The organism is Streptomyces sp. NPDC048604 (assembly GCF_043199435.1).
Taxonomy (GTDB): domain Bacteria; phylum Actinomycetota; class Actinomycetes; order Streptomycetales; family Streptomycetaceae; genus Streptomyces.
The window spans coordinates 190756-302753 of record NZ_JBICVX010000011.1 but is presented as its reverse complement, the minus strand read 5'-3'; the positions used below and the strand labels follow the sequence as shown (position 1 = coordinate 302753).

Annotated in this window: 96 protein-coding genes and 7 pseudogenes (2 of these 103 only partly in view); 44 read left to right on the top strand and 59 right to left on the bottom strand. The window is 72.9% G+C overall.

Annotated features, from left to right (window positions below):
- Both ACGFMM_RS23720 and ACGFMM_RS23715 read right to left on the bottom strand, forming a co-directional pair.
- Positions 1–829: the 5' portion of an aliphatic sulfonate ABC transporter substrate-binding protein gene (locus ACGFMM_RS23720; protein WP_393648412.1), read on the bottom strand. It extends 272 nt beyond the left edge of the window; 829 of the gene's 1101 nt are visible here — the first part of the coding sequence; it begins with the start codon at positions 827–829; its stop codon lies off the left edge, out of view.
- Between the two features lie 360 nt (positions 830–1189).
- Positions 1190–1648 carry an RrF2 family transcriptional regulator gene (locus ACGFMM_RS23715; protein ID WP_393648411.1) on the bottom strand — a complete coding sequence of 153 codons (459 nt, stop codon included), beginning with the start codon at positions 1646–1648 and terminating at the stop codon, positions 1190–1192.
- A gap of 120 nt (positions 1649–1768) precedes the next feature.
- Between ACGFMM_RS23715 and ACGFMM_RS23710 the strand changes: the two are divergent.
- The 9 genes and pseudogenes from ACGFMM_RS23710 to ACGFMM_RS23670 form a co-directional block, all read left to right on the top strand.
- Positions 1769–2071: pseudogene (locus ACGFMM_RS23710) on the top strand (AAA family ATPase); the annotation flags it as partial.
- A 169-nt stretch (positions 2072–2240) separates the two neighbouring features.
- Positions 2241–2393: pseudogene (locus ACGFMM_RS23705) on the top strand (ABC transporter substrate-binding protein); the annotation flags it as partial.
- 323 nt (positions 2394–2716) lie between these two features.
- Complete coding sequence (locus ACGFMM_RS23700) at positions 2717–3691, top strand: glutathione S-transferase C-terminal domain-containing protein (RefSeq protein ID WP_393648410.1); 975 nt, start codon at positions 2717–2719, stop codon at positions 3689–3691.
- 104 nt (positions 3692–3795) lie between these two features.
- Positions 3796–3939 (top strand): putative leader peptide, encoded by a 144-nt coding sequence (locus tag ACGFMM_RS23695; RefSeq protein WP_393648409.1) that lies wholly within the window; start codon positions 3796–3798, stop codon positions 3937–3939.
- Between the two features lie 69 nt (positions 3940–4008).
- Positions 4009–4452, top strand: a pseudogene (locus tag ACGFMM_RS23690) (FMNH2-dependent monooxygenase); the annotation flags it as partial.
- A gap of 155 nt (positions 4453–4607) precedes the next feature.
- Positions 4608–5030: pseudogene (locus ACGFMM_RS23685) on the top strand (LLM class flavin-dependent oxidoreductase); the annotation flags it as partial.
- Positions 5031–5116: 86 nt separating this feature from the next.
- The gene (locus ACGFMM_RS23680; protein WP_393648408.1) at positions 5117–5680 is read left to right on the top strand and encodes a dihydrofolate reductase family protein; all 564 of its coding nucleotides are present in this window, start codon (positions 5117–5119) and stop codon (positions 5678–5680) included.
- Between the two features lie 313 nt (positions 5681–5993).
- Positions 5994–7397 (top strand): sulfatase, encoded by a 1404-nt coding sequence (locus ACGFMM_RS23675; RefSeq protein WP_393648407.1) that lies wholly within the window; start codon positions 5994–5996, stop codon positions 7395–7397.
- 78 nt (positions 7398–7475) lie between these two features.
- A complete protein-coding gene (locus ACGFMM_RS23670) occupies positions 7476–8378 on the top strand; it encodes a formylglycine-generating enzyme family protein (protein WP_393648406.1) in 903 nt (300 codons plus the stop codon).
- A 43-nt stretch (positions 8379–8421) separates the two neighbouring features.
- Here the strand turns inward: ACGFMM_RS23670 and ACGFMM_RS23665 are convergent.
- Positions 8422–8724: pseudogene (locus tag ACGFMM_RS23665) on the bottom strand (RNA polymerase subunit sigma-24); the annotation flags it as partial.
- Here ACGFMM_RS23665 and ACGFMM_RS23660 point away from each other — a divergent pair.
- The gene (locus ACGFMM_RS23660; protein WP_393648428.1) at positions 8609–9064 is read left to right on the top strand and encodes a carboxymuconolactone decarboxylase family protein; all 456 of its coding nucleotides are present in this window, start codon (positions 8609–8611) and stop codon (positions 9062–9064) included. The pseudogene ACGFMM_RS23665 and the gene ACGFMM_RS23660 sit on opposite strands and share 116 nt — an antisense overlap.
- A 137-nt stretch (positions 9065–9201) precedes the next feature.
- Here the strand turns inward: ACGFMM_RS23660 and ACGFMM_RS23655 are convergent, their stop codons facing one another.
- The 6 genes from ACGFMM_RS23655 to ACGFMM_RS23630 are packed head-to-tail and all read right to left on the bottom strand — an operon-like array spanning position 9202 to position 16060.
- Positions 9202–11958, bottom strand: a complete 2757-nt coding sequence (locus tag ACGFMM_RS23655) for a fumarate reductase/succinate dehydrogenase flavoprotein subunit (RefSeq protein WP_393648405.1) — start codon at positions 11956–11958, stop codon at positions 9202–9204.
- Positions 11959–11968: 10 nt separating this feature from the next.
- The gene (locus ACGFMM_RS23650; protein ID WP_393648404.1) at positions 11969–12757 is read right to left on the bottom strand and encodes an ABC transporter ATP-binding protein; all 789 of its coding nucleotides are present in this window, start codon (positions 12755–12757) and stop codon (positions 11969–11971) included.
- Positions 12741–13634, bottom strand: coding sequence for an ABC transporter permease (locus ACGFMM_RS23645; RefSeq protein WP_393648403.1), 894 nt, complete (start codon positions 13632–13634; stop codon positions 12741–12743). The genes ACGFMM_RS23650 and ACGFMM_RS23645 overlap by 17 nt, the downstream gene beginning before the upstream one ends.
- Positions 13631–14974: an ABC transporter substrate-binding protein gene (locus tag ACGFMM_RS23640; RefSeq protein ID WP_393648402.1), complete on the bottom strand. Its 1344-nt coding sequence runs from the start codon at positions 14972–14974 to the stop codon at positions 13631–13633. Before ACGFMM_RS23640 ends, ACGFMM_RS23645 begins: the two co-directional genes overlap by 4 nt.
- A gap of 15 nt (positions 14975–14989) precedes the next feature.
- Complete coding sequence (locus tag ACGFMM_RS23635; protein ID WP_393648401.1) at positions 14990–15217, bottom strand: ferredoxin family protein; 228 nt, start codon at positions 15215–15217, stop codon at positions 14990–14992.
- A gap of 51 nt (positions 15218–15268) precedes the next feature.
- Complete coding sequence (locus ACGFMM_RS23630) at positions 15269–16060, bottom strand: GntR family transcriptional regulator (protein WP_393648400.1); 792 nt, start codon at positions 16058–16060, stop codon at positions 15269–15271.
- A gap of 219 nt (positions 16061–16279) precedes the next feature.
- Here ACGFMM_RS23630 and ACGFMM_RS23625 point away from each other — a divergent pair, with 219 nt between their 5' ends.
- Entirely contained in the window at positions 16280–17695 is a 1416-nt protein-coding gene (locus ACGFMM_RS23625; protein WP_393648399.1) for an amidase, read from the top strand.
- 39 nt (positions 17696–17734) lie between these two features.
- On the opposite strand, the gene ACGFMM_RS23620 is transcribed toward ACGFMM_RS23625, so the two are convergent.
- Complete coding sequence (locus ACGFMM_RS23620) at positions 17735–18580, bottom strand: helix-turn-helix transcriptional regulator (RefSeq protein WP_393648398.1); 846 nt, start codon at positions 18578–18580, stop codon at positions 17735–17737.
- Between the two features lie 104 nt (positions 18581–18684).
- Here ACGFMM_RS23620 and ACGFMM_RS23615 point away from each other — a divergent pair, with 104 nt between their 5' ends.
- The 6 genes and pseudogenes from ACGFMM_RS23615 to ACGFMM_RS23590 all read left to right on the top strand — a co-directional run.
- Positions 18685–20226, top strand: coding sequence for an MFS transporter (locus ACGFMM_RS23615; protein WP_393648397.1), 1542 nt, complete (start codon positions 18685–18687; stop codon positions 20224–20226).
- Positions 20223–20675, top strand: coding sequence for a YbhB/YbcL family Raf kinase inhibitor-like protein (locus tag ACGFMM_RS23610; RefSeq protein ID WP_393648396.1), 453 nt, complete (start codon positions 20223–20225; stop codon positions 20673–20675). Before ACGFMM_RS23615 ends, ACGFMM_RS23610 begins: the two co-directional genes overlap by 4 nt.
- A gap of 20 nt (positions 20676–20695) precedes the next feature.
- Positions 20696–21469: a CPBP family intramembrane glutamic endopeptidase gene (locus tag ACGFMM_RS23605; RefSeq protein WP_393648395.1), complete on the top strand. Its 774-nt coding sequence runs from the start codon at positions 20696–20698 to the stop codon at positions 21467–21469.
- 330 nt (positions 21470–21799) lie between these two features.
- The gene (locus ACGFMM_RS23600) at positions 21800–22876 is read left to right on the top strand and encodes a hypothetical protein (protein WP_393648394.1); all 1077 of its coding nucleotides are present in this window, start codon (positions 21800–21802) and stop codon (positions 22874–22876) included.
- A 42-nt stretch (positions 22877–22918) separates the two neighbouring features.
- Positions 22919–24064 carry a hypothetical protein gene (locus ACGFMM_RS23595; RefSeq protein WP_393648393.1) on the top strand — a complete coding sequence of 382 codons (1146 nt, stop codon included), beginning with the start codon at positions 22919–22921 and terminating at the stop codon, positions 24062–24064.
- A gap of 189 nt (positions 24065–24253) precedes the next feature.
- A pseudogene (locus ACGFMM_RS23590) lies at positions 24254–24718 on the top strand (hypothetical protein); the annotation flags it as partial.
- Here ACGFMM_RS23590 and ACGFMM_RS23585 read toward each other — a convergent pair.
- From ACGFMM_RS23585 to ACGFMM_RS23565, 5 genes are all read right to left on the bottom strand, one after another.
- Positions 24708–26111 carry a M1 family metallopeptidase gene (locus tag ACGFMM_RS23585; protein ID WP_393648392.1) on the bottom strand — a complete coding sequence of 468 codons (1404 nt, stop codon included), beginning with the start codon at positions 26109–26111 and terminating at the stop codon, positions 24708–24710. The pseudogene ACGFMM_RS23590 and the gene ACGFMM_RS23585 sit on opposite strands and share 11 nt — an antisense overlap.
- A gap of 43 nt (positions 26112–26154) precedes the next feature.
- On the bottom strand, positions 26155–30063 hold the full coding sequence (locus ACGFMM_RS23580) for a Pls/PosA family non-ribosomal peptide synthetase (protein WP_393648391.1): 3909 nt from the start codon (positions 30061–30063) through the stop codon (positions 26155–26157).
- 201 nt (positions 30064–30264) lie between these two features.
- Entirely contained in the window at positions 30265–31134 is an 870-nt protein-coding gene (locus ACGFMM_RS23575) for an alpha/beta fold hydrolase (protein ID WP_393648390.1), read from the bottom strand.
- 8 nt (positions 31135–31142) lie between these two features.
- Positions 31143–31553, bottom strand: a complete 411-nt coding sequence (locus tag ACGFMM_RS23570) for a VOC family protein (RefSeq protein WP_393648389.1) — start codon at positions 31551–31553, stop codon at positions 31143–31145.
- An 81-nt stretch (positions 31554–31634) separates the two neighbouring features.
- Positions 31635–31805 carry a hypothetical protein gene (locus ACGFMM_RS23565; protein ID WP_393648388.1) on the bottom strand — a complete coding sequence of 57 codons (171 nt, stop codon included), beginning with the start codon at positions 31803–31805 and terminating at the stop codon, positions 31635–31637.
- Positions 31806–31814: 9 nt separating this feature from the next.
- Here ACGFMM_RS23565 and ACGFMM_RS23560 point away from each other — a divergent pair, with 9 nt between their 5' ends.
- Positions 31815–31982 (top strand): hypothetical protein, encoded by a 168-nt coding sequence (locus ACGFMM_RS23560; RefSeq protein ID WP_393648387.1) that lies wholly within the window; start codon positions 31815–31817, stop codon positions 31980–31982.
- A gap of 45 nt (positions 31983–32027) precedes the next feature.
- Here the strand turns inward: ACGFMM_RS23560 and ACGFMM_RS23555 are convergent, their stop codons facing one another.
- Entirely contained in the window at positions 32028–32462 is a 435-nt protein-coding gene (locus ACGFMM_RS23555) for a VOC family protein (RefSeq protein WP_393648386.1), read from the bottom strand.
- 123 nt (positions 32463–32585) lie between these two features.
- On the opposite strand from ACGFMM_RS23555, the gene ACGFMM_RS23550 reads away from it, so the two are divergent.
- Genes ACGFMM_RS23550 through ACGFMM_RS23540 form a run of 3 tightly spaced genes read left to right on the top strand, consistent with a single transcriptional unit; the run spans position 32586 to position 35067 of the window.
- On the top strand, positions 32586–33269 hold the full coding sequence (locus tag ACGFMM_RS23550) for a VanZ family protein (protein WP_393648385.1): 684 nt from the start codon (positions 32586–32588) through the stop codon (positions 33267–33269).
- A 9-nt stretch (positions 33270–33278) separates the two neighbouring features.
- Positions 33279–33995 carry a response regulator transcription factor gene (locus tag ACGFMM_RS23545; protein WP_393648384.1) on the top strand — a complete coding sequence of 239 codons (717 nt, stop codon included), beginning with the start codon at positions 33279–33281 and terminating at the stop codon, positions 33993–33995.
- Positions 33988–35067: a sensor histidine kinase gene (locus ACGFMM_RS23540; protein ID WP_393648383.1), complete on the top strand. Its 1080-nt coding sequence runs from the start codon at positions 33988–33990 to the stop codon at positions 35065–35067. The genes ACGFMM_RS23545 and ACGFMM_RS23540 overlap by 8 nt, the downstream gene beginning before the upstream one ends.
- Before the next feature lie 18 nt (positions 35068–35085).
- Here ACGFMM_RS23540 and ACGFMM_RS23535 read toward each other — a convergent pair whose 3' ends face one another.
- Entirely contained in the window at positions 35086–35361 is a 276-nt protein-coding gene (locus ACGFMM_RS23535; protein WP_393648382.1) for a hypothetical protein, read from the bottom strand.
- A gap of 140 nt (positions 35362–35501) precedes the next feature.
- Between ACGFMM_RS23535 and ACGFMM_RS23530 the strand changes: the two genes are divergently transcribed.
- Positions 35502–35645: a hypothetical protein gene (locus ACGFMM_RS23530; RefSeq protein ID WP_393648381.1), complete on the top strand. Its 144-nt coding sequence runs from the start codon at positions 35502–35504 to the stop codon at positions 35643–35645.
- An 81-nt stretch (positions 35646–35726) separates the two neighbouring features.
- Positions 35727–36146, top strand: a complete 420-nt coding sequence (locus ACGFMM_RS23525; protein WP_393648380.1) for a molybdopterin-binding protein — start codon at positions 35727–35729, stop codon at positions 36144–36146.
- Positions 36147–36182: 36 nt separating this feature from the next.
- On the opposite strand, the gene meaB is transcribed toward ACGFMM_RS23525, so the two are convergent.
- From meaB to ACGFMM_RS23490, 7 genes are all read right to left on the bottom strand, one after another.
- Positions 36183–37175: a methylmalonyl Co-A mutase-associated GTPase MeaB gene (meaB, locus tag ACGFMM_RS23520; RefSeq protein WP_393648379.1), complete on the bottom strand. Its 993-nt coding sequence runs from the start codon at positions 37173–37175 to the stop codon at positions 36183–36185.
- A 4-nt stretch (positions 37176–37179) separates the two neighbouring features.
- Complete coding sequence (gene scpA, locus ACGFMM_RS23515; protein ID WP_393648378.1) at positions 37180–39354, bottom strand: methylmalonyl-CoA mutase; 2175 nt, start codon at positions 39352–39354, stop codon at positions 37180–37182.
- Positions 39354–41171, bottom strand: a complete 1818-nt coding sequence (locus ACGFMM_RS23510; RefSeq protein WP_393648377.1) for a methylmalonyl-CoA mutase family protein — start codon at positions 41169–41171, stop codon at positions 39354–39356. The genes scpA and ACGFMM_RS23510 overlap by 1 nt, the downstream gene beginning before the upstream one ends.
- 130 nt (positions 41172–41301) lie before the next feature.
- Positions 41302–42708 carry a GH1 family beta-glucosidase gene (locus tag ACGFMM_RS23505; RefSeq protein WP_393648376.1) on the bottom strand — a complete coding sequence of 469 codons (1407 nt, stop codon included), beginning with the start codon at positions 42706–42708 and terminating at the stop codon, positions 41302–41304.
- A gap of 116 nt (positions 42709–42824) precedes the next feature.
- A complete protein-coding gene (locus ACGFMM_RS23500; RefSeq protein WP_393648375.1) occupies positions 42825–43727 on the bottom strand; it encodes a carbohydrate ABC transporter permease in 903 nt (300 codons plus the stop codon).
- Positions 43724–44671, bottom strand: coding sequence for a carbohydrate ABC transporter permease (locus ACGFMM_RS23495; protein WP_393648374.1), 948 nt, complete (start codon positions 44669–44671; stop codon positions 43724–43726). Before ACGFMM_RS23495 ends, ACGFMM_RS23500 begins: the two co-directional genes overlap by 4 nt.
- Before the next feature lie 60 nt (positions 44672–44731).
- Positions 44732–46033, bottom strand: coding sequence for an ABC transporter substrate-binding protein (locus ACGFMM_RS23490; protein ID WP_393648373.1), 1302 nt, complete (start codon positions 46031–46033; stop codon positions 44732–44734).
- Between the two features lie 340 nt (positions 46034–46373).
- Between ACGFMM_RS23490 and ACGFMM_RS23485 the strand changes: the two genes are divergently transcribed.
- Positions 46374–49148: a glycosyl hydrolase gene (locus ACGFMM_RS23485; RefSeq protein ID WP_393648372.1), complete on the top strand. Its 2775-nt coding sequence runs from the start codon at positions 46374–46376 to the stop codon at positions 49146–49148.
- Between the two features lie 61 nt (positions 49149–49209).
- Here ACGFMM_RS23485 and ACGFMM_RS23480 read toward each other — a convergent pair whose 3' ends face one another.
- On the bottom strand, positions 49210–50232 hold the full coding sequence (locus tag ACGFMM_RS23480) for a LacI family DNA-binding transcriptional regulator (protein WP_393648371.1): 1023 nt from the start codon (positions 50230–50232) through the stop codon (positions 49210–49212).
- A gap of 249 nt (positions 50233–50481) precedes the next feature.
- Here ACGFMM_RS23480 and ACGFMM_RS23475 point away from each other — a divergent pair, with 249 nt between their 5' ends.
- Positions 50482–51960, top strand: coding sequence for a glutamate--cysteine ligase (locus ACGFMM_RS23475; RefSeq protein ID WP_393648370.1), 1479 nt, complete (start codon positions 50482–50484; stop codon positions 51958–51960).
- Positions 51961–52087: 127 nt separating this feature from the next.
- Positions 52088–53182 (top strand): chemotaxis protein, encoded by a 1095-nt coding sequence (locus ACGFMM_RS23470; RefSeq protein WP_393648369.1) that lies wholly within the window; start codon positions 52088–52090, stop codon positions 53180–53182.
- 30 nt (positions 53183–53212) lie between these two features.
- Here ACGFMM_RS23470 and ACGFMM_RS23465 read toward each other — a convergent pair whose 3' ends face one another.
- Positions 53213–53866, bottom strand: a complete 654-nt coding sequence (locus ACGFMM_RS23465) for a TetR/AcrR family transcriptional regulator (RefSeq protein ID WP_393648368.1) — start codon at positions 53864–53866, stop codon at positions 53213–53215.
- A gap of 93 nt (positions 53867–53959) precedes the next feature.
- Here ACGFMM_RS23465 and ACGFMM_RS23460 point away from each other — a divergent pair, with 93 nt between their 5' ends.
- Positions 53960–55426: an aldehyde dehydrogenase family protein gene (locus ACGFMM_RS23460; RefSeq protein ID WP_393648367.1), complete on the top strand. Its 1467-nt coding sequence runs from the start codon at positions 53960–53962 to the stop codon at positions 55424–55426.
- Positions 55427–55573: 147 nt separating this feature from the next.
- Here the strand turns inward: ACGFMM_RS23460 and ACGFMM_RS23455 are convergent.
- The 4 genes and pseudogenes from ACGFMM_RS23455 to ACGFMM_RS23440 form a co-directional block, all read right to left on the bottom strand.
- Positions 55574–55942: pseudogene (locus ACGFMM_RS23455) on the bottom strand (NUDIX domain-containing protein); the annotation flags it as partial.
- Positions 55939–57261 carry an NUDIX domain-containing protein gene (locus ACGFMM_RS23450; RefSeq protein WP_393648366.1) on the bottom strand — a complete coding sequence of 441 codons (1323 nt, stop codon included), beginning with the start codon at positions 57259–57261 and terminating at the stop codon, positions 55939–55941. The pseudogene ACGFMM_RS23455 and the gene ACGFMM_RS23450, both read right to left, overlap by 4 nt.
- Positions 57262–57368: 107 nt before the next feature.
- Positions 57369–58016 carry a dihydrofolate reductase family protein gene (locus ACGFMM_RS23445; RefSeq protein ID WP_393648427.1) on the bottom strand — a complete coding sequence of 216 codons (648 nt, stop codon included), beginning with the start codon at positions 58014–58016 and terminating at the stop codon, positions 57369–57371.
- 40 nt (positions 58017–58056) lie between these two features.
- Entirely contained in the window at positions 58057–58638 is a 582-nt protein-coding gene (locus ACGFMM_RS23440) for a GNAT family N-acetyltransferase (protein ID WP_393648365.1), read from the bottom strand.
- Positions 58639–58767: 129 nt separating this feature from the next.
- Between ACGFMM_RS23440 and ACGFMM_RS23435 the strand changes: the two genes are divergently transcribed.
- Entirely contained in the window at positions 58768–59511 is a 744-nt protein-coding gene (locus ACGFMM_RS23435; RefSeq protein ID WP_393648364.1) for an SDR family oxidoreductase, read from the top strand.
- Between the two features lie 83 nt (positions 59512–59594).
- Positions 59595–60482, top strand: a complete 888-nt coding sequence (locus ACGFMM_RS23430; protein ID WP_393648363.1) for a PhzF family phenazine biosynthesis protein — start codon at positions 59595–59597, stop codon at positions 60480–60482.
- Between the two features lie 71 nt (positions 60483–60553).
- On the opposite strand, the gene ACGFMM_RS23425 is transcribed toward ACGFMM_RS23430, so the two are convergent.
- Entirely contained in the window at positions 60554–61222 is a 669-nt protein-coding gene (locus ACGFMM_RS23425) for a response regulator (RefSeq protein ID WP_393648362.1), read from the bottom strand.
- A complete protein-coding gene (locus tag ACGFMM_RS23420; RefSeq protein ID WP_393648361.1) occupies positions 61219–62346 on the bottom strand; it encodes a sensor histidine kinase in 1128 nt (375 codons plus the stop codon). Before ACGFMM_RS23420 ends, ACGFMM_RS23425 begins: the two co-directional genes overlap by 4 nt.
- Before the next feature lie 197 nt (positions 62347–62543).
- On the opposite strand from ACGFMM_RS23420, the gene ACGFMM_RS23415 reads away from it, so the two are divergent.
- The gene (locus tag ACGFMM_RS23415) at positions 62544–62900 is read left to right on the top strand and encodes a DUF6223 family protein (protein WP_393648360.1); all 357 of its coding nucleotides are present in this window, start codon (positions 62544–62546) and stop codon (positions 62898–62900) included.
- Between the two features lie 6 nt (positions 62901–62906).
- On the opposite strand, the gene ACGFMM_RS23410 is transcribed toward ACGFMM_RS23415, so the two are convergent.
- Positions 62907–63917, bottom strand: coding sequence for a LuxR family transcriptional regulator (locus ACGFMM_RS23410; protein WP_393648359.1), 1011 nt, complete (start codon positions 63915–63917; stop codon positions 62907–62909).
- A gap of 115 nt (positions 63918–64032) precedes the next feature.
- Between ACGFMM_RS23410 and ACGFMM_RS23405 the strand changes: the two genes are divergently transcribed.
- Positions 64033–65469, top strand: a complete 1437-nt coding sequence (locus ACGFMM_RS23405) for an aminopeptidase P family protein (protein ID WP_393648358.1) — start codon at positions 64033–64035, stop codon at positions 65467–65469.
- A 182-nt stretch (positions 65470–65651) separates the two neighbouring features.
- Here the strand turns inward: ACGFMM_RS23405 and ACGFMM_RS23400 are convergent, their stop codons facing one another.
- On the bottom strand, positions 65652–67610 hold the full coding sequence (locus tag ACGFMM_RS23400) for an amino acid transporter (RefSeq protein WP_393648357.1): 1959 nt from the start codon (positions 67608–67610) through the stop codon (positions 65652–65654).
- 339 nt (positions 67611–67949) lie between these two features.
- Between ACGFMM_RS23400 and ACGFMM_RS23395 the strand changes: the two genes are divergently transcribed.
- Complete coding sequence (locus tag ACGFMM_RS23395) at positions 67950–68996, top strand: M4 family metallopeptidase (RefSeq protein ID WP_393648356.1); 1047 nt, start codon at positions 67950–67952, stop codon at positions 68994–68996.
- A 53-nt stretch (positions 68997–69049) separates the two neighbouring features.
- Here the strand turns inward: ACGFMM_RS23395 and ACGFMM_RS23390 are convergent, their stop codons facing one another.
- From ACGFMM_RS23390 to ACGFMM_RS23375, 4 genes are all read right to left on the bottom strand, one after another.
- Positions 69050–71617: a phosphocholine-specific phospholipase C gene (locus tag ACGFMM_RS23390; protein WP_393648355.1), complete on the bottom strand. Its 2568-nt coding sequence runs from the start codon at positions 71615–71617 to the stop codon at positions 69050–69052.
- Between the two features lie 261 nt (positions 71618–71878).
- A complete protein-coding gene (locus tag ACGFMM_RS23385; RefSeq protein ID WP_393648354.1) occupies positions 71879–72376 on the bottom strand; it encodes an NUDIX hydrolase in 498 nt (165 codons plus the stop codon).
- 114 nt (positions 72377–72490) lie between these two features.
- Positions 72491–73429: a universal stress protein gene (locus ACGFMM_RS23380; protein WP_393648353.1), complete on the bottom strand. Its 939-nt coding sequence runs from the start codon at positions 73427–73429 to the stop codon at positions 72491–72493.
- 59 nt (positions 73430–73488) lie between these two features.
- A complete protein-coding gene (locus ACGFMM_RS23375; RefSeq protein WP_393648352.1) occupies positions 73489–74691 on the bottom strand; it encodes a helix-turn-helix domain-containing protein in 1203 nt (400 codons plus the stop codon).
- A 227-nt stretch (positions 74692–74918) separates the two neighbouring features.
- Here ACGFMM_RS23375 and ACGFMM_RS23370 point away from each other — a divergent pair, with 227 nt between their 5' ends.
- Positions 74919–75326 (top strand): SHOCT domain-containing protein, encoded by a 408-nt coding sequence (locus ACGFMM_RS23370; RefSeq protein ID WP_393648351.1) that lies wholly within the window; start codon positions 74919–74921, stop codon positions 75324–75326.
- A 213-nt stretch (positions 75327–75539) separates the two neighbouring features.
- On the opposite strand, the gene ACGFMM_RS23365 is transcribed toward ACGFMM_RS23370, so the two are convergent.
- Genes ACGFMM_RS23365 through ACGFMM_RS23355 form a run of 3 tightly spaced genes read right to left on the bottom strand, consistent with a single transcriptional unit; the run spans position 75540 to position 78088 of the window.
- A complete protein-coding gene (locus ACGFMM_RS23365) occupies positions 75540–76112 on the bottom strand; it encodes an exonuclease domain-containing protein (RefSeq protein WP_393648350.1) in 573 nt (190 codons plus the stop codon).
- Positions 76113–76161: 49 nt separating this feature from the next.
- Positions 76162–76827, bottom strand: coding sequence for a GntR family transcriptional regulator (locus tag ACGFMM_RS23360; protein WP_393648349.1), 666 nt, complete (start codon positions 76825–76827; stop codon positions 76162–76164).
- Positions 76828–76867: 40 nt separating this feature from the next.
- Complete coding sequence (locus ACGFMM_RS23355; protein ID WP_393648348.1) at positions 76868–78088, bottom strand: CaiB/BaiF CoA transferase family protein; 1221 nt, start codon at positions 78086–78088, stop codon at positions 76868–76870.
- 163 nt (positions 78089–78251) lie between these two features.
- Here ACGFMM_RS23355 and ACGFMM_RS23350 point away from each other — a divergent pair, with 163 nt between their 5' ends.
- Positions 78252–79427: an acyl-CoA dehydrogenase family protein gene (locus tag ACGFMM_RS23350; RefSeq protein WP_393648347.1), complete on the top strand. Its 1176-nt coding sequence runs from the start codon at positions 78252–78254 to the stop codon at positions 79425–79427.
- 15 nt (positions 79428–79442) lie between these two features.
- Here ACGFMM_RS23350 and ACGFMM_RS23345 read toward each other — a convergent pair whose 3' ends face one another.
- From ACGFMM_RS23345 to ACGFMM_RS23335, 3 genes are all read right to left on the bottom strand, one after another.
- Positions 79443–79946: an FBP domain-containing protein gene (locus ACGFMM_RS23345; RefSeq protein WP_393648346.1), complete on the bottom strand. Its 504-nt coding sequence runs from the start codon at positions 79944–79946 to the stop codon at positions 79443–79445.
- Positions 79947–80050: 104 nt separating this feature from the next.
- On the bottom strand, positions 80051–80788 hold the full coding sequence (locus tag ACGFMM_RS23340; protein WP_393648345.1) for a dienelactone hydrolase family protein: 738 nt from the start codon (positions 80786–80788) through the stop codon (positions 80051–80053).
- A gap of 215 nt (positions 80789–81003) precedes the next feature.
- On the bottom strand, positions 81004–82344 hold the full coding sequence (locus ACGFMM_RS23335) for a DUF6777 domain-containing protein (RefSeq protein ID WP_393648344.1): 1341 nt from the start codon (positions 82342–82344) through the stop codon (positions 81004–81006).
- Positions 82345–82499: 155 nt separating this feature from the next.
- On the opposite strand from ACGFMM_RS23335, the gene ACGFMM_RS23330 reads away from it, so the two are divergent.
- Positions 82500–83822, top strand: a complete 1323-nt coding sequence (locus tag ACGFMM_RS23330) for a streptophobe family protein (protein WP_393648343.1) — start codon at positions 82500–82502, stop codon at positions 83820–83822.
- Here the strand turns inward: ACGFMM_RS23330 and ACGFMM_RS23325 are convergent.
- From ACGFMM_RS23325 to ACGFMM_RS23315, 3 genes are read right to left on the bottom strand one after another with little or no spacing between them, the layout of a single operon-like run.
- A complete protein-coding gene (locus ACGFMM_RS23325; RefSeq protein WP_393648342.1) occupies positions 83819–84838 on the bottom strand; it encodes a serine/threonine-protein kinase in 1020 nt (339 codons plus the stop codon). The genes ACGFMM_RS23330 and ACGFMM_RS23325 overlap by 4 nt on opposite strands.
- Entirely contained in the window at positions 84838–85827 is a 990-nt protein-coding gene (locus ACGFMM_RS23320; RefSeq protein WP_393648341.1) for a hypothetical protein, read from the bottom strand. Before ACGFMM_RS23320 ends, ACGFMM_RS23325 begins: the two co-directional genes overlap by 1 nt.
- 7 nt (positions 85828–85834) lie before the next feature.
- Positions 85835–88390: an FHA domain-containing protein gene (locus tag ACGFMM_RS23315; RefSeq protein ID WP_393648340.1), complete on the bottom strand. Its 2556-nt coding sequence runs from the start codon at positions 88388–88390 to the stop codon at positions 85835–85837.
- Positions 88391–88502: 112 nt separating this feature from the next.
- Between ACGFMM_RS23315 and ACGFMM_RS23310 the strand changes: the two genes are divergently transcribed.
- The gene (locus tag ACGFMM_RS23310) at positions 88503–89147 is read left to right on the top strand and encodes a TetR/AcrR family transcriptional regulator (RefSeq protein WP_393648339.1); all 645 of its coding nucleotides are present in this window, start codon (positions 88503–88505) and stop codon (positions 89145–89147) included.
- Here the strand turns inward: ACGFMM_RS23310 and ACGFMM_RS23305 are convergent.
- The 5 genes from ACGFMM_RS23305 to ACGFMM_RS23285 all read right to left on the bottom strand — a co-directional run bounded on the left by ACGFMM_RS23305 (position 89116) and on the right by ACGFMM_RS23285 (position 93451).
- Positions 89116–89922, bottom strand: coding sequence for a class II aldolase/adducin family protein (locus tag ACGFMM_RS23305; RefSeq protein ID WP_393648338.1), 807 nt, complete (start codon positions 89920–89922; stop codon positions 89116–89118). The two genes, ACGFMM_RS23310 and ACGFMM_RS23305, sit on opposite strands and share 32 nt — an antisense overlap.
- A gap of 107 nt (positions 89923–90029) precedes the next feature.
- Positions 90030–91121 carry a DUF2867 domain-containing protein gene (locus tag ACGFMM_RS23300; protein WP_393648337.1) on the bottom strand — a complete coding sequence of 364 codons (1092 nt, stop codon included), beginning with the start codon at positions 91119–91121 and terminating at the stop codon, positions 90030–90032.
- Positions 91118–91789: a TetR/AcrR family transcriptional regulator gene (locus tag ACGFMM_RS23295; protein WP_393648336.1), complete on the bottom strand. Its 672-nt coding sequence runs from the start codon at positions 91787–91789 to the stop codon at positions 91118–91120. The genes ACGFMM_RS23300 and ACGFMM_RS23295 overlap by 4 nt, the downstream gene beginning before the upstream one ends.
- Before the next feature lie 28 nt (positions 91790–91817).
- Positions 91818–92465 (bottom strand): dihydrofolate reductase family protein, encoded by a 648-nt coding sequence (locus ACGFMM_RS23290; RefSeq protein ID WP_393648335.1) that lies wholly within the window; start codon positions 92463–92465, stop codon positions 91818–91820.
- A 155-nt stretch (positions 92466–92620) separates the two neighbouring features.
- Positions 92621–93451, bottom strand: coding sequence for a DUF3626 domain-containing protein (locus ACGFMM_RS23285; protein WP_393648334.1), 831 nt, complete (start codon positions 93449–93451; stop codon positions 92621–92623).
- Positions 93452–93560: 109 nt separating this feature from the next.
- On the opposite strand from ACGFMM_RS23285, the gene ACGFMM_RS23280 reads away from it, so the two are divergent.
- Entirely contained in the window at positions 93561–94271 is a 711-nt protein-coding gene (locus ACGFMM_RS23280; RefSeq protein WP_393648333.1) for a ThuA domain-containing protein, read from the top strand.
- Entirely contained in the window at positions 94252–94635 is a 384-nt protein-coding gene (locus ACGFMM_RS23275) for a VOC family protein (RefSeq protein ID WP_393648332.1), read from the top strand. Before ACGFMM_RS23280 ends, ACGFMM_RS23275 begins: the two co-directional genes overlap by 20 nt.
- A 12-nt stretch (positions 94636–94647) precedes the next feature.
- Here the strand turns inward: ACGFMM_RS23275 and ACGFMM_RS23270 are convergent, their stop codons facing one another.
- The 4 genes from ACGFMM_RS23270 to ACGFMM_RS23255 form a co-directional block, all read right to left on the bottom strand.
- Positions 94648–95988, bottom strand: a complete 1341-nt coding sequence (locus ACGFMM_RS23270; RefSeq protein ID WP_393648331.1) for a hypothetical protein — start codon at positions 95986–95988, stop codon at positions 94648–94650.
- Complete coding sequence (locus ACGFMM_RS23265; RefSeq protein WP_393648330.1) at positions 95985–98243, bottom strand: hypothetical protein; 2259 nt, start codon at positions 98241–98243, stop codon at positions 95985–95987. The genes ACGFMM_RS23270 and ACGFMM_RS23265 overlap by 4 nt, the downstream gene beginning before the upstream one ends.
- Before the next feature lie 66 nt (positions 98244–98309).
- Entirely contained in the window at positions 98310–99179 is an 870-nt protein-coding gene (locus ACGFMM_RS23260) for a hypothetical protein (RefSeq protein ID WP_393648329.1), read from the bottom strand.
- A 100-nt stretch (positions 99180–99279) separates the two neighbouring features.
- On the bottom strand, positions 99280–100191 hold the full coding sequence (locus tag ACGFMM_RS23255) for a LysR family transcriptional regulator (RefSeq protein ID WP_393648328.1): 912 nt from the start codon (positions 100189–100191) through the stop codon (positions 99280–99282).
- Positions 100192–100340: 149 nt separating this feature from the next.
- On the opposite strand from ACGFMM_RS23255, the gene ACGFMM_RS23250 reads away from it, so the two are divergent.
- Both ACGFMM_RS23250 and ACGFMM_RS23245 read left to right on the top strand, forming a co-directional pair.
- The gene (locus tag ACGFMM_RS23250) at positions 100341–100943 is read left to right on the top strand and encodes a maleylpyruvate isomerase family mycothiol-dependent enzyme (RefSeq protein WP_393648426.1); all 603 of its coding nucleotides are present in this window, start codon (positions 100341–100343) and stop codon (positions 100941–100943) included.
- Positions 100944–101034: 91 nt separating this feature from the next.
- Positions 101035–102435 (top strand): NADP-dependent succinic semialdehyde dehydrogenase, encoded by a 1401-nt coding sequence (locus ACGFMM_RS23245; protein WP_393648327.1) that lies wholly within the window; start codon positions 101035–101037, stop codon positions 102433–102435.
- Positions 102436–102547: 112 nt separating this feature from the next.
- On the opposite strand, the gene ACGFMM_RS23240 is transcribed toward ACGFMM_RS23245, so the two are convergent.
- On the bottom strand, positions 102548–103591 hold the full coding sequence (locus tag ACGFMM_RS23240) for a PHP domain-containing protein (protein ID WP_393648326.1): 1044 nt from the start codon (positions 103589–103591) through the stop codon (positions 102548–102550).
- Between the two features lie 61 nt (positions 103592–103652).
- Positions 103653–105791 (bottom strand): SpoIIE family protein phosphatase, encoded by a 2139-nt coding sequence (locus ACGFMM_RS23235; RefSeq protein ID WP_393648325.1) that lies wholly within the window; start codon positions 105789–105791, stop codon positions 103653–103655.
- A 198-nt stretch (positions 105792–105989) separates the two neighbouring features.
- Between ACGFMM_RS23235 and ACGFMM_RS23230 the strand changes: the two genes are divergently transcribed.
- The 4 genes from ACGFMM_RS23230 (at position 105990) to ACGFMM_RS23215 (ending at position 111708) form a co-directional block, all read left to right on the top strand.
- Positions 105990–109322 carry an ATP-binding protein gene (locus ACGFMM_RS23230; protein WP_393648324.1) on the top strand — a complete coding sequence of 1111 codons (3333 nt, stop codon included), beginning with the start codon at positions 105990–105992 and terminating at the stop codon, positions 109320–109322.
- Between the two features lie 28 nt (positions 109323–109350).
- On the top strand, positions 109351–109854 hold the full coding sequence (locus ACGFMM_RS23225) for a hypothetical protein (protein ID WP_393648323.1): 504 nt from the start codon (positions 109351–109353) through the stop codon (positions 109852–109854).
- 271 nt (positions 109855–110125) lie between these two features.
- Complete coding sequence (locus ACGFMM_RS23220) at positions 110126–110326, top strand: hypothetical protein (RefSeq protein ID WP_393648322.1); 201 nt, start codon at positions 110126–110128, stop codon at positions 110324–110326.
- A gap of 203 nt (positions 110327–110529) precedes the next feature.
- Positions 110530–111708: an acyl-CoA dehydrogenase family protein gene (locus ACGFMM_RS23215; protein ID WP_393648321.1), complete on the top strand. Its 1179-nt coding sequence runs from the start codon at positions 110530–110532 to the stop codon at positions 111706–111708.
- Positions 111709–111735: 27 nt separating this feature from the next.
- On the opposite strand, the gene ACGFMM_RS23210 is transcribed toward ACGFMM_RS23215, so the two are convergent.
- Positions 111736–111998: the 3' portion of a GNAT family N-acetyltransferase gene (locus tag ACGFMM_RS23210; RefSeq protein WP_393648320.1), read on the bottom strand. Its footprint extends 241 nt past the window's final position; 263 of the gene's 504 nt are visible here — the last part of the coding sequence; its start codon lies beyond the right edge, outside the window; the stop codon is at positions 111736–111738.

Sequence of the window (111998 nt, the reverse complement as noted above, 5' to 3'; positions counted from 1 at the left end):
GGTTGGCGTTGATCCAGGCGTTGGTCTTCACCGATCCGCGCAGCACGGCCTCGACGACGTCGGGGTGGTCCTTCAGGAACTTCTGCGACACGATGATGTTCGTGATCACGAACTTCTTGTCGGGCCACAGGTCCGACTCGTCGAGCAGCACCTTCGCGCCCTCGCTGACGAGCTTGGAGGCGGTCGGCTCGGGCACCCAGGCGCCGTCGATGGAGCCGGACTTGTAGGCGTCGGGGGTGACCTTGTTGTCGGTGCGCAGGACGGAGACGTCGCCCTTGCCGCTCTGGGGGTCGACCTTCCAGCCCTTCTCCGAGGCCCAGTTGAGGAAGGCCACGTCCTGGGTGTTGCCGAGCTGGGGGGTGGCGATGCGCTTGCCCTTGACGTCGTCCAGGGTCTTGATCTTGTCCGGGTTGACGACCAGTTTCACGCCGCCGGAGGCCGAGCCGCCGATGATGCGCAGGTTGGTGCCCTTGGACTTGGTGTAGCCGTTGATGGACGGCGAGGGGCCGATGAAGCCGATGTCGATCGAGCCGGCGTTCAGGGCCTCGATCTCGGAGGGGCCTGCGTTGAAGGTGGAGACCTTCAGCTGGGTGCCGCCCAGTTCCTTCTGGAAGATGCCTTCCTGGTGTCCCACCAGGGCGGTGGCGTGCGTCAGGTTCGGGAAGTACCCGAGCCGGACGGCGTCGGCGGAGAGCTTCTCGCCCTCGGCGGCCACCTTCTTCTCGTCGCTCTTGGCCTCGGAGCCGTAACCGCAGGCGGTGAGCAGGAGGGGGAGCGCCGCTACGGCGGCGATGGTGCGCAGGGCGGAGAGCGGTCTTGCGGCAGACACAGAGGTGTCCTTTCACGGAAGGTCGACGCGTGCTCGGGCGGCCGGGATGTGTCCGACGGCCGACGGTGGTGTGTTCTGCGGGCGGGGGCCGGATCGCTGAACGGGACCAGCGCTACTGACAGATGGCGCTGGCGGTGTGGCCGAGGTCGATGTGCCGGCGGGAGGTGAGAAGGGGGAGCGAGTCGCCTGCCTGCTTCTGCGTGCGCACAGCTGCCACCCCCTCTGAGATTCCCTAGTTTTCCCACCTGGTTGATAGGCATAGTGGCAGAGGGCGGGTTTCGGCCCCAAGAGTGATTTCACATCCTGGACGAACTCGTCTTGCGTTTCGAGACTTCGCAGGTCGGAGCCTTGCGCTTCGTGTCAGGGATTGGTCCAGGCGGCCGGATCCTGCGCCAGGGCGTGCACGGAGTCGGGCAGTTCGGCGGAGGCGATGTCCGCCAGCGAGACGCCTTCCAGGATCTGGCGGACGTTCGCGCGCAGGGCGATCCAGAGCGGCAGGAGCGAGGTCGCGGGGCCGTCGTACGAAAGCTCCGGCGGGCGCACGCCGCGTACCGAGACCAGCGGACCCTCGACCGCCCGCACCACATCGGCGACGGAGATGTCCTCGGCGGCCCTGGCCAGCCGGTAGCCGCCGCTGGCGCCGCGCTGGCTGACCACCAGCCCGCCGCGCCGCATGTCGTTGAGGATGCCTTCGAGGAACTTGTGCGGGATCTCCTGCGCCTCGGCGATGGCCTCCGCCTTCAGGGGACCGGCCTCGGCGGTGCCGGCGAGGAGGAGGGCGGCCCGTACCGCGTAGTCCGCCCTGGCTGAGATGCGCATACGGGCATTATCACCGGTCACCGCCGATCACCGCACCGGCGCCCCAGGGGCGTTCGCCCTCTCCAGCCGGGCGCGAACACCGCCCAGACGGATCCTGAGCCTCTGCAGGGGTGTGGGCGGCAGCGCGCGGCCGTGGCCATCGCCCGCGCGCTCGCCCTCGAACCGAAGGTGCTGCTCTTCGACGAGCCCACCTCGGCGCTCGACCCGGAGCTGGTCGGCGAAGTCCTCGACGTCATCAAGGACTTGCCCCGCACCGGTACCACCATGATCGTCGTGACGCACGAGATCGGCTTCGCCCGCGAGGTCGCCGACACCGTGGTGTTCATGGACGGCGGCGTCGTCGTGGAGCAGGGCCCGCCGACGGCCGTCCTCGACGACCCGCGGCACGAGCGCACCCGCGCCTTCCTCTCCAAGGTCCTCTGACCACGTCCTCTGACCACGTCCTCCGACCACGTCCTCCGACCACGTCCTTTGACCAGGTCCCCTGACCACCCCTCACCTCAGATCCGCCGAGCAAGGAGCACACCCATGCCCACCTCGATCACCCGCCGCACCACCGCCGCCGCGCTGGGACTGGCCGCGGCCCTCGTACTTCGCCACCTACCGCGAGGACAACCTGGGCTTCGAGGCGAGGAAGGGCAGTGGCCTGAAGGCCACCGGGCCCGCGGACGTGGCGGGCAGGACCGTCGCCGTGAGCAGCGGCACGAACCAGGAGAAGCTGCTGGTCGAGTGGAGCAAGGAGAACGAGAATGAGACGGCGGGCCGGATGCGCGCGCTCCCTCTTGACGACGTGAGGACGTCGCCCGACACTCCAGTACAGAATCCCTAGTGGGCGGGTAGGAAATCATGGAGTGTCGGGAGCGGGTCGCCGCCGGCCGCGCCGCGCGCGCGGGCCGCCCGCCGCTGCTCCTCCTGACCTCCCGCCGCCACATCGATCTCCTGCGTGTCTGCAGCGCAACGAGTCCCCGGCGCCGAACCGGCGGCGCCCACGGTACGTGGGTGCCCCACGTGCGCCACTCGACGCACCTCTGAGAACCGGAAGCCGGACTTGGACACCCAGGGAGACTCATGCCCGCCGCACCCCTGACCACCGCGCCGTCTCACCCGCCCCTGCCTCTGCCCTCGCTGCCGTCGTTCCGCGGCAGGATCGGCCGTGACGCGAGCAGCGGCTACCCCGCCGTGCCGCGCCGATACCGCCTCCACCTCACGCCGTCCTGCCCCCGCTGTCTGCGGATCGCCATCACCCACAGCCTGCTCGGCCTGGAAGAGACCCTCCCCGTGGTGCTGCTGCCGGCCGTGCCCGACAGGCCCGACGGCGGACACTCCGCGCTGCGCCCCCTGTACGAGGCCAGTGCGCACCGGCATCCCGGACCGGCCGCCGCGCCGGTGCTGAGCGACACCTGGACGGGACGGATCGTCAGCACGCACGCCCCGGACATCCTGAGCGACCTCGCCCGGCGCTTCGCGGGTGACGACCCTGACCGGCCCGCGCTGTACCCGCACGGCGCAGAGACGGAGATCGAGGCCGTCGAGCACCTCTGCGAGCACCGCATCAACGAAGCCGCACAGCAGGCCGGTCAGGCCGGCGTCGACGCCGCCGCGCGTCGGTCCGCCCTCGGTTGCCTGCTCCGCGCCCTGGGCTCGCTGGAGTGGCGGCTCGCCCACCACGACTTCCTCCTGGGCGACGAAATCACCGCCGCCGACGTGCAGTTGTGGGTGACCCTGGTCCAGCTCGACACCGTGCACCGCCAGCACCTGGACGCCGCCGCGGTCCACCGCATCGCCGACCACCCGCACTTGTGGGCCTACGCACGGAGACTGGCCGCCCGACCCGCCTTCGGCCGCCCCCTCGACCTCGACGGCATCGCGCGCCGCCACCACGCCCACTGCAGGGGGTCGGAGGCCGCCGGGGCGGCCGTGCAGATCCTGGACTGGGGTGCCCACGTCGCGGGCGGGGCGGCCGCGCAGCCCCGCCAGGAGCATGCGGACGGATTCATGGAGCCGCAACACGCTCTCCACCTTCGCCCGTCCGGATCCGCCTAGGCTGCGAGAACCTGGGCCCGTCGTGCCGGAGCGCGGCGGGCCCCGACCCGAGCAGCAAGAGCAGCGCAAGGCACGAGCAGCGCGAACAGGACGGAAGAGCGGAGGTGCCGGTGGTGACGGTGGTGTCCCCCGTCTCCCGTGTGCTCGTCCCCGCTGCCGCGGTTCTCGTCGCGCGCGGCTGCGTCCGCCTGTACTCCCGGACCCACATCGATCTGCGACGGGTGGCCGGCGCCCTCTGTCGTTCCTGACCCGTTCCCCGCCATCGAGCCCTCCGTACGAGGGCCGGTGATCACATACGGTCGATCAGGAAGGCACCCGGGTACGTCACCCCTCGCGACACCGACCATGCCTGCGCGATCGTCGCCGAGATACGTGCCGGACAGGCCGCCGCAGGGCGGGCGGGGGAGCGGCTGCACATCTTCGGCGACCTGGTCGTGTTCCTGGGCGACGATCCCGCGGCGGCGGAGGACCGCAAGGCCCGCCTGGACGACCTCGCGGGCTACGTCTACACCGGCGACGCCGAGGTGTTCACGGGTGCGCCCCGGCAACTCGCCGACCTGCTCCTCGAGTTGCGCCGGGCCGGCCTGAGCGGCTTCCGGCTGCGCCCGGGCGTGATCGGCCATGACCTGGAACAGATCACCCGGGGGTTGGTCCCCGAACTCCGACGCCGAGGCGCCTTCCGGCACGCCTACGAGGCGGACACCCTCCGGGGGCTGCTCGGACTCGCCCGCCCCGCGAACCGCCACGCCGTCGCCGTCTGAGCCGCAGGAGGAGTCGTACCGCCATGACGCACCCGACCACCGGCAAGCCGCCGAAGCAGATCCTCCTCGCGGCACACTTCCCCGGCGTCAACAACACCACCGTGTGGAGCGACCCCCGGGCGGGCAGCCACATCGAGTTCGAGTCGTTCGCGGGCCCGGCCACCGTGCTGGAGGCCGCCGAGGGTTACCGGGCCGCGTTCCAGCCCTCCGACCACCTCGACAAGTCGTACGTCAGCGTCTCCGCCGACGTCGTCGTCGCCGAGGACGACGAGGCCGCCCGCGAGCTGGCCGCCGGTTACGGCCCATGGGTCCGCAGCATCCGCACCGCCGAAGGCGCCATCCCCTTCCCGACCCCGGACGAGGCCCGCGCCCACGCCTGGACCGAGGCGGACCGCGCCCCGGTCGCCGACCGCGTCGACACCCAGTTCGTCGACTCACCCGGGCGGGTCGCGGACCGGCTCGAACAACTCCAGGAAGCCACCGGCGCCGATGAACTGATCGTCACCACCATCACCCACGACCACGCCGACCGGGTCCGCTCCTACCGACTTCTGGCAGAGGAGTGGCAACGCCGATGAGCCGTTGACGGTCCGGCGCGCCGCGACGAGTCCCGCGGTGTCCGGTGGTCACATACTGTCGACGCCGGTCCCGAGGAGGCTTTCTGATGCGCAGGGTGACCTATTCGATGGGCGTCTCGCTCGACGGCTACATCGTCGGGCCGGACGGCGGCTTCGACTGGACGGTCCCCGGCGACGACGTCTTCCGCTTCTGGATCGACGAGATCCGAGACGTCGGCGTCCACCTGTTGGGACGAAAGCTGTACGAGACGATGCTGTACTGGGAGACCGCCGACCAGGATCCGACGCTCGACGACGACCAGCGCGAGTGGATCGCGCTCTGGAATCCGCTCCCCAAGGTGGTGTTCTCCACCACGCTGTCGGCGGTGCAGGGCCATGCCCGCCTGGCCTCCGGCACCCTGGCGGAGGAGATCGAGCGGCTGCGGGCCGAGCCGGGGGAGGGCGAGATCGCGATCGGCGGCGCGACCCTCGCCGCCGAGGCGGCCGCACTGGATCTGATCGACGAGTACCGGACCATGGTCTACCCCGTGCTGGTCGGCGGCGGCATCCCGTACTTTCCCCGAAGCGAGCGGCGGGTGGATCTCGAACTCGTCGAGACCCGCACCTTCAGCTCGAGAGTCGTCTACCTCCGCTACCGCGTGACGCGTTAGCCGGCGTCCTCCGAGCCTTCGGCGCTCATTTCATCCGCCGTACATGGAACGGCGGTTCCGCTTCACTTACTGTCGTGGGCATGGCAGCAGGAATCCTCACTGCGCGCCGCCACGTCGACCACGGGCGTGTGGCCAGCGCTCTGTGTACGGTCGCCCCGGCGCGCTGAACGCGCCCTCTTCCCGTACGGGATCCCCACCTGGCGCCCCCGCCTGACTCCCGTCTCTTCCCCTTCCGCACCGCGGCCGACGGCTCCGCGCCGTCGGTTCTTCCGCTGTGCCCCCATGCGTGACGCACCCAGGAGGAATGGACATCATGAGCGAGAACCGACGCCCGCCGGTGAGCCGCAGAGGCTTTCTCGGCGGCGCCGCCGCCGCGGCGGCCGCGACCGCCGTACCCGGCCTGGCACAGATAGCCGGAGCCCGCCCCGCCGCTGCCGCCGGCCGGCCGAACATCCTGCTGATCGTCACCGACGACCAGCCCAAGCACACCGAGTGGGCCCTGCCCAAGACCGTCGCCTGGCTCGCCGACCAGGGCGTGAAGTTCAGCAACGGCCACGTCACCACCCCGCTGTGCTCGCCCTCGCGCTCCAGCGTGTTCTCCGGCCGCCACGCCCACAACCACGGCGTCCGCAACAACGGCGCCTCGCACGCGCTCGACCAGAGCACCACCGTGCAGAAGTACCTCAAGCAGGCGGGCTACCGCACAGGCCTGTTCGGCAAGTATCTCAACTCCTGGGCCCTGGCGGACAATCCGCCGCACTTCGAGGAGTTCGCCCTCCTCCAGCCCGGATACGTCGACGCCCAGTGGAACGTCAACGGCACCGTCCAGACGATCAACGGCTACACCACCACCGTCGTCAAGAACCGCACGCTCAACTTCCTTTCCAAGGCCACCACCGACCCCCGGCCCTGGTTCGCGTACGTCACGCCCTACGCGTCCCACGGCCCGCGCACCCCCGAGGCGAAGTACGCCGGCACCCCGGTCCCGGACTGGAACGGCCGCCCCTCCGTCCCCGAGAACGACCGCAGCGACAAGCCGGCGTACATCAAGAACGCCACCGGCACCCTCGCCGACGGCCAGGCCATCCGCGCCGAGCAGCTGCGTACCCTGCTCTCGGTCGACGACGCGGTGCAGGCCTTCAAGGACAAGCTCCAGGCCCTGGGGCAGCTGGACAACACCCTCGTCATCTACATCGGCGACAACGGCTTCAGCTGGGGGGATCACGGCTGGACCGCGAAGTCCGTGCCCTACCGCCCGGCGCACGAGGTGCCGTTCTACCTCTCCTGGCCCGCCGGCGGGCGCGGAGCGGGGACGGTGGACAACCGCATCGTCGCGAACATCGACATCGCGCCGACCATCCTCGACGCGGCGGGCATCACCCCGAGCGACCCGCAGGACGGCAGGTCCCTGCTCTCCTCCCACAACCGCGACCACCTCCTGGTCGAGTGGTGGAAGCAGGGCACCGGCACCGGCGGGGCGCCCACCTGGTCCTCGTACGTGGCCAAGGACAAGCAGTACACGGAGTACTACGACCTCACGACCGACGCGAACGGCACGGTCTCCGGCACCGGCCAGGTGAAGTTCCGCGAGTACTACGACCTGGCGAACGACCCGTACCAGCTCGCCAACAAGCTGTACCAGGCCACACCGGCCGAGGAGCAGGCGCTGGGCATCCCCGCCCTGGCCGCACAGCTCGCCGCCGACCGCGTGGCCTGACCCGCACGCGGTGTCCCCGGCCGGCACCCGTGTCGCGAGACGCGGGTGCCGGCCACCCCTCGTTCCCACGGAGCCGTCATGTCCACCTGCTGCACCCCAGGTCACGCCGCCCACGCCCCCGTGACTACCCTCGCACCGCCCCGCCCCCCGCTCCCGCCGTCCCGGGTGGCCCGGCAGCTGCTCAGCCTGCCCGGCGGCCGCTTCCTCATGGGCACCGACGATCCGGAGGGCTTCCCCGCGGACGCGGAGGGGCCGGTTCGCGAGGTGGCCGTGGAGCCCTTCCGGATCGCGGCCACGGCCGTGACCAACGCGCAGTTCGCCACGTTCGTCAAAGCGACCGGGCATGTCACCGAGGCCGAACGCTTCGGCTTCTCCTTCACCTTCGGCGCCTTCCTCTCCGGTCCGGTCGCCGCCATCTCCCCGCCGGTTGCCGCAGTCCCCTGGTGGCGGGCGGTGGACGGGGCCAGTTGGCGCCGCCCCGAGGGGCCCGGCTCCCACGTCAGCGACCGGCAGAACCACCCCGTCGTCCACGTGTCCTGGAACGACGCCCAGGCATACTGCGCCTGGTCCGGCACCCGCCTGCCCACCGAGGCCGAGTGGGAGTACGCGGCCCGCGGCGGACTTGAGCAGCGCCGCTACCCGTGGGGCGACGAACTCACGCCCGGCGGCCGCCACATGTGCAACATCTGGCAGGGCGAGTTCCCCGACCTCGACACCGCCGCCGACGGCTACGCGGGAACCGCTCCCGTGAAGTCCTTCCGCCCCAACGGCTTCGGGCTCTACAACACGGTCGGCAACGTGTGGGAGTGGTGCGCGGGCCGGTTCGCCCCCGACGACGAGAGCTCGCGGGCGATGCGCGGCGGCTCCTACCTGTGCCACGACTCCTACTGCAACCGCTACCGGGTGGCCGCCCGCAGCTCCAACACGGCCGACAGCTCGACCGGCAACATCGGGTTCCGGGTGGCCGGCGACCCGGCGTAGCACCGTCCTTGGAATTCCGGCATCGGAGGCGCCGGCCTCGGGCTCAGCGGCGCAACGAGGTCTCCCGCTCCAGACGCCACAGCTTCTGGGGATTGCGCACGGCGTAGAGCGCGGTGATGAGGCCGTCGTCGATGCGCATCGCCATGACGGTGTCGATCTCGCCGTCCAGTCGGACGAGCAGCGCCGGGTCGCCGTTGACCTGTGTCGGATGCAGCGACATCGCGGCGGCGATCCTGCCCAGCACGCGGGCCACCTGGCCAGCCCCCACGACGGGTGCCGGCGCGGCCTGCACGACTCCGCCGCCGTCGGTCAGCAGGACGACGTCCGGCGCGAGGATGTCGAGCAGCAACGGCTGCGGCTTCTGTGTCGACGTCCACACCAAGCAGGCCGCCGCCGCCGGTGAGACCGCGCTCCGGCTCAACCTGGTCGCCGCCTGGCGGCACAGCACCGTGTTCACCGAGGCCGAGCGGGCCGCGCCGGCGCTCGCCGAGGAAGGCACCCGGCTCGGCGACAACGGCGTGTCCGACGAGACGTGGGCCGAGGTGCGCGAGCACTACGACGACGACCCGGTCGGTGCGCTGGTCTGCCTGGTCTCCCTGATCAACGCGGCCACCCGGATGAACGTGATCGTGCACAACCCGGGGGGCTCGTACGAGCCCGGCATGTTCGCCGGTGCGTCGAGCTGACCGACAGGCGAACCGCGGCCCGTCCCAGGACCTACGAAAGGAATCGTCGGATGGCCTACCAAGTGGTGGCGATCTTCAAGCTGGACCCGGCAGACGTGGCCCCATCGTCATCGTCGGCCGGCTTCGCGGTCTGACGCTCACAGGGCCCGTGCCGCGAAGGCCCTGACGTCCGCGTCCGAGTCCGCCGTGGCACCGGTCAGGGCCGCTCGGGCGGCCTCGGTGGCGCGGTGCCGGGCCAGGGCCAGTACGGCGGCCTTGCGGACGTCCGCGTTGGGGTCGGCGAGGGCCTGGGCGAGGGCGGGGACGGCCACGCCGGGGTCCGCGGCGGACAGGGCGGTCGCCGCGCCGGCCCGCACCTGCCAGGAGGGCTCGGACAGGGCCGACTCGGCGTGCCGGGCCAGGGGGGTCGGGCAGCCGGTCGTGCCCAGGGCCTCGTAGGCCGCCCCGCGCACCAGGGCGTCGGGATCGTCGAGCAGTTCGGCGAGGACCGAGGGGAGGACGTCCGGGTCCGGCCCCGGGGCCAGGCCGGCCAGGGCCTTGACGATCGTGACGCGGACCTCGCGAGCCGGATCGGTACGCGCCGCGCGGGCGAGTTCCGCGAGGGCGTCGACCGACACGAGCGCGCGCACCGCCGCGACGCGCACGGCGACGTCGGAGTCCGAAAGGGACGCCGCGAACAGGTCCACGCCGCCGGCGCGCAGTCCGCGCAGGACGTCCAGGGCGGCCGCACGGACGTCGGGATCGGTCGCGGCGAGGGCGGCGACGAGGCGGTCGCGCAGGACCGGGTCCGGTGTCAGGGTCTCGGTGAGTTCACGCAGCGAGGCGGCCGCCGCGGCGCGGACGCTCGCGTCGGTGTCGCCGAGCGCCGCGGCGAGCGCCGGTCCCGTTCCCGGCGGTGCGGTCTCCGTCAGGACGGCGATGGCGGTGCGGCGGACAGCGGGCTCCGGGTCGTTCAAGTAGGTCTCGAGCGCGGGGAGTTCGGGCTCGGCATCCGTGAGGGCGAGGAGTTCGAGGAGGCGCGGTGTGGCCGCCGTCTCCGCGTTCTCGCCCGGACGGGCGAGGGCGGCGGTGGTGGCGTCGGCGGCGGGCTCCTGCCGTACCGCCACCGGGGCCGTCTCGCGCCCGCCCGCCGTCGCCACGTTCTCCGGGTGGACCTCGCCGAGGTGACGGGAGGGGCCGCCGGCCGGGGCGAAGCCGTGGACCGGAACCAGGTACGGCGCGACGGGGCGAGCTGTGAACTCCATTGCGCCCGACGGCGACTTGCGCAGATCCAGGTGGTGGAACCAGGACGCGTCGTCCCGTTCGGGATGGTCGACGCGGTCGTGGTAGAGGCCCCAGCGGGACTCGGTGCGGGCCAGGGAGGCTCGCGCGGCCATCTCCGCGCAGTCGCGGATGAACGTGACCTCCGCGCAGCGCATGAGTTCGTGCGGGGTGCGCGCACCCATCGCGGCGATGTCGGCCCGCATGCGCTCGAAGGCATCCAGGGCGAGTGACAGCCGGGCGCCGGACTTGGGCGGAGCCACGTAGTCGTTCACGAAGCGGCGCAGCTTGTACTCGACCTGGGGCTGTGGCGGGCCGTCGGGACGGCGCAGCGGGCGGTAGATCAGCTCGTGCGCCTCGCGCAGTTGGCCGGCGGGGAGTTCCCCTTCGTACGGCGTGTACTGTGCGGCGTCCGCGCCCGCCAGATCGCCGAACACGAACGCGCCGATCATGTAGTTGTGCGGCACGCAGGCCAGGTCGCCGGCCGCGTACAGGCGGGGGACGGTCGTGCGGGCGTGCTCGTCCACCCGTACTCCCGAGGCCGAATGGCCGCCGCACAGGCCGATCTCGGAGATGTGCATCTCGACGTCGTGGGTGCGGTAGTCGTGGCCGCGGCCCGCGTGGAAGGCGCCCCGGGTGGGGCGCTCGGTCGAGTGCAGGATCGACTCCAGGGCCGTGACCGACTCCTCCGGGAGATGGCTCAGCTTCAGGTACACCGGGCCGCGGTCCGACGCCACCTCGGCCGCGAACTCCGCCATCATCTGCCCCGACCAGTAGTCGGAGTCGACGAATCGCTCGCCGTGCCGGTTCACCTGGTAGCCGCCGAAGGGATTGGCGACATAGGCGCAGGCCGGGCCGTTGTAGTCCTTGATCAGCGGGTTGATCTGGAAGCACTCGATACCCGTCAGCTCGGCGCCCGCGTGGTACGCCATCGCGTAGCCGTCGCCCGCGTTGGTCGGGTTCTCGTACGTGCCGTACAGGTAGCCGGACGCCGGCAGGCCGAGCCGGCCGCACGCGCCGGTCGCGAGGATCACCGCGCCCGCCCGGACGACGACGAACGAGCCCGTACGGGTGTGGAATCCCGCCGCTCCCACGGCGCGGCCTCCGGCCGTCAGCACACGCACCGGCATCACCCGGTTCTCGATCCTGATCCGTTCGCGCATCTCGCGCCGCCGCAGCTGCCGGTACAGGACCTTCTTGACGTCCTTGCCCTCCGGCATCGGCAGTACGTACGAGCCGGAGCGGTGGACCTGGCGGACCGCGTACTCGCCGTGCTCGTCCTTCTCGAACTTCACCCCGTACGACTCCAGCCGCCGCACCATGTCGAAGCCGCGGACGGCGGTCTGGCGGACGGTGCTCTGGTCGACGATTCCGTCGTTCGCGCGGGTGATCTCGGCGACGTAGTCGTCGGGTTCGGCACGGCCCGGGACGACCGCGTTGTTGACGCCGTCCATGCCCATGGCGAGTGCGCCGGAGTGGCGTACGTGGGCCTTCTCCAGCAGCAGGACGTCGGCGCCGCGCTCGGCGGCGGTCAGCGCTGCCATGGTGCCGGCCGTTCCGCCGCCGATGACGAGGACGTCGCAGGTCAACTCCTCCGCGTCGGTGAGAGCCGGAATCTCCAGAAGGGTGTCCACCAGTTGCCTTTCAGGAAGCGAGTGACGTGAGGATGTCGCGCCGCAGGGCGGCGCGCGCCGGATCGTCGTGGGCGGCGCGCTCGCGAGGACGCGGCACGTCCCGTACGGCGATGAGGCGGCCGGCGCCGAGGAGGGCCACGCGGTCGCCGAGGAACAGGGCCTCGCCCACGTCGTGGGTGACGAAGACGACGGTCGCGCCGGTGCCGTGCAGCACCTCCACCAGCAGGTCCTGCATGCCGGCACGGGTCTGGGCGTCGAGCCCGCCGAAGGGTTCGTCCATGAGGACGGCGCGCGGGCGTCCGGCGAGGGCGCGGGCCAGCTGGGCGCGCTGACGCTGCCCGCCGGAGACGCGGTGCGGCAACTGCCCGGCCAGGTCGGCGAGTCCGACGCGTTCCAGCCAGCCCTCGGCCTCCTCCCTGCGCCGCGCGCGGGGCACGCCCTGGACGGCGAGGGGGAGTTCGACGTTGGCGCGCAGGCTGCGCCAGGGCAGCAGGGCGTCCTCCTGGAAGACCAGCGCCCGGTCCGCACTCGGTCCGGTCACCGGCCGGCCGTCCTGTTCCACCGCCCCGGCCAGCGCAGGCAGCAGCCCCGCGAAGGTGCGCAGCAGTGTCGACTTACCGCAGCCGGAGGGGCCGACGACGGCGAGGATCTCGCCGGCGGCGACGTCCAGCGCGACATCGGCCAGGGCCGGGGCGTCCGGCCGGCCGAGCGCGGCGCCGCGCAGGGTGAGGCGGGTGCCGCGCGCGGTCGCCGGCTCGGTCTCCGCCTCGGCCGGTCGGGTGTCAGACGAGGTGCTCATCGTGTGCCTCCTGGGCCTTGGCGGGTACGGCGGCGGACACGGCGGGGGACGGCGCAACCGAGGGCCGGGCCGGCCGGGGCCGGGCGCCGGGGACGTAGGAGGTGCGCGGCAGCCAGCGGGTGAGGCGGTGGCCGATCAGTTCGACGGCGGTGGAGGTGAGCCGGCCGAGCACGCCGATGGTGACCATGCCGACGAAGACGCCCGGGTAGTCGACGACCGTGTAGTCCTGCCAGGTGCGGTACCCGACGCCGTACTGGCCGGAGATCATCTCGGCGGAGATCACACAGATCCACGACACACCGATGCCGACGGACAGGCCGCCGAAGACGCCGGGCAGCGCGCCCGGCAGGACGACGGAACGCAGGATCCGCCACCGCCCGCCGCCCATGGTCCGCACCGCCTCCTCCCATACGGGCGTCAGCGCGCGCACCGCGTGCCGGGTGGAGACCAGCGCGGGGAAGAAGGCGGCGGCGAAGGTGATGAAGACGATGCCCTGCTCGTTGGAGGGGAACAGCAGGATGGCGACGGGGACCATGGCGATGGCCGGGACGGGCCGCACCACCTCCAGGACGGGACCGAGCAGGTCCTCGGCGAGCCGCGAACGGGCCACGAGCATGCCGGTGGCCACGCCGAGGACGGCGGCGAGCAGGAAGCCGGTCACGATGCGGGTCAGGCTGCTGGTGAGGTCGGTCCAGTAGTCGGGGCCGGAGAGTCGCCCGGCGAAGGCCCGGGCCACGTCGGCCACCGTCGGGAACTGCGAGAAGCGCAGCCAGACGTCGACGTCGAGCGTGGTCAGCAGCTGCCACAGACCCAGAGCGGCCACGGGCGAGGCGGCCCGCAGGGCGAGCCGTCCCGCTCGCCGGGGGTAGCGGCTCATGAGGCCCGGCCCAGGGCGTCCGCGTACGTGATCACCCGGGCGCCGCGGTGACCGGCCACGTAGCTCTGCGCCGTGGCCGGGGCGACGAAGGGCAGCAGCTGCTCGCCGTCCGCCACCCAGACGGCCTTGTCGGCGAACCAGAGGGTGCCGGTGGTGGCGTCGGGCACGTAGGCCGCGCGGATGCCGTTCCTGTTCCGGGCGACGTGGGCGAGGAGCCGGCGGGGGGAGGGGAAGCTCAGGGTCTGCGCGGCGCCCTTCGGCCAGGCCTCGCTCGCGGCGGCGGGCGGACCGGCGGCGAGCCGCCGGGCGTAGCCGGGGCCGAGGGCCTTCTTGACGTACCGGTCGTCGACGAAGGCGTCCACGTCGATGTCGCCGGTCAGCTTGGCCGCCTTGAGCACCGACACGTCCTGCTTGAGCGCCGAGACGAGCTGCGGCTTGACGGCCGGGTCGAAGGTGGCGATGCCGTGGGCGCCGTTGTAGAGGTACACGACCTCGGCGGGCAGGCCGGTGGCCTCGGCGACCTTCTCGGCGGCGGCCACCGGATGCGCGTTCAGGTAGTCGGTCGCCTCGGCCTGGGCCTTCAGGAATGCCTCGAGCACGGCCGGGCGCTGCTCGGCGAAGTCCTCGCGGGCGGTGACGCCGTGGAAGGTGGGCAGGTTCAGCTGGGCTCCGTCGTACAGCGCCTTCGCCTTGCCCTGGTGGGCGAGCAGACCCGGCCAGGCGACGAACTGCGACAGCGCGTCCGCGCTGCCCGCCGAGAGGGCCGAGGCTCCCACCGCGGGCTGCTGGTTCAGCTTCTCGATGCCCTTGCCCGGGTCGATGCCCGCCCGCTGCAGTGCCCGTACGAGGGTGCCGTCGGCGGCGGAGCCGACGCTCGTGGACACCTTCTTGCCCCGCAGGTCCTTCAGGGAGGCGAGCGGGGAGTCCGGCGCGACGACGACCGTGTTCAGACCGCCCTTGAGGTTGTACCCGGTGACCGAGACCAGGTGCGTGGGCCTGCCCAGCTGCTTGCCGCGGGCCGCGTTGATGAGCAGCGGGAAGTCGCCCATCGAGCCGATGTCGATCTTCCCGGCGGTCATCTGGGCCGTGATGGGGGCGCCGGTGGCGTAGTCCTGCCACTCGACCTTGTACGTCCTGCCGTCGCCAAGGGCCTTCAGCTGCTTCTCGAAGGAGCCGAGGGAGCGCAGGAGGGTGCCGGCGGTGACCGTGTTGATGGTCTTGGACTGGTACCCCACCGTGACGGTGACCGTGGAGCCGCTGCCCTCCTCGGCGGTGCCTCCGCAGGCGGTCAGAGGGAGCAGCAGAGCGGCTGTGGCGAGGGTGACTGCCGTGTGTCTCATGGGAGTTCGGGCCTTTCAGCGGAGCAGGTAGGGCATGTTGACGGTGACGGCCCCGGTGGGGCAGCGGGCCGCGCAAGGGCCGCAGTACCAGCACTCGTCGACGTGCATGTACGCCTTGCCGTTGCTGACGTCGATGGCGAGGGAGTCGAGCGGGCACATGTCCACGCAGAGCGTGCAGCCGTCGATGCACTTCGACTCGTCGATGGTCACGGGCACGTCGGCCCGCTGGGGCGCCAAGGGCATGGCTGTCTCCAGGGAAGGTCGAGCTCTTGCAGGGGTGTCGGTTCGGGGGTGTCAGACGGTGCGGTGCAGCAGGCCGCTCATCGTGATGCGGTCGCCGCGGAAGCGGATGAACTCGAGGTCGACGGGCCGGCCGTCCGACAGATGCGTGAGGCGTTCCAGCATCAGGACGGCCGCGCCCTGGGGGGCTTGCAGCACGGCGGCGGAGTGCGCGTCCGCGGCGACGGCCTCCAGGGTGATCTCGGCGTGGCCGAGCGGCAGTTCGGTGGCCGCCTCCAGGAGGCGGAAGACGTCGGTGTGCTCCAGGTCCGCGGCGAGGAGCGCGGCGCCGATGTCCAGGGGGACGTAGGTGAGGTCGAGCGAGAGGGGGAGACCGTTCAGACGGCGCAGGCGTTCGATGTACAGGACGTCGGCGCCGGTCGGCAGCCGGAGGCGTTCGGCGACGGGGGCGGGAGCCGGGACGGGGCCCATGGAGCGGACCTCGTTGGTGACCCGGCCGTGTTCGCGGAGGGTTTCCGCGAGGCCCATCAGGCGGTCGAGGCCGTGGGGGTACTTCCGGGCCACGACCAGGGTGCCGACGCCGGGGTGGCGCTCGACGAGGCCTTCCGTGCGCAGCAGGTCGAGCGCCTGGCGGACGGTGTTGCGGGAGGTGCGGTAGTCGGCGGCGAGGGTCGATTCGTGGGGGAGTGCGCCGTCGAGGAAGGCGCCGGTGAGGAGTTGGCGGCGGAGCAGGTCGGCGAGCTGCCTGGCCCGGTCGGCGCGCAGCCTGCGCCGGCTGCGGTGGGCGGCGACCGTGGTCGCGGCGCCTTGGCCGGCGTGCTCTCGGATGCGGTCGGTGGGCGGCATGGCTCGAACCATAGCCATCCGATAGGGAAGGTGGTGTTGCTGGATTGTTGCGCCACTTGACGCCCCGCCGGATACGCCGCTGACCTGCGTGTTCGCCGGCCCGGTGGCGGCATCTGCCACTCGGTCGCGTTCGGGCGCGGTTCGGGGCTCTCGCGTGTTACTGGCGGGTAAGGAATGATGGAGGAAAGACCACCTTCACGGCCGGGGGCTGAGGCAGCGGTGACGACTTTCGAGGAACGGACCACGGTGCACGCCTTCCGGGACGACGCCCTGGGGGAGTACGACGCCGTCGGTCTCGCCGCGGCGATCCGGCGGGGCGAGGTCGGCGCCGACGAGGCCGCCCGGGACGCGGCCGAGCGGGTACGGGCGGTCGAGGCGCGGCTCCACGCGGTGCAGCTGCGCGTCGACGCCCCGGCCGGGGCTGCCGGGGCGGGCGGTGTCTTCGCCGGCGTGCCGACCTTCGTCAAGGACAACACCGACTACCTCGGACTGCCCACCGGCCACGGCAGCGCGGCCTTCACCCCAAGAGCGGCGCGGCGGCACGCGCCGTTCGCGCGGCAGTTCCTCAGCAGCGGCGTCACGGTCCTCGGCAAGACCCGGTTGCCCGAGTTCGGGTTCAGCCCGTCCACCGAGTACGAGGACGCCGAACCCGTGCGCAACCCGTGGAACACCGGCTACTCCGCGGGTGGTTCGTCGGGCGGCAGCGCGGCGCTGGTCGCCGCCGGCGCGGTGCCGATCGCGCACGCCAACGACGGCGGCGGCTCGATCCGGATCCCCGCCGCCTGCTGCGGACTCGTCGGCCTGAAGCCGACCCGCGGCAGGGTCGTGCCGAACGCGCAGGGCCGCCAACTGCCGCTCGACATCGTCTCGGACGGCATCGTGAGCCGCTCCGTGCGGGACACCGCCGCATTCCTCGCCGCCGCCGAGACGTACTGGCGCAACCCCAAGCTGCCGCGCCTGGGCCTGGTCGAAGGCCCCTCCGGGCGGCGGCTGCGCATCGGGCTCCTGCTGGACTCGCCGAGCGGCGTGCGGTCCGACGCCGCCACCCGGGCCGCCGTCACCGACACCGCCACCGCGCTCGAACGACTCGGCCACACCGTGCAGCCCGTGGAACCGGCCATCGACCCGCGCTTCACCGACGACTTCCTCACCTACTGGGGCATGCTGTCGTTCCTCGTCGCCGCCGGCGGCCGGACCCTCGGCGCAGGCTTCGACCGGCGCCGGATGGACGGCCTCAGCCAGGGGCTGCGGGAGACCTACCTGCGGAACTGGCGGCGCACTCCGGGCGTGCTGCGCAGGCTCAGGCGCACCAGGGAGGCGTACGCGGCGGCGTTCCGCGGGCTCGACCTCATCCTCTCCCCGGTACTCGCCCACACCACCCCGCCGATCGGTCACCTCAGCCCGACCGTCCCCTACCCGACGCTGATCGAGCGGATCCTCGCGTACGTGGCGTTCACGCCGGTCGACAACGTCGTCGGCACCCCGTCGCTCTCGCTGCCCTCGGCACACGCGACGGACGACGGCCTGCCCATCGGCGTGATGTTCTCCGGCCGCCCCGGCGGCGAACGGGCCCTGCTGGAGGTCGCGTTCGCGCTGGAGGCCGACCGCCCCTTCCGGCGCATCCAGGACGTCTGACGGCGCGGCCGGCCGACGTGTCGCCGACGCCGGAGTGCGTCAGCGGGCGGACAGCAGGCGCAGCGCGTCGGTCGAGGCGGCGTCGTTCGGGGTGTAGACCTCCAGCCGGTGGTCGGGACTCTCGGGCTGGAGCCACACCTGGTAGTCGACGTCGAGCCGCCCCACGGTCGGGTGGCGCAGGAGCATGGTGCCCACGGTGCAGTCCGCGACGTCGCCCTTGGCCCACAGCATCGCGAACTCGCGGCTGTGCATGGAGAGCTCGCCGATCAGTTCGGCCAGCCGGGCGTCGGTGGGGTACCGGCCGGCGGTGAGCCGCAGATAGGCGACATGGATGCGGGCGAGCTCCGCCCAGTTCCGGTACAGGTCGCGCGCGAGGGGGTCGAGGAAGAACATCCGGGGGACGGACGGCCGTCGCGCGGGATCGGCGGGCCCGTCGAAGCCGACGTGTGCGGCGACGAGGGCATGCCCGGAGCGGTTCCACGCCAGCACGTCACCGCGGCGGCCGAGCACGACGGCCGGTGTGGTTTCGCCGAGGGAGGCCAGGAGCGCCAGTACGCGGGGGTGTGGCTTCTCGGGGCGGGGACGGACCAGGCGCGGTGCGGCGGGCTGCCCGGCGAGGTTGTGCAGGTGGGCCGTCTCGGCCGGATCGAGCCGGAGCACGCCGGCGAGGGCGTCGAGAACCTGTCGCGAGGCCGTACCGGCCTGGCCCTGCTCCAGCCGCGTGTAGTAGCCCGCGCTCACGCCGGCGAGGTGGGCGAGCTCTTCGCGGCGCAGCCCCGGCACGCGGCGGGTGGTGCCGTACGTGCGCAGCCCGACGTCGACGGGCGTGACCCGGCCGCGGCGGGTCTTGAGGTAGGCCCCGAGGCTCTCCAGTTCCATGACCATGACCCCGAGCGTAGGCGTCGCGGCCGGTGCCAGGGTGTCCCTGCCGGGTGTACCCACGACGCGGGGATCGCTGCCGCTCCTGACGGTGGCGCACCGTCAGGGGCATGAACGAACAGCGTGTTTCCCCCTCACCGGGTCCGCGGGCATGGCTCGGCCTGCTCGTGGTGCTCGGCCCCGTACTGCTGGTCGCGATGGACGGCTCGGTCCTGTTCCTGGCGATGCCCAAGGTCTCCGAAGCACTGTCGCCGACCGTCCATCAGGCGTTGTGGATCCTGGACGTGTACGGATTCGCCGTCGGGTCCCTGCTCATCGCGTTCGGGAACATCGGCGACCGGTACGGGCGGCGGAAGCTGCTGATGACCGGCGCGGCGGTGTTCGGCGCCGCCTCGGCGGGCGCGGCGTTCGCCACCGGTCCGGAACTGCTGATCGCCGCCCGGGCGTTGATGGGCGTGGCCGGGGCCACGCTGCTGCCGTCCGCCCTCGCGGTACTGAGCGAACTGTTCACCGAGCCGCGGCAGCGGGCGAGGGCGATCGGCGTCTTCGCGGCGACCTTCGCCGCGGGCTTCGCCATCGGCCCGATCATCGGTGGACAGCTGCTGAACAGCTTCTGGTGGGGCTCGGTCTTCCTGATCAACGTCCCCGTCGTCGTGCTGTTCCTCGTCCTGGCCCCGCTCCTGCTCCGCGAGGTACGCGCCACCGGGACCGGCCGCATCGACGTCCTGAGCGTCGTGCTCTCCGCCGCGGGCATCCTGCTGACCGTCCACGCGGTCAAGGACGCTGCCGCGGAGGGGCCGGCCGCGACCTCGACGGCTGCCGGGATCACCGGAGTCGCAGTCCTGGGATGGTTCGTCCGGCGGCAGCTCCGTCTCGAACACCCGCTGATCGACTTCTCGCTCTTCCGCGACCGGGTGTTCACGATCGCGGCCGTCACCGGGCTGCTGCCGCTGGCCGCATGGTCGGCGACGGCCTATCTCGGCGGCGTCTACCTCCAGTCCGTCCTCGGTCTCACCGTCCTGGACGCGGCGCTCGTCGCGCTCCCCGGCGCGGCCGTGCTCACCGTCACCTGCATCGTCACCCCGGCCCTGCTCGCACGCATCGGCACCCGGGCAGCGCTCATCACCTGCCATTTCCTCATCACCGCAGGCATGTTCCTCCTCCTGTCCACCGACCTGTCCGACGGCATCGGCTGGTACGTGACCTCCACCGTCGTCGCCGGCATCGGCTACGGCGTCTCCTTCAGCGTCGTCGCCGACACCGCCGTCGCCGCGGTTCCCGCGGAGCGCGCCGGGTCGGCCGCCGCGATCGCCGAGACCGCCAACGAGATCGGCAACGCCCTTGGCATAGCGCTCCTCGGCTCGCTCGCCGCCCTGGTCTTCCGGCTCCAGGGCCCCGACCTCGCCGGCACCCTCGACGAGACGCTCAAGATCCCCGGTCTCACGGCCGCGGTGATCGGCGAGGCGAAGTCCGCCTTCGTCACCGGTCTGCACGCCGCCGCCGCCGTCGCGGGCGTCCTCCACGCCGCACTCGGCCTCCTCGCCCTGCGCCATCTGCCGAGGGGCACGGCGGACGACGGGCTCGACCGAACGGGGGGTTCGCGCCGCGGAGCGGTGCCGGGAGCGCCGGACCGGGTAGGGCGGCGCGCATGAGCGGAATGGAACTCAGCAGCACGGCGTTCGACGACGGAACGGTCATCCCGCGTCGGTACAGCGGGGAGGGCGAGAACCTCTCACCGCCCCTGACCTGGTCGGGCGTACCCGTCGCCGCCACGGAACTGGTACTCCTCTGCGAGGACCCCGACGCGCCGGGAGCGACCTTCCTCCACTGGCTGGTGACCGGCATCGATCCCGTCACCACCGGGGTGACGGAGGGCCAGAAACCCCAGGGAGGCCTGCCCTGGCCCAACGGCTTCGGGCGCGTGGGCTGGGGAGGACCGATGCCCCCGCCGGGCCACGGCCCGCACCGCTACGTCTTCAGCCTGCACGCCCTGACCGAGCCGCTGCCCCTGCACAACCACCCGGGCGCCGCGGACGTCCACCGCGCCCTGAAAGGCCGGGAACTGGCCTCGGGCACCCTGACCGGAACCTACCGGCGCTGAGCCGTGCCGGGAGGCACCTGATGGCGTGGGGCGAGGGCTCCGGGCGGCGCGAGGAAGGGAGCCGCCGTGCGGCCGGCTCCTGGCGGGACCGGCGACCGGGGCCGATCGGTACGTGGACGGCCGTGGGCGTCACGGTCGCCGTCCTCGTCGCCGCCAACCTGACCCTGCACCACTGGACGGGCCTGTGGGGCGCGGTGACGGCCGTCGTGGTCAGCGGCGTACTGCTCGGGGTGCTCCGGTGGGCCGGCGGCACTCGGGCGGACGTCGGTCTGGCGCCGGACACACTGGCCCGGGGCGCCCGGTGGGCGCTGGCCCTGATCGGCCTGGTCGGCCTCGTCTACCTGGCCGGGGCGCTGCTGCCGGCGACCAGGATGCTGTTCGAGGACCGGCGGTACGCGGGGATGGACGGCGGTGAGGTGATGCTGCGCGTCCTCGTCCTGGTCCCTGTCGGCACGGTCCTGGTGGAGGAGATCGCGTTCCGCGGCGTGCTCTACGGCCTGGTGCGCCGCGACCGCGGGGCGGTGTGGGCGACGGCGGTGTCGAGCCTGCTGTTCGGCCTCTGGCACGTGCTGCCGTCGCTGCACCTGGCGACCGCGAAGCCGACCCTGACCGGCGTCTTCGGTCACTCCGACGTCGGGGCCGCCCTGGCGGTCTCGGCGGCGGTGCTGTTCACGGGCGTGGCCGGCGTCCTGCTCTGCGAACTGCGTCGCCGCAGCGACAGCCTGCTGGCCCCCATGGGCCTGCACTGGGCCGTCAACGCGTTCGGCTACCTCGTCGGCCACCTGCTGCGCTGACCGTCCCGGCGCCCCGACGGCCACGGGCTTCGGAGTGCCTGATCCTCGTATGCAAGCTGAATCAGTGAAATCAGCTGTAGAAGTGACCCTTCTGCGCTGCTACAGTCCGTGTCTGCGTACGCACGGGTGACCCTCGCTGCGGGATCGCGCGGGCTCTTGCCGGCCCTGATGCCGAGCGCTCACCACCGAGCAGGCCGGACCCACGCCGGCGCCGACCGACCCGTCGACGTACGAGCCCGAGATCAGCTCCCCTCCCCGTACGGCGCTGCCTGCGAACCGTCCTTCGTCCCGCAGCCGCCGTCGTGCCGACCATCAGAAGGACGGAACCCGATGACAAGACGACTGCTGCGCCTGCCCGCCCTGGGAAGGGCACTGGCCCTCGGCGCGGTCCTGGCCGTGGCCACGCCGGGCATGGCGTACGCCAACACCGTGAGCGTCACCGTGAAGACCCCGGGGGCCACCCTCGGACCCACGACCACCGGCTCGTCGATCACGACCAGCGCCCACTGCAGCAGCGGCCTGATCTCCGGCGGCGGGATCAACCAGGCCATCGGCACCGGCGCCGGGGTGAACGGCAACCGCGTGCTCGGCACCGAGCCCAGTTCCGACGGCTCCACCGAGTACACCGGCTCCACCGGCGTGGTCGGCACCGACGTGACGTACTGGATCGGGAAGGGCGGAAGCGGAGGCCAGATCAACTCCTCCTTCTCCAGCACCCCGTACGCGATGTGCTTCACGAGCAACCTGATCAACCACACCCAGGTCGTCATGAACAAGGTCAACGCGCCGACCAGCGGGTCGACGGTGGGCCTCGTGACGGCGACCTGCCCCGCCAACACCCGCCTGCTCGGCGGCGGCGCACTGGTCACGCCGGACAACACCGGCTCCTACAAGGCCATCGCGAGCTTCCCCACCTTCAACGACAGCGCGCACAACTACGGCCGGAAGGCCGCGGCAGACGGAGCGACCAACCCCGACTCCTGGAGCGCCGTCGGGTGGGACAACAACGCCAACGCCGGTAACCAGACCTTCGCCTACGCGATCTGCAGCGGCAACGGCATCAACGTCGGCGGCGCCACCGTGAAGGTCCGCCACAGCGAGGTGAGCGGCCCGACCGCCGGCAGCACGGGCCTGAAGGCGACGGTCACCTGCGGCGGCTCCGACGGGAAGCTGGTCAGCGGGGGCGCCGCCATCAGCGGGGGCAACGTGACCACCACCGACTTCACCGGGCCGGGATCGGGCGGCGACCACCTCAACGGCAGCTACCCCAGCGACTCCAGCGCCAATCCCGTGAGCGACGGGACCACCACGGCATCGTCCTGGACGGCCTTCACCCACACCGGCGGCGGCAACTCGCCCGACACCTATTCCGACGTCTGGGCGCTCTGCGCCGACGACGGGGTCTGAGTCACCGTCAGCCGCGCGCTCCCTCCAGAAAGACAGAACACCATGAACAAGAAGTCCCTGCGCCGTTCCCTCCCGGGGAAGGTGCTGGTCCCGGGCGCCCTGCTCGCCCTGGCCGTGCCCCACATCGCCTACGCCGACGTCGCGGACACCACCGTGTCGACCCCCGGACCCACCACGGGCCCCGCGACCACCTTCACCGGTGTCTCGTCCCGCGCGGACTGCGCCGACGGGCTCGTCTCCGGAGGCGGCGTCAGCCAGACCATAGGCACCGACACGACGCGCAACGGCAACCACGTGCTGGGCACGGCTCCCAGCCCCGACGGCCTCACCGAGTACGACGGCCCGACCGGGGTCGTCGGCACCGACGTCAGGCACTGGCTCGCGTTCGGCGGCAGCGGCGGCAACGCCAGCCCCGCCTTCTCCACCACCTCGTACGCGGTGTGCCTCTCCACCCCACGGATCCGGCACACCCAGGTCGTCATGAACCGGATCGCCGGGCCCACCGCCCCGCAGTCGGCGAAGATCGTCACGGCGACCTGTCCCACCGGCACCATCCTGCTCGGCGGCGGCGCCCGCAGCACGCCCGCCAGCGTGGGCAGCCTCAAGCCGATCGCCAGCTTCCCCACCTACAACGACGCCGCACACGACTTCGGCCGCAGGGCCGCTGCCGACGGAGAGACCCGCCCCGACTCCTGGACCGCCGTCGGCGGGATCGGCGGTGGACACGGCAACGCCGACAACACGACGTACGCGTACGCCATTTGCAGCGGGGACCGCGTCAACACCCATGGCATGAGCACGAGGGTCCACCACCGCGACGTGGCCGGCCCGACGGAGGGCGGCACGGGCCGGACGGCGACGGTCGGCTGCGCCGACGACCACGGGCAGGAGTCCGACTGGCGAGGTCGCCGCCCTGGCGCAAAGGGAGACCGGGGCATCCTGATCAGCGGGGGCGCCGCCGCCGGTGGAGGCAACACCACGACGACCGGCTTCACCAAGGCGGGCTCGGGCGGAACCCACCTCAACGGGAGCTTCCCCAGCGACTCCGACGGCAACCCGGTCACGGACGGGTCCCGCTCGGCGGCGTACTGGACGGCCGACATCCACGCAGGGGGATCACCCTCGCCGAACACCTACTCCGACGTCTGGGCACTGTGCCTGACCATGCATCACGAGAGCGGGAAGTGACGATTCCCGTCCTGTGAAAGGGCGGGCGGCGGGGGCGTCGCGGCAAGCTGCACGACGCCCCCGTCCGCCCGGACCGGCGGCCGTGTCGACCTGTCGTTCGGCGCGCGTTCACATGACGACCCGTCGGCCGCCGGGCGGCGTTCGGGCTTGCCCGGGAGCCTCGTGTCGCCCAGTCACCACTCCTTTCAGGCCACCCTCACCGCCGCGGGCTTCAAGGACGAGTCGACCGGCACGGCCTACGACCCGAGCCGGTACGCCGCACACACCGGCGGCGTCTTCTTCGTCGGCGTCGAGGGCACGGCCGCGGTCCACGCGTACGTGCTCCAGGACAGCGGCGCCGCCACCCGTGTCGCCACCATCGCCAGTGGCATGTCCGGCGTGATGGAGCTCCAGTGGGAGCCGCAGGCCGCGCGGCTGTGGCTGGTCTGCGACAACACCTGCGCCGGCCAGCACCGGACCATGAAGATCGGCGCCTCGGGCGCCTTCGCGCTGAATGCCGTCCACAACCGCCCGAGCGGCATGGCCGACATCAACAACGAGGGCTTCGCGCTCGCAGGCGCCGACGAGTGCGTCGGCGGCACCAAGCCCGTCTACTGGGCCGACGACAGCAACACCAGTGGCCACGCGCTCCGCAGGGGCACCGTCAGCTGCTGACCCGGCCGCCCGCCGGCCCGCCGTTCGTCGGCGGGTAGGCGGGCCGTTCCGGTATCGACGGCGCGCCGTGGGGCGACGGCAGCGGCGGGAGGGACGGCTGGTACAGCCACGCCACGAGCAGCTCGTCCACCGGCTCGGACGCGTAGCGGGACACATGGGCGGTGAAGCCCGCCGTGGTCACCACGCCGTGGCGATGGACGGAGGCCCAGTCCCGCAGCATGCGGAAGAACGCGGCGTCGCCCAAGGCGCAGCGGACCGCGTGCACGGTGAGACCCCCGCGCTCGTAGAGGCGGTCGTCGAACATCAGCTTGCGCCCGGGGTCGGCGAGCTTCAGGTCCTGCGGCAGCGCGGACAGCATCCGGTGCGCGGCGGCGGCCAGCGCGTGGGCGGTGCGGCCGCCGGAGCGCTCCGACCAGAGCCACTCGGCGTACTTGGCCAGGCCCTCGTTCAGCCAGATGTGCCGCCAGTCGGCGATCGTCACGCTGTTGCCGAACCACTGATGCGCCAGCTCGTGCGCGACGAGACGCTCGGAACCGCGCACCCCGTCGACATGGTTGGCGCCGAAGAGCGAGAGACCCTGGGCCTCCACCGGGACGTCCAGTTCCTCGTCGGCGACGACCACCGCGTACTCGCCGAACGGATAGGGCCCGAAGAGTTCCTCGAACAGCTGCATCATGGCGGGCTGCCGGGCGAAGTCGCGCGAGAAGCGCGCCAGGAGATGCGCCGGCACGTGGGCGCTCTGCGGCACCCCGCCGAGCCCGGGGTCCCCGAGCAGCACCGTCTGGTGCATGCCGATGGAGAGGCCGACCAGATAGCTGGAGGTGGGCGCGGACTGCTCGTACACCCACGTGGTCGTGCTGGCCTTGGTCGTCCGGGTGAGCAGCCGCCCGCCCGCCACCACCGTGTACGCGGACGGCGTGTTGACCGAGATCTGGTACGAGGCCTTGTCGGCGGGCCGGTCGTTGCACGGGTACCAGGACGGTGCGCCGACGGGCTGGCTGGCCACCAGCGCGCCGTCGGTCAGCTCCTCCCAGCCGAGCCCGCCCCAGGGGCTGCGCACCGGCTTGGGGTTGCCCGCGTAGTGCACCTCCACCGTGAACGCGGCGCCCGCGGGCAGCGGCTTCGCCGGCCGGACGCGGAGCTTGCCGCCGCGGTGGGCGTAGTGCGGCGCCCGGCCGTCGACGAGGATCCGGCCGACCTTGAACTCGGCCAGGTTCAGCAGGAACTCGGTGAGCGGGGCCCGTCCCGCTATGGCGCTGAGCCGGGCCGTCCCGGCCAGCCGGTTGGGGCCGGGACGGTACTCCAGAGCGAGTTCGTACCGATGCACGCGGTAACGGGAGTCGCCGTGGTCCGGAAAGTACGGGTCCGCTGCCGTTGTCCGCTCGCCGCTCACTGCCGCTCCCTGCCCTGTGCTGTGCCGTGCTCGTGCCGCCCGGTCAGGCCCGCCACGCCTCGATCGGATTGCCCAGCCAGCGGGTGTCGGCGGGGACCGACTCCCCGGCCATCACGAGAGAAGCCGGACCCAGCGTGCTGCGGGCCCCGACCGAACTGCCGGGCAGGACGATTCCGCCCGGGCCCAGGGTGGCGCCCTCGCGGAGGACCACAGTATCCGTCCTCAAGATCCGGTCGTGGAAGAGGTGGGTCTGCACGACACAGCCACGGTTCACGCTGACCGCGTCGCCCAGGACGACCAGGTCCGTCTCCGGCAGCCAGTAACTCTCGCACCACACGCCCCGGCCGATCCGCGCCCCGAGCCCGCGCAGCCACAGCGTCAGCAGCGGCGTGCCAGGAACGGCCCCGATCAGCCACGGCACGGCCAGCACCTCGACGAAGGTGTCGGCCAGTTCGTTGCGCCACACGAAGCCGCACCAGAGCGGGTGCTCGCCCGCCCGGTGCCGGCCCACGAGCAGCCACTTGGCGGCCACCGAAACCAGGCACGCGGCCGCGCCGGCGGCGAGGAGCACCGCCCCGGACAGCAGCGCGGCGCCCCCGGTCCCGAGCGCGTCCGTCGTGGCCAGGGCGCACAGGGCCGCCACGGCCAGGACCGCGAGAGCGGCCGAACAGAACACCGGAACGAGCCGGCACAGCTCCACAAGGCCGCGCGCCCACAGCAGACGCGCCGGCGGGTCGTACGTCCTGCTCTGGTCGGCGTCCGCCGCGGAGCGCGGCAGCCGGACCGGGGGCAGGCCCAGGTACGAGCTGCCCTTCTTGGCCTTCTTCGGCGTCGCGGACAACACCCCGACCAGGCCGTCGTCCGGCACCGTACGGCCCGGTGCGGTCATGCCGGAGTTGCCGAGGAACGCCCTCCGGCCGATCTCGGAGTGCCCGATCCGCACCCAGCCGCCGCCCAGCTCGTAGGGCGCGGTCAGGGTGTCGTCGGCGAGGAACGCGCCCTCGCCGACCGTGGTGAGGCTCGGCAGCGCGAGCACCGTCGACACCTCCGCGCCCCGGCCGATCTTCATCCCGAGCAGCCGCAGCCACACCGGGGTGATCAGCCCGGCGTAGAGGGGGAAGAGCGTCTCCCGCGCCAGGTCCATCAGCTGCGTGACGGTCCATGCCTGCCAGGCGATCCGGCTGTGCGTCGGATGGCTGCCCGTGCGCAGCCCGAGGCTGAGCAGCCGTACGGAGACCAGGACCAGCGCCGCGTACGCGAAACCGTAGGCCAGCGCGCCCGGGACCACGGCGAGCAGCGCGCCCCGCAGCGCCTCGGGGAGCCCTGTGCCGGCCGGCACGAAACGGCTCACGACCAGCAGCGCGGGCAGGGCGGCGAGCACGGGAAGAGAGGTGAGGAAGAAGCCGGTCGCCCCGTAGGCGGCCCGCCAGCGGACCGTGCGCGCCGGCCGTTCCTTGGGCCAGTTCCGCTTGGCCCTGCCGAGCTTGCCCGCGGGCGCTCCGGCCCAGCGCTGTCCGGTCGGGATCTGACCGGCCACGGCGGAGCCGGGGGCCACCTCCGCCCGCTTGCCGACCCGCGCCCCGGGGAACAGCATGCTGCGGGTGCCGACCACCGCGCCCGCGCCGACCTTGACCGGGCCGATCTCCAGCCGGTCGCCGTCCAGCCAGTAGCCCGACAGGTCCACCTCGGACTCCACGGCGCAGCCGCGGCCGAGCTTGAGCATGCCCGTGACCGGCGGCAGCGAGTGGAGATCCACCTCGGGGCCGACCTTGGCGCCGAGCGCCCGGGCGTAGCGCTCCAGCCACGATCCGGTGAGCGAGGTCGCGCCCACGCACTCGGCCAGGCGCTCGGCCGTCCACAGCCGCAGGTGGACGCTCCCGCCGCGCGGGTGGCGGCCCGCCTTCACCCCGCGCAGCAGCAGGCGCGCGCCGCCCGCCGCGATCGCGATCCGGCCGGGCGGGCTGAACAGCAGCGCCGCGCCCGCGGCGACGAGCCACCACGAGGCGGTCGGCGCCCACGGGTAGGGCCCGAACCGGTGGAGCACGTTGCCCAGGGCCGCCAGCGCCACCGTCCAGCGCAGCCCGACGACCGTGAAGAGCGGCAGCAGCAGGACGGTCTGGGCGAGCCCGGCCCGGCGCGGAACCGGTACGACGGTCCGGACCGCGCCGTCGTCCTGGACGGACTTCTCCAGGCGCCGGGCCAGCTTGCGCAGGGTGGGCTGCTGGTAGATGTCGACGACGGCCGCGCTCGGATAGCGCGTGCGCAGCCGGGTGGTGAGCTGGGCGGCGCCGAGACTGCTGCCGCCGATCGCGAAGAAGTCGTCGGTGGCGCCGGTGACGGCCACCCCCAGGGTCTCGCTCCACTGCTCGGCGAGCCAGGCCTCGGTGCCGTACAACTGCTCGGCCGGGCCGGTGGTCTCCAGGTCGGGCAGAGGCCAGGGCAGGGCGTCCCGGTCCACCTTGCCCGACGTGCGGGTGGGCAGCTCGGCGACGGGCGCGAGGAGCGGCACGAGGGCCGCGGGGAGCTCGGCGCGCAGCCGCTCCACCGCCGCCGCGTGGTCCCAGCCGTCCTGGGTGACGAGATAGCCGACGAGCAGCTGGTTGCCGCTGCGCGCGGTGCGGACGGCGGCGGCCGCGCCGGCGACGCCGGGCAGCGCCTGCAGCGCGGCGTCCACCTCGCCCAGCTCGATGCGGCGGCCGCCGAGCTTGATCTGCTCGTCGCCGCGGCCGAGGAAGACCAGCCCCTCCGGCTCGGCACGGACGAGGTCGCCGCTGTGGTAGGCGCGCTCCCAGCCGAGCGAGGCCAGCGGGGCGTACTTCTCCGCGTCCTTCTCGGGGTCGAGGTAGCGGGCCAGCCCGACGCCGCCGATCACCAGCTGGCCGCTGCCGCCCATCGGCACCGGCTCGCCTGACTCGTCGACCACCACCAGTTCCCAGCCGTTCAGCGGCAGACCGATCCGGATCGGCTCCTCGCCGGTCAGCAGGGAGGCGCAGGCGACGACGGTGGCCTCGGTGGGGCCGTACGTGTTCCAGACCTCGCGGCCCTCGGTGACCAGGCGCTGGGTCAGCTCGGGCGGGCAGGCCTCGCCGCCGAAGATCAGCAGCCGGACCTCGTCCAGGGCCTCCGGCTCCCAGAGCGCGGCGAGGGTCGGCACGGTGGAGACCACGGTGATCTCCTGCTCCACCAGCCACGGGCCGAGGTCGGCGCCGCTGCGCACCTGGGACCGGGGGACCGGCACGAGGCAGGCGCCGTGCCGCCAGGCCAGCCACATCTCCTCGCAGGAGGCGTCGAAGGCGACGGAGAGCCCCGCCATCACCCGGTCGCCGGGGCCGATCGGCTCCTCGACGAGGAACAGCGCGGCCTCGGCGTCCACGAACGCGGCGGCGCTGCGGTGACTGACGGCGACGCCCTTGGGCTTGCCCGTGGAGCCGGACGTGAAGATGATCCAGGCGTCGTGCTCGGGTCCGGGCCGTGCGGCGGGGGCGCGGCTCGTCGTGCCCTCGGCGACTTCGACCCGCTGCGCGGCGCCGAGGACGGCGCGCACGCCGGCCTCGCCGAAGACCAGCTCGGCCCGCTCGTCCGGATCCTCCGCGTCGACCGGCACATAGGCGGCGCCCGCGGCGAGCACGGCGAGGATGGCGATGTACAGCTCGTTCGTCCCGGACGGTACGCGGACGCCGACCCGGTCGCCGAGCCCCACCCCGGCGGCCGCCAGCGCGCGCCGCCGGCGCTCGACCTCCGCCGCCAGCGCCCGATAGGTCAGCCGGCCGCTCCCGTCGTCCAGCGCGAGCTCGTCGGGGTAGGCCCGTACGGACGCCTCGAAGACGTCGACGAGGGTACGCACCGGGGCGGCGGGCCCGGCGGAGAACCGGGCGTACTTGCCGGGCTCCTCCTCCCACGCGGCCCCGTCGGGGAGCAGAGTGACCTCACCGGGCTCAGGTGTGGCTGCCATCGGACCTCGCGTCTCGTTCCCGGCAACGTCCGGGTCGCCGGAGGAGCCCGGGTCTGCCCGGGTTGTTCCGTTCCAGCGCCAAACAGCCCGCCAGTCTAATCCTTCGCCCAGGTTTTCCCGGCCGACGCCTTGCGCGTGGCCGGGAAGAGGCGGTAAGGGGGGCCCGGGGAGACGGTCAGGGACGGCGGGCGGGAGCGGCGCTCACTCCTGGGCGGACAGGCCCGGGAGCGTGGCGAGTTGGCCCAGGACGCGGGCTGCCGGCGCGGGGTCGACCAGCCACTTCAGATGACTGCCCGCCAGCGTGTGGACGTCGTACGGGTTGTCCGGCGTCAGCGCGTCGCCCTCGCGGATCAGGCGGTCCTGCAGGGCGAGCGGCAGGCTCGCGTCGTCGGCCAGGCGGATGTAGGTCTTGGGGATGCGACCCCAGGTCGCGGCCTGCGCCCGGTCGGCGGAGCCGCCGACGTCCAGGTTCTCGTCGGGCTGGAAGGTGTTCAGGAAGGTCAGGAACTGCTCATCGGTGCCGTCGGCGAAGAAGGCCGCCTTGAACGCCGCGAGCGCGTCCGGGTTCGCCGTACGGAAGTTGACGCGGAGCAGGCCGAGCTCGGCAGGGTTCCCGGCCAGCGCCGACGCGAAGGCGCCGGGGTCGACCGTGGCCATCTCCGGCTCGGCGTAGTAGTCGCCGACGTCCAGGTCGACCGGGGCCCAGGCCGCGACGTACACGATGCGGTCGATCAGATCCGGGCGCGCGTTGCCCGCGGCCGTGACCGTGGCACCGCCGCGGCTGTGGGCGACGAGGATCACGGGGCCGTTCCGCTTGGCCCGTTCGAGTATCCCGATCAGGTGCGCGACGTTGTCGGCGAGCGTGACGCCCTTGATCGAGCCGGGAGCGCCGGCGAGCCCGGCGGAGTCCTGCGGCGCCTGATACGCGTGGGTGAACGTCGCCTGGAACCCGTGGCCGGGCAGGTCGACGGCGACCGAACGGTGCCCGAGGAGGCCCAGTTCGGCCTGAAGAGGTGCGAAGGAGAAGGAGTTCGCGAAGGCTCCGTGCACCAGGACGAACGTCGGTTGCATCTGGCTGCTCACTTTTCGTCGTTGCTGTCGGCGGGCTGGGCGGGGACGGTCCACTCGACGAGCTGGACGACCACTCCGTTGGGGTCGGTCATCTGGAACAGGCGCTCGCCCCAGGGCTCTTCGCGCAGGGGCATGGTGATGGGAGCGCCCGCCGCACGCAGCCGGGCCTCCTCGGCGTCGAGATCGGTGACCGTGAGCGCGAGGATCAGACCGCCCGCCTCCCGGTCCCGCTGCTCGGCGGGCAGGACCTCGATGCCCTTGCGGAGCAGGACGATGTCGACGGCGGCGTCCCCGCGGGTCAGGGAGGCGAAGCCGTCGTCGGCCATGGCCACGGTGTAGCCGAGGTGAGTGCAGAGGAAGTCACGGGAGGCGTCGACGTCGGCGACGGTCAGGGAGAGGGTGGAGGCGGATACGTTCACGGAAGCTCCTCGGTTGGTAAGGAGGTTGGTAAGGGGGTTGGTAGGTGGTCGGTATGGGGTCGGTGGTTCGGTCGGTCGTGCTCAGGTCGCGGTGGCCGGACCCCAGCGGTCGAGAGCGGCGTACGCCGGGATCCACCGGGCGGTGCAGGCGGTGTACGCGGATGCGGGCAGTCGGGCGAGGAGCCTGTGGGCCGTCGGTTCATCGACGCCGTCCAGGAGCCACGGCAGCAGCAGGGGCGCGTCCCTGTCCATGTGCTGGGCATGGACCCGGCTGAAGTGGCGCCACTGCTCGGCGGTCAGCACGCGCCGGACCAGCGGGAGCGCCTGGGAACCCTGAACTTCGCCCTGGTCTGGCGGACCGAGGCCGAGAACGACCTCATCCGCGCTCTGGCCGACACGGTGCGGGATCTCGGCGTGTTCCGGTTCTGACCCGACTTCTGACGGGACGTCTGACGAGTCGTACGGTGCCGGGCCTCAGTCGAGGCAGAACTCGTTGCCCTCGATGTCCTGCATATGGATGCACGACTCGTTCTCCTCGTCGGCGAGCAGCGTGCGCACGTGCGTCGCACCGAGCGCGACCAGTCGTGCGCATTCGGCCTCCAGCGTGGCCAGGCGCTCCTCGCCCACGAGTCCGGTGCCGGCCCGCACGTCGAGATGTACCCGGTTCTTGACGATCTTCCCTTCGGGAACGCGCTGGAAGAGCAGGCGCGGGCCCACCCCCGAGGGGTCACTGCACGCGAAGTAGACGACCTGGTCCTCGGGTGGCAGGGAGCGGTGGTAGTCCTCCCACGTGGTGAATCCCTCCGGGACCGGCGGTACGACGTACCCCAGCACCTCGCACCAGAAGTCGGCGAGGCGCGCGGGTTCCGCGCAGTCGAAGGTGACCTGGAACTGCTTGATCGATGGCATCGGCGCACCGTAGCAGGGGGATTCGGCCGATGCGGCGGATTAAAACGGGCCCGCAGTCGTGTATCGCGGGCGTATCGAAAACCGGATACGCCGGTGCAACCGGCCCCGGGGTTCCATGGGGGCGTGAACCACAACGCATCCCTTTCGGCACCGCCCCGTCCCACGCGGAGGATCGTGCTCCTCGGCCTCGCGGTCCTCTGCGTGGCGGGCGCCGCGTTCGTCGTGCGAGGGCCGCTCCTGATGTCCGCTCCGCGGTGCATGGCCGGGCGGTGGCACGGCTGCTTCGACACGTTCAACGGTGTGGTGCTCATGACGTTGGTCGCGCTGCCGCTGTCCGGCCTGGTGGTGTGGGCGCTGGCGCGCCGTCGCCGTGCCGCGGGCGTCCCGTCGGCGTGGCGGCGGTCGGTGGCCGAGGTGGGCATGGTCCACGGGACGGTGCCGTTCGTGTGGATGATCTTGATGCCGGGCTCCGGGGCGGGCGTCGTCCCCGGCCGGGTGAGCCTGGTGCCGCTGCGGGACCTGGTCACGATGGGGCCGCTCGGGATCGCCGGCAACCTGCTGGTCTTCGCGGCGCTGGGGTTCTTCGCCCCGATACGGTTCGGGGCGCTCGCGTCGGTGCCGCGGATCCTGGCCCTCGGGGCCGGCTGCTCGGTCCTGGTCGAGACGGCACAGTACGTGCTGCGGCTGGACCGGGTGTCCTCCGTGGACGACGTTCTGGTCAACGCCGCCGGTGCCGTACTGGCCGGGCTGGCGTCGCGCCGCTGGTGGCGTCACCGCCATACGCCGGCGATATGCCGGGCTGCCTAGGCTTCGGGCATGCGCGTACTGATCGTGGAGGACGAGCCCTACCTGGCGGAGGCCGTCCGTGACGGCCTCCGGCTGGAGGCGATCGCCGCCGACATCGCCGGCGACGGCGACTCCGCCCTGGCGCTGCTCGGCGTCAACTCCTACGACCTCGCGGTGCTGGACCGCGACATCCCCGGCCCCTCCGGCGACGAGGTCGCCCGGCGGATCGTCGCCTCCGGCAGCGGCATCCCGATCCTGATGCTCACCGCGGCCGACCGGATCGACGACAAGGCGTCCGGGTTCGAGCTCGGCGCCGACGACTACCTCACCAAGCCGTTCGAGCTGCGGGAGCTCGTCATGCGGCTGCGGGCGCTCGACCGCCGGCGCGCGTATGCCCGGCCCCCGGTCCGCGAGCTCGCAGGTCTGCGCCTCGACCCCTTCCGTCGCGAGGTCTTCCGCGACGGACGGTACGTCGCCCTCACCCGCAAGCAGTTCGCCGTGCTCCACGTCCTCGTCGCCGCCGAGGGCGGTGTCGTCAGCTCCGAAGAGATGCTGGAACGGGCCTGGGACGAGAACGCCGACCCCTTCACCAACGCCGTCCGCATCACCGTCTCCGCGTTGCGCAAACGGCTCGGCGAACCGTGGATCATCGCCACGGTGCCGGGCGTCGGCTACCGCATCGACGCCGGCCCGGACGCCGCCGGTCCCCACACCACGACGACCGGCTCCGGCCGTCCGCATGAGTAGACGCCAAGGGCTCAGCGTCCGTCTGAGACTCACCCTCAGCTACGTCGGCTTCCTCGCCGTCGCCGGCACGCTCCTGCTGGCCGTGGTGTGGATGTTCCTGCTGCGCTACGTGCCCGACAACTCCCAGGGCCTGCTCGGAGTCTCGCCCAACCGCTACCTCCTGGTGCACACGTTCGCCCCCGCCGCGGCCGTGGCGATGGCCTTCCTGCTCGTGTTCGGCCTCGTCGGCGGTTGGATCCTCGCCGGCCGGATGCTCGCACCGCTCACCCGGATCACGGCCGCGACCCGGGCGGCCGGGAACGGGTCGCTGTCCCACCGGATCCGCCTGGAAGGCCGCCGGGACGAGTTCCGTGAACTCGCCGACGCGTTCGACACGATGCTCGACCAGCTGGAGTCGCACGTCGCCGAGCAGCAGAGGTTCGCCGCGAACGCCTCCCACGAACTGCGCACCCCGCTGGCCATCTCGCAGGCGCTGCTCGACGTCGCCCGCAAGGACCCCACCCGGGACCGCGGCGAACTCGTCGAGCGCCTGCAGGCCGTCAACACGCGCGCGATCGGCCTCACCGAGGCCCTCCTGCTGCTCAGCCGCAGCGACCGCGGGAGCTTCGCCCGCGAGAGCGTCGACCTCTCCCTCGTCGCCGAGGAGGCCGCCGAGACGCTGCTGCCCCTCGCCGAACAGCGCGGGATCACGCTCGACGTCACCGGCGGAGCGGCCCGTACGAGCGGCTCCGCGGAACTCCTGCTGCGGATGGTCACGAACCTCGTCCAGAACGCCCTCGTCCACAACCTCCCCGCCGGCGGCACCGTGACGGTCCACACCGAAACGCGGCCCGAGGCGAGCGTGGTGCGGGTGGAGAACACGGGCCCTGCGCTCCCGCCGGAGCTGGTACCGACGCTCACCGAACCCTTCCGGCGCGGAACGGATCGCGTACGCACCGACGAGCACGCGGGCGTCGGCCTCGGGCTCGCGATCGTGCAGAGCGTCGTCCGCGCCCACGACGGAACGCTCGACCTGGCTCCTCGCCCCGCCGGCGGTCTCGTCGTCACGGTCCGGCTCCCCGCAATGCCGTAGGCATCGCCGCCGCGTGCTTCAGATCCGCGCCCACCAGCCGAGCGCCAGGACGATGCCCTTCTTGGCCGAGCACCCCCACGCATGTCCCTTGAGGGAGTAGACCAGCGAGGAGAGCGTGGCCGTTCCGGCGGTCGCGGCGATGATGGCGACGCCGATCTCCCAGGAGAGGAAGAAACCGAGGAGCAGGGCGGGCATGAGCATGATCAGGAATCCCACTGCCCCGTCGCGCAGGACGCGGTTCCAACTCGCCCTCTGCTGCCGCCCGGTCCGGTCGGAGAACCCCTGAAGGCGCACGTGGCTCGTGGTACCGCAGGCTCCGGCGTTCATCACGGGCCACTCTCAAAGATTTGACTTCGATTCGTGTTCGAGTTTAGGTGGTCGCGGCGGGGAGGTGTCAAATTCCGTCCCCACGCGAACCTGGGAGAGAAACTGTCGTGAGCGTCGAGGACCACACCGCGGACCGGGTGAACGAGAGGCGGAAGGCGAAGGGCGTCGCCCTGCGGGTCTTCTACTACGTGGTCGGCGCGTACCTGTTCCTCAATGTCGTGGGCGCGCTGGGTGCCTACGCGCAGAAGTGAAGCCCCTCCGGTAGCGTCGGCCGTGACTCAGGTCACAGCAGTGACGACCGTTCGATTCCGGCTTTGCGAGGCGCGTACTCCATGACCCTGTCGATCCGTAACCAGCTCCCCGGCACCGTCACCGCCGTCACCACGGGCGAAGCGATGGCGACCGTGAGGGTCCGTCTGGCCGGCGGTCAGAACGTCACGGCCGCCGTCACCGCCGACGCCGTCCGGGACCTGGGGCTGGCCGAGGGCTCCGGGGTCAGGGCCCTCGTGAAGTCCACCGAGGTCGCCCTCGCCACCGGCCCGGTCGACGGGATCTCCATCCGCAACCAGCTCGCGGGCACCGTCACCGAGGTGTCGACGGGCGGCGCCATGGCCTCGGTGAAGGTCTCCGTCGAGGGCGGGGAGCTGACCGCGGCGATCACCAAGGACGCGGTCGAAGACCTCGGCCTCGCCGTCGGCAGCTCCGTCGTCGCGCTGATCAAGTCGACCGAGATCTCCCTCGACGCCGTCTGACCGACGCTCCTGCCCTCACCCCTGACCGGGCTGCCCTCACCCCTGACCGGGCTGCTCGCCGAAGGCGGCGAGGATGCGCTCGGCCGCGAGCGTGGCGGTCAACTCGCCCTGCCTGACCTGCTGTTCGACCTCCGGGGTGAGCGCGCGTACTGCGGGGTTCGCGTGCAGGCGGGTGAGCAGTTCGTCGCGGACCATCGTCCAGGCCCAGTCGACCTGCTGCTCGCGGCGGCGGGCGTCGAGCCGGCCGGTCGCGTCGAGGAGCGAGCGGTGCTTCTCGATGCGGGACCACACCTCGTCGAGGCCGGTCGACTCGCGGGCGCTGCAGCTGAGGACCGGCGGCGTCCAGACCGCGTCCCGGCCGTGCATCAGCCGCAGCGCGCCGGCGAGTTCGCGGGCCGCGGCACGGGCGTCGGCCTCGTGCGGGCCGTCCGCCTTGTTGACCGCGACGACGTCCGCGAGTTCCAGGACGCCCTTCTTGATGCCCTGCAGCTGATCGCCGGTGCGGGCCAGGGTGAGCAGCAGGAACGAGTCGACCATGTTCGCCACGGCCGTCTCCGACTGGCCGACGCCGACCGTCTCCACCAGGACGACGTCGTACCCGGCGGCCTCCATGACCACCATCGACTCGCGGGTCGCCTTCGCGACGCCGCCGAGCGTGCCCGCGCTGGGCGACGGGCGGACGAAGGCGGCCGGGTCCACGGCCAGCCGCTCCATCCGCGTCTTGTCGCCCAGGATCGACCCGCCGGTCCGGGTCGACGACGGGTCGACGGCGAGTACCGCCACCCGGTGCCCCAGACCGGTGAGCATGGTGCCGAAGGCGTCGATGAACGTCGACTTGCCCACCCCGGGCACGCCGCTGATCCCGATCCGCCGTGCCTTGCCGCTGTGCGGCAGCAGCCGGGTCAGCAACTCCTGGGCGAGCGCCCGGTGCGCGGGGCGGGTCGACTCCACGAGGGTGATGGCGCGCGCCACGAGGGCGCGCTTCCCCTCCCGTACACCCTTCTCGTACGTGTCGATGTCGATCGCCATGGGGCTACAGCTCGTGCCCCAGGTCGGCCGACAGCCGGCGCACCAGGTCCGCGGCCGCGTCCGGGATGACCGTGCCGGGCGGGAAGACCGCGGCGGCGCCCATCTCCAGGAGCGTGGGCACGTCCTGCGGCGGGATGACGCCGCCGACCACGACCATGATGTCCTCCCGGCCCTCCGCCGCCAGCTCCTCCCGCAGCGCGGGGACGAGCGTGAGGTGACCGGCCGCCAGCGACGAGACGCCCACGATGTGCACGTCCGCCTCGACGGCCTGCCGGGCCACCTCGGCCGGGGTCTGGAACAGCGGGCCGACGTCGACGTCGAAGCCCAGGTCGGCGAAGGCGGTCGCGATCACCTTCTGGCCGCGGTCGTGGCCGTCCTGGCCCATCTTGGCGACCAGGATGCGCGGACGCCGGCCCTCGGCCTCCTCGAAGGAGTCCACGAGGGCGCGGGTGCCGTCCACGGACGGGGACTCGCCTGCTTCGTTGCGGTACACGCCGGAGATCGTACGGATCTGGCCGGCGTGCCGGCCGTACACCTTCTCCAGGGCGTCCGAGATCTCGCCCACGGTGGCCTTGGCGCGGGCCGCCCGCACGGCCAGTTCCAGTAGGTTGCCCTCGCCGCCCGCGGCCCGGGTGAGGTCGTTCAGCGCGTCCTGGCAGACCCGCTCGTCGCGCTCCGCCCGCAGCCGGCGCAGCTTCTCGAGCTGCCGGGCGCGCACCGAGGAGTTGTCGACCTTCAGGACCTCGATCTGCTCGTCGCCGTCCACGCGGTACTTGTTCACGCCGATCACCGGCTGCCGGCCGGAGTCGATGCGCGCCTGGGTGCGGGCCGCGGCCTCCTCCACCCGGAGCTTCGGGATGCCCGCGTCGATGGCCTGCGCCATGCCGCCGGCCGCCTCGACCTCCTCGATGTGCTGCCAGGCCCGGCGCGCCAGGTCGTACGTCAGCCGTTCCACGTACGCGCTGCCGCCCCAGGGGTCGATGACCCGGGTGGTGCCGGACTCCTGCTGGATCAGCAGCTGCGTGTTGCGGGCGATCCGCGCCGAGAAGTCGGTCGGCAGCGCCAGCGCCTCGTCGAGGGCGTTGGTGTGCAGCGACTGGGTGTGGCCCTGGGTGGCGGCCATCGCCTCCACGCAGGTGCGGGTGACGTTGTTGAACACGTCCTGGGCCGTGAGCGACCAGCCCGAGGTCTGCGAATGGGTGCGCAGGGAGAGGGACTTGGCGTTCTTCGGGTCGAACTGCTTGACCAGCTTGGCCCAGAGGAGCCGGGCCGCGCGCAGCTTGGCGACCTCCATGAAGAAGTTCATGCCGATCGCCCAGAAGAACGACAGGCGCGGCGCGAACGCGTCCACGTCCAGGCCGGCTTCGCGGCCCGCCCGGAGGTACTCGACGCCGTCCGCCAGCGTGTACGCCAGCTCCAGGTCGGCCGTCGCACCCGCTTCCTGGATGTGGTAGCCGGAGATCGAGATCGAGTTGTACCGCGGCATGTGCTGCGAGGTGTACGCGAAGATGTCGGAGATGATCCGCATCGACGGCTTCGGCGGGTAGATGTAGGTGTTGCGGACCATGAACTCCTTGAGGATGTCGTTCTGGATGGTCCCCGCCAGCTTGTCGGCGGACACGCCCTGCTCCTCGGCCGCCACGATGTACAGGGCGAGGACGGGCAGCACCGCGCCGTTCATCGTCATCGACACCGACATCCGGTCCAGCGGGATGCCGTCGAACAGCGTGCGCATGTCGTAGATCGAGTCGATCGCCACGCCCGCCATGCCGACGTCGCCGGTGACCCGCGGATGGTCGCTGTCGTACCCGCGGTGCGTCGGCAGGTCGAAGGCGACCGACAGGCCCTTCTGGCCGGCGGCGAGGTTGCGCCGGTAGAACGCGTTGGACTCCTCGGCCGTCGAGAAGCCCGCGTACTGGCGGATCGTCCACGGCTGGTTGACGTACATCGTCGGGTACGGGCCACGCAGATACGGCGCGATGCCCGGGTACGTGCCCAGGAAGTCGACGTCCGCGAGGTCGCCGCCGGTGTACAGCGGCTTGACCGCGATGCCCTCGGGCGTCTCCCAGAGCAGGTCGTCGCCGCCGGAGGCCCGCTTGACGGCGGCGTGCCACTCCTCGGCGCTGCCGGCGGGGGACGGGGAGCCGAGGCCGATCCCGGTGAAGTCGGGGATTCCCATCAGGACGCTCCCATGCGGTCGAGGGTGGCGGAGAGCACGGCGACCGCGTCGCACCCCGCGAAGACGTACGCGTCGACGCCCGGGTACGAACCGGGCCGGCCGGCGAGGGACACATGCCGGGCCCCCGCGGCGCGCAGGGCCGCGGCCTCGGACTCGGCCTGCTCCTCGTACAGGGCGTCGCTGGAGCAGAGGCAGACCTCGGTGGCGCCGCTGTCCTCGAAGGACCCCTCGGTGACCGGCTCGACGCCGCCCGCCTGGAAGAGGTTCGCGGCGAACGTGAGGCGTGCCGTGTGCGCGGCGGCGGGTCCGAGCGCCGCCAGATAGACGCGCGGTCGGGCGCCGGTCGCGGCGAGATGGGCGTCGGAGCGGGCGCGCAGCGCCTCGTACGCCTCGTCCCGCCGGACGCGCGGCAGGCCGCCGCCCGGCTCGGCGGGCGCCGGCTCGCGGACGACCGGCTTCTCCGCCAGGTGCGGGAACTCGCTGACGCCGGTGACGGGCTCGCGGCGCTTGGCCAGCTTGCCGCTGCGCGCCTCCCAGGTCTCGGCCAGGTCCTGACCCAGGCGACCCGAGGCGAGCGCGGCGGCCTGCCCGCCGAGACCCTCGATCCGCTGGAAGAACTCCCAGGCTGCGTGGGCGAGTTCGTCGGTGAGCGTCTCCACGTACCAGGAGCCGCCGGCCGGGTCGATCACCCGGGACAGATGAGACTCCTCGATCAGGATCGAGGAGGTGTTGCGGGCGATCCGGCGCGAGAAGGCGTCCGGCAGGCCGAGGGCGTGGTCGAAGGGGTGGACGGTGACCGACTCGGCGCCGCCCACGCCGGCGGCGAGCGTGGCGACGGTCGTCCGCAGCATGTTCACCCACGGGTCGCGGGCGGTCATCATGACCGGCGACGTCACCGCGTGCTGGAGCTGCGCCCCGGCCGCCGGCGTGCCGCACGCCTCGGCCACCCGGGCCCAAAGGCGGCGCGCGGCACGGAGCTTGGCGATGGTGAGGAACTGGTCGGCGGTGGCCGCGTAGCGGAACTCCAGCTGCCCCAGCGCCTGTTCGATGCTCAGTCCGCCGTCGGTGAGCGCCCGCAGATAGGCCACACCGGTGGCGAGCGAGGAGCCCAGTTCCTGGGCGGCCGAGCTGCCGGCCTCGTGGTACGGCAGAGCGTCCACGGTCAGCGCGCGCAGCCCGGGGTAGGTCTCCGCGCAGCGCCGGGCGAGACCGACGGCGACCGGGTATCCGTCACCGTCGTAGGCGGAACCCGTGCGCGCCTGCGTGCCGAGCGGGTCGGCGCCGAGGTTGCCGCGCACCGCCTCGGCCGCCACACCCCGGCGGGCGTACAGCGCGAGGAGTTCCTCCGCCGCGGCGGCGGTCTCCTGACCGGCGTCCAGGACGACCGGGGCCAGGTCCAGGTAGACGTCCTTGAGCAGCCCGTCCAGGCCGTCCACGGGGATGCCGCCGGGGCCGACGGCCAGCCACAGGGAGGTGACGCCGTTCTCCAGGTCCGTGAGGACGGCCTCGGGGTCGGCCACCGTGTGCCGCTGGCGCACGTCCCAGCCGCCCGCGGTGCTGCCTTCGGCGCGACCGGACCGGACGAACGGGGCGAAGCCGGGGAAGCCGGGATCGGGCACGCCGTCGGCGGCCGCGTAGAGCGGGCGCGCGCGCAGCCCGTCCTCCAGCGCGGTGGACAGCGCGTCTTCGGCTTCGGCTTCGGGAACGTCCTTGCCCGACCGGCTCAGCACACCCGCCACAAGGCGTTGCCACTGGGCATGGGTCGCTGCGGGGAACTCGGCGGCCAGCGAGAGGCCGTCGTCAGGCAGCACAGTCATGCCCGGATGCTAGGCCAGACGCACAAAGGAGCAGCAGTCTGATCAGCTGTGACCTTGACCTCTCCAAGGTGGGCTTGATCAGGCAGTCTCCTCGTGCTTGCGGCGGAAACCCCCGCGCGAGCGGCGGCCGTCACTCCTCCGCGAGCCCGCCCCGGGAGATCACCTCCGCGTACCAGCGGGCGCTGTCCTTCAGGGTCCGGCGCTGCGTCGCGAAGTCCACGTGGACGATCCCGAACCGCTTGCTGTAGCCGTACGCCCACTCGAAGTTGTCCAGCAGCGACCACAGGAAGTAGCCCCGCACGTCCGCGCCGTCCTCCAGGGCCCGGTGCACCGCCGCCAGGTGCGCGTGCAGATAGGCCACCCGCTCCGGGTCCTTCACGTTCCCCGACGGGTCCGCGTAGTCGTCGTACGCCGCACCGTTCTCGGTGATCACCAGCGGGACGCCCGGCAGCTCGTCCCGCAGCCGGAGCAGCAGCTCGTGCAGCCCGTCCGCGTCCACCGGCCAGTCCATGGCGGTGCGCGGGCCGGGCGCCGGCGGGAACCGGACGTGCCGCTCGGCGCCCGCCCACGGTGACGGGGACTCCGAGACGCCCGCCGCGACGACGGCGGGGGAGTAGTAGTTGATGCCCAGCGAGTCGATCGGCGCGGCCGCCGCCGCCAGGTCGCCGTCCCGCACGAAGGACCAGTCCGTGACCGACGCCGTGTCCTCGACGAGGTCCTGCGGGAGCCGGCCGTGGAAGACGGGGTCGAGGAAGATCCGGTTGCCGACGGCGTCGATCCGGCGGGCCGCGTCCAGGTCCCCGGGCGCCTGCGAAAGGGGCCGTACGGCATGGAGGTTGAGGGTCAGGGACACCTCGGCGGCCCCGGGCAGCACCCCGCGCAGGGCGCGCGCCCCGAGACCGTGCGCCAGGTTCAGGTGGTGTGCGGCGCGCAGCGCGGCGAGGTCGCTGGTGCGGCCCGGGGCGTGCACACCGTTGCCGTAGCCGAGGAAGGCGGAGCACCACGGCTCGTTCAGCGTGGTCCAGGTCGCCACCCGGTCCCCGAGCGCGTCCGCCATGACGGCCGCGTACTCGGCGAAGCGGTACGCGGTGTCCCGGTGCGGCCAGCCGCCCGCGTCCTCCAGCTCCTGTGGCAGGTCCCAGTGGTAGAGCGTCGCCACGGGGCGGATGCCGGCCTCCAGGAGGGAGTCGGCGAGCCGCCGGTAGAAGTCGAGGCCCTTGCGGACGGCCGGGCCGCGTCCGGTGGGCTGGACCCGGGGCCAGGCGATCGAGAAGCGGTAGTCGGTGACGCCGAGCCGCCGCATCAGGGCGACGTCCTCGTCGGACCGGTGGTAGTGGTCGGCGGCGATGTCCCCGGTGTCGCCGTTGCGGACCTTGCCGGGGGTGCGGCTGAAGGTGTCCCAGATGGAGGGCGTGCGGCCGTCCTCGGCGGCGGCGCCCTCGATCTGGTACGCGGCCGTGGCGGTGCCCCAGCGGAAGCCCGCGGGGAAGCGGAGGGTGGTCGCCGGGTCGGTGCGGGGCTCGTCGAGCGCGGTCATGGGGTGCGAACTCCGTGGAGTGAGACGACTGGGGGAGGAGGGGCGAGCAGTGGAGCGTGGGGCAGAGGGCGGCGCGTGGGGCAGAGGGGGCGCAGGCGGTAGCGGTGGCGCGTGGGTCAACCCTTGACCGCGCCCTGCATGATGCCGCCGACGATCTGCCGGCCGAGCAGCCCGAAGACCAGCAGCACGGGCAGGGTGCCGAGCAGCGTGCCCGCCATGACCACGGACTGGTCGTCGACGTAGCCGCCGCCGAGCTGCCGCAGGGCCACCTGCACGGTCGGTTCGGACGAGGAGAGGGCGATGATGGGCCAGAAGAAGTCGTTCCAGGCGGCCATGAAGGTCAGCAGGCCGAGCACGGCCATGCCGGGCCGGGCGATCGGCACGACGATCGACCAGAAGATCCGGGCGGTGGACGCGCCGTCGACCCGGGCCGCCTCGATCAGCTCGTCCGGCAGCGACTGCACCAGGTACTGGCGCATGAAGAACACGCCGAAGGCGGAGACCAGGCCGGGCAGGATGACGGCCTGGAGCTGGTTCACCCACTGCAGTTCGGCGATCAGCATGAACAGCGGGATCACCCCCAGCTGCGGCGGGATCATCATGGTCCCGACGGTGACGGCGAGCAGCGCGCCGCGGCCGCGGAAGCGGAGCTTGGCGAAGGCGAACCCGGCGAGCGTGCAGCACAGCACCGTGCCCAGCGTGACGGAACCGGACACGATCAGGGAGTTGAGGAGCGCCCTGCCGATGTCGGCCTCCTCCACGACCGCCTCGAAGTTGCGCATCAGGTGGGGGCCGGGCAGCAGCGTCGGCGGCACCTTGGCCAGATCGGCGTTGGAGCGGCTGGCGGCGACGATCGTCCAGTAGAAGGGGAAGGCCGAGACCAGCACGGCGACGGTCAGGAACGCGTAGGCGAGCTTCCCGCCCCGCATCGTGCGTCCCGCGCGGGACCGGTACCGCCCGCGCGCGGGAGGCCGTTCGGGCGCCGGGGACGGGGCCGGCGGAGTGGCGAGCACGGTCATCGGCCGGCCTCCTTGCGGGAACGGCGGCGTGCGATCAGGGCGTTGACCCCGACCAGCAGCACGATCAGCAGGAACATCACCCAGGCGATGGCGGCGGCCCGGCCCAGGTGGAAGAAGCCCCAGCCCTGTTCGTACATGTAGAGGCCGAGCGTCTGGTACTGGTGCGCGATGCCGCCGGAGGCGGAGCCCTCGAACAGCAGTGGCTCGCCGAACAGTTGGGTCGCGCCGATCGTCGAGACGACGACCGTGAAGACGATCGTGGGCCGCAGCCCCGGCAGGGTGACATGGAAGAACTGCCGCCACCGCGACGCCCCGTCCATCTCGGCGGCCTCGTACAGCTCGTGCGGGATGGACTGCATGCCGGCCAGGTAGATCAGCGCGTTGTACCCGGTCCAGCGCCAGACGACGATGCTGGAGACCGCGACCTGGGAGGCGAGGGTGCCGGTCTGCCAGTCGACCGGGCCGATGCCGACGAGCCCGAGCAGGTAGTTGATCAGGCCGAAGTCGTGGCCGAAGAGCTGGGCGAAGACGAGCGTGGCGGCGGCCACCGAGGTCGCGTACGGCAGCAGCATCGCCGTACGGAAGAACGTCCGCCCGCGCAGCTTGTAGTTGAGCAGGTGCGCCAGGCCGAGGGCCATGACCAGTTGGGGGACGGTGGAGAGCACGCCGATGGTGAACGTGTTGCGCAGCGAGGTCCAGAAGAACTCGTCGTTCAGCAGCGCGGTGTAGTTGCCGAGCCCGCGCCACTGCATGTCGCCGGGTGTCTGGAGTTCGACCCGGTACAGCGACACGAAGGCCGTGTAGACCAGGGGGAACAGCCCGAATGCGGCGAAGAGGGTGAAGAACGGGGCGACGTAGGCGTACGGGGAGAGCGTGCGCCAGGCGCGCCGGACGGCGGATGTCCGGCGCGGCGGCGCCGTACGCGCGGTTGCGGTGAGGGTCACGGTGCGGCCCTTCGGGAAGAGGCGGTGCCGGGCGAGAGCGTGCCGGGGCGGGAGGCGGGGTCAGCCGATGGTGTTCTCGACGCCCTTCTTGGCGTTCTTCCACGCCTGCTCGGACGCGGTGCCCTTGCGCTCGACCTCGCTCAGCGCGTTGGTGATCTGCTGGGCGACGTTCTGGTCGTGGACACCGAGGACCTGCACCGGGGCGGCCTGGGCGGCGGTGCCGAAGATTTTGCCGATCGGCGCGCCGGAGAAGTAGGGGTCCGTCGCGTCGGAGATCCGGGTGATCGCGCCGGTGGACGACGGGAAGTTGCCCTGCTTGGTGAAGATCTTCGCCTGCTGCTCGGGCGCGGTGAGCCACTTGATCAGCTCGTACGCCTCCTTCTTGTGCTTCGCCGCCTTGGGCACGGCGAGGTAGGAGCCGCCCCAGTTGCCGGCGCCGCCGGGCAGCGCCGCGACGTCCCACTTGCCCTTGCCGGCCTCGCCCGCCTGGCCCTTGATGTAGCCGAGCATCCACGCGGGGCAGGGGATGGTGGCGAACGAGCCGGCCGCGAACGCCTGGTTCCACTGCGGCGACCACTGGTCGAGCTTGGCGCTCAGCCCGGCGTCGCTCGCCTCGACCGAGGTGTCCCAGGCGGTCTTCAGCGCCGGGTTGGTCTCCCAGATCAGGTCGCCGGCGGCGTTGTAGTACCGCTCCTTCTGCTGCCCGATCATGACCGAGTAGAGGCTGCCGACGCTGTCCAGCCAGGCGCTCTTGCCGGGCGCCTTCGCCTTGTACTGCTTGCCGAGCTCCAGGTATCCGTCCCAGGTGGCCCAGCGCTTCGCCAGCTCCGTACGGTCGGTCGGCAGCCCCGCCTGTGCGAGCAGGTCGGTGCGGTAGCACATGGCCTCCGGGCCGACGTCGGTGCCGAGGCCGAGCACCTCGCCGCCCTTGCCGGTGGCGGCCGCCCACTTGGCCGGGGCGAACTGGTTCTTCAGCGCGTCCGCTCCGTACTTCTTCAGGTCCACGAAGCGGTCGGTCTGCTGCTGGGCGACGGAGGCGATGCGGCCGACCTCGATGCCCTGGACGTCGGCGAGCCCGCCGCCGCCGGCGAGCCGGGTCTGGAGGGACTTCCAGTAGTCGGCCTCGTCCTCGGTGTCGGTCTGCTTGATCGTGACGCCCGGGTGGAGCTTCTCGTACTCGGCGTAGAGCCCGGCCTCCTTGTAGCCGAAGGAGCCGAACAGGTCGACGGTGATCGTGACCTTGCCGTTCGCGGCGTCGGAGCCGCCGTCCGACGAGCCCCCGCAGGCGGCGAGCAGGGACCCGGCGAGCGCGAGTGCCCCCATGCGGAACGCGGATCTGCTGGCGGCTCGGGCAGTGCGCATGAGGAGTCTCCCTTTGCTGAGGGTGGAGAGGCAGGAGAGAGCAGCTCTGAGAGCGCTCTCAGGTAGTGCCGGAGCTTGCCGGTGACGGGCATGTTCCGTCAAGAGTCGAAGACATAACGGGTCGGATTCGGCCCGAGGTTGGGCTCGTGTGCAACGTATTGACACCCCTGTCGGCGGAGGCATACGTTTCGGGCCGTCCTGAGAGCGCTCTCGAAGGCGGGACGCGGAACCGACCACCCGCGTACCACCCGCGTACCGCACGCTCCGCGCCACAGGGGCCCCGAGCCGCTCCACCCGCCGTGATGACTTCACCCGTCGTGACGACTTGAGGTGCTTCCCCATGTCCATCCCCCACTCACGCCCGGCCGCCGCGCTGGCCCTGGCCGCCGCCATGGCCGCCGTCGGGCTCGGCCCGGCGGCGTCCCCAGCGGCGGCCGCAGCCGTCCCCGTCGGCGCCGGCAGCTACTCCGACACCCGGCCCGCCGGCACGTCCGGCCCCACGACGAACACCGGCGCGCCCGTGACGCCCAAGGTCACACCGGCCGCCCAGGGCAAGCCCGTGCCCACCAACGACTGGTGGTCCTCGCTCGCCTTCCAGCGCTACGGCGACAACCCGTACTCCACCCCGATGTACGGCCATCCGCTCACCTACCAGGCCACCGCGGGCGGCCTCGACGTCGGCTACCCGACGACGCCCCAGATCGTCGGCGAAGGCCGGCAGTACGAGTTCGCCCACAAGCGGGACCTCACCATCGGCCTGACCGGGCTGAACTCACCCGACACCAAGGCGGACTCCTGGTCCGACTGGACCGTCACGCCCTACTGGTCCGACGGCGCCCGCACGCTGCGCACCACCATCGGCCACGGCAGCCCCTTCGTGTACGCCCAGGGCTCCGGCGGCAACGCCCAGATCACCACCGCGGGCACCCCTGCCGTCTTCGCCGACCAGGGCAACGTCCTGGGCATCACCGTCGCCGGCCACCACTACGCCCTGTTCGCGCCGACCGGCGCCGACTGGAACGTCTCCGGCAGCACCGTCAGCGCCGCACTCGCCGGCAAGGACTACTTCTCCGTCGCCGTGCTGCCCTCCACCGACGCGCTCGCCGCCTACAAGAAGTACGCGTTCAGCTTCGTCACCGGATCCACCGTGAACTGGAGCACGTCCGGCGGCTCCGTCCGCGCCACCTACACCCTCACCACCGAGGCGAAGGAGGGCGCCGAGCGCGGCACGCTCCAGGCGCTGTACCGGCACCAGTGGCTGCACACCGGTGACGCCCTCACCCCGTACACGTACGTCTCGCCGCGCGGCACGATGAAGGTCCGCGAAGGCACGGCGTTCACCACCGTCCAGAAGGCGGCCCCGGTCCTGCCGGGCCTGCCCAGGACCGGGGACGTCGACGCCGCACGGCTGCGCGGCCACCTGAACGAGGTGGTCTCCGCCGCCGACCCGTTCTCCGGCGCCACCGACACGTACTGGACCGGCAAGGCGCTCGGCCGGCTCGCCCAACTGGTGCCGCTCGCCGACCAGATCGGCGAGACCGCGACCCGCGACCGGCTCCTCACGCTCTTGAAGGGCCGCCTGCAGGACTGGTTCACCGCGGGGGGAGCGAACGAGTTCTCCTACGACCGTACCTGGAAGACCCTCACCGGCTATCCCGCCTCGTACGGCAGCGACACCGAGCTCAACGACCACCACTTCCACTACGGCTACTACGTCTACGCCGCCGCGATCGTCGCCCAGTACGACGCCGGCTGGGCCGCCGACTCCGCCTGGGGTGGCATGGTGAAGACCCTGATCCGCGACACCGCCAACCCCAGCCGCACCGACGGCTCCTACCCGTTCCTGCGCGGCTTCGACGTCTACGCCGGGCACAGCTGGGCCAGCGGCCACCAGGGCTTCGCCGCCGGCAACAACCAGGAGTCCTCGTCGGAGTCCACCAACCTCAGCGCCGCGCTCGTGCTGTGGGGCTCGGCCACCGGAGACACCTCCCTGCGCGACCTCGGCAGCTATCTGCTCGCCACCGAGGGCGAGGCGATCGCCCAGTACTGGTTCGACGCCGACCAGCAGGTCTTCCCGGCCTCGTTCGGCCACGACACCGTCGGCATGGTCTGGGGCAGCGGCGCCGCCTACGCCACCTGGTGGACCGCCAACCCCGAGGAGATCCACGGCATCAACGTCCTCCCGGTCACCGGCGGTTCACTTCCCCTCGGCGGTCACGGGGCCGCGATCCGGCGCAACCTCGCCGAGATGCAGCGGGAGAACGGCGGACCGGCCGTGGAATGGCGCGACATCCTCTGGGAGTTCGAGTCGCTCGCCGATCCGGCGGCCGCGAAGGCGAAGTGGGACGCGGGCCACGCCGGCTACACCCCGGAGGCGGGCGAGTCCAAGGCGCACACCTATCACTGGATCACCACCCTGAACGCCCTCGGCGCTCCCGACACCACGGTGACCGGCGACCTTCCGACCTCCGCGGTCTTCGTGAAGAACGGCACCCGCACCTATGTCGCCCACAACCACGGCTCCACCGCCCGCACCGTGACCTTCTCCGACGGCAAGGCCCTCAGCGTGCCCGCCCGTTCCACCGCCACCGGCAGCGGGACGGTCACCGATCCGGACCCCGACCCCGAGCCCTCCACCGGCAACACGTTCCGGCTCCGCTCCGGCGGCGTCCTCACCACGGCCACCGGCGGCACGCCCGGCAGCGACACGATCCCGTCGGCGGGCGGCGCCAACCACGACGGCACCGTCTACAAGCCGCTCGTCTACGAGGTCCGCGGCGTCAACGGCACGTTCGGCGCGGGCGGGACGACGGCGTTCCGTCTCCCGGTGGACGCCGGCCCGGCGGTCGGCCTCGGCCAGCAGGTCCGGATCAGCTACGACCTCACCGGAGACGGCTCCTTCGACCGGACGGAGACGTACCACTACTTCGCCACCGACCCGGTCGCCGGCTGGGAGGAGTACAGCCAGGCGCGCGGCCTGAAGTCCGCCACCGGCGCCCTCGGCGACCTGCGCGGCGGGACGGTGCGGCTCGAGGTCTGGAGCGCGATCGGCAACGCCGACTCCCGGCTGCAGACGGGCACGGACACCGCCGTCGTGGTCATCCCGTACAGCTGAGCGGCCACCCGGTCGAACGCGGCGGGCGCGGAGCTTCGGCTCCCCGCCCGCCGCCTCCGTCTCAGGCCGACGCCCGCCGCACGAGACTCGTCTGCGTGATCACCGACGCCGACGCCGCCTCACCGGCCCCGTCGAGAAGCCGCATCAGCAGCTTCACCATGATCCGGCCCATGCCCTCGATGTCCTGCCGCACCGTGGTCAGCGCCGGATCGGTGTCCCGCACCACCAGCTCCATGTCGTCGAAGCCGACCACCGCGACGTCCTCCGGCACCCGGACACCGCGCTCGCGCAGCGTACGGAGCGCACCCGCGGCCATCAGGTCGTTGGCGGCGAAGACGGCGTCGAGGTCCGGCCACCGGTCCAGCAGCTCGGCCATCGCCCGCGCCCCGCTCTCCCGCGTGAAGTCGCCCTGGCACAGCAGCGCCGGATCGGCGTCGACCAGCACGTCTCGGTAGCCCGCGATCCGGTCGAGCGCGGAGGTCTGGTCGCGCGGACCCGCGATGTGCGCGATCCGCTCGCGCCCCAGGGACACCAGGTGCCGCACCGCCTCCCGCGCCCCTCCCCGGTTGTCGCAGTCCACGAACGGCACGGCCAGGTCCGAGCCCGCCGGGCGGCCCCCGAACACCGTCGGGACGCCGCTGCGGACGATCAGCGCCGACAGCCGGTCGTCGCTGTGCAGCGAGAACGCGAGCGCCCCGTCGACATGCCCCCCGCCCAGGTAGCGGGCGATCCGCTCGTGGTCCCCGGGGCCCTCCACCCACAGCAGCACCAACTGGGAGTCGTGCGCCGTCAGTTCCCGGCTGATGCCCCGTACCTGCTGTTCGAAGAACGGGTCCGAGAAGATCCGGAACTCGGGCTCCGCGATGATCACGGCCACCGCGCCGTTGCGCCGGGTGACCAGGGTGCGGGCCGCGTGGTTGGGGACGTAGCCGAGCTCCTCGACGGCCCTGCGCACCTTCTCCACCAGCGGGGCGCGGACGCCCGCGCCGCCGTTGACGACCCGGGAGGCCGTGGCGCGGGACACCCCTGCGCGCGCGGCGACGGCTTCGAGCGTGGGGCGAAGCCCCGTGGTCTGCTCGGGCAAGGCGGAAGCTCCTCGGCTGCGTCGGCTGGGCGGGGTGGGACGTGCGGTGCGGTGGACCTGCGGTGCGGGGGACGTGCGGCGGGGCGACGTGCGGTGCGGCTCCAGGATATCTGTATCCGCCACGCGCTGAGAGCGCTCCCAAGCGGGGATTCTCCCGGCCGGCCCGGCCGTCGGTCCACCGCAGGCGGCGGCGCGTGGGAAGTGGGACGCTGAAGGGGAGCTTCGTGCCGAGGTGACTCGGGAGGTCGCATGGGACGGGACGTTCCGGCGCTGGTGTTCACCCGTGACGACCGCCGCCAGTTCCGGGACAAGATGCACGCGTGCCTGGACGTGCTCGCGCAGATGCTGCGGGAGGCGCGGTTCGACTTCGAGCGGCCCCAGGTCGGCCTCGAGATCGAGCTGAACCTCGTGGACGGCGAGGGCGAACCGGTCATGCGCAGCACGGACGTTCTCCAGGAGATCGCGGATCCCGCCTGGGCGAGCGAGCTGGGCCGGTTCAACCTGGAGATCAACATCGAGCCGCGGCGGCTCACGGCCGGCGGTCCGGACGCCTGGGAGCAGGAGATCCGCAACGCCCTCAACCACGCCGAGGCCAAGGCCGCGGCGGTCGGCGCCCATCTCGTCATGATCGGGATCCTGCCCACCCTCGACCTCTCCGACGTGGGCCCCGACGCGCTCTCCGAGAACCCCCGCTACAAGCTGCTCAACGAGCAGATCTTCTCCGCGCGCGGAGAGGACCTGCTGATCTCGGTGGACGGCGTGGAGCGGCTGCGCACCTACGCGGAGACGATCACCCCGGAGGCGGCCTGCACCAGCACGCAGTTCCATCTCCAGGTGTCCCCGGACGAGTTCGCGGACTACTGGAACGCGGCCCAGGCCATCGCCGGCGTCCAGGTCGCGCTGGCGGCGAACTCGCCGTTCCTGTTCGCCAAGGAACTCTGGCGCGAGACGCGCATCCCGCTGTTCGAGCAGGCCACCGACACCCGGCCCGAGGAGATGAAGGTGCAGGGCGTGCGCCCCCGGGTGTGGTTCGGCGAGCGGTGGATCACCAGCGTCTTCGACCTCTTCGAGGAGAACGCCCGCTACTTCCCCGCCCTGCTGCCGCTGTGCGACGAGGAGAACCCGCAGGAGACCCTCGACAGCGGCGGGATCCCCGGACTGGCCGAACTCACCCTGCACAACGGCACGGTCTACCGCTGGAACCGCCCCGTCTACGCCGTCGTCGACGGCGTCCCGCACCTGCGCGTGGAGAACCGGGTGCTGCCCGCCGGCCCCACCGTGGCCGACGTGCTGTCGAACGGCGCGCTGTACTACGGGCTCGTCCGCGCGCTGGTCGAGGAGGACCGGCCCGTCTGGACCCGGATGTCGTTCTCGGCCGCCGAGGACAACCTGCACGCCGCCGCCCGGCACGGCATCGACGCCCACCTGTACTGGCCCGGCACCGGCGAGGTCCCGGTGACGGAGCTGGTGCTGCGCCGGCTGCTGCCGATGGCGGACCGCGGCCTGGAGCGCCTCGGCATGGACGCGGCCTGGCGCGAGCCGCTGCTCGGGATCATCGAGCAGCGCTGCGTCACCGGGCGCAACGGCGCGGTGTGGCAGTCGGAGATGTTCCACCACGCCCACGACATCCACCACGTGAACCGGCACGAGGCGCTGCGCCGGATGACCCGGCAGTACATCGACTACATGCATCTGAACGCCCCGGCGCACACCTGGCCCGTCGAGTGAGCCCGAGGACCCCGAGTCCCCGAGGACGCCGAGGACATCGACTCGCGGGGTGCGACATATCAGGACAGGATGGCCATTTGGGCGGGTCGTCGAGGCCTGTCCGGTCTCCGGTAGGAAGGATCGGTTCATGGACCCCGTGCTCAGCAGTGACGTCCTCACCGAGCTGCGGCAGCCCCGCCCGTACCCGGCCGTCTCCCTCGTGATGCCGACGCACCGCCGCGAACCGGAGAACGCCCAGGACCCGGTAAGGCTGCGGAACCTCGTCGCCGAGGCCGAGAAAGCCGTCGGGAACGACCCCGACGTGCCCCGGGAACGGCGACTGGCCGTGCTCGACCAACTGCGCCGGGCCGTGGACGAGGTCGACCTCGTCCACGCCGAGGACGGCCTCGTCGTCTACGCGGCCGAGGGCGAGCACCACGTCTGGTCGGTCGCCCGCGAGGTGCCGGAGCGCGTGGTCCTCGCCGACACCTTCCTCACCCGCAACCTCGTCGCCGCCCAGGCGGCGGAGCAGCCCTACTGGGCGCTCACCGTGGCGGCCGACCGGGTCTCGCTGTGGAGCGGCGACCCCGAGCACGCCGCCGAGGCCGACGGGGACGGCTTCCCGCTCACCCGGAGCCTCGAGGACCCGGACGCCGAGCGCAAGGAGCAGATCGGCGACCTGCCCAGCACCTTCCAGGACGAGGCCACCAAGCAGTTCCTGCGCGAGGCGCACGACAAGCTGCGGGCGGTCCTGGCCGCCGAGCCGCGCCCGCTGTACATGCTCGGCTCCGCCGCGGCGCTCTCCCTCATGGACGAGTTGGGCTCCTTCGGACCGGACGCGATGGCCATCCCGCAGGGCGGCCTCGCCGCGGGCCCGGCCTCGGCGGTCTGGGAGGCCGTCGAGCCGCAGCGCACGGCGCGCCTGGCGGCGGCGACGTCCACCGTCCTCGCCGAGCTGAACGCGGCGCAGGGACGGCACGAGTTCGTGGGCGGCATCGACGAGGCCTGGCAGGCCGTGAAGGAGTCCCGGGTCCGGCTGCTCGCCGTCGAGGAGGGCTACCGGACCGTCGTGCGCGAGGACGGCGGTCACCTGGAGCCCGCGGATTCGGGCAGCGCCGGAGCGCGGGACGACATGGTCGACGAGATCGTCGAGAAGGCCCTGGAGGCCGGTACGGAGGTCCACTTCGTGCCCGACGGCTCGCTGGCGGAGCAGGGGCGCGTGGCCGGAGTGCTGCGGTACTGACGCGCGCCGCAGCCCCGATCCGTAGCCGGGCTAGCCGTCCGCGCCGTGCCCGAGGGGGCCGTGCAGGGCGGCCAGAAGGAGCCGGAGCTCGGTCTCCGTGACCTCGGCCGCCTGCGCCGTGGGCGCGGGGCCGGGCGGGCCGAGGAAGGCCGAGCGGGCCAGGGCGGTGCCGATCAGGACCAGGGCGAGGACGTCGAGCCGGGCGGCCGGGAGCGGCCCGGCCAGCTCCCGGCGGCGTACGGCCCCGGCGATCAGCAGCTCCAGTCGCTCGCGCACGGCCAGGTACACGTCGTCGTGGAGGATCTGCCGCAGGTCGGCGTCGTGCGCCGCCTGGCCCATCAGAGACAGCAGCGCGGGCCCCGCCTCGCCGTCCAGGAGCCGCTGCTTGCGGGCGAGGAACTCCCGTACGTCCCCTTCGAGGGCGCCGGTGTCGATGCCGCCGAACTCGTCCAGCGTGATGTGCCGGGCGACGGCCCCGGCGAGCGCCTGCTTCGAGGGCCATCTGCGGTAGAGGGACGCGGTCGAGGCGCCGGCGCGGCGGGCGACCGCCGTGGTGGTGAACCCCGCGTAGCCGGACTCGTTCAGGACCTCGATCGCCGCGTCGATCAGGGCGGCGTCCACCCGGGGGTCCTTGCGCCTCCCCTTGTGCGGGGGGTGCGAAGTGCCGGCCTCGGTCGTCTTCATGCCGGAATTCTCTCGTGTCCGGGGCGTGGAAGGTTCGCCGCACCTCCCTCTATGCTAAACGAAAAGCTTTCGTTTCGTTTGAGTGGAGCGACGATGACGACGACGACCATGACGACGCACGCACCCGGATCCCGGACTGCCCCCGGGATCCCCGAGACCGTGGCCGCCGCCCGCGCGCGCTTCGACTCCGGCGCGACCCGCCCGACGGGCGACCGCGCCCGCCTCCTGCGCGCCCTGAGCGCGATGCTCACCGAGAACGAGACGGCCTTCGAGGACGCCCTCTGGAGCGACCTGCACAAGGGCCCGGCGGAGGCCCAGCTCACCGAGATCAGCGTGACCCTCGCCGAGATCCGCCACACCCTGCGGCACCTGCGCCGGTGGGCGCGGCCGAAGCGCGGCCCGGTCCCGGCGGTCCTGCTGCCGGCGAAGGCCCGGCTGGTGCCCGAGCCGCTCGGCGTGGTCCTGGTGATCGCCCCCTGGAACTATCCCCTGCAGCTCCTGCTGAACCCGCTGGTCGGCGTGCTGGCCGCGGGCAACACCGCGGTGCTCAAGCCGAGCGAGCTGGCGCCCGCGACCTCGTCGCTGGTCGCGCGGCTCGTACCGGCGTACTTCCCCGACGGCGAGGTCCGCGTCGTGGAGGGCGGCGTCGAGGAGACCACGGAGCTGCTGGCGCAGAAGTTCGACCACATCGTGTTCACCGGCAGCGGCTCCATCGGCCGCGTCGTCATGCGGGCCGCGGCCGAGCACCTGACGCCGGTGACCCTGGAGCTGGGCGGGAAGTCCCCGGTCTGGTTCGACGACGACGCCCGGCTGCACGCGGCCGCGCGCCGGCTGGCCTGGGCGAAGTTCACCAACGCGGGACAGACCTGCGTCGCCCCGGACTACGTGATGACCACGCCCGACCGGGTGCCGGCGCTCGCGGCGGCGCTCCGCACCGCGATCGAGGAGCTGTGGGGCCCGGACCCGCGCGCGACCCGGGACTACGGACGCATCGTCAGCGAGCGCCACTTCGACCGCCTGGTCGGCCTGCTCGACTCGGTCGACGCCTCCGACGTGGCCGCCGGCGGCACGCACGACCGCGCGGAGCGCTACCTCGCGCCCACGGTCGTCACCGTCCCCGCCCCCGCCGACGGTCCCGTCGTCGGCCCGGACGCGGCCCACCCCCTGCTGCGGGAGGAGATCTTCGGCCCCGTCCTGCCGATCGTCCCCGTCGCCTCGGCGCAGGAGGCGGTGCGGGTCGTCAACAGCTGGGACAAGCCGCTCGCCCTGTACGTCTTCACGTCCTCGTCCGACACCCGCCGCCTGTTCGAGCGGAGCACGTCCTCCGGAGCGGTCGTCCACGACGCGGGCCTCGTCCATGTCGCGGCCGCTGGGCTGCCGTTCGGAGGCGTCGGCGCCAGCGGCATGGTCGCGTACCACGGCGAGTACTCATGGCGCAGCTTCTCGCACCTCAAGCCGGTGCTGACCAAGCCCCTCTTCCCGGACACCCTCCGCCTGGCCCAGCCCCCCTTCCCCGCCTTCGCCCTCCGCCTCGCCCAGCGCCTGATGCGGCACGGCTGAGGGGACGAGCCGGAGCCGGTCGGCCGCGGGGCTGTACGCGACGGGGTCGGCGGGCTCCTGGAAGTGGAGCGCGAACCGCGCCCCGGCCCGGTACGCGTCCAGGCCGGCCCGGCAGTACGCGACCATCGGCTCCGGCAGTCCGCCGAGCGGGAACCACCGCATCGCGTCGCAGACGGCCGGCTCCCTGACGCTCGGGACGCCCGTCCAGTGGCGGACCTCGAAGAAGAAGCCGACCCTCGCGGAGCCGGAGGGGGAACGGTGATGCACCGTCACGGCGGCGTGCACCGCGCCGGGGTCAACCACGAGGCCCGTCTCCTCCAGGGTCTCCCGTACGAGCGCGGTGACGACGTCCTCGTGCGGTCCGTCGAGGTGGCCGGACGGCAGATGCCACAGGCCTGCCGCGTAGACGTCCCCGGCGCGCCGGGACAGCAGGACCTCGGGGCGGCCCCCGGACTCGGTGCGGATCGCGATCAGATGGACGTCGACGGGCTCGGTGTGACGGGTCGCGCCGGTCACCGGGACCAGCCGGACTCGCTGTACGCGCGCCCCGAGCGGACGCCCTCGACGGCTGCCCGGGCGTACGGGACGATCGCCTCCGGCAGGGCCTCGGGGTCCCACCACTGCCACGCCACGCACTTGTCGGGCTCGCGCAGCTCCGGGACGCCCTCCCAGCGGCGCGCGCGGAAGACGAGCTGGATGCGCGGGGTGGTGCCCGGCGCGTGGCGCAGATGGACCGTGTGGACCAGCTCCACGTCGTCCGGGTCGATCACGAGCCCCGCCTCCTCGTACGCCTCCCGGACCAGGCACGCCGTGGCCGACTCCTGCTCGCAGTGGCCCGCCGGGAAGTGCCACCGGCCGCCCGCGTAGGCGGAGTCGGGGTGACGCAGGCCGAGCAGCACCGCCCCGTCCTCGCGCTCCAGGTACAGATGCGCGCCCACGATGTGCGGAACACGTCGGACGGGCGCGGGCGTTGCCGGGGTGTTCCGCGCGTGCTCGAGCAGCAGCTCCCGCGTCGACCGAGGCATCGTCATGTCCGGGAACTTCTCGGGCCGGACCCAGGCGAGCATCACGCCCTCGGTCAGCGGCAGCGACGCCGCATCGCCGTTCCAGCGCCCGGCGTAGACCTGGACGGCCAGGCGGACGCCGTCGACGCCGACGACGTCCTCCACCGCGTACGGCACCAGGTCCGGGATGTCGAGCTCGGCCTCCTCCAGCAGTTCGCGGTGCATCGTGTCCAGCAGCGAGGCGTCCTGCGGCTCGCGCCCGCCGCCGAGCAGCCCCCACGCGCCCGGCTCCCAGATCCAGGGCTTGTTCGCGTCCCGCAGCTGCAGCAGGTAGCGACCGTGGCCGTCGTGGATCAGGGCCGAGGTGTTGACCGGTACGACCCGGCCGTCCGGATCGTCGCGCTCGAGCAGCGCGCGCAGCGTCGGGGACGCGACCTCGTCGTACGGCAGCCAGACCGCGCCCTCGGCCGCCTCCGCGGGCACACCGGTCGCCAGGCAGAGGACGAAGTGGACCTCCGCCCCCGTCGTGGGGTCGACGGCGACGTCGACCGGCTCGTCCCGGTACACGTCCGTCAGGCTGAGGCTGCCCGGCTCAAGCCCCGTTCGCGCCTGCAGCGCGCGCAGGGCGGAGGCCAACGGCGTCGCGTCGGCGGCCGCGACGGGACCGCCCGGCACGACGGGCCGGCCGGCGGCCCCGTCGCGTACGTGCAGGACGCGGCGCTCGCGGTCGATCACGGCGGCGCGGTACGTCACTTGGGACGCGGGGACCTCGGGGCTGCCGTCGAGGTGGGCGGTGATCAGCGAGTGGACGCGGGAGTGGGACGGTGGCACGCGGAACCCCGTTCGGGTCGACAGGTGGTGATGGGTCGGCGCAGGGTTCAACGCGCGGATGGCCGCTTTCGAACGCATGTGTTCAGGACATCCGAGTCCTCCTACGACTACGCCTGCTCCCGCTTCTCCACCTGCTCCTGCTCCTGCTCCTGCGGCAGATGGCGCTTGGCGTCCTCGTAGCCGGCGTCGTCCGGGGCGGAGGCGGGCGCGTACACGAGATTGAGCACGCCGGTCTCGAAGGTTTCGGACGAGACGAGCCGCAGAGGGACCGGCTGCTCCGACTCCTCGAAGAGGCGCAGCCCCTTGCCGACCACCACGGGGTGGACCAACAGGTTCAGCTCGTCCAGCACCCCCGCGGCGAGCAGCGCGCGGACGACGGAGACCGAACCACTGATCGCGATGCGGCTCTCGCCCGGCTCGTCCTTCAGGGCCCGCGCCGCGTCGACGAGGTCGCCCCGAAGCAGCTCGGAGTTGCGCCAGGTGAAGCGCAGCTGCTGCCGCGAGACCACGATCTTGCGCGCGTCGCCCAGGAGCTTGGCGAACGGCGCGTCCTCCCCGCCCGCGGCCTCCCGCTCCGGCCACGCGCCGGCGAAACTGTCGTACGTCCTACGGCCGATGATCAGCGTGTCCACGCGGCCCAGGACGGCGTCGACCGCGGCGCCCATCTCGTCGTTGAAGTACGGGAAGTGCCACAGGTGCGGGTCCTCCACGACGCCGTCGACGGAGATGAACAGCTGGGCGATGATCTTCCTCATGGTCACGCTCCGAAACGTGTCGGTTCGGTCCTGGCCGAAATCAGTCCTTCGCACGCAGGTCGAGGCGCATCAGGATCCGGGGATGGCCCGCCAGCACCGACGTGGTGTCGGCGGCGTGGGTGAAGCCGGCGCGCTCGAAGTTCTTGCGGAGCCCCGGGTACGCCATCGTCAGGTCCACCTTGGCAGAGCCGTTGTCGAGCGGGTACGCCTCGACCACCGGCGCGCCGTGGCTGCGCGCGAACTCGACCGCGCCCGCGATCAGGGCGTGCGAGATGCCCTGCTTGCGGTGGCCGGGCCGGACGCGGATGCACCACAGCGACCAGACCGGAAGGTCGTCCACGTGCGGGATCTTCCTGTTCCGCGCGAAGCCCGTCTCCGCCCGCGGGGCCACGGCCGCCCAACCGACCGGCTCGTCCCCGTCGTAGGCGATCACCCCCGGCGCGGTCGCCGCGCGGCACAGCTCGGCGACGTACTCGCCCCGCGCGGGGCCCCGCAGCTCGTTGTTGAGCCTGGACGGGATCCGGTAGCTCAGACACCAGCAGACGTTCGCCCCGGCCGATTTCGGCCCGATGACGGCACGTACGTCCTCGAACACGGTCGCCGGACGGACTTCGATGCTCACCCCTCCACGATCTCACGGCGTGGACGCGGGGCCCCGAAACGATCTAGCGTCGAGGCAGCGACGGCGTCGCACTCACAGAGCGACGGCGTCGCACTCACCCACTCACCACCACCGGCCTACGGGGAGACCATGTCCAACGGGAACGTGTCCATCGACAGCACCGAAGCGCCCGTCACCTTCATCACCGGCGGGTCGAGCGGGATCGGGGCGGAGACCGTGCGCCGCCTGCTGGACCTCGGTCACCGCGTCGCGGCGACCGGGCGCAGTGCGAAGAAGCTGGCCCTGCTGGCCGAGGCCGCCGCGGAGGCGGGCGCCGGCGACCGGCTGCTGACGTTCGAGGGCGACGCGGCGGACTGGGAGCAGGTGTCGTCGGCGGTCGAGGAGACCGTACGCGTCTTCGGGCGGCTGGACTACGCGATCGCCAACGCCGGGTACGCGACCAACGGCACGGTCGAGACCGGCGACCCCGAGGAGTGGCGGGGGATGGTGCTGACCAACGTCCTGGGCCCCGCCCTCCTGGTGCGGGCGGCGCTCCCTGCCCTGAAGGAGTCGCAGGGCCGGGTCGTGCTGGTCGGCAGCGTCGCGGGCTTCAAGAACACCCCCGGCAACCTGTACTCGATGACCAAGTTCGCGGTGACCGGCCTCGCGGAGAACGTCCGCATGCTCGTGACCGGTTACGGCATCGGCACGACGCTCATCGCCCCGGGCCGCGTCCGGACCCCGTTCTGGGACCCCCGCCCCGGCGGCGCCGACGCCGCGGGCGTGATGATCTCCGCCGAGCAACTGGTGGACACCGTCGTCTGGGCCATCTCCCAGCCGCGCGGCGTGGACGTGAACACCCTGGTGGTCCGCCCGATCGGCCAGTCGAACTAGGACCTGTCCGCGGTGAGCATCGTCGAGGGCGGGAGCAGATCGATCTGGGGAACCAACCCGGGGATCCCCGCCGTTGCCCCGGCATGAACTCCCAACGGGAAACCCCCGACGTCCTGCGTTACACCGCCTTCTCCGACGATCCCGAGGGAGGCAATCCCGCCGGAATCGTTCTCGACGCCACGGGCCTCAGCGACGAGGAGATGCTGGCGATCGCCGCCGAAGTCGGCTACAGCGAGAGCGCGTTCCTGACAGCACCGTCCGAGGGAGCGGGCTCCGGCGCGTCGGACGCCGGGCGCGCGTACACCATCCGCTACTTCAGCCCCAAGGCGGAAGTGCCCTTCTGCGGTCACGCCACCGTCGCGACGGCCGTGGCCCTCGGCGAGCGCATCGGCCCCGGCGACCTGGTATTCACCACGCAGGCCGGGACCGTGCCGGTCACCGTGACGCGCGAGGGCGGGGCGCTGCGGGCCACACTCACGAGTGTCGAGCCGCACATCGAGGAGGTCGCGGACGAGGACCTGGCAGAGGCACTCGCCGCGCTCGACTGGCCGGCCGGCGACCTCGATCCCGCCCTGCCTCCCCGCATCGCCTTCGCGGGCGCCCGCCATCTGATCGTTGCCGCCGCGAGCCGAGAGCGCCTGGCCCACCTGGCGTACGACTTCGCCCGCCTGGAGGCCCTCATGCACCGGCTCGACCTGACGACGCTGCAGTTGGTCTGGCGCGCCTCTGCGGAGGTCTTCCACGTCCGCGACCCGTTCCCGGTGGGCGGTGTGGTCGAGGACCCGGCGACCGGGGCAGCGGCCGCCGCCTTCGGCGCGTACGCCCGTGAGCTCGGACTCGTGCCCGAGGCGACGGTCCTCACCCTTCACCAAGGGGAGGACATGGGACGCCCCGGCGTCCTGACGGTGGAACTGCGGGCGGGCGACCGGCGGATCAGGGTCGGCGGCGCAGGGACCCGCATCCCGGCCTGATCCAAACGACAGGCCCTGGGCAAGGGACTTTCACGGGCGGAGGGCGCGGCGGGTGAACGGGACCGCCGCGCTCAGCGGTCGCCCGGTGCCACGAGTCCCGACTCGTAGGCCAGGATGACGAGTTGGGCGCGGTCCCGGGCGTCCACCTTCGTCATGGCCCGGTTGACATGCGTCTTCGCGGTCAGTGGGCTGATCACCATCCGCGCGGCGATCTCGTCGTTCGACAGGCCCCGCGCGACCAGCGCGACCGCCTCGCGCTCCCGCGCCGTCAGCTCCGCCAGCGTGCGGGGCACGGCCGCGGGACGTGACGGCGGCTCCGTCATGTACCGGTGGATCAGCCGCCGGGTGATCGAGGGCGCGAGCAGTGCGTCGCCGCGCGCCGCGACCCGTACCGCGTGCAGGAAGTCCTCGGGCACCACGTCCTTGACGAGGAACCCGGCCGCACCCGCCCGCAGCGCGTCGAAGACGTACTCGTCGAAGCCGTAGTTGGTGAGGATCACGACGTGCGTCCCCGCCAGGTCCGGGTCCGCGGCGATGCGCCGTGTCGCCTCGATGCCGTCCATGACCGGCATCCGCACGTCGATCAGCGCCACGTCCGGCCGGTGCTCCCGGGCGAGCGCCACGCCCTCCGCCCCGTCCGAGGCCTCCGCCACCACCTCGATGTCGTCCTCCAGGTCGAGCAGCGCCCGGAACCCGCTGCGCAGCAGCCGCTGGTCGTCCACCAGCAGGACCCGGATCACGACGCCTGCTCCACCGGGAGCTCCGCCTGCACGGAGAAGCCGCCCCCGTGGCGCGGCTCCGCCCGCAGCCGGCCGCCGAGCGCGGTGACGCGCTCCCGCATCCCCAGCAGACCGACGCCCGGCACCGGCGGATCGTCCGGCGTCGCCCGGCCGTCGTCGTCCACCCGGACCGCGAGCGCGTCCGGCCGACAGTCGATGCGCACCGACGCCGTGCCGGCCCCGGCGTGCCGGGCGATGTTCGTCAGCGACTCCTGGACGATCCGGTAGACCGTACGGTCCACCGCCGCCGGCACGTCCTGCGGCCGCCCGTCGATCGTCAGCGTCGCCTCCACACCGAACGTCCGTGCCCGCTCCACCAGTTGGGGCACGTCGTCGAGCCCGCGCGGCGGCGCGGTGTCGTCGTCCCGCAACGCCTCCAGGGTCGCACGCAGCTCCCGCGCGGCCTCCCGCGCCGCCTCCTGAATCGCGAGCAGCGCCTCCGGCACCTCCTCGCCGCGCTTGCGGCCCACATGCACCGCGACCTCGGCCTGCACCTTGACGATGGAGATCTGGTGGGTGAGCGCGTCGTGCAACTCCCGCGCGATATGCAGCCGTTCCTCGTCGGCGCGGCGGCGCGCGGTCTCCTCGCGGGTGCGCTCCGCCTCGTCCGCCCGCTGCTCGGCCTGCCGCAGCGCCTCACCCGCCGCGCCGGCCGCGACCAGCCAGGCGATCTCCAGCGCCCCGCGCGCCTGCGCGAACGCCTCGCCCGTGTCGTGCAGCCCCGACGCCAGGGCGGCGACGGGCAGCGCGGCCAGCATGGCCACGCTCCCGATCACGGTGACCGTGCGGTGCCCGGCGCGTACGGCCGCGTACACCGCGAACAGGTACGCGACGGCGGGCACGTCGAACCCGGCGGCCTGATACCCCACTCCGCACAGCCCCGTCACCGCCAGGACGGCCAGCGGCGCGCGGCGGCGGGCGATCAGCGCGAGCCCGCCGGCCGCGAGCAGCGCGTAGCCGAGCAGGTCGGGGACGGTCGCGGCGTGCCCGCCGGACAGCCCGGTGATCAGCAGGGCCCCGGCCACGCCGACGGCGATCGCCCAGTCGACGACGGCAGCGGGAATCCGGGCCTTCCATGTGCTCATGCGCGCACCCTAACCGCGTGCACCCGTCCGGCGAGTCCGTCCCACGGACGAGCGCCCGGCTACCGCGCGTGCAGTACGGACCTGCTGCCTGCGGCGTCCGCGGTAGCGCGAAGTGTCTGCGGCTGCCGGACGACGGGGGAGGGGCGGCGGGGACACGATCGATGTCGTCGCGCCGTACCGACTTCAAGGAGCACCCCATGTCCGTCAGCACCCTCCAGCTCGCCGCCGACGTCTACACCATGAGCGCCGGGCGGATCGGGGCCTCGCTCGCCGCCGTGCTCGGGCTCGCCGGCGCCGTCCTCGCCTGGTTCGCCGGCCGAGGCGGCCGAGGCGGCCGAAGCGGCCGCAGCGGAGACGCGAGCTGGGCCGGCCGCCACGGCGTCCTCGTCGCCCTGATCGCCGGACCGCTCGGCTTCCTCGTCGGCGGCCTCGTCGTGGTCACGGCGGAGGGCGGTCTCGGCACCGGCAACGGCCTCGGCGGCGGCGTCGTCGCGATGGTCTTCGGCCTGCTCAGCACCGCCCTGGGCCTGCGGGCCAGGAGCCGTGCGGCCTGACCCGCCTCACAGCCACCCCTTGCGCTGCGCCTGCAGCGCCAGTTGGAAGCGGTTGGCCGCGCCCAGACGGGCCATCAGGATCTGGAGCCGGCGGAAGAACGTCCGCCGGCTCACGCCCAGTTCACGGGCGACGACCTCGTCGCTCGCCCCGCCCGCGAGCAGCCGCAGCAGACGGCGGTCGGCGGGCGACAGGCCGGCGGGGGCGCCGGAGGGCCGGGGCGTGCCGCCGTGGAAGGGGAGCGCGTTCTGCCAGGTCTGCTCGAACAGGGCCACCAGCGCCGAGAACAGCCCGCAGGGCTGTACGACGAGCATCGTGTTGAGCACGTCCGCCTCCCGGATCGACAGCGACACCAGCGCGTACGCCTCGTCGATGATCAGCAGCTTCACCGGCACCGACGGCAGCACCCGCGCCTGCTCGCCGGCCTCGATGCACGGCTCGACGGTCTCCTCCAGACGGCCCGGCTCCTCCAGCGAGGCCCGCGAGTAGACGACCCGCTGCGTCACCCCGCGCGCCAGCGTGGCCAGCGCGTCGTCGGTCGCGCCCGGCTGGGGGAAGTACGGGGGCGATTCGAGCTGCCGGATCTGCTCACGGGCGCTCGCCCACGCGTGCCGCATCCGCGGGCCTATCGCCTCGCCGGTCACCACCTCGACGAGGTCGTCGTTGTACGCGGCGAGTCGCTGCCGCCGGAACGACTCGAACGCGCCGCCCACCGCGATGCGGGACTCCTCCAGCTCGGCCGCCCGGTGCCGGGCCAGGATCTCCAGGCCCGCGGCCGGCGGCACCGGGGCCACGACCTCCCCGCCCTCCTCGGCCGCACTGGCCAGCCCGGCGTCCGCCAGCTCGCGGTACGCCGCCGTCAGCTCCGGGCCCTCCAGGCCGGCCGCCGCGCCCACCGCCCCCAGCGGCGCGGGCGCCTGCTCCAGCAATGCCAGGTACACCCGCACCGCCCCGGGGCCGACCCCCAGGAGCCGCAGGGCCTCGCCCAGCCGCTCGTTGCCCGCACGCCGCATCGCCATGCCCGCATTATCGACGCTCCGCAGACGACGGGCATGGCCGATCGGTGTCAGTGGCACTCTTCGGCCCCCGCGGCAGGCCGTACCGCAGTACCGTCCCGGCGAACCCACTCGCACGATGCGGAAGAAGGTGCACGACGTGGCGAAGCGTCGGAAGAACGGCCTCTACTCTGAGATCTCCGACGAACTGTCCGCCCTCATGCGGACGGGCTGGGCGGACACCGAACGGCACGACCTCCAGCCGGACGAGCAGGCGCCGTACGCGGCCCGCCGCCGCGCGGCGCTCTCCGCGCGGTTCCCCGACGAGCGGCTGGTGATCCCCTCGGGCAACCTCAAGGCCCGCTCCAACGACGACACCTACCCGTTCCGGCCGCACTCGGCCTACGTCCACATGACCGGCGACCAGGCCCGCGACGGCGCGCTCGTCCTCGAACCCCGCGCGGACGGCGGCCACGACGCGTACTGCTACCAGCTGCCGCGCGACAGCAGGGACGGCAACGAGTTCTGGATCGGCTACACCGCCGAGCTGTGGATGGGCCGGCGCCCCTCCCTCGCCGAGGCGGAGCGGGTGCTCGGCCTGCCCTGTCGGGACGTCCGCACCGCGGCCGCCGACCTGGCCGCCGCCTCCCCGGCCGCGCCGACCCGGATCCTGCGCGGCGTCGACCCCGTCCTGGAGGCGGCGGTCAGCACGGACGAGGAGCGGGACTTCGAGCTGGAGGAGGCGCTGAGCGAGCTCCGTCTGATCAAGGACGACTGGGAGGTCGGGGAGCTCCGCAAGGCCGTCGACTCGACCGTGCGCGGCTTCACCGACTGCGTCGCCGAGCTGTCCCGGGCGGTCGAGACGTCCGAGCGGTGGATCGAGGGCACGTTCTTCCGCCGGGCGCGCGTCGAGGGCAACTCTGTCGGCTACGGCTCGATCTGCGCCTCCGGCGAGCACGCGACGATCATGCACTGGACCGACAACGACGGCCCGGTCCGCCCCGGCGACCTGCTGCTGCTCGACGCGGGCGTCGAGACCCGCACCCTGTACACCGCCGACGTCACCCGCACCCTGCCGGTCGGCGGCACGTTCACCGAGGTCCAGCGCAAGGTGTACGACGCGGTGTACGAGGCCCAGGAGGCCGGCATGGCGGCGGTCAAGCCCGGTGCCGCGTACCGCGACTTCCACGAGGCGGCCCAGCGGTCCCTGGCGGCGCGGCTGGTCGAGTGGGGATTCGTCGAGGGCCCCGCGGAGCGGGCGTACGAGCTGGGGTTGCAGCGCCGGTTCACGATGGCCGGCACCGGCCACATGCTGGGCCTGGACGTCCACGACTGCGCGCAGGCGCGCACGGAGGAGTACGTCGACGGGGTCCTCGCGCCGGGCATGGTGCTCACGGTCGAGCCGGGCCTGTACTTCCAGCCGGACGACCTGACGGTGCCGGAGGAGTGGCGGGGCATCGGCGTCCGTATCGAGGACGACGTGCTGGTGACGGAGGACGGCCACGAGAACCTGTCGTCCGGGCTGCCGCGCACGTCGGACGAGGTCGAGGCCTGGATGGCGCGGCACGCGGGCTGACCGGCCGCGGACACGAAGAAGTCCCGGTGCCGAACACGGGGGATACCCGGCACCGGGACTTCCGTTTAACATTCTACAAGATCTTCACCGCTGAACGCGATACCCCCACGGGTGTCACACGTCTCACCGGCTTGACCCCACATCGACGGCTTGGGCCGGCCCCTCGGGCCGGCCCAAGGGGCTCAGCCGACGTGGACCCGGGGCCGCTTCGAGCGGAACGGCTCGGCATTGCGGATGATCTCGCGGGTGACCGGCGCGACCTCGCCCCGGCCGAACAGGAAGAAGCGGGTCAGGTTGGCGATCGGGTCGCCCTCCGTCCACTCGAAGTAGACGTGCGGGCGGACCCCGGTGATGTCGCGGGCGTGCAGGAGCAGGGCCGCGAGCGCATTGGGCACGGAGGAGCTCTCCAGCGTCAGGACGCGGTAGCGGCCGTGCATGACCTCGCCCTTCACCGTGACGGCGGCCTCGAACTCGGACGGGTCCGTGACGGTGACCTCGATGAACACGAAGTCCTCGGTCTGGGGCAGGTCGTTGTCCGTGCGGATCTGCTCGATCTTCTCGCGGTACTCGGCGACGTCGCGGTTGTCGGGCTCGTTCGCGATGAAGCGCGGGGTGCGGTGGGAGATGTCGCGGATGAAGCGCTCCGCCAGATCGTCGAGCTCGACATGGGTGACCCGCAGCTCGAAGGAGCGGAAGAGCCGGGAGACGAACGAGATGAGGATGATGCCGGCGATGAAGCAGGCGCCGATCTTCACGCCGTCCGGACGCTCGATGACGTTCACGACCGTGGTGTAGACGAAGACCGCCGAGATGACGCCGAAGGCGATGGTCCAGCCGCGCTGGCCGGCCCGGTGCGCGGCGATGGTCACGGCGATGGCGGCCGAGCAGATCAGCACCAGGACACCGGTCGCGTACGCGCCGCCCTGGGCGTCCACGTCCGCGTTGAAGATCCACGTCACCAGGAAGCCGACGAGGGTGAACACGATGACCATCGGACGCACGGCACGGGCCCAGTGCGGGGCCATGCCGTACTTGGGCAGGTACCGCGGCATCAGGTTCAGCAGTCCGGCCATCGCCGACGCGCCCGCGAACCACAGGATCGCGATGGTCGCGATGTCGTAGACGCTGCCGAAGGTGTTGCCGAGGTACTCGTGCGCCAGATAGGCGAGCGCGCGGCCGTTGGCCTCGCCGCCGGGCTCGAACTCCTCGTGCGGGATGAGGACGGTGGTGACGAAGCTGGTGCTGATCAGGAAGACGCTCATGATCAGCGCGGAGGTGGTCAGCAGTTTCTTCGCGCCCCGGATCCGGCCGGCGGGCCGCTCCTCCGTGTCGCCCGGGTCGCCCTTGACGTGCGGCATCACCGCCACGCCGGTCTCGAAGCCGGACAGGCCGAGCGCCAGCTTGGGGAAGACGATCAGGGCGACGCCGATCATGGCGAAGGCGTTCCCGTGCTCGGCCGTCAGGGCGGCCGTCCAGTCGGTGACGACGTGCCCCTCGGTGACGACGTGCCACAGGCTGACGGCCACGACGATCGCGTTGAGGCTCAGATAGACGGCGACGAGGGCCACGGCGACGCCGATGGCCTCCAGGAAGCCCTTGAGGAACACTGCGCCGAGCAGGGCGATGAGGATCATCGTGATGAGGACCTCTTTGCCGTGCAGGACCTCCTCGAGGTGCGGGTTCTCGACCATGTGCTTGGTCGCGTCCGCCGCCGACAGGGTGATGGTGATCAGGAAGTCGGTCGCGGCGAAGCCCAGCAGGGTCAGGACGAAGAACTTGCCCTTCCACTTGGAGAGCAGCTTCGACAGCATCGCGATCGAGCCCTCGCCGTGCGGGCTCTCCTCCGCGACCCGGCGGTAGACCGGCAGCGCGCCGGCCAGCGTCACGATCACCAGCACGATGGTCGCGATGGGGGAGAGGATTCCGGCCGCCAGGGCGGCGATGCCCGGCTGGTAGCCGAGGGTCGAGAAGTAGTCGACGCCCGTCAGGCACATGACCCGGTACCAGGGCTGGCCCTTGTGGCCGACCTGCGGCGTCGGCTCGGCGGGCGGCCCGGCGGGGCGGCCCTTGCCCATGTCGGACAGCCCCTCCAGCATCCACGCGCGCAGTCTGCTCGCACGTGTCGGGGTCGTGGCGGCCATGGGGGTACTCCTGGGGCGACGGGATGGGAAGGTTTCGGCCGGCACGTGCCGATCCCGGTCAGCCTAGGCAGCGGCCCGGCGGCCGGCCCGGCGAGGTGCGTCAGGGAAGCGTCAAGATCCCCCGGTCGGACGTCGCATGCGTCACACCCGGCAGGCCCTGTCGGGGCAGGGAATCCGGAGGCCGGCCCGAGGCCCACCCGAGGCCGACCCGAGCCCGGTCCTGCCATGTACCTGGCCAAAACAGGGGTGGTTGCGCGAAGATCACGCCCGCACCGCAGATCACGCCCGCACCACACCACCCCCTACCGCTTCCACGCCATCCGCAACGGGAGGAAGTACATGGCTCACCGCACACCCCGCGGTCTGCTCGCCGCGGCCACCGCCACCGTGGCCCTGATCGTCACCGCCGGCTCGGCCTCCGCCACGGGGACCGCCCCGGCCGCGCCGGGCCCCATGGCCCGGGTCTTCATGGTCAACCCGGTCCAGTCCTCGGGCGACCAGACCCTCACCGACGGCAAGGACGCCGCCTCCGCGGTCCCCGCCACCGCCTACGCCACGGTCGCGCTGCGCAACCTGGACGGCAGCGGCGGGCTCTCCGGCCGCTGGGCCTCCGTCCGCTCCGACACCGGCGCCTCCGCGCGGCTCTCCGACGCCGCTTCGTACGACCGGCACGACGACCAGTTCGAGCAGGTCATGGCGTACTTCTGGGTCAACGAGGCGCAGGAGTACCTGCAGGGCCTCGGCTTCGGCAGCGAGCTGCCCGGCGCCAACGACCGGGTGCAGCCGGTCCGCATCAACCAGTGGGGCTCGGACAACTCCTTCTTCACCGACAAGAAGGCCGAGATCCGCTTCGGCAAGGGCGGCGTCGACGACGCCGAGGACGCCGAGGTCGTCATGCACGAGTACGGGCACGCCGTGCATCACGCCCAGGTGCCCGGCTTCGGCAGCTCCGTGGAGGCCGGCTCCATCGGCGAGGCGTTCGGCGACTACCTCGCCGTCGCGGTCGGCGAGCACGCCGCCGCCCGGTACGGCTGGCCGCTGAAGGCCGACGTCGCCTGCGTCGCCGACTGGGACTCCGTCCCGTACAGCGACGCCCCGCACTGCCTGCGCCGGATCGACTCGGACAAGACGTACGCGGACCGGGTCGGCGAGGTCCACGCGGACGGCGAGATCTGGTCCCGCGCGCTGCTCGACGTGCGCACCGCCCTCGGCCCGCGCGTCGCCGACCGGATCATCGTCAACGCCCAGTTCGGCTTCGCGCCCGACACCAGCTTCTCCGCCGCCGCGAACACCACGGTCGCGACGGCGCAGAAGATGTACGGCACGGGCGCGGCGGACGCGGTCCGCGCCGCGTTCCGGGCGCGGGGCATCCCCGGCGTCGCCTGACCGCCCGTGTCCCGGAGGCGGCCCGCCGCCTCCGGGACACGAACGGCACGGGGTCACCAGCCGAGCGGCACGACCTCCGCCGCCGACGTCCACGGGCCGCGGCCGCCCGCCTCGGTCAGCGCGACCAGCCGCACGTACCGGGCCTGGGACGGCGCGACGCGGACGTCCTTCGGCGTCGCGTCGTCCGCGAACACCCCGGCCGCCGCCCTGGCGCCCCAGTTCCGGCCGTCGGCGCTCAGATACAGCTCCCACGAGCCGATCCGCCCGTTCGGGGCGTCGGCGCGCGGCACGTAGCGCAGGCCCGTGACCGTACGGGAGAAGCCCAGGTCGAGCTGGATCTCGTGGGGCAGCGGCGCGGCCGTGCCGGTCCACTTGGAGTGCCAGATCGTGGAGGGACTGCCGTCCACCGCGTTGGTCCCGGCGCCGTTCTCGCCGCTGACCTCCTGGCTGTCGACGAAGGCGACCGTGCAGGGCAGCGGCCCGGAGCCCATGGCCGGGTCGCTGATGCCCGGCCGGCCTGTCTCCATGTGCCCGGCGAAGCGGCGCAGGAAGCCGTCGGCCGTGTCGGCCGTGGCGGTCAGGTCGTACCAGTGCCCGGTGGCCGCGACCGGGTACGCCTCCTCGACCCGCGCCCCGGGCGCGAGCGTGTGGCTGCGCGCGGCCACCGCGCTGTTGCCGGAGCTGACCGTCACCTTGCAGGACGCCGCGCCGGTGTTGGTCAGGACCAGCACCACCCGCTCTGCGGCGGCGTCATGACGGAGCGTCACCTCGGGGTTGGCGTTGCCCGGGGAGGTGGCGGTGGTGCGGTTGCCCGCGAAACGGCGCAGGAAGCCGTTGGGGCCGTACGCCGTGAGGTCGTACGCGCCCGTCGGCGTGCCCGCCACCCAGGTGTCGGAGAGCGTCTTGCCCGCCTCCACGGTGTAACGCCACGGCCCGTCGGTGCGGAACCGGTTGGCGTACACGCCGAAGTACGCGCCCGCCGTACCGCTGTTGACGAAGTCGATGACGAAGCCGCCGCTCGTGGCGCGGCCGTTCGCGGCCAGCTCGTACGGCAGCGCCCTCGTGGGCCGCACCCCCGGCTCGTGGGCGGGGAACTTCTGCGTCGACGGGGGAGTGCGGTACGTGCCGCGCGGGCCCTCGACCGCGACCGGCGTCGGCAGCGACGGGAACGCCGGCTGCGCCGTGCCGAAGTCGAAGGCGCTCATCAGATCGCCGCAGACGGCCCGCCGCCAGGGCGAGATGTTCGGCTCGGCCACACCGGTCCAGCGCTCCAGGAACCGCAGCACGGAGGTGTGGTCGAAGACCTCGGAGCAGACGTTGCCGCCGCGGCTCCACGGCGAGACGACGACCAGCGGCACCCGCGAACCCTGGCCGATCGGGGCGCCGGTCACGATCTCGCCGGTGTTCGGCACGGTGCTGATGCCGTCGCTCCCGTCGCCGACCACCGGCGGCGAGGGCGGCGGCATGTGGTCGAAGAAGCCGTCGTTCTCGTCGTAGTTGAGCAGGAAGACCGTCTTGTTCCACACGTCCGGGTGCGCCGCGAGCGCGTCCAGCAGCTTCGCGATGAGCACCGAGCCCTGCGAGGGGCCGTTCGTCGAGTGCTCGCACTCCGCGGTGTTGGCGACCAGCCAGGTCACCTTCGGCAGCTTCCCGGCGGCCACGTCGGCACGGAACGCCTGGGCGAGGCCGCCGCTGGGCTCGCGGCGCAACGCCCGGTCGTACAGACTGCGTTCGGCCGGCGTCAGCGTGCCCACGCCCTGCTCCAGCTTGGCGAGGAGGTCCGTGCGCCCCGAGGGAGTGGCGGCCAGCACCGCGTTGTAGAACGCCTCGACCTTCGAGTGGCCGCTGAAGGCGAGGGCCTTCTTCGCGACGTCGACGAAGGTCTTGAAGTACTCGAGCGGGTTGTCGGTGAAGTTGTCCCACTCCTGGTAGACCCGCCAGCCGATGCCCGCGCTCTCCAGGCGCTCGGCGTACGTCGTCCACGTGTAGCCGGTGTGGGCCGCGTTGCCGTACGGGGCGTTGCCGGTGGCCCAGGTCGTGGTGCCCGGCTCGTAGCCGATCTTCCCGGAGAACAGGTAGTTCCGGTTGGGGTTGGTCGGCCCCATCTCCGAGCAGTGGTACGCGTCGCAGACGGTGAACGCCTCGGTCAGCGCGTAGTGGAAGGCCAGTTGGTCGCGGCGGTAGCCGGACATGGTGTTGGTGCCCTTGGCGGGCACCCACTTGTCGTGCTTCCCCTTGTTCCAGGCGGTGTGCCCGTCCGACCAGCCGTGCGGGGTGCCGGCCATGTGCTGGTCCTCGACGGCGTAGGGCAGCACATAACCGTCCGGGTGGCCCGTCTTCAGGTTCGTGGTGACCGTGGCCGGCTGGTGAAACACCGAGCGCCCGCCGGGCACGGAGATCGCGGCCGGGTCGTTGAAGCCGCGCACCCCGCGCAGCGAGCCGAAATAGTGGTCGAACGAACGGTTCTCCTGCATGAGGATCACCACGTGCTCGATCATCTCGAGCCCGCCGGTCGGCGCCTCGGCCGCCAGCGCGCGCTGCACGCTCACCGGCAGCAGTGCGAACGCGCCGGCCGCGGCCGTACTGCCGGCCGCGAGACCGAGAAAGCTTCTGCGGTCCATGCTTGTTGCCCCTCCTCGTGGAAAGGCCGTCCTGGTCGGGGACGGCGTCGCCGGACGTCACACGGACGCCGACCACGGAAGGCTGGGGCAGTCGCATGGCCGGTTGCTTGCGTCCGAATGAACAATCTCCACGGGTCTATGCCAGTCGGGCTGCGTTGAAACCTGTGCGAACGTGTGGACTTCGCGAGGGTTCAGCAGCGGCGGCGGCAGCGGCGGCGGCAGCGGCGGCCGTCCGGGGTGCGCGGCCGCCGCCTCCGGCCGTCAGGCGTCGCGCCGGACCGCGTACCGTCGGAACGGCCCCTGCTCCAGCGGCAGTTCAGGGCACCAGCTCTTGAGGGCGTGGCCCGACGGGACGAACAGCGGGGCCGGCAGGGCGTCGGGGGAGAACCACTCCCAGCGGTCGATCTTGTCCGGCTCCGCCACCGCCGGCGTGCCCCGATGGACCCGGACGACGGCCACGGCGGTCAGCCGGGTCAGCGAGGCGCCGGGCGGGGTGTCGAGCAGGATCGCGACCACCTCGACGTCGGCGGGGTCGGCCACCAGCGTGGTCTCCTCGGCCAGTTCGCGGGCCGCCGCCGTCTCGATCGACTCGCCGGGATCCACCTTTCCGCCGGGCAGCTCCCACACGCCTGTCGGATGCAGCCCGAGCAGCACCCGGCCCTCCGCGTCGGTGACGATCACGCCCGCGCCGAGCGAGGCCTGCGCGGCGGGCGCCTGGAGGTTGCGGTGGGGCTGCGGGGCCTGCTCGGCCGGGGTCATGGGGCTCCTCGCGGGGCGGGTCGGTGCGGTCGTACGCCGCGGCGGTTCCGTGCGCCGTACGGCCGACAGCCTGACAGGGGCCGCCCTCCCGCACGCAGCCGCCCCCGCGCGTGCCTACGACTCCGCGCCGCCAGGCACCACCGCGACCGGGCACTCCGCGTGCAGCAGCACCGCGTTCGCCACCGAGCCCATCAGCAGCGCGCCCGGGCGCAGCCGGCGGTGGTGCCGCCCGACGACCAGGAGCCCGGCGGTCCGCGAGTCCTCCACCAGCCGGCCCGCCGCGTCCACCGGCGAGACGACCTGCGTGACCTGCACGTCGCGATACCGCTCGCCGAACGGCCCCAGCCGGGTGGCCTGATGCTCCTTCGCCTCGTCGGCGAGCTCCGGCCGCTCCGGGTCCGGCAGTTCCGTCAGCGGCATCACCGGCGCCGGCGGCCCGACCATCAGCATCGGGGACACCGGCACCGGGTACGCCGTCACCGCCTCCAGCGCGACACCGCGCCGCTGCGCCTCCTGGAACGCGAAGTCGAGGACCTCGTCCGCGGTCTCCTCCGGATGCAGCCCCAGCACCACCCGTCCCGCCTCCGGCCGGTCCGCGAGGGCCGCGGCCCTCGCCTCGTGCGGCACCACGACCACCGGGCACGGCGCGACGGACGTCAGCGAACGGCTGGTCGAACCGAGCAGCAGGCTGGCGAAGCCGCCGTGCCCGCGCGAGCCGAGCACCAGCATCCGCGCGCGGCGGGCCTCCGCGAGCAGCGCGTCGCTGACGGAGCCGTCCAGCGTCTCGTACGCGGCGCGCACCGCGCCCCCGGCGTACTCCTCCACATGCCGGCGCGCCCCGTCGAGCACCGGGTCGGTGATCTCCGGGTCCTGGCCCAGCGAGTGGATGCGGGCCAGGCCCACCTGGAGGTCCGCGGGGCTCACATGGACGACGCGCAGGTCCGCGCCGAGCCGGTGGGCCGCGCCGAGTGCCCACTCCAGGGCCCGCCGGCTGTGCTCGGAGCCGTCGACGGCGGCCACGACCGGGCCGTGCGGGGCCGTACTCGCAGACATATCGCTCATAGAGCTACGAATACCCCGTCAGCGACCGGTATGCGGGGGCGAAGCTCCCCTCACAGTCCCAGCCGGCAGCGGGCCGTCAGCGCCAGCGACAGCTCGACCACGTCCGCCGGCCGCGTCAGCGAGCGCCCGGTGAGCTGCTCCAGACGGCGCAGCCGGTTCAGGACGGTGTTCCGGTGGCAGTACAGCCGGTGCGCGGCGCGCTGGGCACTGCCGTCGCAGTCCAGCCAGGCGCTCAGCGTGCCGATCAGCAGATCCCGGTCGGCGGGCTCCAGACGCAGCACCGGGCCGAGCACCCGCTCCGCGAGCATGGCGCCCAGCGCCGGCGACGACGCGAGGAGCGCGGCCGGCAGATGCTCGTCGAGCAGCACCGTGCCGCCGCCCGGCGGGCAGGCGCGCAGCGCCACCTCCGCGAGCCGGCGGGCGTCGCCGGCGGCGGCCAGGGTCTCCACCGGCGAGCCGATCCCGACCGCCGCTCCGGGCGGAACCGTCAGCGTCCTCGCCAGCGCGCGCAGCGTGCCGTCCCCGACCGGCACGAGCCCGAACACCGTGTCCCCGTCCGCGTGCCAGACGATCCGCGGCCCGTCCGCCGGCACCGTGCGGGCCAGCGCCCGCACGTCCGGCGCCCCGGTCGCCGCGACGACCGCGTACGCCCCTTCCACCGGCAGCCCGAGCGCGGCCGCGACCTCCGGCAGATCGGCGATCCGCGTCGTGCCGTCGAGCAGTGCCGCCGTCATCCGGCGCAGCAGCTCCTCGCGCCGCCCGTCCGTGCGGGCCGCGGCGGCGCGATGGGCCTCGGCGACGAGGGTGCAGTGCTCGTCCACGAAGTTCCAGACGTCGGCGGCGACATGGACGAGCAGGCGTACGTCGTCCGGCCGGCGGCGGGCCGTCTCGTCCACCAGCTCCTGCCACACCAGACCCCCGCCGAGCCGGAACGCCTGCAGCACCGCCTCCCTCGGCAGTCCCCGCGCCGCCCATGACGCGCCCACCCGCTCGGCGCAGCGCCGCGCCTCCGCGCCGGACGGCCGGGGCCCGAGGAGCGAGCCGACGTGGTGCTGCAGTGTGGCCCGTACCTCGTCGCGCACGCCCGACGGGTCCGCGGCGAGCGCCGTCCGGAAGGCCGGGTGCCGCGCCGCCAGGGCGCCCACCAGCCGCTCGGCGAGTCCGTGCAGCCCGCCCGACAGGACCCGCGCGGCCCGGTGCAGGGCCGCCTCCGCCTCCGCGTCGACGGACCGGTCCCGTACGGCATGCAGCATCGCGTTCCTCCACCGGTGTCGGTCGGACCGTCGTCGAAGCGAAGAATGACATACCGTCCGGTCGGTCCCTAGGGGTCGGGGCGCATCGTTCCCGGATCGCAGCCCTCAGCGCGCCCGGCGTGACTCCGAGTGGTGATCAACTCGAGGTGGGGCTTCAGTGGAAGGAATCACCGGTCTTCCGGTACCCGAACGCCGGTCTTCCGGTGCCACGAACAGGAGAGCCGACCATGAACGCAGTCACCCTCGCGGCGGACTACCCGCTGCTCGAAGTCTTCTGGACCACGTTCTGGATCTTCCTGTGGATCCTGTGGTTCATGCTGCTCTTCCGGATCATCACCGACATCTTCCGCGACGACGACCTCAGCGGCTGGGGCAAGGCGGGATGGATGGTGTTCGTGGTGCTGCTGCCGTTCCTCGGCGTCTTCGTGTACCTCATCGCCCGTGGCAAGGGCATGGGCAACCGGGAGCTGAGCGCGGCACGGAAGAGCGAGCAGGCCTTCCGCAGCTACGTGCAGGACGCCGCCGGCAGCGGCCGCTCCACCACGGACGAACTGACCCGGCTCGGCGAGCTGAAGAACAGCGGCCAGATCACCGAGGAGGAGTTCCAGGCCGCCAAGGCGAAGATCCTCGCCTAGCCGTCATCCCGTCACCCCGTCACGCCGTCACCCGGGAGAACGAACGCTGTGGACGCCCCTCCGCGCGGGCGCGACACAGCTCATCGCCGCCGCCGTCGGTCCGGCCCTGGGGCTCACCCTGCCGAGGACCGACGGCGGCCGGCAGGTGGACGCCGACCGGACCGCCCTGTCTCGGTCATGCCGCCGTGTCACCCGGACGGTCATGTCGGCGTGTCACCCGGACGGCCAGCCCCCGCGCCGGGCCACGTCGAGGACCAGCGCTGCGATGTTCCAGGCGTCGTCCTCGCCACGGTGATGCCGGCCCTCCAGCGGGAGGCCCGCCACGGACAGCGCACGCGCCATTCCGGGGCGCTTGCGCAGCCCGTACGTCTGCGTGAACACGGCCTTGGCGTTGGTGTGCACCCGGCCGAACGGGTACCGGACCCCGGCCGCGGCGCACTGCCGGGTGAACTGGTTGCGGTCGTAGTCGCCCCAACTGGCCCACGGGCGCACGCCGGCGCCGTGCTCGGCCGCGAGCAGTCGGCAGGCGTCGGCGAACGGCACGCCGCCGTCGACCTCCTCCTGCGTGAGGCCGGTGAGCTCCGTGCAGAACGGGCTCACCCGGGACCGCGCCGGCCGGACCAGGATGCGGTGCCGGCCCAGACGCCGGCCGGCCGCCAGGTCCACGACCGTGAGCCCGATCTCGATGATCTCGCTCACCGCACCGGGCGGCGGCTGCCCGTCCCAGCAGGTCGCCTCCACGTCGACGACGTTGAGCAGCTCCGTAGGGAGCGTGTCGGTGTCCATACGGGCGAGCCTAGGGAGCGGGTGCCCCGTCGGACATCCGGTTTTTGAGTCAGCGCAGGTCGAGAACCTCGCGCAGCGCCGCCACCGCGTGCGCGCGGTGCAGGTCGAGGAGCCGTACCGCCTCCTCGGCGTCGCCGGCGCGCAGCGCGGCCACCACCGCGCGGTGCTCGTCGCGCACCCGGTCCCGGTTGGGGCGGGCGGCGTAGTACAAGGAGCGGTACGCGTCGGTGGCGTCCCAGAGGGTGCGGATCAGACGGACCAGGCGGGGGAGGCCCGAGGCCTCGATCACGATGAAGTGGAACCGCCGGTTCGCCGCGGCCATCTCCGCGACGTCCCCGGCCTCGCCGGCCCGCTCCACCGCCTCCTGCGCCTCCGCCAGGGCGTCCACGAGCCCGGGACCCGAGCGGGCGACGGCCTGCCGGACCGCCTCGCCCTCCAGGAGCTCCCGGATGCGGTAGACCTCCTCCAGGTCCGCCAGGGACAGCTCGGCCACGAAGTAGCCGCGGTGCGCGTGGTGGACGACGAGACCCTCGCCCTCCAGGATCTTCAGCGCCTCGCGCAGCGGCACCCGGCTGACGTCGAGCCGCGCGGCCAGGGCGTCCTGCCGGATCGGCTCGCCGGGGCGCAGCTCCCCGCCGGTGATGGCGCGCCGCAGCTCCTCCAGCACGAACTGCTGGGCGGTCGGCGGCCGCCGCCTCTGCACCGCGCTGCTCATCGCCTCCGCCTCTCCTCGCCGTCGTGACCGGCCCATCTTCCTACGCCGCGGGCTCTCCGCCCGTCTCCAGGCCCAGCTCCGCCAGCACCGCCTCGGTGTGCTCGCCGAGCGCGGGCGGCGCGCTGCGGTACGCGGCGGGCGTGCCGCGCAACCCGATCGGGTTGGCCACCGTGTCCGCCGCCGCGCCCTCGGCCACCGGGACCCGCGCGCCGAGCCCGATCCGGTCGGCCAGGCCGAAGGCGGCGGCGAGATCGTTGATCGGACCGCACGGCACCCCGGCCGCGGTCAGCTCCTCGAACCAGGCGTCCGCGGTCCGCCCGGCCAGCGGCCCGGACAGCGCGGCGACCAGTTCCTCCCGGTGGGCGACCCGGGCCGAGTTGGTCGTGAAGCGCGGGTCGTCGGCGAGCCCCGGCAGGCCGAGGCGGGCGCAGAGCACCCGGAACTGGCGATCGTTGCCGACCGCGAGCACCAGCGGCCGGTCGGCCGCGTCGAAGACCTCGTACGGGGCGATGCTCGGGTGACGGTTGCCCATCGCCCGCGGCACCACGCCCGCCCCGACGTACGCCGACGCCTGGTTCGTCAGCGCGGACAGCAGCGAACCGAGCAGCGAGACCTCCACCTTCTGGCCCCGGCCGGTGCGCTCGCGGTGCCGCAGCGCGGCCAGGACGCCCATCCCCGCGTGCAGCCCGGTGATCACGTCCACCAGCGCCACGCCGGCCTTGGTGCCCCGCCCGTCCGGCTCGCCGGTGACGCTCATCAGCCCGCCCATGGCCTGCACCAGCAGGTCGTAGCCGGGCAGGTGCGCCCCGCCGTCCGTACCGAAGCCGGTCACCGAGCAGTACACGAGAGCCGGGTGGAGCGCGCTCAGCTCCTCGTACCCGAGGCCCAGCTTCTCCATCGTGCCCGGGCGGAAGTTCTCCACCAGTACGTCGGCCCGGGCCACGATCGCCCGCGCCGCCTCCCGGCCGCGCGGGTCGGCCAGGTCCAGGGCGACCGAGCGCTTGTTGCGGTTCACTCCGAGGAAGTACGTGGCCTCGCCGTCCGCGAAGGGCGGGCCCCAGGCGCGGGTGTCGTCACCCGTCCCCGGCCGCTCGATCTTGATCACGTCGGCTCCGAGGTCGGCCAGCAGCATCGTCATGTACGGGCCGGCGAGCACCCGGCCGAAGTCGGCGACGACGATCCCGGACAGCGCGCCCGTATCAGTACCCCGCTGTTCGTCCGTGCTCCGCCGTTCGTCCGCACCCCGCTGCTCGTCCGCCATCCCGCCCACGCTCCTTCGCTCGGTGCCTCGCGACGCGGCGACCGTACGCAGCCCGGCCGGGAAAATCCAATACTGGATCCAAAATCTGATCAGCGGTTAATCTGCCGTCGGCCGGTCCCGCCGTACGGGCCCGGCGGTGCGCCCACAGCCTGGAGGCCGGTACATGAACGCGTCGCCCGTCCACCCCTTCGACCTGCTCGCCCTCGACGGCCTGCTCACCGACGAGGAGCGCGAGATCCGCCGCACCGTGCGGACCCTGGCCGACCGCGAACTGCGCCCGCACGTCGCCGACTGGTTCGAGCGCGGCGAGATCCCGGCCCGCGAACTGGCCCGCACCCTCGGCGGACTCGGCGTCCTCGGCATGCACCTGGACGGCTACGGCTGCGCCGGCACCAACGCCGTCGCGTACGGCCTGGCCTGCCTGGAACTGGAGGCCGTCGACTCCGGCCTGCGCAGCCTCGTCTCCGTGCAGGGCTCGCTCGCCATGTACGCGATCTGGAAGTACGGCTCCGAGGAGCAGAAGCGGCAGTGGCTGCCGGGGATGGCGGCGGGGGAGACGATCGGCTGCTTCGGCCTGACCGAGCCCGACGCGGGCTCCGACCCGGGCGCGATGCGCACCCGCGCCAGGCGGGACGGCGGGGACTGGATCCTCGACGGCGCCAAGATGTGGATCACGAACGGCTCCGTCGCCGACGTGGCCGTCGTCTGGGCCCGCACCGAGGAAGGAGTACGGGGCTTCCTGGTGCCGGCCGGGACACCCGGCTTCAGCGCCCCCGAGATCAGGCGCAAGCTTTCGCTGCGGGCCAGCGTCACCAGCGAACTGGTCCTGGACGGCGTACGGCTGCCCGCCGACGCGATGCTGCCCGGCGCGCGCGGCCTGTCCGGGCCGCTCGGCTGCCTCAACGAGGCCCGGTTCGGCATCGTCTTCGGCGCGCTCGGCGCGGCCCGGGACTGCCTGGAGACGGCGCTCGCCTACGCCGCCGACCGCGTCGTCTTCGACCGCTCCCTCGCCTCGTACCAGCTGACCCAGCAGAAGCTCGCGGACTTGTCCCTGGAACTCGGCAAGGGCATGCTGCTCGCCCTGCACCTGGGCCGGCTCAAGGACGCCGGCGCGCTGACCCCCGAGCAGGTCAGCGTCGGCAAGCTCAACAACGTCCGGGAGGCCATCGAGATCGCCCGGCAGTGCCGCACCGTCCTGGGCGCGAACGGGATCACGCTGGAGTACCCGGTGATGCGGCACGCCAACAACCTCGAGTCGGTGCTCACCTACGAGGGCACCAGCGAGGTCCACTCCCTGGTCGTCGGCAAGGCGCTGACCGGCGAGGCGGCCTTCCGCTGAGCCGCCCCGGCTCGCTCAGACACCGACCCTGGCGACGAAGGCCCGCAGGTTGTCCATGGCGCGGGCGGCCTTACCCTCGGCCGTCAGGGTCTCCTCCGGCCGGCCCGCGCGCAGCTTCGGCTGCCGCTTGCCGCGCACGTACAGCGAACAGGCGAGGTCGGCGCAGAAGTAGATGCCGACCGTGTTGCCCTCGCGGCCCTTCGCCCCCGCCAGCGGAGCGGCGAGCAGGGTGACGCCCGAGGAGGCGTGCCCGGTCAGGCAGATCTGGCAGACGCTCGACTTGACCGCGCTGGTCCGGCGCACCGCCGGCACCCGCAGCGTCACCCCCAGCGGACGGCCGTCCTCACCGGGCACCACGACGTGCGCGCGCAGCGGCGCGCCGGGGTCGACCCAGCCGAGGAAGTCCAGCTCCTGCCAGGGGAGTTCCGCGAAGTCCAGCGGAAGCCGGAGGCGTGACGCCTCGCCCTTGGTGCAGTTCACGAAGGAGGCGCGGATCTGTTGTTCGGTGAGAGGTTCCACCCGTACGACCGTACACAGACGCCCCGGGCCGGTCATCCGACTTTCGGACGTCCACCCCCGGACGTCCACCCCCGGACGCCCACCCCCGGGCGCGGGCGCCCGGGTCAGAAGCTGTTGCCCAGGGTGCGGTCCAAGAGAGGGAGCAGGTTGTCCCAGTGGCGCTTCAGTCCGGAGGCGCTGAAGGAGTCGGTGTCGGACATGGTGAAGCCGTGGATCGTGCCGGGGTAGATCTCGGAGGTGTAGCTGACACCCGCCGCATCCAGCGCCTGGTTGAGCTCGCCGAAGGACTTGGGTGTCATGTCGCCTTCGGCGTGGCCGAGGTGGACCTGGGCGGTCAGCTTGGAGAACAGGCCGGGCCCATCGGCGCCCACAGGGCCGTGGAATGCAGCGACGGCAGCAACCCGGCCAGGGTGGGCCGCAGCGGTGCGCATCGCCAAGAGGCCGCCTATGCAGTAGCCGGTCACCGCGACCGGGCCGGCGCCGACCTCGGGCTGGGCGGTGAGGAACCTGACGTAGGCGTCGGCGTCGCTCAGGACGCGGTCGGCGGTGTGCGCCTCGATCAAGGGCATCAGCTGGGCGAAGATCGCGGGCCGGACCTCTTCTCCGATGTGCTCGGGAAGCTCGATCACCGGTGCCGGGCCGTGTCGGTAGAAGAGGTTGGGGACGAGCACGTAGTACCCGTGCCCGGCCAGTTCGCGGGCCATCTCCCGCAGCACGGGCCGGATGCCGAAGCCGTCCGCGTACATCAGCACCCCCGGGTGCTGCTCGCCACGGTCCGGGAATGCGGCGAACCCATCGGCCTGGCCGTCCGCGGTGGGAATCTGCAACGTCTTGGTGGGCATGAATTCTCCTGTCGTGGTTGATCTGTCGAGCCTCTGATCAACACGACGGAGGCGGAGCCCGCGCAGCAGCACAAGATCCTCGATCGAGCAGCGGGCCCGCACTGGCCCGTCCGGCGCTCAGAAGAGCACCGGGTCACCAATCCGTGTGTGGCGCAACGCCGTCCCGGTAGTCATCCCCTCAACATAGTCCACAGGTGGCCGAGTCTGATCGCGAATCAGAACGTCGGGACGGTGAACGGTGCGTCGGGGCCCTGGGCCGGACCCGGGCCGTCCGGCGAGCCCGGGGCGTCCGGGGAGGACAGGCCCGTGTCGTCGGTCTGCGGGGACTCCACGCCCGCCGACTGGTCGGTCGTCGTGCCGTCGTCGGGCGAGACGGGCGCCGGCTCGCTGGGCGGGCTCGGGGTGTCCGTGTCGGGCGAGGCCGTGTCCGGCGAGGCGGAGGTGGGCGGCGTCAGCGTCGACGGGCAGGGCGACTCGCCCGGGCTCAGCGACTGCGCGGGGTCGGTGACCGTCACGCACGGCTTGGGCGAGGGCGGCGAGGTGGTGGGCGAGCCGGTGTCCGAGGCGGACGGCGACGGGGGCGCGGTCGGCGCGGTGGTCGGCCGGTCGGTGCGGCCGTGGTGGCCCGGCTTGCGGGTGAACCACGCGTCGTCGTCCGGGTCGTAGATCACGAAGATGTTCACGACCGTCACGGAGGGGGCGACGACGATCACGTCCGCCGTCCGGTAGCCCGGCCACGCCGTGCCCGTCGTCTTCGGCGCGGTCTTCTGCGGTACCGGCGGGGTCAGCGGATTGCCGCAGGCGCAGCGCACCCGCGGCACCCCGCGGTCGTCGACCATGACCGCGGTGCCGGCCTGGAGCACCGCCTGGTACGTGGTCGGGCCGCCGTCCTTGAAGCCGTGGTTGGTGACCCGCGTGTCCACCCGCAGCTGCAGCGGCGTCAGCCCGCGCAGATACCCCGGCACGGCGGACTCGGAGATGCCGAGGACCGAGGCGAACGCCCGGTTCTTGTCCGGCTCGGCGGCCAGGAAGCGCACCTGCTGCTCGACGTTGCAGCTCGCCACGTTCTTCGTGCCGCCGTACAGACCCTCCGCCGAACCGTCCACCGTGCGCGTCACGTTCGTGCCGGTCTGCCCGGTCGGGCTGGGCAGCGGCGCGGGTGACTGCGCGGCGCCGGTACGGGCTGTGGACTTCGTGAACGGGTCCGGGCCCGCGGACGAGGCGGACTGCAGGAAGACCTCGCCGCTGCCGCCGCCGGCCTGGTCCCCGCCGTCGTCGGACCGGGTGAGGACCACGGCCAGGATCACCGCGGCGACGATCGCCGCGGTGATCGCGGCGATCTTCGGGACGGAGCGCCACCAGGGGCCCTCGCCGCCGCCGCGCCCGCCTCCGCCTCCACGGAAGCCGCCCGAACCGCCTCGACCGCCCCCCTGGCCGCCGCCGGAGGGCGGCCCGGAGGGCGGCGGCGGACCGGCCTGCCCGGGGCGGGAGGAGGGGCCCGAGAGGGGACCCGACGGCGGACCCGTGGGGCGGCCGGACGGCGGTTGGGAAGTCACGTTTCTCCCTTTCTTCCGATCCGCGCTCACTGTGCGCCCCCGCCCCGGGGCCCGCAAGCGGGGTCCGGCCGCCCGGGTCGGACCCCGACCCGTACGGCCCTGTGCCCCACCGCCCCGGCGGGCGGCCGGGCCACGACCCGCCTAGCGTGGGCAGGGTGAGCAGTCAGCTCCCCACGGCGCGCGGCGCGCCGGCCGGCACCGGGCACCACGTCCGCGGCTGGCTCGACGCGCTCCTCGCCGTCCTCGCGGGATTCCTCGCCATGGCCGTCGTCGCCACGCTCGGCCTGTGGGCCGCCGGCGCCGGCGACCTCCCGGACGGCGGCTTCCCCAGCGTCGCCGCGGCCGTCGTCGTCATGGCCGCGGGCGGCCGGATCGACCTGTCCGGCCAGGCCGGCGCCCTCGCGGGCACCAACGCCGAACTCACCGCCATGCCGCTCAGCGTCACCCTCGTCGGCGCGCTGGTCACGGGCTTCCTCTTCCTCCGCCCGCTGCGCCACCACGCCGTCGCCGGCGGCGGCGAACTGCTCGCCCGCGTCGCCCGCACCACCGTGCTCTGGCTCGCCGCGCTCGCCGTCGTGTCCGCCTTCGCCCGCCACGACTTCCCCATCCAGGCCCCGGCCGGCGAGGACCCCGTCACCGAGATCTTCGGCGAGCTCCTGGAGGCCACGAACCCCACCGTGGGCTTCCGCACCGAGTACGGCCCCACCCTCGGCTACGGACTGCTCTGGATCCTCGGCGTGCTGCTCGTGGCCCTGCTGGTCGCGCGGAGCGCGCCGCTGCCCGCCCGCGCCGTCCGCTACCACGCGGCCGTCCGCCCCGCCGCCTCCGCGATGCTGCTGCTCGTCCTCGCGTACGTCGTCATCGGCCTCGTCGCCGGGCTCGTCGTCGCCGCGACCCGCGGCCACGCCGCCGAGACCTTCGCCGTCATCCTGCTCGGCCTGCCCAACGTCAGCTGGCTGGCCCTCGGCACCGGCATCGGCGGCGCCTGGGACGGCAAGGTCGAGGGCCCCTTCGGCCTGCCCATGCCGCAGGTCCTCGACGAGGTCCTGCGCGGCCGGCAGACCACCACCCTGGACGTCTCCGCCCTCGCCGCGCAGGACTCCCGCGCCTGGTGGCTGATCCCGATCGCCGCCGTTCTGCTGCTCGGCGCCGCCTTCCTCATGGCGACCCGCTCGCCCGCCGGCATCCGGCTCTGGCAGCACGCCCTGCACTGCGGCCTCGCCTTCGCCCTGACGATGCTGGCCGTCGCCCCGCTCACCCACGTCTTCGCCCGCTTCGGCCTGTCCGTCCTCGGCATCGGCGACATCGAGGGCTTCGGCGGCGAGGTCGTCCTCGACCCGCACGTCTGGGCCATGGCCGGCCTCGCGCTCGGCTGGGGCCTGATCGCCGGCTTCCTGGGCGGCCTCCTCGCCCTGCGCGTGAAACGCCACGGCGAGGTACCGCAGGAGAGCCCCGAGCACCCGCCGACCAGGCCCTAACCCTCCTGCACGCCCGGCCACTCCACGTCGCCGCGGAACACCGGCCGCGCCCAGCGCGGCGGTTCGCGCGGCGGCTGCGGGCGCTGCGGCGTACTGCTGCGCTCCCGCCGCCCCTTCGCGGACGACTTCCCGCCCGACAGGGCCGCGCGCAGCGCGAACACGAACTCCAGACAGGTCCCGTACCGCTCCTCCGGAGACTTGGCCAGCGCCTTCGCCATCACCTCGTCCGCCGCGGCGGCCAGGTCCGGCCGCTCGCCCGACAGCGGGGGCGGCGGGTCGTACTGGTGCGCCCAGAGCAGCGCCATGTCGTCGTCACGGCGGAACGGCGGCGCGCCGGTCAGGGTCTCGAACACCACACAGCCCAGGCTGTACACGTCGCACCGGCCGTCCACCGGCCGGCCCGCGATCTGCTCCGGCGCCACGTAGTCCAGGGTGCCCACGAACTGCCCCACCGTCGTGATCCCGGTCAGCGACAGGGACTTCTTCGTCAGCCCGAAGTCCGCGAGGTACACATGCTCCGGATGGTCGCTGTCGGTGCCCTCCGCCACCAGGATGTTGCCCGGCTTCACGTCCCGGTGGACCAGGTCGTGCGCGTGCGCAGCGTCCAGCGCGGACGCCACCTGCACCGCGATCCGCGCCGCCTTCTCCGGCGGCAGCGGACCCTCACGGTCCAGGACGGCGCGCAGGTCCTGCCCGGGGACGTACCGCATCGCGATGTACAGCACGCCCTCCGTCTCGCCCGCCTCGAAGACCGGCACGATGTGCGGATGGTCGAGCGCGGCCGCCACCTTCGACTCGTGCGCGAAGCGCTTGCGGAACGTGTCGTTGCGGGCCAGCTCCGGCGCGAGTAGCTTCAGCGCGACGGTACGGTCCAGGCGCAGGTCCCGCGCCCGGTAGACGACCGCCATCCCGCCGCGCCCGATCTCGCCCTGGACCAGGTACCCCGCGATCTTCTTGCCGAGCAGCCCGGTGTCCCGCCCGGCGGGCAGATCCGCGTCCCGCGTCGCCCCCGCCATCAGCGCTCACCGCCCCCGCGGCCCGACTCGTCCTCGTCCCGCTCGTCCCGCTCGTGCCTCTCGTCCTGCTCGTCCCCGAAGTCCACGACCCGCGTCGGCTCGGGCGCCGCGCCGGGCTCGTCGGGCCGGGGGACGACGTGAGTGGCGTCGGCCCCGGCGTCCGGCTCCGGCGACGGCACGACTCGGGTCGGCTCGTGCCCGGGGGGTGGCCCGGTCGGTGGCGCGGTCGGGGTGACGACCTGAGTGGGCTCCGGGGCGGCCGGCTGCGCCGTGGGTACGACCTGGGTGGGCTCCGGGGCGGCCGGCTGTGCCGTCGGTACGACCTGGGTGGGCTCCGGGGCGGACGGGGCCGCCGGTGCCGGGGGCGCCGGTGGTGTGCCGGCCGGGCCGGGTGGCGGCTGGGCGACCTGGGTGCCGCCCGGGCCCGGCGCCGCCTCGGACTCGGCGGCCTCGGCGGCGGCCGGGCGGCCGGACGTCGCGTACGTCGCGAGCGCCGCGCCGTCGCAGTACACCCAGCGTTCGTGCTCCGCGTCGAACAGCCACAGCGACTCGCCGTCCACGACCATCCCCACCCGCAGCCCCCGCGTCCGCCGCCGGAACGTCTCCCCGTCCGAGCGTCCCGCCGCGAGCTCCTCCGCCGCCCGCCGGAACCGCCCCAGCGAGTCCTCGGCACGGGCGATCAGCGGCCGCGGGTCCGCCGTCCTCGCCGGCGTCTGACCGGCCTCCGGCGGGTCCTGCGGCACCCCGACGAGCAGCCGCCCGTCGACCCAGGCCGACCAGCCGTTGGAGCAGAGGACCTGCGCCCAGTCGCCGACCCGGTCGAGCAGCTGCACCGGCAGGAACGCGTCCAGCGGATCCGTCGGCAGCGACGGATCGGGCGCCTCCCAGGCGGGCAGCCCGTCGCGGGGCACCACATGCGTCGGCCGGAAGTCCGGGAGGACCGGCGGCAGGGCGGTGGAGGACGGGGCGGGGGCGTCGGGATAGCCCATGGGCGGCCTACTTTCGCATGATCACCGGTTCGTGCCGCCGCAGCAGCCGGGCCACCGCGAAACCGAGGACGACGCAGAGGACCACCAGCATCCCCATGTCGAACAGCCATGCGGCGGCGGTGTGGTCCATCAGCGGATCCGTGGTCTTCTCGTTCGGCGCGACCTTCTCGATGTCGATGGTCGCGCCCATCGCCGCGAACGCCCACCGCGACGGCACCAGCCACGCCATCTGCTCCACCACCGCCGTGCCGTGCACGGTCAGCAGCCCGCCGCAGAACACCACCTGCACGATGGCGATCAGGACGAGCAGCGGCATGGTCACCTCCTCCTTGCGGACCAGGGCGGAGACGAACAGGCCCAGCACCATGGCGGTGAACGACAGCAGCGCCACGGCCAGCGTCAGCTCCAGAAGCGGCGGCATCAGCACGCCCTTGCCGTCCGGCACGTTCAGCGGCACCCCGACCAGGGCGACCAGCGTCAGGACCACCGCCTGCACCACGGTCACCGTGCCGAGGACGACCACCTTCGACATCAGATACGCGGAACGAGACAGGCCGACGGCTCTCTCCCGGCGGTAGATGGTCCGCTCCTTCACCAGCTCCCGCACCGCGTTCGCCGCGCCCGTGAAAGTGCCGCCCACACACAGGATGAGCAGGACGTTCATCGTCGACTCGGGCCCCAGGCTGCCCTCCGACAGCGCCCGCGCCATCGCGCCCATGATGAACGGCAGCGCCACCATCACGATCAGGAAGGTCCGGTCGGCGCTGAGCGCGGCCGCGTACCGGCGGACCAGGGTCCGCAGCTGCGCGCCCCAGCTCTGCGCCTTCGGCGGAGGGGCGGGCGGCGCCGCGGCGCCCTGGGCGCCCTCGGGGAGCTGGGGACGTTCCATCGCGTCCGTGACGTACTGCTGGTGGAGGTGTGAGGTCCGGTACTGGCCGGCCCAGTCGCGGTCACGGTCGGTCTCGAACGACTCGAAGGCCTCCGGCCACTCGTCGAACCCGAAGAATTCGAGGCTGTCGCCGGGCGGCCCGTAGTACGCGATCCGGCCGCCGGGGGCGAGCACGAGCAGCCGGTCGCAGACGTCGAGGCTGAGCACGCTGTGCGTCACGACGATGACCGTGCGGCCGTCGTCCGCGAGCCCGCGCAGCATGTGCATCACGGACCGGTCCATGCCCGGATCGAGGCCCGACGTCGGCTCGTCCAGGAACAGCAGCGACGGCTTCGTCAGCAGTTCCAGCGCCACGCTGACCCGCTTGCGCTGCCCGCCCGACAGACTGTGGATGTGCTGGTCGGCGCGCTGCTCCAGGCCCAGTTCGGTGATCACCTCGTCGACCCGGGCGCGCCGCTCGTCGCGCCCGGTGTCCTCGGGGAAGCGCAGCTCGGCGGCGTACCCGAGGGCCCGGCGCACGGTCAGCTGCACGTGGAGGATGTCGTCCTGCGGGACGAGCCCGATGCGCTGGCGCAGCTCCGCGTAGTCGCGGTACAGGTCGCGGCCGTCGTACAGGACGGTCCCGCGGTCGGCGGGCCGCTGGCCGGTCAGCGCGTTGAGCAGGGTCGACTTGCCCGCGCCGCTCGGGCCCACGACGGCCAGCAGGGTCTTCTGCCCGACCGGGAAGGACACGTCGTCGAGGAGTGTCTTGCGGCCCTGGTCGACGGTGACGGCCAGGTCCTGCACGTCCAGCGAGACCTCGCCGGTGTCGGTGAACTCGACGAGTTTGTCGCCGATCAGACAGAACGCGGAGTGCCCGATGCCGACGATGTCGGCGGGCGTGACGCGGGCACGGACGACGGGACGGCCGTTGAGGTATGTGCCGTTGTGGCTGCCGACGTCGTAGATCCAATACGTGCCGTCGGGGTGCGCGCGCAGTTCGGCGTGGCGGCGGGAGACGACGAGGTCGTCGACCACGAGGTCGTTGTCGGGCCCGCGCCCGATCCGCACGGTGCGGGTCGGCAGCGGCCGGATGGAGGTCGGCTGCCGGAAGGTCCCGGTCGCGGCGGGATGCGAGACGGAGGACGGCCGGGGCGGGACGGCGCCGGCGGGGGCCGGGGCGGGGGCTGGGGCTGGGGCTTCCGCGGGTTCGGCGGCGTACGGCTGCAGGGCCGGGGGAGTCGGCTCGTACGGCTCGGGGGACACCGGCGGGGTGGGCGCGGACGGCTCCGGCGCGTACGGCTCGGCCGCCGGCGGTTCGGGTTGCTCCGTCCGGGGGGTCTCCGGCGTCGGCGGCGGGGGCGGGGCGGGCCGGTGGCCGGAGAGGATCGCGCGGGGGCCGTCGTCCGGATGCCCGAAGCGGATCACCGTCCCGGGCCCGACGTCGCTGGCCGTGCGGACGCGGCGGCCGGCCGCGTACGTGCCGTTCGTGCTGTCCTCGTCCCGCAGCGTCCAGTGGTCGCCCTCCGCACGCAGCAGTGCGTGGTGCCACGACGCCCGGGCGTCGGCCAGCACGATGTCGCTGGTGGGGTCGCGCCCGATGCGGTACTCCCGGCTGGGACTCATCACAGTCGCGTCCCCGTCGATCTCGAGGACCAGCTCGGGCGCGACGGGCACGAACGGCCGCTCTCCCATGCGTGAATTTTATCCGCAGGGTCCGGACCGTGCCCGGGAGAGCCGTCCGGCGTCACCGGTATCGTGGGCCGCCGCGCCGGCGGGGACGGGCGCCGGACAGGAGGAGGACACGGTGCCGAAGGGGATCACGGGGCGGCGGCCCCGCACCCGTGCCGCGCTGCTGAAGGCGGCGCTCGAGACCTTCGCCGAGCAGGGCTACCACGCCTCCTCCATCGAGCAGATCTGCGAGGGCGCCGGCTACACCCGCGGCGCCTTCTACTCGAACTTCAGCAGCAAGGACGAGCTGTTCCTCGCGCTGTTCGACGAGCACAGCGAACGCATCGTCTCCCGCCTCGCACAGGCCGTGGACGAGCTGGAGCCCGCGGACTTCACGCTGGAGGGGCTCGCCGCGCTCGCCGCCCGGATCGAGCCGGACGAGCGGGACTGGTACCTGGTCACCACGGAGTTCACGCTGTACGCGATCCGGGACCGGCAGGCCGCGTGGGTGCTGGCCCGGCACGACGCCCGGCTGCGGGCAGAGCTCGCCCGCGGCCTGACGTCCGTACTGCGCCGGGCCGGCCGCGAACTCACCGTGGACGCCGACCGGTTCGCCCGGCTCCTGGTGGCGCTGCGCGAGGGCGGCCTGGCGCAGAGCTACGTCGAGCCGGACGAACTCCCGCCGGGCGCACTGGAGAAGGACTTCCTGCCCCCGCTGCTCGCCGCCCTGACCGTCCCGGCCGCCGGCGTCAGTCGAACAGATCCGGATCGGACGCCGTGATCTGATCCCACAGCGGCTGCGCCTGGAACCAGCCCGCGAGGTGGCCGCCGAGCTGGCCCCGGGTCACCAGCGCCGTCTCCCGGTCGATGAGCTGCGGCGTACCGGCGGCCATCGCCAGCAACTGGGCCTGGCAGGAACGCTCCATGGTGACGAACCACCAGACGGCCTCGGCTACGGAGTGACCGACCGTCAGCAGCCCGTGGTTCTTGAGGATGACCGCCTTGTACGGGCCGAGCGCCTTGGCGACCCGCGCGCCCTCGTCCCGCTCGTTGACGACACCGCGGTAGTCGTCGTAGATCCCGTGGTCCTCGAAGAACGCGCAGGCGTCCTGGGTGATCGGGTCCAGCGGTATGCCGAGGCTGGAGAACGCCTTGCCGTGCAGGGAGTGCGAGTGCGCGGCGGCTACCGCGTCCGGCCGGGCGGCGTGCACCTGGGAGTGGATGACGAACGCGGCCCGGTTCACCGGCCGGCGGCCCTCCAGGACGTTGCCCTCGTGGTCGACGAGGATCAGGTCCGAGGCCTTGATCTGGCCGAAGGCCATCCCGAAGGGATTGACCCAGAAGGCGTCGGGGTTCCCCAGGTCGCGCACCGTGATGTGCCCCGCGACCCCCTCGGAGAACCCGAACCGCCCGAACAGCCGGAAACCGGCGGCCAGTTGCTCCTTGCGGTACGTCCGTTCCGCCTCGACGCTCTCGAACGTCGGAGGCAGCGGCAGCGTGACCCCCTCCGGAAGGGGGCCGACGGCGGCGGCGAGTGCGGCGGGCACGGTGCTCATGGGCGCTCCAGAGGGCGGGGGCGAGGGGCACGGCGTGCCAGAAGATACAGACCTGTATCCGTTACGACAATGGCTCGCGTGCCCCGGCGTACCCTCTCCGGGGGGCTTCAGCGGGGCGGCACCGGGTGCAGCAGTCGGTACGCGTCGCGCAGAAGGTCGGGGGCGAGCCGACGGTGCACCGCGGCCAGCGGCGCCCAGATGCGGGCCGCGACCGGACGGTCGTACCGCACGGCCGTCGCCAGGGACACCCGGTCACCGTCCACGCCGACCACGAGACTTCCGGTCAGCATCCAGGACCGGGCCTCGAGCCGGATCGACCCGTCGCGACGCTCCACGACCCGCCATCCGGCCACGACGTCCGATGACGGACTCCGGCGCAGCCGGAGCCCCAGCAGCACTCGCCAGACGAACTGGCCCTGGAGACCCGCGACTTCCTCGAACAGCGCGCGAGCCCACTGCTCCGGCGTGCTCTGCGAGGCTCCGGGCGCGGTGAGGGTGAAGAGGTCGGCGTACCCGGACCCGACGGGGGCGAGCGTACGTATCTCGGCGGGGATGTCGTGCAGTTGACGGACCGTAGGATTCGACGTCGTCCCCGACGCCGGCGTGACGTTCTCAGCGACGGCACCGCCCGCCCGCCATTCCCGCCGGATCATGCGCATCAGCGCGGGATACACGATCAGGAGGCGGAAGGGGGCGACAGTCGCCATGTAGACGCGGCCGAGCAGGCCGTTCGGCTTCACGAGGACGGTCATCTCGCCGCGATGGCCGCCGCTTCCGTCGGGGACCCAGCCGAGGTGCAGCACCGTGTGCACGGTGCGGTTGGCGCTCTCGGCGGCCCACTCCGTCTCGGTCAGGTAGACGGAGGTGAAGGGCAGCGAAGGCATGTCGGGACCGTGGGGGCTCTCGCGCAGACTCCGCGGCAGGCGCGTACGGAGCGACGGCACCCGCGAGCCGAGACCCTCTCCGCTCCGGTCCAGACCCAGGACGCGGCCCAGCCGCATGCGCAACGCGAACAGCAGGCCGGCGATGCCGGAGAAGGGGTTGGGGCCGTCGTCCCGGGTGAACCAGTCCACCAGCAGGGGAAAGTCGTCCGGGCCTCCGGGGGTGGGCAGGGCCCACACGTCCTCGACGCGGAAGTCCGGGGCGACCTCGTGCGCGCGCCACGGGCGCGACCGGTATGCGGTCGGGGCGATCCTCATGAGCGGTTCTCCGTACGGTCGGCGCTGTCGGGGTGGAGCCCGAGCACGCCGACGGCGGCGCGCTCGGCGAGCAGTTCGTCCTCCGGCGCCCGGCCCACCAGCGCGGCGACTGTTCCTTCGAGGGCGCCGACGAAGGCGAGTGCGAGCGTGTCGGCCGGCGGGCCGGGCGGGATCGCCCCCGTCGCGCGCCCGGCCTCGACGAGCCGGCGGCAGTCGGCGACCAGCGCGGCGTACGCCTCCTCCACGGCGCGTCCCACGGGGTGGTCCTGTCCGCCGAGCTCCAGCCGCAGCGCCATCGCCATGCGGGCGATGTCGCGCCGGCAGAAGACGGCATGGCCGCGCGCCATGGCCAACAGAGCCGCGACGGGCTCCGGTTCACGCTCGACGAGGACGCCCACCTCCTCCTCCCAGGTGGCCAGCACCCACTCGAGAGCGGCCAGGGTCAACTCCTGCTTGTCCTTGAACTGGTGGTAGAGGGCGCCCCGGGTGTACCCGGCGGAGCGGGCCACCTGCTCCAGTACGAGGTTCCCGTAGCCGTACCGGGACAGGCCGCGGGCGGCGGACTCCAGCAACGCGGCACGGCTCTGGGCCCTGCGCTCGGCCTGTCCGGAGCGACGGGGCGCGGAGCCGGCCCCGTCGGCGGACGTCTGCTCTTTACGTACATGCATGTATGTATGTTAACCGAACGGGGGCATGTCAGGTGTCGGTGGAGGAGACACCGCGATCGGGTGCGCTCATGTCACCCGTGGCGGGGGTGCCCTCGGCGAGCCCGTAGCGCAGGTACACGGTGCCCTGCGGACTTGCCACCGGGGGTGCGAGCAGCGTGACGTTGGTGGGCACCGTGCCGTCGTCGAACACCCTCTTCCCGACGCCGAGCGTGATCGGGTGCAGCCAGAGGTCGAGCCGGTCGAAGAGCTTCTCGCGCAGGAGGGTCTGCACGAGGTTCAGGCTCCCGACGACCTTCACGTTCTCGTGCCGGTCACGGATCTCGCGCACCGCGCCGGCCAGGTCCGGGCCGAGCTGCGTGGACCCGGCCCACGAGAGTTCGGGCGTACCGCGAGACGCCACGTACTTCGGGATGCTGTTGAAGAGCCTGGCGATCTCGTTGTCCTGGCCTCCTTCCTGGTGCGGCCAGTAGGAGGCGAAGATGTCGTACGTCCGTCGGCCGAGAAGGAGCGCGTCCGTCCCTTCGTACGCGGCGGCGATCTGCGCCCCGGCGACCTCGTCCAGCAGAGGCGCCTGCCAGCCGCCGAACGGGAACCCTGCCGGATCCTCGTCGGGGCCTCCTGGCGCCTGCGCGACGAGATCGAGGGTCGCGAACATCTCGATGCGGATGAGGCCCATGACGTACTCCCGATGAGTCGGCTGCTCCGTGTCGGTTACCCGTCAAGAGATAGACCCGCCGGTGCCCCCGGACTCATCGCCGCGCCGGGCCGACCGGTTCAGCGGACAGCGTTTCGGCCTCCTGGCGGAGGAGCCGGGGGCGGGACTCCGAAACGTCACGCCTCGCCGGCCCGGTGGCGCTCCGGTGCCCCGAAGCGGGCCAGGCAGTGCCAGACCTTCTTCACGTCCTGCCGGTCGTACCGTCCGGACTCGGCCGCCTCCTGCACGATGCGTGCGTCCAGGACCCCGTCGACCGCGAGCGCGGCGCCCAGTTCCACGTAGCGCGGGCCCCGGTAGTCCGGGTGCCGGCGGAGTTCCTCGACGGTGAGCCGGAAACCGCCGTGCCATTCGACGGGGCAGGGAAGCCGCCGGGCCGCGGCCTCGACCTCGGTGCCGCGGTGGCTCGGGTCCAGGACCAGGGCCTCCACGTGGCGGGCGAGTTCGACCGGGCCGTGGATCTGCGCCTCGATGTAGTCGTCGAGCGGGTCGGCGTCGTCCGCGTCGGCGAGCGCGACCAGCGCCATGCGGCCGGCCACGCCGAAGTGGGCGGGCTCCAGCCAGCTGTCCGGGTAGCAGAAGGTCCCGCGGGGGAGGGCGTCGGCGGACAGTCGCAGATGCGCCGAGCCGAACCGCGGGGCGGCCCCGAAGGGGCGGCGGCGGTGGTTCAGCGCGCCGTACACGGGACGCTCGTGCGCCGGGGCCCCGTCGTACGCCCCTCCGAAGATCCGGCTCTCCCAGCGCCACCGGTCCCCGCCCGGCCGTGCGGTGAGCCCGCCGTTGCTGGTTCCGGTCACGAACTGCGAGCGATAGACGCCGTCCTGGGCGAGCCGGTCGAGGAAATGCGGATGGAAGTTGAGGGTCACGCGGAGCGAGGGATCGAGCGGCGTGCCGGAGGACCGGGCGGCGACGTGGGCGAGGGCGGTGCGCGAGCGGGAGGGGACGGTCATCGGCGCAGTGTTGCGGACGGAGGAGGCTTGCGGCACGCGAGTATCGCTGACTAGGTTCACGGGGAAAGCGCTTGCTGTCACCACTTTCTGCTGAAAGGAAGTCCACGGCGTGCCGACGACAGACGGTGTCCTCGTCTACACCCGCACCGCGGGATACCGCCACGACTCCATCCCGGCCGGCGCGGCCGCGCTCTGCGAGCTGGCGTCCGGACTGGGCCTCGGGGCCGAGACGACGGAGGACCCGGAGGCGCTCACCACCGACCGCCTGGACCGCTGCGCCACGGTCGTCCTCCTCTCGACCACCGGCGAGGTCCTCACGGACCCCTCCCGCGCCGCCCTGGAGTCCTACGTACGGGCGGGCGGCGGCCTCCTCGCCGTCCACGCGGCCGCCAACGCCGAGCCCGACTGGCCTTTCTACGGCGCCCTGTTGGGCACCCGCTTCGCCGGCCACCCCCCGCTCCAGGCCGGAATCGTCCACGTGGAGGACGGGCGGCACCTAGCGACGGAACCCCTGCCGCGGAAATGGCACTGGACGGACGAGTGGTACGACTTCACCACCCACCCCCGCCGCCCCGACGTCCACGTCCTCCTGCGCGCCGACGAGTCCACGTACGAGGGCGGCGGCCACGGCGCGGACCACCCCCTGGCCTGGTGCCACGAGAACATGGGCGGCCGCTTCCTCTTCACGGCACTGGGCCACACGGCGGAGTCGTACGCACATCCCGCCTTCCGTGCCCACCTGGCGGGCGCGCTGGCCTGGACGACGAACAACCGGGGGCGCGGCGCCTACACTTCCGGCCATGGCATGCCGCATCAGTGAACTGATCCTCGACTGTGCCGACCCCGAACGGCTCGCCGCGTTCTGGAGCGAGGTCCTGGGCTACGTCGAACTGGGCCGGGAGGACGACGGAAGCATCGAGATCGGCCCGCCCGACGCCGGGTTCGGCGGTCCGCAGCCCACCCTCGTCCTCAGCCCCAGCACCGACCCCCGCCCCGGCAAGCTCCCCCTGCACATCGACGTCAACCCCACCGATCGCGACCAGGACGCCGAACTGCAGCGCCTCCTCGCCCTCGGCGCCACGCCCGCCGACGTCGGCCAGACCGGCAACGAGAACTGGCACGTCCTGGCCGACCCGGAGGGCAACGTGTTCTGCCTCCTCCACAGAAGGCTCCCGCCCCTCTGAGCGGGTGCGTGGTCACTGACCGGGATACGGCCCGTATCCCGGTCCGGGGTACTGCGGCGGCGGGACGTACGGGTGCGCGCGCTGTCCTGCCATCGGGTCGAACCAGACGTTCGAACGGCGCAGGAGCAGCAGCACGAAGACCGTGACGTACCCGAGGACCGCGAGAGCCGTCGTCAGGTAGGCGGCCTGGTACGACCATGCGGGGTAGATCTCGGTGATGCTGGGGAACGCGTCCTTGTACTGCCCCCCGCCCATGCTCTCCTTCAGCCGCTGCGACTGCTCCCCGATCCGGCTCATGGTGGCCTGCGTGGTCGCCGTCAGCAGGCCGCGGCCCGTGGCCAGCGCGGCGAACAGCGCGGTGGCGACGAGTGCCATGACGCGCGCTCGTGGGCGGGGCAGCCGGATCGCGATCGCCAGGCCGATCAGGAGCGCCGCGACCGCCGCCAGGGCCACGACCACGAGGACGGTCGGCCCCGCGGTGGTGTCCGGGAGCTCGGGGAAGGCCACGTCGATGCCGTACGGGGCGGTCTGCTTCTCCATGGTCCGCTTGTAGTCGTCGTACCAGCCCAGGATGGCCTGGTACGTGCGGATCTCCATGACGGCGGCCACGAGGGTGACGGTCGCGACGCCCACCAGGACGGCCATGGCCATGGTGACGGTGACCGGCCGGCGTGCGGCGACCTGGGGGTGCGGGAGGTAGGGCGGTGGGGGCGGGGTGCCGGGCGGGAGCGGCGGATAGCCGGGAGGCGGGGGCATGTTCGCCGGAGGCGGGGGCACGTTGGCGGGGGGCTGCGGCTGGAGGCCGAAGGGCGGGGGAGTCGGGGGCGGCGCGAAAGCGGGACGCACGCTCTGCCGGGCCGATATCGCGGCCCGGAAGTACCCGTGGGAAGCCGGCAGCGCCAGCAGCGTGACCGAGGCGAGCGTCAGGAGCAGCATCCCGGCGGACACGAGCCGGGTCAGGTCGCCGTACCAGGGCACGGAGTCGTAGAAGCCGGCCGCCAGCAGTGCGATGTTGAAGATGACGGCCACCCCGCCGACGACCCAGGTCGTCACTCGGGCCCCCTGCCGTCCCCGCCCGTCGAGCAGGGCCAGCAGCAGACACAGGCCGCCGAACACGATCGTGAACACGGCGAACGCGATCAGACCGTACGCGGCCAGGTCCCCTGCCGTGCTGTCGGCGGCCTCCTCGCTGCGCAGGTGGCGGAACTCGGGGACGGCGAACAGGGTGCCGACCGCGGAGACCAGCGCCAGCGCGGCCACCCCGGCGAACAGGTAGCTCGCCGCGAACACGGCGCCCGGAGGCTTCGGAGCGGCCGGCGGCGCCAGTGGCGTGTGCACGCTCGTCGTGGTCACAGGCCGGCCCCCGTCGCCGAGTCGGTCCTGCGGCGCCACCACAGCGCTCCGCCCGTCACGAGCCAGGCCGCGAGCGGCACCGCCCCCAGGACGTAGAACAGCGGTTTCGACGTCGCCGGTTCGGGGCTGGCGAAGGCCTCGTCCGTGGGTACGGCCGTGGTCTGACCGCCGAGCCACACGTCGGACCCCTCGCCGCTCGGCGCGTCCAGCGCGTTGCGCGCCGTGGCACTGAGCGCGGGGTGGTCCTTGGCGAACTTGGCGGCGCTCAGCCGGTTCTGGTTGATCCGGGTGAAGTCCACCCCGCCGTAGACGTAGGTGTTCGTATAGATGATGTTGCCCTTGGTGGTGGTGCGCTTCACCTTGAACTCGCCGTTCTTGTACGACTGGACGTAACGGTCGAAGACGTCACGGGGAGTCCACTTCTCGTTGGAGGCCCAGCGGCTGATGTCGCCCTTGCCGATGAGGTCCGAGTACGCGGTGTGCTTGGTGGTGCTGCGCTTGCGGAACCATTCGGCGGCGACCCGGCTGGCGTAGACCCGGCGCAGATCGGCGTACTCGGGCGCGGTGTTCACCGCGTTCTGGACCTGCGGCAGGATCGTCGAGCGGTACAGCGCCGTGTTGTGCTGGGTGCTGGCCTCGTCCTGCTGTCCGCAGCCTGTGTTGCCGCCGACGCCCGGGGTCTTGATGACCTCCGACTCCATCTTCACCTGCAGCGGTGCGTCCAGGATGTACAGCTCGTCGCCGGTCTCGCGGACGGTGGCCGTGCCGGGCACGATCCACTGCCGCATGGAGACGCACTTGGTCTCGCCGCGCAGCGAGTCCCAGAACTTCTGGCCGCCCGGCTTGTTCGGGTGGATGAACTTCGCCACCGACTTCTTCATCGCCAGGTCGGCCTCCAGCAGCACCCGCCCGGCGTCGGTCCTGCCGAACTTCTCGTCGATGATCCGCTCGGGCTCGTCCGGGTTGAGGTTGACGGTGAACGCGGACGGCGGCAGCTCCAGCCAGACGAAGAACGAGTCCGAGGCGAGCTGCGCCGCCTTCCGGCCGCCGAAGGACTCCTCGTCGGCCGGCAGGGCATCGGCCTTGAACGCGTACTGCACGCCGGAGCCCTTGTGGTAGGTGTCGGAGACGTAACGCAGCTCCAGCGTCGAGAAGTCGACGCCGCCCAGGTCCTCGGCCAGCTCAGGGTGGCCGGATTCCGCGGCGAGTTGCCGGTCGATATCGCGCAGTTCGGCGGCCTCCTCCCGGGTGTCCCCGGAGTCGCCGATCTCCGCCGGCGCCGCGGCCGGAGCCTGATACTGGTCGGGCGCGCGCAGGGTGTCGTCGGCGGAGGCGCCGCCCTGGGGACCGCCGGCCTGCGGCCCGCCGTTGGGGGTGCCGCCGCCGTCGGGCCCGTTGCCGTCGGGCCCGCCGTCGTCCTTACGGGGCTTGAACTTCTGGTCGTTCGGATCGTGCGGCGGACCGCCCGGGTTGATCACCTTCTTCTGGGCCGGCACCACGACATAGTCGATGCCGGCCTCCTCGAGCAGCCTCTTGGCCTCTTTGGTCGGCGGTACGGCGAAGATGTACACCAGCCGCCGGGGGTTGTCCTTCCCCCGCTCGGCCTCGATGAACGCCTTGTCGCGCGCCAGTTCCTTCGCGTCGATGCCCTTGCCGGACTTGAGCTCGTAGTACAGGCCGAGTTCCACGTTGGCCAAGTCGTAGTAGCGGTTCACCTCAGGGACGTGCAGCTCCGTCTGCCAGCCGTGGTTCGCACCGAGCTTGAGCCGCTCCACGATGTGTTGGACGAAGGCCTTGCCCTGGTAGTCGTTGCCCTGATTCGAAACGTACGGCCCGAGCCACTTGTTCCAGGGCGCCTCGATCGGCGGCTTGCCCACGGGATTCTTGCGGTACTTGTTCAGATCCTTGGCCTTTTTCCGCAGGTAGTCCTGCCGCGCTTTCAGGGCGTGCTGCCAGAACCCCGAAGTCTTGGCCCTCTTGTCGAGCAGCGCCGCCGCCACTTCGTGGGCCTTCGGCTCCGCGCGGCCACGCAGCCACTCGGCGGGGTTCAGGTACTCGTACGTCTGCTTCGGGCCGAACGGGCCCGGACGCGACCCGCCCGGCAGGGTCTCCGGATCCGGCGCGGGCCCGTCGAAGCTGGGCAGCGGCACCGGCTTCGGCGCGGCCACTCCCGGGACCGCCAAGCCGAGCGGCCCGCACAGCGCCGCCAGCGTCACCGCGACCAATAACGTTCGGACCCGACGGCGTCCGTTCACGACCAACTCCCCCTGCAGGCAACGGCGATGACCAACCTATTGCCACATGCCCACTGGGAGACAGGATCAAGTGAGCCGATCGTAGGCGTGACGAAGCACACCCGGACCGCGGTCGGCGAGCGCGACCTGGATCAGCAGGAACGGCACGGCCACCGTCCCGTCAGGGATCAGCTGGTCCAGGAAGGGACGCCCGACGAACATGTTGTCCCCGTCGGGCTCACCGGGGACGTAGCACCACTGCGCGCGCATCGCCGGCCGCAGCACCTCGCCGAGGTACCACGAGGCCCCCTCGGCGAACTCGTGGTGCGCCGCCAACTCGTCCGGTCCGGCCACCCGTTGGCGCGCCGCCGCCTCGAGTTCGTCCAACGACCCCTGGCTGAAGTCCCAGAGCTCCGGCCGCTCCGCGTACGTGGCGAGCCAGGCCGGCAGGCCTGCCGCGCGCTCCGCCAGCCACGCGTCCAGATACGGCCAGTCGAAGGTGGCCGTCGGGTCCTCATCGAGGCCCGGGGTCGGCTGCTTGACCGGCGTCCATCCGGGTACGGCGGCCTGCTTCTCGGCGACCGCCCGCTCCAGTTCCCGCAGACCGCGGCCGAACTCGTCGCCGTCACGGCGCAGTCGGGCCTCTTCGACCAGCTCCGCCGGGCAGACCGGCGGCAGGCCCAGCTCCGGGTCCGGCGTCACGACCGGCAGACCCCGCCGCTCGTCCCAGGTCCAGCTCCCGCCCGCCGCCGACAGCAGGGACTCGCCGAGGAATCCGGCGACCCGCTCCAGGAAATCCGTCCCGGGGGCGGTCCTGGCCAGCAGCTCCGCCTCCAGGCGGGCCAGCGCCGCCGGTGAGCGGTCCATCAGCGTCACTGCGCCCGCCGGCAGTTCGAAGTCCACCAGCCCGGCCAGCCGGGGCTGCATGTACTCCAGCCAGTCCTCCAACGGATCCACGGCCCACTCCCGCCAGTCGCCCCGCGGGGCTCCGCGGGTTTCCGCGCCCATCGTCCGCCGCGGGCACCGGCCCGCGCAACGACCCTCCCGCGAAGGTCCCTCAGGCGTCGACGCCCGGCCGGGCGTCGGGCAGTTCGGCCCGCAGGCGGGCCAGGAACGCGCGGGCCGCCGGGCCCGCCGGCCCGCCGTCCCGGTGGGCCAGGGCGATACGGCCGCGCAGCGCCGGGCGGACCAGGGGCAGGACGCGCAGCCCCGCCGGCGCCGGCTCCCCGCCCCACGGCAGCACCGCCACGCCCAGGCCGCGCACCGCGAGCTGCTGAACCAGCTGCGGAGCCGCCGCCTCGAACGCCACCCGCGGCGCGAAGCCCGCCTGTGCACAGGCCCGTTCGAGCACCGTGCGGACGCCCGTACCGCGCGGCAGACAGATCAGCGCGCGGTCCGCCAGCTCCGCCAGGGCCACCTCGTCCCGCCCCGCCAGCGGATCGCCGTCCCTGACCGCGGCCACCAGGGGCTCGTCGACGACCACCCGATACGCGAGCCCCGGCGGCGGTTCCGCGTCCGCCGTGCCGAGCAGCGCCAGATCGAGCTCCCCGGACAGCAGGGCCGCCCGCATCCGCTCCGACGAGTCCTCCGTCAGCGAGACCTCCACCCCTGGGTGGGCGTCCCTGAACTCCGCGAGCAGCGCGGGCAGTTCGAAGGCGTGACCGGCCACGCCCGACACGATCCCGAGAGTGACCCGGCCCCGCAGCAGCCCGGTGTACTCGTCCACCGCCTGCCGCGCCCCCGCCACGGCCGCCAGGGCGGCTCGCGCGTACGGGAGCACCGCCCGCCCGACCTCCGTCGGTGTCACCGTCCGCCCGGACCGGTCGAGCAGTGGCTGCCCGAGGTCCCGTTCCAGCTGCCGGATCTGCGCGCTCAGCCCCGGCTGGGACAGGTGCAGCCGGGCGGCGGCCCGCGTGAAGCCGCCCTCCTCGACCACCGTGACGAAGTACTGGAGACGTCGCAGTTCCATAACCGGTGATTCTAGGTGCGAGCACATGCAGTTCTTGGACTTATGGAGCCCTCCGCCCGCACGCTGATCCCATGAGTGATGTCCCGGCCCCCGCCCCGTCCGCTCCCGTCCCGCCCGCTCCCACCCCGTCCGCCACCGCCCTCCGGGCCATGATCGCCGCCGAGCGCCGCGAGCTGGCCGACCTCCTCGACGGCCTGGACGAAGCCCAGTGGCAGGCCCCGAGCCTCTGCGCCGGCTGGCGGGTCCGCGAGGTGGCCGCCCACATGTCCATGGGCTTCCGGCTCTCGCTCCCCGCGACGCTCGTCGAGCTCGCCCGGGCCCGCGGCAGCCTGCACCGGATGACCGACCGCGTCGCCCGCCGCGACGCCGCCGCCCACTCCACCGCCCGGCTCGCCGCGTTCCTCCGGGACAACGCCGACCACCCCTGGAAGCCGCCCGTGGGCGGACTCGCCGGGGCCCTCGGCCACGACGTCGTGCACGGCCTCGACATCGCCGTCGCCCTCGGCCACGGGCGCCGGGTCCCCGCGGACCGGCTGCGCGTGCTGCTGGACGCGGTCCGCCCCAGCGGCCTGCGGTTCTTCGGGGCCGAGCTCGACGGCGTACGGCTGGAGGCCGACGACCTCGACTGGTCGTACGGCACCGGCGGCGCCCTGCACGGCTCGGCGCAGGACCTGCTGCTCCTCGCGTACGGGCGCAGGCTCCCCGCCGGGCGGCTGCGCGGCGCGGCGAGCGAGCGGTTCACGTCGGCCTGACGGGCCTCGCGCGTTCCATCGGCCCTCTCCCGATTGCGGCCGCCCCGCGACCGGGGGAGGGTCGGAGCGTCGAGTCGGCAGAGGAGACGCCATGCCCATCGCCACCGTGAACCCCGCCACGGGCGAGACCGTGCGGACGTACCAGCCGCACCCGCCCGAGGAGGTGGAACGGCGGATCGCGGCCGCCCACGCGACGTTCCTGACCTACCGCGCCGCCCCCTTCGACGAGCGCGCCCGCCTCATGCGCCGCGCCGCCGACCTGCTCGACGAGGACCGTGACGACATCGCCCGCACGATGACCGTCGAGATGGGCAAGACGCTCGTCGCCGCCCGGGCCGAGGCCGCGAAGTGCGCCAAGGCCATGCGCTGGTACGCCGACCACGCCGAGCGGCTGCTCGCCGACGAGCGGCCCGCCGACGCCGACGTCCAGGACTCCGGCGCCGACTCCGCCCGTGTCGTGTACCGGCCCCTCGGGCCCGTCCTCGCCGTCATGCCGTGGAACTTCCCGCTCTGGCAGGTCATCCGCTTTGCCGCGCCGGCGCTGATGGCCGGCAACACGGGACTGCTCAAGCACGCCTCGAACGTTCCCCAGACCGCCCTCTACCTGGGCGAACTGTTCCACCGCTCGGGCTTCCCCGAGGGCTGCTTCCAGACCCTGCTGATCGGCTCCGGCGAGGTGGAGCGGGTGCTCCGCGACCCGCGCGTCGCCGCGGCGACGCTCACCGGCAGCGAGCCCGCCGGACGGTCGGTGGCCGCCATCGCGGGCGACGAGGTGAAGAAGACCGTCCTGGAACTCGGCGGCTCCGACCCGTACGTCGTCATGGCGTCGGCCGACCTGCGGCGCGCCGCGGCCACCGCCGTCACCGCCCGCGTCCAGAACAACGGCCAGTCCTGCATCGCCGCCAAGCGGTTCATCGTCCACGCCGACGCCTACGACTCCTTCGCCGAGGACTTCAGCGGCCGCATGGCGGCGCTCGTCGTCGGCGACCCGCTCGCCGACGGCACCGACGTCGGCCCGCTCGCCACCGAACAGGGCCGCCGCGACCTCGAGGAACTCGTCGACGACGCGGTGGCCAAGGGTGCGCAGGTGCTGTGCGGTGGGGGCCGGCCGGAAGACCTGCGGGCGGGCTGGTACTACCGGCCGACCGTGCTCGCCGGGATCACGCCCGAGATGCGGATCCACCGCGAGGAGGCCTTCGGCCCGGTCGCCACGCTGTACCGCGTCGCCGACCTCGACGAGGCCGTGGCGGTCGCCAACGACTCGCCGTTCGGGCTGAGTTCGAACGTCTGGACCCGCGACTCCGCCGAGGTCGACCGCTTCGTGCGGGACCTCCAGGCCGGCGGTGTCTTCGTCAACGGCATGACCGCCTCCCACCCCGCGCTCCCCTTCGGCGGCGTCAAGCGCTCCGGGTACGGGAGGGAGCTCTCCGGCCACGGGATCAAGGAGTTCTGCAACATGACGACGGTGTGGCAGCGCCGGTCGCGCGACTGACCCGGCGACGGCCGGCCGGTCCGCGGGTCCTCAGACGCCCGCCGGTCCGCGGGTCCCCCTCGGGTGCCTGCCGGTCCGCGGTTCCTTCAGGTGCCTGCCGGTCCGCGGGTCCTCAGACGCCCGCCGGCGCCTCCCGCGTCCGCGTCCACTCCAGGACCTGGTCCGCCGACCAGGTGTTGATCACGCGCTCCGCCGGCACCCCGCACTCCTCCGCCCGCGCGCACCCGAGGATCTGCCACTCCAGCTGACCGGGCGCGTGGGCGTCGGTGTCCACGGCGAACCACACGCCCGCCGCGACGGCCTGCCTCAGCAGCCGGCGCGGCGGGTCGAGCCGCTCCGGGCGGCTGTTGATCTCCACCGCGGCTCCCGACTCCGCGCAGGCCGCGAAGATCTCCTCCGCGTCGAACTCCGACTCCGGCCGCCCCTGCCCCGTCACCAGCCGTCCCGTGCAGTGCCCCAACACGTCGAGCAGCGGGTTGCGCACCGCCTTCACCATCCGCCGGGTCATCGCCGGCGCCTCCATCCGCAGCTTCGAGTGCACCGAGCCGACCACCACGTCCAGCCGGTCCAGCAGCTCGGGCTCCTGGTCCAGCTCGCCGTCCGGCAGGATGTCGCACTCGATCCCGGTCAGCAGCCGGAACGGCGCCCAGTTCTCGTTGAGTTCCGCCACCACGTCGAGCTGCTCGCGCAGCCGCTCCGCCGACAGCCCGCGCGCCACCGTCAGCCGCGGCGAGTGGTCGGTCAGCACCGCCCAGTCATGGCCCAGCTTCACCGCCGTACGTCCCATCAGCTCGATCGACGCACCGCCGTCGGACCAGTCCGAGTGCAGATGGCAGTCGCCGCGCAGCGCCGCCCGTAGCGTCTCGCCGCCGACCGTCGACTCCGCCACGTCGAACGAGTCCGCCAACTGCTGTTCGAGCCTGGCCAGATACTCCGGCACCTGCCCCGCCAGCGCCTCCCGCACCACCGCCGCCGTCTTCGGCCCGAGCCCCTTGACCTTCTCCAACGTCCCTGTGGCTGCCCGGCGTTCCGCCTCGCCCGGTTCCATCGCCTCCACCACGGCCTGCGCGGTGCGGAACGCCCGTACGCGGTACGTGGGTTCCTGCGCCCGCTCCAGCAGGTACGCGATCCGGTTCAGCGCGGCCACCGGGTCCATGAGGGGTCCTTTCGTTCGAGCGGTCCGTGGGACGCGAGGCGCCGCGCCCGGGGCCCTCACGTCACGTCGCGCCGGCGCCCGTACCGACCGCCGCCCCGGCCCCCGAGCCCGCCGACGGGCCGAACTCGCACCACACCGCCTTGCCCTCGCCGCGCGGCTCCACGCCCCACCGGTCCGACAGCGCGTCGAGCAGCAGCAGCCCCCGCCCCGAGGTCGCCGCCTCGCCCGGAGTACGCCGCCGGGGCCAGGCGCTGGAACGGTCCTGCACCGTCAGCCGGACCCGGCGCACCGGCTCCGGCATCACTTCCAGAGTCAGCACCGCGCCGCCCTCCGTGTGCAGGAGCACGTTCACCAGCATCTCGCCGGTGAGCAGGGCGGCGTCGTCGGCGAGATCGCCCATGTCCCAGTCGCGCAGCGCCTGCCCCACCGCCGCCCGCGCGTCCGAAAGACCCTGCGGATCGGCCTGGTGGATGTACTGGTGGATCCGCGGCGCACGCGGCGTGCCCGGGTCCGGGCTGCGGCGCAGCACCAGCAGCGCCACGTCGTCGCCCGGGCCCCACCGCTCCCACAGCTGCTCCGACAGATGGTCGGCGAGCGCCTCCGCCTGCGGCGGACCGCTGCTGACCGCCGCCGACAGCGCCTCCATGCCCGACTCGATGTCCGAGCCCGGCTGCTCGACCAGCCCGTCCGTGTACAGCACCAGCGTCTCGCCCGGCACCAGGTCGAGCCGGGTCTCCGGGAACTCCTCCTCGCCGAACACCGACGCGAGCCCGAGCGGCAGCCCGCCGCGCAGCTTCGGCCGGCCCACCCGGCCGTCGGTGTGCCGGATCAGCGGGCCCAGGTGCCCGGCCCGCACCGCCCGCACCGTCCCGGTGGCCAGGTCGACCTGCGCGTACGTGCAGGTGGCGAAGCGGTTCGTGTCCAGCTCGGCGAGAAACCGGGAGGCCCGGGCCAGTACCGTCGCCGGGGCGTGGCCCTCGCCCGCGTACGCCCGCAGCGCGATCCTCAGCTGGCCCATGATGGCGGCGGCGTGCGTGTCGTGCCCTTGCACGTCGCCGACGACCACGCCGACCCGCCCGCGCGGCAGCGAGATCACGTCGTACCAGTCGCCGCCGACCTGCCGTCCGCTCCACGCCGCGTGGTAGCGGACCGCGATCTCGCCGCCCGTGATCGCCGGGATCCGGCGCGGCAGCATGGTCTCCTGCAGGCCAGTGGCCAGTTCCCGCTCCTCGTCGAAGAGCAGCGCCCGCTGCAGCGACTGGGCGACGATCGCGGCCAGGCCGAGACTGAGGTTGCGCTCGTCCGCGTTGAACGCCGTGCGCCCCCGGTAGAAGAGCGCCATCCCGCCGAGCGAGCGCGCCTGTGCGACGAGCGGCAGATACGCGGCGGCGCGGAACCGCAGCCGCTCCAGATACGGGGCCAGCTGCGGGAAGTCCCGCCCCAGGGAGGGCAGGGAGGTGACGAACCGGGGCCGCCCGCTCAGCACGGTCTCCGCCAGCGGCAGCCCGCGGTCGAGCCGGCGGCTGCGGAAGTCGTTCAGGACCTCCAGGGACTCTCCGCTCAGCGCGATGATGTTCAGCACGCCGTTCTCCACCAGGCCGAGCGCCAGGCCGTCCGCGCCGAGCCGGGCCAGCCCGCCGGGGCCGGTCAGCGCGGCCGTCACGTCGTCGACGGTCACGGCGCGGGACAGCGCGTGGGTGGTGCGCTCGACGATGCTGGTCTGCACCTCGCGTCGCTTCTCGAGCTCCAGTACGAACGCGGAGTGGGTGACCTCGGCGGTAGCGTCCCGCACGATGCCGACGATCCGGTGCGCCATGCCCTGCGCGTCGCGCAGGATACGCGCCTGGACATGCGTCCACTGGTGGGTGCCGTCGCTGCGCTCGGTGCGGAAATGCGCGCTGTAGGACGTGCTGCCGCTGATGATCGCCTCGCGGATGATCCCCTCCAGGCGGGCCCGCTCGTCGGTGTCGAGCGCGGTCACCACGGAGGCGGGCCGGGAGTCGAACGTCGCCGGATCCAGGCCGAACACCAGCAGGCCGGCCTCGTCGACGTCGATGGTCCCGGCCGTGAGATCCCAGTCGAAACTGCCCGTGCGGTTCATCGCGAGCCGCTCGGTGGGGCCGATCTCGCCGTTGAGCGGCCCGTCCGGCGCCGGGCGCGGGGGCGAGCCGGCAGACGGACGCCGGTCGTGTTCGGTCATCCCACTCATTGTCGAACCGGCGGCCCGGGAACGCCATGGCGATGCGCACCCTGTCCGCCCCGGACCGTGACCGGATTGCTCCGAACGGACGCAACGGGGGTGCACGGCGGGGCACGGGGGGTGCATGGGGGCGCGGGGTCGGGGTGGGGAGTGCGGGGCCTGCCCGGGACACGCAGGCCTGCCGGGGACAATGGGGCGGTGAATCCCTCGTACCGCATCCTCGGCCCCACCCGCGCGCTCGGACCGGACGGGGCCGAGCTGCCGCTCGGCGGCGGCCGGCTCCGTGCGCTGGTCGCCGCACTGGCGGCGGCGGGCGGGCGGGTCGTCGACGTGGCGGGGCTGGTGGCCGACGTCTGGGGCGAGGACGACACGCCGGCGGCCGAGCGGACGCCTGCGGTGCAGGCCCTGGTCGGACGGGCGCGGCGGCTGCTGGGCCGCGACGCGGTGCTCTCCGTCCCCGGCGGGTACCGGCTCGCGGTGGAGCGCGACGACGTCGACCTGTACCGCTTCGAGCGGCTCGCCGAGGAGGGCGCGGCCGCCCTGCGGGCCGGCGAGCCGGGCCGTGCCGCGACGCTGCTGGACGAGGCGCTGGGGCTGTGGCGCGGCCCCGCGCTGGCGGACCTGCCGGACCGTGGCGGCGACCCTCGCGCCGTACGCGCCGAGCGCCGGCACGTCGAGGCGCGGCGCGACCGGCTGGCCGCCGACGTGGCCCTCGGCCGTGCGGCGCAGGCGCTCGCCCCGCTGGCGGCGCTCACGGCGGAGCATCCGCTGGACGAGCCCCTGCACGTCCTGCGCCTGCGCGCGCTGCGGGCCGCGGGCCGGCCGGCGGAGGCGCTGGCGGCGTACGAGGCGGTCCGCACCGTCCTCGCGGACCGGCTCGGCACCGACCCCGGCCCGGAACTGCGGGCGATGCACGCGGAGTTGCTGCGCCCGACGGCGTCGCCACCGGGACGCGCGGCGGGACTCCCGTCGAGACTGACGACCTTCGTGGGTCGGGGGGCCGAACTCGACATTCTCGCCCGGGAGTTGACGACACGCCGTCTGGTGACGCTGACGGGCGCCGGGGGAGTGGGAAAGACCCGGCTGTCCCTGGAGGCGGCCGACCGCGCGGGAGCGGCGTGGCCGGACGGCGTACGGCTGGTCGAACTGGCGGCGGTACGGGACGGCGCCGCGGTTCCCGCCGCGGTCCTGACCGCGCTCGGCGCGCGCGAGACCCACCTGTGGGCCGCCTCCGGCGCGCCGGAGGCGGCCGGGCGCGACGCGCTGACCCGCCTGGTGGAACACTGCGGCCGACAGCGGATCCTCCTGCTCCTGGACAACTGCGAGCACCTGGTGGACGCGGCGGCCGCGCTGGCGGAGACGCTCCTGACCCACTGCCCCGGCGTGACGATCCTGGCCACGAGCCGCGAACCCCTGGGCGTCCCGGGGGAGGCGGTACGGCCGGTGGAGCCGCTGCCGGAGGCGACGGCGCTCCGGCTGTTCGCCGAGCGCGGCGCGTCGGCGCGCCCCGGCTTCGCGGTGGACGAGGACCCCGAGGCGGCCGCGGAGATCTGCCGCCGCCTGGACGGCCTCCCGCTGGCCATCGAACTGGCCGCGGCCCGGTTGCGCCTGCTGACCCCGCGCCAGATCGCCGACCGACTGGACGACCGGTTCCGTCTCCTGACCACGGGTGCCCGCACGGTCCTGCCCCGCCAGCAGACCCTGCGCGCGGTCGTCGACTGGTCGTGGGACATCCTGACCGACCCCGAGCGCCGGGTTCTGCGCCGCCTGTCGGTCTTCTCCGGCGGCTGCGACCTGGCGGCGGCGGAAGCCGTCTGCACGACCGCGTCAGCCACGGATGCCACCCTCGAGCTCCTCGGTGCACTCGTCGACAAGTCGCTTGTGGTCGCCGCGCCCGACCCCGTCGCCGGCGGCATGCGGTACCGGCTTCTGGAGACCGTGGCCGAGTACGGGGCCGAGCGGCTCGACGAGGCGGGGGAGCGGGGAGCGGTCGAGGAGCGGCATCTCGTGCACTACCGGGAACTCGCGCGCGCCACCGACCCCGAGCTGCGCGGGCCCGGGCAGGGGCGGGGACTGGCGCGGCTGGAGGCCGAGCACGGGAACCTGCGCGCCGCGCTGCGGACCGCCGTCGCGCGCGGCGCGGAGCAGGACGGGCTGTGCCTGGTCCTCTCGCTGAGCTGGTTCTGGCAGCTGCGCGAGCACCAGGACGACGCCCGCACGTGGGGCACCGCCGTCGCCGCGCTCGGCCCCGACCCGTTCCTCCCGCCGGTCCGCCCCGTGCCCCCGCTCACGGGGCGTCCGACCGACGCGTCGCCGCCGTGGGCCGAGGAGCAGTTGTGGGAGGCCCGGCGCGGCGTGCGGATGCTGCTCGTCGCGGCACAGGGCGGCGACGGCGCGGGCGCGTTCGAGGACCCGGAGGCCCGTACGCGCCTGGCCGCGGTGGTCGACGCGTACCGCCCCGGGCTGCCGCAGAACCGCCGGCAGCCCGGCCTGATGTGGTACTTCGCCCGCCTCATGCTCGGCGAGTACACGACCCTGGGCGAGTCCCTGAACGCCCTGGTCGACGCCTGCGAGGAGGGGCGCGACGGCGGCCCCGCCGCGGACTGGGACCTCGGCTCGGCGCTCCTCATGCGCGCCAAGCTGCTCGGCGGCAGGGGCGCGGACGCCGACCGCGCCCTGGCCCTGTTCGAGGCCGCGCGCGACTCCTGGGGCATCGCGGAGTCCCTCTCCGCCCGCGGCGAGGCGTACGAGCGCGCCGGCCGCCTCGCCGAGGCCGCCGCGTCCTACGAGCGGGCGATGGCCGCCGCCGTGGACCTGGGCGCCTGGTCGCAGGTGCCGGTCTTCAAGGCGCGACTCGCCGGGGTGCGGCTGCGTACGGCGGGCGACGACCCGGCAGCCCGGGAGGCCGCGGAACGGGCCCTGGGCGACGCCGCCGCCGAGTCCGAGCGGCTCGGCGGCCAGCCGGTCGGCATCGCGTCCCTGTTGCTGATCCAGCACTTCGGGGAGACCGGCCGTACGCACCTGGCCCGGAGACAACTCGCCCTGATGGAAGGGCGGTTCACCAGCGACACGCCCGACCTGTTCACCGGCATGGGGAGCGGTCTGCGCGGCTGGTTCGACTGCCTGGACGGACGCACCGCCTCGGCCGCCGCCGAACTCGCCCGCGCGATGGAACAGTTGGAGACCCTGGCGTACCTGGTCGCCCCCCACCTCGTCATCGGGCAGTTCCCCACCGCCGCCTGGGCGTTCGCGTCCGAGGGGCGGGCCGAGGACGCCGCCCGGCTCCTCGGCGCGTACGACGCGCTCGGCGGCGACCCCGACGAGGTGGCGTTCCGCCCGGTCACGGCCGCGACGGAGGCCGCGATCCGCGCCCGCGCGGAGTCCGTCGCCCGCAGGTCGCTGACGGAGGACCGGTACGCCGTACTCCACGCGGAGGGCGCCGCGCTGACCGCCCGCGAGGCGGCCGGCCTGGTGAAAACCGTTCCCCCTCCGCAGGCCGGAGGGCGTACGGTCCCGGAAGGGGACCGGTGACGGCGACGGCGGAGGGGAAGGCACGACCGTGCGGATCGACGAGGCGCGAGGCGAACCAGAAGAGCTCGGCGAACCCGCCGAACCCGCCGAGCACGCCCGCTTCGCGGAGTACCTGGACGACCTGCAACAGGTCGCGGACGCCGACGAGTTCGCCCTGGTGAGGACGGTCCTGGGCGATCCCGACCGCGCGATGGCCCAGTCCGCGGTCGTCCGCCACGTCGACCGCCGCGCCGCCGACCTCCACCGGCACCCGGCCTTCGTCCCGTGGGCCGAGGAGATGACCGCGGCGACGGGCGGCCGCCACCCCTTCCTCACCCGGCGACTGGAGGAGTGGGCGCTCTTCCGCGCCATGGAACTCGGCCGGGCCTGGCGTCCCGACGCCCTCCTGAACTCCTCCGACTGGCTCCAGCGCAAGGCGGCCGAGACGTCCTCGAACGCCACCGTGCTCGAACTCCTCGCCGTCCACGGCCGCACCAAGCGCATCCGCGCCACGGCGGACGGCAACCGGCCGGGGCGTGACTACCGAACGTGACCCGACCCATGCGTGTGGTGAGCGGAGGGGCGGAAACGGGGTCGTGGGTGTACTCCTGAGGTGTGAGGCCGTGTCTGCGCCCACCCTCGTCCCGGCCGTCGACACGGCGTCGACGGCGGACCGACACGCCGTCGCCGCCACGCCGGCCGGGGCTCGGGCGGCCCGGCTCCGGCACCGCGAGGACGCCCGCCGGGCCCGTCGATCCCGCACCGGATGCGGGACCCGGAGGCCGCCGTGAGAATGGCTGCAAGCGGACGAACGAGGAGGCGGCATGAACGCTGAGTCCGAAAAGACGACGCTCGGACCGGGTCCGACGCCCGACCACCTGCTCCACGCCGGGTCGGAGGGCGAATTCAGTGCCGAGGACGTGGTCCTCGCCTCCGGCCGGGACATCACGCCGAAGAATCTTGCCTGGGCCGAGCGCCGCATGGCCGAGAAGGGCCGGGCCTGTCTGGACGAGCTCCTGCCCTGATCTTCCGCGGGGCGTCGGGGCCCGCCGAGGCGACCCGCGACCGCGACGCCCCGCACTCGTACACGAGCGAGCGCACCCCGCGCCCTGCACCCCCCACCCCGTGCTCTCACCCCCGCACGGGGCTTCCGCAATTGTGAAACACGTTCTACCGTGGCGGCCGTCCTGCCGTACGCCGGATGCCGGACGCCGCCACGGAGGCCCGCATGCACCTCGAGTACACGCCCGCCCAGAACCGGTTGCGCGCGGAGCTGCGCACGTACTTCGCCGCCCTCGTCCCCGACGACGTCCACGCGCGGTACGCGGACCCCGCCGCCCAGAAGCGGTTCTACCGCGAGACGATCCGCCGGCTCGGCGGCGACGGCTGGCTGGGGGTCGGCTGGCCCGAGGAGTACGGCGGCCGGGGTCTGTCGCCGATGGAACAGTTCATCTTCTTCGACGAGGCCGCGCAGGCCGGCGTCCCGCTGCCGCTGATGGCGCTCAACACGGTCGGGCCGACGATCATGCAATTCGGCACGGACGAGCAGAAGGCGTACTTCCTGCCGCGGATCCTCTCCGGCGAGATCGACTTCGCCATCGGCTACAGCGAGCCGGACGCGGGCACGGACCTGGCGGCGCTGCGAACGCGGGCGGTGCGCGACGGCGACGAGTACGTCGTCGACGGCCAGAAGATCTGGACGACGAACGGCGACACGGCGGACTGGGTGTGGCTGGCGGTCCGCACCGATCCGGACGCGCCCCCGCACAAGGGCATCACCATGCTCCTCGTCCCGACCTCCGACCCCGGCTACTCGTGCACCCTGATCAACACCCTCGCCTCGCACGACACCACGGCCAGCTACTACGAGAACATCCGGGTCCCCGTCTCGCGCCGGGTCGGCGAGGAGAACAAGGGCTGGCGGCTGATCACCAACCAGCTCAACCACGAACGGGTCACGCTCGCCGCGCACGGCACGATGGCGATCCGCGCGCTGCACGACGTCCAGCGCTGGGCCGCCGACACCAAGCTCGCCGACGGCTCCCGCGTCATCGACCTGCCCTGGGTACGCGGCCGCCTCGCCCGCACCCATGCCCGGCTCGACGCGATGAAGCTCCTCAACTGGCAGATGGTCGGCGCGGTCAAGGACGGCACCCTCACCCCGCAGGACGCCTCCGCGGTCAAGGTCTACGGCTCCGAGGCCCGCCGCGACGCCTACGCCTGGCTCATGGAGGTCGTCGGCGCGGCCGGCGCCCTGAAGGAGGGCTCGGCCGGCACCGTCCTCCACGGCGAACTCGAACGCGGCTACCGCTCGGCAGTGATCTTCACCTTCGGCGGCGGCAACAACGAGATCCAGCGCGAGATCATCTCCTGGATCGGCCTCGGCATGCCCCGCGTCCGCCGCTGAGCGTGCCGCCGCTGGCCGCGGGCCGTGTCACGGCAACGAGCGGGTGAGCCACACGACTTCGCCGCTGTCTTCCGTCGTCACGTGATCGCGCTCGAATTCGAGCTTCTCAAGGACGCGGAAGGACGGCGTGTTCCACGTGGCGACGGTTGCCCAGAGCCGCTTCCGCCCGGTTGCGGCGGCGGCGTCGAGCACTGCGCGGGCGGCCTCTGTCGCGTAGCCGTGCCCGTGCGCGCGTTGGAACAACTCGTAGGCGATCTCGGGCTCCTCCACGGAGGAGCGGCCGATGATCA

What these genes read in the sequence shown, in the direction of transcription:
- ACGFMM_RS23715 (WP_393648411.1), bottom strand. Translation starts at nt 1,648, where the DNA reads ATGCGCATCTCAGCCAGGGCGGACTACGCGGTACGGGCCGCCCTCCTC.
- ACGFMM_RS23700 (WP_393648410.1), top strand. Translation starts at nt 2,717, where the DNA reads ATGCCCGCCGCACCCCTGACCACCGCGCCGTCTCACCCGCCCCTGCCT.
- ACGFMM_RS23680 (WP_393648408.1), top strand. Translation starts at nt 5,117, where the DNA reads ATGCGCAGGGTGACCTATTCGATGGGCGTCTCGCTCGACGGCTACATC.
- ACGFMM_RS23675 (WP_393648407.1), top strand. Translation starts at nt 5,994, where the DNA reads ATGAGCGAGAACCGACGCCCGCCGGTGAGCCGCAGAGGCTTTCTCGGC.
- ACGFMM_RS23670 (WP_393648406.1), top strand. Translation starts at nt 7,476, where the DNA reads ATGTCCACCTGCTGCACCCCAGGTCACGCCGCCCACGCCCCCGTGACT.
- ACGFMM_RS23650 (WP_393648404.1), bottom strand. Translation starts at nt 12,757, where the DNA reads ATGAGCACCTCGTCTGACACCCGACCGGCCGAGGCGGAGACCGAGCCG.
- ACGFMM_RS23645 (WP_393648403.1), bottom strand. Translation starts at nt 13,634, where the DNA reads ATGAGCCGCTACCCCCGGCGAGCGGGACGGCTCGCCCTGCGGGCCGCC.
- ACGFMM_RS23640 (WP_393648402.1), bottom strand. Translation starts at nt 14,974, where the DNA reads ATGAGACACACGGCAGTCACCCTCGCCACAGCCGCTCTGCTGCTCCCT.
- ACGFMM_RS23635 (WP_393648401.1), bottom strand. Translation starts at nt 15,217, where the DNA reads ATGCCCTTGGCGCCCCAGCGGGCCGACGTGCCCGTGACCATCGACGAG.
- ACGFMM_RS23630 (WP_393648400.1), bottom strand. Translation starts at nt 16,060, where the DNA reads ATGCCGCCCACCGACCGCATCCGAGAGCACGCCGGCCAAGGCGCCGCG.
- ACGFMM_RS23620 (WP_393648398.1), bottom strand. Translation starts at nt 18,580, where the DNA reads ATGGTCATGGAACTGGAGAGCCTCGGGGCCTACCTCAAGACCCGCCGC.
- ACGFMM_RS23615 (WP_393648397.1), top strand. Translation starts at nt 18,685, where the DNA reads ATGAACGAACAGCGTGTTTCCCCCTCACCGGGTCCGCGGGCATGGCTC.
- ACGFMM_RS23610 (WP_393648396.1), top strand. Translation starts at nt 20,223, where the DNA reads ATGAGCGGAATGGAACTCAGCAGCACGGCGTTCGACGACGGAACGGTC.
- ACGFMM_RS23605 (WP_393648395.1), top strand. Translation starts at nt 20,696, where the DNA reads ATGGCGTGGGGCGAGGGCTCCGGGCGGCGCGAGGAAGGGAGCCGCCGT.
- ACGFMM_RS23600 (WP_393648394.1), top strand. Translation starts at nt 21,800, where the DNA reads ATGACAAGACGACTGCTGCGCCTGCCCGCCCTGGGAAGGGCACTGGCC.
- ACGFMM_RS23595 (WP_393648393.1), top strand. Translation starts at nt 22,919, where the DNA reads ATGAACAAGAAGTCCCTGCGCCGTTCCCTCCCGGGGAAGGTGCTGGTC.
- ACGFMM_RS23580 (WP_393648391.1), bottom strand. Translation starts at nt 30,063, where the DNA reads ATGGCAGCCACACCTGAGCCCGGTGAGGTCACTCTGCTCCCCGACGGG.
- ACGFMM_RS23575 (WP_393648390.1), bottom strand. Translation starts at nt 31,134, where the DNA reads ATGCAACCGACGTTCGTCCTGGTGCACGGAGCCTTCGCGAACTCCTTC.
- ACGFMM_RS23565 (WP_393648388.1), bottom strand. Translation starts at nt 31,805, where the DNA reads ATGGACAGGGACGCGCCCCTGCTGCTGCCGTGGCTCCTGGACGGCGTC.
- ACGFMM_RS23560 (WP_393648387.1), top strand. Translation starts at nt 31,815, where the DNA reads ATGGACCCGGCTGAAGTGGCGCCACTGCTCGGCGGTCAGCACGCGCCG.
- ACGFMM_RS23555 (WP_393648386.1), bottom strand. Translation starts at nt 32,462, where the DNA reads ATGCCATCGATCAAGCAGTTCCAGGTCACCTTCGACTGCGCGGAACCC.
- ACGFMM_RS23545 (WP_393648384.1), top strand. Translation starts at nt 33,279, where the DNA reads ATGCGCGTACTGATCGTGGAGGACGAGCCCTACCTGGCGGAGGCCGTC.
- ACGFMM_RS23540 (WP_393648383.1), top strand. Translation starts at nt 33,988, where the DNA reads ATGAGTAGACGCCAAGGGCTCAGCGTCCGTCTGAGACTCACCCTCAGC.
- ACGFMM_RS23525 (WP_393648380.1), top strand. Translation starts at nt 35,727, where the DNA reads ATGACCCTGTCGATCCGTAACCAGCTCCCCGGCACCGTCACCGCCGTC.
- meaB (WP_393648379.1), bottom strand. Translation starts at nt 37,175, where the DNA reads ATGGCGATCGACATCGACACGTACGAGAAGGGTGTACGGGAGGGGAAG.
- scpA (WP_393648378.1), bottom strand. Translation starts at nt 39,354, where the DNA reads ATGGGAATCCCCGACTTCACCGGGATCGGCCTCGGCTCCCCGTCCCCC.
- ACGFMM_RS23510 (WP_393648377.1), bottom strand. Translation starts at nt 41,171, where the DNA reads ATGACTGTGCTGCCTGACGACGGCCTCTCGCTGGCCGCCGAGTTCCCC.
- ACGFMM_RS23505 (WP_393648376.1), bottom strand. Translation starts at nt 42,708, where the DNA reads ATGACCGCGCTCGACGAGCCCCGCACCGACCCGGCGACCACCCTCCGC.
- ACGFMM_RS23500 (WP_393648375.1), bottom strand. Translation starts at nt 43,727, where the DNA reads ATGACCGTGCTCGCCACTCCGCCGGCCCCGTCCCCGGCGCCCGAACGG.
- ACGFMM_RS23490 (WP_393648373.1), bottom strand. Translation starts at nt 46,033, where the DNA reads ATGCGCACTGCCCGAGCCGCCAGCAGATCCGCGTTCCGCATGGGGGCA.
- ACGFMM_RS23485 (WP_393648372.1), top strand. Translation starts at nt 46,374, where the DNA reads ATGTCCATCCCCCACTCACGCCCGGCCGCCGCGCTGGCCCTGGCCGCC.
- ACGFMM_RS23475 (WP_393648370.1), top strand. Translation starts at nt 50,482, where the DNA reads ATGGGACGGGACGTTCCGGCGCTGGTGTTCACCCGTGACGACCGCCGC.
- ACGFMM_RS23470 (WP_393648369.1), top strand. Translation starts at nt 52,088, where the DNA reads ATGGACCCCGTGCTCAGCAGTGACGTCCTCACCGAGCTGCGGCAGCCC.
- ACGFMM_RS23465 (WP_393648368.1), bottom strand. Translation starts at nt 53,866, where the DNA reads ATGAAGACGACCGAGGCCGGCACTTCGCACCCCCCGCACAAGGGGAGG.
- ACGFMM_RS23460 (WP_393648367.1), top strand. Translation starts at nt 53,960, where the DNA reads ATGACGACGACGACCATGACGACGCACGCACCCGGATCCCGGACTGCC.
- ACGFMM_RS23445 (WP_393648427.1), bottom strand. Translation starts at nt 58,016, where the DNA reads ATGAGGAAGATCATCGCCCAGCTGTTCATCTCCGTCGACGGCGTCGTG.
- ACGFMM_RS23435 (WP_393648364.1), top strand. Translation starts at nt 58,768, where the DNA reads ATGTCCAACGGGAACGTGTCCATCGACAGCACCGAAGCGCCCGTCACC.
- ACGFMM_RS23430 (WP_393648363.1), top strand. Translation starts at nt 59,595, where the DNA reads ATGAACTCCCAACGGGAAACCCCCGACGTCCTGCGTTACACCGCCTTC.
- ACGFMM_RS23420 (WP_393648361.1), bottom strand. Translation starts at nt 62,346, where the DNA reads ATGAGCACATGGAAGGCCCGGATTCCCGCTGCCGTCGTCGACTGGGCG.
- ACGFMM_RS23415 (WP_393648360.1), top strand. Translation starts at nt 62,544, where the DNA reads ATGTCCGTCAGCACCCTCCAGCTCGCCGCCGACGTCTACACCATGAGC.
- ACGFMM_RS23410 (WP_393648359.1), bottom strand. Translation starts at nt 63,917, where the DNA reads ATGGCGATGCGGCGTGCGGGCAACGAGCGGCTGGGCGAGGCCCTGCGG.
- ACGFMM_RS23405 (WP_393648358.1), top strand. Translation starts at nt 64,033, where the DNA reads ATGCGGAAGAAGGTGCACGACGTGGCGAAGCGTCGGAAGAACGGCCTC.
- ACGFMM_RS23400 (WP_393648357.1), bottom strand. Translation starts at nt 67,610, where the DNA reads ATGGCCGCCACGACCCCGACACGTGCGAGCAGACTGCGCGCGTGGATG.
- ACGFMM_RS23395 (WP_393648356.1), top strand. Translation starts at nt 67,950, where the DNA reads ATGGCTCACCGCACACCCCGCGGTCTGCTCGCCGCGGCCACCGCCACC.
- ACGFMM_RS23390 (WP_393648355.1), bottom strand. Translation starts at nt 71,617, where the DNA reads ATGGACCGCAGAAGCTTTCTCGGTCTCGCGGCCGGCAGTACGGCCGCG.
- ACGFMM_RS23385 (WP_393648354.1), bottom strand. Translation starts at nt 72,376, where the DNA reads ATGACCCCGGCCGAGCAGGCCCCGCAGCCCCACCGCAACCTCCAGGCG.
- ACGFMM_RS23380 (WP_393648353.1), bottom strand. Translation starts at nt 73,429, where the DNA reads ATGTCTGCGAGTACGGCCCCGCACGGCCCGGTCGTGGCCGCCGTCGAC.
- ACGFMM_RS23375 (WP_393648352.1), bottom strand. Translation starts at nt 74,691, where the DNA reads ATGCTGCATGCCGTACGGGACCGGTCCGTCGACGCGGAGGCGGAGGCG.
- ACGFMM_RS23370 (WP_393648351.1), top strand. Translation starts at nt 74,919, where the DNA reads ATGAACGCAGTCACCCTCGCGGCGGACTACCCGCTGCTCGAAGTCTTC.
- ACGFMM_RS23365 (WP_393648350.1), bottom strand. Translation starts at nt 76,112, where the DNA reads ATGGACACCGACACGCTCCCTACGGAGCTGCTCAACGTCGTCGACGTG.
- ACGFMM_RS23360 (WP_393648349.1), bottom strand. Translation starts at nt 76,827, where the DNA reads ATGAGCAGCGCGGTGCAGAGGCGGCGGCCGCCGACCGCCCAGCAGTTC.
- ACGFMM_RS23355 (WP_393648348.1), bottom strand. Translation starts at nt 78,088, where the DNA reads ATGGCGGACGAGCAGCGGGGTGCGGACGAACGGCGGAGCACGGACGAA.
- ACGFMM_RS23350 (WP_393648347.1), top strand. Translation starts at nt 78,252, where the DNA reads ATGAACGCGTCGCCCGTCCACCCCTTCGACCTGCTCGCCCTCGACGGC.
- ACGFMM_RS23340 (WP_393648345.1), bottom strand. Translation starts at nt 80,788, where the DNA reads ATGCCCACCAAGACGTTGCAGATTCCCACCGCGGACGGCCAGGCCGAT.
- ACGFMM_RS23325 (WP_393648342.1), bottom strand. Translation starts at nt 84,838, where the DNA reads ATGGCGGGGGCGACGCGGGACGCGGATCTGCCCGCCGGGCGGGACACC.
- ACGFMM_RS23320 (WP_393648341.1), bottom strand. Translation starts at nt 85,827, where the DNA reads ATGGGCTATCCCGACGCCCCCGCCCCGTCCTCCACCGCCCTGCCGCCG.
- ACGFMM_RS23315 (WP_393648340.1), bottom strand. Translation starts at nt 88,390, where the DNA reads ATGGGAGAGCGGCCGTTCGTGCCCGTCGCGCCCGAGCTGGTCCTCGAG.
- ACGFMM_RS23305 (WP_393648338.1), bottom strand. Translation starts at nt 89,922, where the DNA reads ATGAGCACCGTGCCCGCCGCACTCGCCGCCGCCGTCGGCCCCCTTCCG.
- ACGFMM_RS23300 (WP_393648337.1), bottom strand. Translation starts at nt 91,121, where the DNA reads ATGAGGATCGCCCCGACCGCATACCGGTCGCGCCCGTGGCGCGCGCAC.
- ACGFMM_RS23295 (WP_393648336.1), bottom strand. Translation starts at nt 91,789, where the DNA reads ATGCATGTACGTAAAGAGCAGACGTCCGCCGACGGGGCCGGCTCCGCG.
- ACGFMM_RS23290 (WP_393648335.1), bottom strand. Translation starts at nt 92,465, where the DNA reads ATGGGCCTCATCCGCATCGAGATGTTCGCGACCCTCGATCTCGTCGCG.
- ACGFMM_RS23285 (WP_393648334.1), bottom strand. Translation starts at nt 93,451, where the DNA reads ATGACCGTCCCCTCCCGCTCGCGCACCGCCCTCGCCCACGTCGCCGCC.
- ACGFMM_RS23275 (WP_393648332.1), top strand. Translation starts at nt 94,252, where the DNA reads ATGGCATGCCGCATCAGTGAACTGATCCTCGACTGTGCCGACCCCGAA.
- ACGFMM_RS23255 (WP_393648328.1), bottom strand. Translation starts at nt 100,191, where the DNA reads ATGGAACTGCGACGTCTCCAGTACTTCGTCACGGTGGTCGAGGAGGGC.
- ACGFMM_RS23250 (WP_393648426.1), top strand. Translation starts at nt 100,341, where the DNA reads ATGATCGCCGCCGAGCGCCGCGAGCTGGCCGACCTCCTCGACGGCCTG.
- ACGFMM_RS23245 (WP_393648327.1), top strand. Translation starts at nt 101,035, where the DNA reads ATGCCCATCGCCACCGTGAACCCCGCCACGGGCGAGACCGTGCGGACG.
- ACGFMM_RS23240 (WP_393648326.1), bottom strand. Translation starts at nt 103,591, where the DNA reads ATGGACCCGGTGGCCGCGCTGAACCGGATCGCGTACCTGCTGGAGCGG.
- ACGFMM_RS23235 (WP_393648325.1), bottom strand. Translation starts at nt 105,791, where the DNA reads ATGACCGAACACGACCGGCGTCCGTCTGCCGGCTCGCCCCCGCGCCCG.
- ACGFMM_RS23220 (WP_393648322.1), top strand. Translation starts at nt 110,126, where the DNA reads ATGAACGCTGAGTCCGAAAAGACGACGCTCGGACCGGGTCCGACGCCC.
- ACGFMM_RS23215 (WP_393648321.1), top strand. Translation starts at nt 110,530, where the DNA reads ATGCACCTCGAGTACACGCCCGCCCAGAACCGGTTGCGCGCGGAGCTG.